Source organism: Stenotrophomonas sp. NPDC077461 (genome assembly GCF_049545475.1).
GTDB classification, from domain to species: domain Bacteria; phylum Pseudomonadota; class Gammaproteobacteria; order Xanthomonadales; family Xanthomonadaceae; genus Stenotrophomonas; species Stenotrophomonas nematodicola.
Window position 1 is genome coordinate 838746 of record NZ_JBMWDO010000001.1, and the last position, 115343, is coordinate 954088.

88 protein-coding genes and 3 pseudogenes (1 of these 91 only partly in view) are annotated in these 115343 nt (G+C 66.9%); 50 read left to right on the top strand and 41 right to left on the bottom strand.

The window, feature by feature from the left end; all coding sequences use genetic code 11:
* The 15 genes from ACPEH8_RS04045 to ACPEH8_RS04115 all read right to left on the bottom strand — a co-directional run.
* The coding region (locus ACPEH8_RS04045; RefSeq protein WP_423666094.1) for a flagellin at positions 1–1074 on the bottom strand (1074 nt) is incomplete at its 3' end.
* 87 nt (positions 1075–1161) lie between these two features.
* A complete protein-coding gene (locus ACPEH8_RS04050; protein ID WP_153164159.1) occupies positions 1162–2358 on the bottom strand; it encodes a flagellin in 1197 nt (398 codons plus the stop codon).
* Positions 2359–2430: 72 nt separating this feature from the next.
* Entirely contained in the window at positions 2431–3594 is a 1164-nt protein-coding gene (locus ACPEH8_RS04055) for a flagellin (protein ID WP_153164158.1), read from the bottom strand.
* A 467-nt stretch (positions 3595–4061) separates the two neighbouring features.
* Positions 4062–5264 (bottom strand): flagellar hook-associated protein FlgL, encoded by a 1203-nt coding sequence (gene flgL, locus ACPEH8_RS04060; protein WP_017354445.1) that lies wholly within the window; start codon positions 5262–5264, stop codon positions 4062–4064.
* A complete protein-coding gene (gene flgK / locus ACPEH8_RS04065) occupies positions 5261–7141 on the bottom strand; it encodes a flagellar hook-associated protein FlgK (RefSeq protein WP_017354444.1) in 1881 nt (626 codons plus the stop codon). Before flgK ends, flgL begins: the two co-directional genes overlap by 4 nt.
* Before the next feature lie 8 nt (positions 7142–7149).
* The gene (flgJ, locus tag ACPEH8_RS04070) at positions 7150–8376 is read right to left on the bottom strand and encodes a flagellar assembly peptidoglycan hydrolase FlgJ (protein ID WP_153164157.1); all 1227 of its coding nucleotides are present in this window, start codon (positions 8374–8376) and stop codon (positions 7150–7152) included.
* Position 8377: 1 nt separating this feature from the next.
* Entirely contained in the window at positions 8378–9529 is a 1152-nt protein-coding gene (locus ACPEH8_RS04075; RefSeq protein ID WP_136004094.1) for a flagellar basal body P-ring protein FlgI, read from the bottom strand.
* A gap of 7 nt (positions 9530–9536) precedes the next feature.
* Entirely contained in the window at positions 9537–10229 is a 693-nt protein-coding gene (gene flgH / locus ACPEH8_RS04080; protein WP_017354441.1) for a flagellar basal body L-ring protein FlgH, read from the bottom strand.
* A gap of 23 nt (positions 10230–10252) precedes the next feature.
* Positions 10253–11038 carry a flagellar basal-body rod protein FlgG gene (gene flgG / locus ACPEH8_RS04085; protein WP_017354440.1) on the bottom strand — a complete coding sequence of 262 codons (786 nt, stop codon included), beginning with the start codon at positions 11036–11038 and terminating at the stop codon, positions 10253–10255.
* Positions 11039–11166: 128 nt separating this feature from the next.
* Entirely contained in the window at positions 11167–11919 is a 753-nt protein-coding gene (locus ACPEH8_RS04090; protein ID WP_017354439.1) for a flagellar basal body rod protein FlgF, read from the bottom strand.
* A 32-nt stretch (positions 11920–11951) separates the two neighbouring features.
* Positions 11952–13175, bottom strand: coding sequence for a flagellar hook protein FlgE (gene flgE / locus ACPEH8_RS04095; protein WP_017354438.1), 1224 nt, complete (start codon positions 13173–13175; stop codon positions 11952–11954).
* A 32-nt stretch (positions 13176–13207) separates the two neighbouring features.
* Positions 13208–13891, bottom strand: coding sequence for a flagellar hook capping FlgD N-terminal domain-containing protein (locus ACPEH8_RS04100; RefSeq protein WP_166472963.1), 684 nt, complete (start codon positions 13889–13891; stop codon positions 13208–13210).
* A gap of 26 nt (positions 13892–13917) precedes the next feature.
* The gene (flgC, locus tag ACPEH8_RS04105; protein ID WP_017354436.1) at positions 13918–14325 is read right to left on the bottom strand and encodes a flagellar basal body rod protein FlgC; all 408 of its coding nucleotides are present in this window, start codon (positions 14323–14325) and stop codon (positions 13918–13920) included.
* 3 nt (positions 14326–14328) lie between these two features.
* The gene (flgB, locus tag ACPEH8_RS04110) at positions 14329–14724 is read right to left on the bottom strand and encodes a flagellar basal body rod protein FlgB (protein ID WP_017354435.1); all 396 of its coding nucleotides are present in this window, start codon (positions 14722–14724) and stop codon (positions 14329–14331) included.
* A gap of 213 nt (positions 14725–14937) precedes the next feature.
* A complete protein-coding gene (locus ACPEH8_RS04115; RefSeq protein ID WP_017354434.1) occupies positions 14938–15882 on the bottom strand; it encodes a chemotaxis protein in 945 nt (314 codons plus the stop codon).
* Between the two features lie 116 nt (positions 15883–15998).
* On the opposite strand from ACPEH8_RS04115, the gene flgA reads away from it, so the two are divergent.
* The 4 genes from flgA (at position 15999) to ACPEH8_RS04135 (ending at position 18701) form a co-directional block, all read left to right on the top strand.
* Entirely contained in the window at positions 15999–16649 is a 651-nt protein-coding gene (flgA, locus tag ACPEH8_RS04120) for a flagellar basal body P-ring formation chaperone FlgA (RefSeq protein ID WP_017354433.1), read from the top strand.
* Positions 16650–16759: 110 nt separating this feature from the next.
* A complete protein-coding gene (gene flgM, locus ACPEH8_RS04125) occupies positions 16760–17062 on the top strand; it encodes a flagellar biosynthesis anti-sigma factor FlgM (RefSeq protein WP_017354432.1) in 303 nt (100 codons plus the stop codon).
* Positions 17059–17397, top strand: coding sequence for a flagellar protein FlgN (locus tag ACPEH8_RS04130; protein ID WP_136004101.1), 339 nt, complete (start codon positions 17059–17061; stop codon positions 17395–17397). The genes flgM and ACPEH8_RS04130 overlap by 4 nt, the downstream gene beginning before the upstream one ends.
* Positions 17398–17477: 80 nt before the next feature.
* Positions 17478–18701 carry an ATP-binding protein gene (locus tag ACPEH8_RS04135; RefSeq protein ID WP_026070497.1) on the top strand — a complete coding sequence of 408 codons (1224 nt, stop codon included), beginning with the start codon at positions 17478–17480 and terminating at the stop codon, positions 18699–18701.
* 198 nt (positions 18702–18899) lie between these two features.
* Here ACPEH8_RS04135 and ACPEH8_RS04140 read toward each other — a convergent pair whose 3' ends face one another.
* Both ACPEH8_RS04140 and ACPEH8_RS04145 read right to left on the bottom strand, forming a co-directional pair.
* A complete protein-coding gene (locus tag ACPEH8_RS04140; RefSeq protein ID WP_017354429.1) occupies positions 18900–20657 on the bottom strand; it encodes an EAL domain-containing protein in 1758 nt (585 codons plus the stop codon).
* 4 nt (positions 20658–20661) lie between these two features.
* Positions 20662–22770, bottom strand: coding sequence for a PAS domain S-box protein (locus ACPEH8_RS04145; RefSeq protein WP_423666095.1), 2109 nt, complete (start codon positions 22768–22770; stop codon positions 20662–20664).
* Between the two features lie 181 nt (positions 22771–22951).
* On the opposite strand from ACPEH8_RS04145, the gene ACPEH8_RS04150 reads away from it, so the two are divergent.
* Positions 22952–25744 (top strand): bifunctional diguanylate cyclase/phosphodiesterase, encoded by a 2793-nt coding sequence (locus ACPEH8_RS04150; RefSeq protein WP_136004104.1) that lies wholly within the window; start codon positions 22952–22954, stop codon positions 25742–25744.
* A gap of 741 nt (positions 25745–26485) precedes the next feature.
* Here the strand turns inward: ACPEH8_RS04150 and ACPEH8_RS04155 are convergent.
* The 6 genes from ACPEH8_RS04155 to ACPEH8_RS04180 all read right to left on the bottom strand — a co-directional run bounded on the left by ACPEH8_RS04155 (position 26486) and on the right by ACPEH8_RS04180 (position 30843).
* Positions 26486–26779, bottom strand: coding sequence for a hypothetical protein (locus ACPEH8_RS04155; protein ID WP_423666097.1), 294 nt, complete (start codon positions 26777–26779; stop codon positions 26486–26488).
* A 104-nt stretch (positions 26780–26883) separates the two neighbouring features.
* Positions 26884–28074 carry a methyl-accepting chemotaxis protein gene (locus tag ACPEH8_RS04160; protein WP_017354425.1) on the bottom strand — a complete coding sequence of 397 codons (1191 nt, stop codon included), beginning with the start codon at positions 28072–28074 and terminating at the stop codon, positions 26884–26886.
* A gap of 94 nt (positions 28075–28168) precedes the next feature.
* Positions 28169–28783, bottom strand: a complete 615-nt coding sequence (gene hflD / locus ACPEH8_RS04165) for a high frequency lysogenization protein HflD (protein ID WP_423666099.1) — start codon at positions 28781–28783, stop codon at positions 28169–28171.
* A complete protein-coding gene (mnmA, locus tag ACPEH8_RS04170) occupies positions 28780–29919 on the bottom strand; it encodes a tRNA 2-thiouridine(34) synthase MnmA (protein WP_017354423.1) in 1140 nt (379 codons plus the stop codon). The genes hflD and mnmA overlap by 4 nt, the downstream gene beginning before the upstream one ends.
* Positions 29916–30377 (bottom strand): NUDIX hydrolase, encoded by a 462-nt coding sequence (locus ACPEH8_RS04175; RefSeq protein WP_017354422.1) that lies wholly within the window; start codon positions 30375–30377, stop codon positions 29916–29918. Before ACPEH8_RS04175 ends, mnmA begins: the two co-directional genes overlap by 4 nt.
* A 1-nt stretch (position 30378) precedes the next feature.
* A complete protein-coding gene (locus ACPEH8_RS04180; RefSeq protein WP_017354421.1) occupies positions 30379–30843 on the bottom strand; it encodes a hypothetical protein in 465 nt (154 codons plus the stop codon).
* Between the two features lie 95 nt (positions 30844–30938).
* Here ACPEH8_RS04180 and clpS point away from each other — a divergent pair, with 95 nt between their 5' ends.
* Complete coding sequence (gene clpS, locus ACPEH8_RS04185) at positions 30939–31271, top strand: ATP-dependent Clp protease adapter ClpS (protein ID WP_017354420.1); 333 nt, start codon at positions 30939–30941, stop codon at positions 31269–31271.
* A gap of 15 nt (positions 31272–31286) precedes the next feature.
* Here the strand turns inward: clpS and ACPEH8_RS04190 are convergent, their stop codons facing one another.
* Positions 31287–32102, bottom strand: coding sequence for an aminoglycoside phosphotransferase family protein (locus ACPEH8_RS04190; RefSeq protein ID WP_423666158.1), 816 nt, complete (start codon positions 32100–32102; stop codon positions 31287–31289).
* A gap of 129 nt (positions 32103–32231) precedes the next feature.
* On the opposite strand from ACPEH8_RS04190, the gene clpA reads away from it, so the two are divergent.
* On the top strand, positions 32232–34514 hold the full coding sequence (gene clpA, locus ACPEH8_RS04195) for an ATP-dependent Clp protease ATP-binding subunit ClpA (RefSeq protein ID WP_017354418.1): 2283 nt from the start codon (positions 32232–32234) through the stop codon (positions 34512–34514).
* Between the two features lie 86 nt (positions 34515–34600).
* Here the strand turns inward: clpA and ACPEH8_RS04200 are convergent, their stop codons facing one another.
* The 5 genes from ACPEH8_RS04200 to trxB form a co-directional block, all read right to left on the bottom strand.
* Positions 34601–34966, bottom strand: a complete 366-nt coding sequence (locus ACPEH8_RS04200; RefSeq protein ID WP_017354417.1) for a hypothetical protein — start codon at positions 34964–34966, stop codon at positions 34601–34603.
* 218 nt (positions 34967–35184) lie between these two features.
* Entirely contained in the window at positions 35185–35403 is a 219-nt protein-coding gene (gene infA / locus ACPEH8_RS04205) for a translation initiation factor IF-1 (RefSeq protein ID WP_005409596.1), read from the bottom strand.
* A 158-nt stretch (positions 35404–35561) separates the two neighbouring features.
* A complete protein-coding gene (aat, locus tag ACPEH8_RS04210) occupies positions 35562–36296 on the bottom strand; it encodes a leucyl/phenylalanyl-tRNA--protein transferase (RefSeq protein ID WP_423666101.1) in 735 nt (244 codons plus the stop codon).
* The gene (locus ACPEH8_RS04215; protein ID WP_312710363.1) at positions 36293–37420 is read right to left on the bottom strand and encodes a GNAT family N-acetyltransferase; all 1128 of its coding nucleotides are present in this window, start codon (positions 37418–37420) and stop codon (positions 36293–36295) included. The genes aat and ACPEH8_RS04215 overlap by 4 nt, the downstream gene beginning before the upstream one ends.
* 79 nt (positions 37421–37499) lie before the next feature.
* Complete coding sequence (gene trxB / locus ACPEH8_RS04220) at positions 37500–38471, bottom strand: thioredoxin-disulfide reductase (RefSeq protein WP_423666103.1); 972 nt, start codon at positions 38469–38471, stop codon at positions 37500–37502.
* Between the two features lie 268 nt (positions 38472–38739).
* Here trxB and ACPEH8_RS04225 point away from each other — a divergent pair, with 268 nt between their 5' ends.
* Both ACPEH8_RS04225 and ACPEH8_RS04230 read left to right on the top strand, forming a co-directional pair.
* Positions 38740–41100 (top strand): DNA translocase FtsK, encoded by a 2361-nt coding sequence (locus ACPEH8_RS04225; RefSeq protein WP_136004111.1) that lies wholly within the window; start codon positions 38740–38742, stop codon positions 41098–41100.
* Between the two features lie 43 nt (positions 41101–41143).
* Complete coding sequence (locus ACPEH8_RS04230; protein WP_243746346.1) at positions 41144–43075, top strand: DUF3857 domain-containing protein; 1932 nt, start codon at positions 41144–41146, stop codon at positions 43073–43075.
* 8 nt (positions 43076–43083) lie between these two features.
* On the opposite strand, the gene ACPEH8_RS04235 is transcribed toward ACPEH8_RS04230, so the two are convergent.
* On the bottom strand, positions 43084–43326 hold the full coding sequence (locus ACPEH8_RS04235; RefSeq protein ID WP_153164142.1) for a hypothetical protein: 243 nt from the start codon (positions 43324–43326) through the stop codon (positions 43084–43086).
* A gap of 282 nt (positions 43327–43608) precedes the next feature.
* Here ACPEH8_RS04235 and lolA point away from each other — a divergent pair, with 282 nt between their 5' ends.
* The 4 genes from lolA (at position 43609) to ACPEH8_RS04255 (ending at position 46402) form a co-directional block, all read left to right on the top strand.
* Complete coding sequence (lolA, locus tag ACPEH8_RS04240; protein WP_166472976.1) at positions 43609–44247, top strand: outer membrane lipoprotein chaperone LolA; 639 nt, start codon at positions 43609–43611, stop codon at positions 44245–44247.
* Between the two features lie 112 nt (positions 44248–44359).
* Positions 44360–45643, top strand: a complete 1284-nt coding sequence (locus ACPEH8_RS04245; protein ID WP_229296463.1) for a replication-associated recombination protein A — start codon at positions 44360–44362, stop codon at positions 45641–45643.
* Positions 45640–46038: a fluoride efflux transporter CrcB gene (crcB, locus tag ACPEH8_RS04250; protein WP_136004117.1), complete on the top strand. Its 399-nt coding sequence runs from the start codon at positions 45640–45642 to the stop codon at positions 46036–46038. Before ACPEH8_RS04245 ends, crcB begins: the two co-directional genes overlap by 4 nt.
* 91 nt (positions 46039–46129) lie before the next feature.
* Positions 46130–46402, top strand: a complete 273-nt coding sequence (locus tag ACPEH8_RS04255) for a hypothetical protein (RefSeq protein ID WP_038688374.1) — start codon at positions 46130–46132, stop codon at positions 46400–46402.
* Here ACPEH8_RS04255 and ACPEH8_RS04260 read toward each other — a convergent pair.
* The 4 genes from ACPEH8_RS04260 to ACPEH8_RS04275 form a co-directional block, all read right to left on the bottom strand.
* Positions 46347–48695: an ATP-binding protein gene (locus ACPEH8_RS04260; RefSeq protein ID WP_166472978.1), complete on the bottom strand. Its 2349-nt coding sequence runs from the start codon at positions 48693–48695 to the stop codon at positions 46347–46349. The two genes, ACPEH8_RS04255 and ACPEH8_RS04260, sit on opposite strands and share 56 nt — an antisense overlap.
* Positions 48696–48703: 8 nt before the next feature.
* Positions 48704–49330, bottom strand: coding sequence for a response regulator transcription factor (locus tag ACPEH8_RS04265; RefSeq protein ID WP_136004120.1), 627 nt, complete (start codon positions 49328–49330; stop codon positions 48704–48706).
* Between the two features lie 210 nt (positions 49331–49540).
* Positions 49541–50422: a LysR family transcriptional regulator gene (locus ACPEH8_RS04270; protein WP_153164131.1), complete on the bottom strand. Its 882-nt coding sequence runs from the start codon at positions 50420–50422 to the stop codon at positions 49541–49543.
* A 70-nt stretch (positions 50423–50492) separates the two neighbouring features.
* Positions 50493–51473 carry a helix-turn-helix transcriptional regulator gene (locus tag ACPEH8_RS04275; RefSeq protein ID WP_136004123.1) on the bottom strand — a complete coding sequence of 327 codons (981 nt, stop codon included), beginning with the start codon at positions 51471–51473 and terminating at the stop codon, positions 50493–50495.
* A 118-nt stretch (positions 51474–51591) separates the two neighbouring features.
* Here ACPEH8_RS04275 and ACPEH8_RS04280 point away from each other — a divergent pair, with 118 nt between their 5' ends.
* From ACPEH8_RS04280 to ACPEH8_RS04305, 6 genes are all read left to right on the top strand, one after another.
* Complete coding sequence (locus tag ACPEH8_RS04280; RefSeq protein WP_262071374.1) at positions 51592–52197, top strand: glutathione S-transferase family protein; 606 nt, start codon at positions 51592–51594, stop codon at positions 52195–52197.
* Between the two features lie 98 nt (positions 52198–52295).
* The gene (locus tag ACPEH8_RS04285; protein WP_423666105.1) at positions 52296–53744 is read left to right on the top strand and encodes an amidohydrolase family protein; all 1449 of its coding nucleotides are present in this window, start codon (positions 52296–52298) and stop codon (positions 53742–53744) included.
* Between the two features lie 232 nt (positions 53745–53976).
* Positions 53977–54723 (top strand): CS1 fimbrial subunit B flags: Precursor, encoded by a 747-nt coding sequence (locus tag ACPEH8_RS04290; protein WP_423666107.1) that lies wholly within the window; start codon positions 53977–53979, stop codon positions 54721–54723.
* Positions 54724–54793: 70 nt separating this feature from the next.
* A complete protein-coding gene (locus ACPEH8_RS04295; RefSeq protein WP_423666109.1) occupies positions 54794–55294 on the top strand; it encodes a CS1 type fimbrial major subunit in 501 nt (166 codons plus the stop codon).
* An 81-nt stretch (positions 55295–55375) separates the two neighbouring features.
* Positions 55376–57910, top strand: coding sequence for a TcfC E-set like domain-containing protein (locus ACPEH8_RS04300; protein ID WP_423666111.1), 2535 nt, complete (start codon positions 55376–55378; stop codon positions 57908–57910).
* Complete coding sequence (locus ACPEH8_RS04305) at positions 57907–59145, top strand: hypothetical protein (RefSeq protein WP_166472986.1); 1239 nt, start codon at positions 57907–57909, stop codon at positions 59143–59145. The genes ACPEH8_RS04300 and ACPEH8_RS04305 overlap by 4 nt, the downstream gene beginning before the upstream one ends.
* A gap of 57 nt (positions 59146–59202) precedes the next feature.
* Here ACPEH8_RS04305 and ACPEH8_RS04310 read toward each other — a convergent pair whose 3' ends face one another.
* Positions 59203–61611, bottom strand: a complete 2409-nt coding sequence (locus ACPEH8_RS04310; protein ID WP_423666113.1) for an autotransporter outer membrane beta-barrel domain-containing protein — start codon at positions 61609–61611, stop codon at positions 59203–59205.
* A 421-nt stretch (positions 61612–62032) separates the two neighbouring features.
* On the opposite strand from ACPEH8_RS04310, the gene ACPEH8_RS04315 reads away from it, so the two are divergent.
* The 5 genes from ACPEH8_RS04315 (at position 62033) to ACPEH8_RS04335 (ending at position 67450) form a co-directional block, all read left to right on the top strand.
* Entirely contained in the window at positions 62033–63052 is a 1020-nt protein-coding gene (locus ACPEH8_RS04315; RefSeq protein ID WP_243746347.1) for an alpha/beta hydrolase, read from the top strand.
* A 119-nt stretch (positions 63053–63171) separates the two neighbouring features.
* A complete protein-coding gene (locus ACPEH8_RS04320; protein ID WP_153164124.1) occupies positions 63172–64554 on the top strand; it encodes a YncE family protein in 1383 nt (460 codons plus the stop codon).
* A 45-nt stretch (positions 64555–64599) separates the two neighbouring features.
* Positions 64600–65643 carry a heme/hemin ABC transporter substrate-binding protein gene (locus ACPEH8_RS04325; protein WP_136004139.1) on the top strand — a complete coding sequence of 348 codons (1044 nt, stop codon included), beginning with the start codon at positions 64600–64602 and terminating at the stop codon, positions 65641–65643.
* Positions 65640–66683, top strand: a complete 1044-nt coding sequence (locus ACPEH8_RS04330) for a FecCD family ABC transporter permease (RefSeq protein WP_136004141.1) — start codon at positions 65640–65642, stop codon at positions 66681–66683. Before ACPEH8_RS04325 ends, ACPEH8_RS04330 begins: the two co-directional genes overlap by 4 nt.
* A complete protein-coding gene (locus tag ACPEH8_RS04335) occupies positions 66680–67450 on the top strand; it encodes a heme ABC transporter ATP-binding protein (protein WP_423666115.1) in 771 nt (256 codons plus the stop codon). The genes ACPEH8_RS04330 and ACPEH8_RS04335 overlap by 4 nt, the downstream gene beginning before the upstream one ends.
* A 908-nt stretch (positions 67451–68358) precedes the next feature.
* Here ACPEH8_RS04335 and ACPEH8_RS04340 read toward each other — a convergent pair.
* Positions 68359–70557 (bottom strand): TonB-dependent siderophore receptor, encoded by a 2199-nt coding sequence (locus ACPEH8_RS04340; protein ID WP_154081151.1) that lies wholly within the window; start codon positions 70555–70557, stop codon positions 68359–68361.
* A 580-nt stretch (positions 70558–71137) separates the two neighbouring features.
* Between ACPEH8_RS04340 and fusA the strand changes: the two are divergent.
* From fusA to ACPEH8_RS04360, 4 genes and pseudogenes are all read left to right on the top strand, one after another.
* Positions 71138–73174: pseudogene (gene fusA / locus ACPEH8_RS04345) on the top strand (elongation factor G).
* A gap of 153 nt (positions 73175–73327) precedes the next feature.
* Positions 73328–74248 (top strand): M14 family metallopeptidase, encoded by a 921-nt coding sequence (locus ACPEH8_RS04350; protein WP_166472994.1) that lies wholly within the window; start codon positions 73328–73330, stop codon positions 74246–74248.
* 14 nt (positions 74249–74262) lie between these two features.
* Positions 74263–74385, top strand: coding sequence for a hypothetical protein (locus tag ACPEH8_RS04355; RefSeq protein ID WP_279569869.1), 123 nt, complete (start codon positions 74263–74265; stop codon positions 74383–74385).
* 124 nt (positions 74386–74509) lie between these two features.
* On the top strand, positions 74510–75691 hold the full coding sequence (locus tag ACPEH8_RS04360) for a serine hydrolase domain-containing protein (protein ID WP_423666117.1): 1182 nt from the start codon (positions 74510–74512) through the stop codon (positions 75689–75691).
* Between the two features lie 22 nt (positions 75692–75713).
* Here the strand turns inward: ACPEH8_RS04360 and ACPEH8_RS04365 are convergent, their stop codons facing one another.
* Positions 75714–76820 (bottom strand): LacI family DNA-binding transcriptional regulator, encoded by a 1107-nt coding sequence (locus tag ACPEH8_RS04365; RefSeq protein ID WP_423666119.1) that lies wholly within the window; start codon positions 76818–76820, stop codon positions 75714–75716.
* Positions 76821–77144: 324 nt separating this feature from the next.
* On the opposite strand from ACPEH8_RS04365, the gene ACPEH8_RS04370 reads away from it, so the two are divergent.
* The 8 genes from ACPEH8_RS04370 to ACPEH8_RS04405 all read left to right on the top strand — a co-directional run bounded on the left by ACPEH8_RS04370 (position 77145) and on the right by ACPEH8_RS04405 (position 90602).
* A complete protein-coding gene (locus tag ACPEH8_RS04370; RefSeq protein ID WP_423666121.1) occupies positions 77145–80276 on the top strand; it encodes a TonB-dependent receptor in 3132 nt (1043 codons plus the stop codon).
* Between the two features lie 67 nt (positions 80277–80343).
* Positions 80344–81102 carry a SapC family protein gene (locus ACPEH8_RS04375; RefSeq protein WP_208020029.1) on the top strand — a complete coding sequence of 253 codons (759 nt, stop codon included), beginning with the start codon at positions 80344–80346 and terminating at the stop codon, positions 81100–81102.
* A gap of 3 nt (positions 81103–81105) precedes the next feature.
* Positions 81106–82125, top strand: coding sequence for a cupin-like domain-containing protein (locus ACPEH8_RS04380; RefSeq protein WP_423666123.1), 1020 nt, complete (start codon positions 81106–81108; stop codon positions 82123–82125).
* Positions 82126–82138: 13 nt separating this feature from the next.
* Positions 82139–83668 (top strand): tryptophan halogenase family protein, encoded by a 1530-nt coding sequence (locus ACPEH8_RS04385; protein ID WP_423666125.1) that lies wholly within the window; start codon positions 82139–82141, stop codon positions 83666–83668.
* A gap of 65 nt (positions 83669–83733) precedes the next feature.
* Positions 83734–85227 carry a xylulokinase gene (gene xylB, locus ACPEH8_RS04390; protein ID WP_026070763.1) on the top strand — a complete coding sequence of 498 codons (1494 nt, stop codon included), beginning with the start codon at positions 83734–83736 and terminating at the stop codon, positions 85225–85227.
* 45 nt (positions 85228–85272) lie between these two features.
* A complete protein-coding gene (xylA, locus tag ACPEH8_RS04395) occupies positions 85273–86607 on the top strand; it encodes a xylose isomerase (RefSeq protein ID WP_423666127.1) in 1335 nt (444 codons plus the stop codon).
* Between the two features lie 24 nt (positions 86608–86631).
* Positions 86632–88041, top strand: a complete 1410-nt coding sequence (locus ACPEH8_RS04400) for a sugar porter family MFS transporter (RefSeq protein ID WP_017355987.1) — start codon at positions 86632–86634, stop codon at positions 88039–88041.
* Positions 88038–90602: a glycoside hydrolase family 3 protein gene (locus ACPEH8_RS04405; protein ID WP_423666129.1), complete on the top strand. Its 2565-nt coding sequence runs from the start codon at positions 88038–88040 to the stop codon at positions 90600–90602. Before ACPEH8_RS04400 ends, ACPEH8_RS04405 begins: the two co-directional genes overlap by 4 nt.
* Positions 90603–90619: 17 nt before the next feature.
* On the opposite strand, the gene ACPEH8_RS04410 is transcribed toward ACPEH8_RS04405, so the two are convergent.
* Positions 90620–91675, bottom strand: coding sequence for a LacI family DNA-binding transcriptional regulator (locus tag ACPEH8_RS04410; protein WP_017355989.1), 1056 nt, complete (start codon positions 91673–91675; stop codon positions 90620–90622).
* Positions 91676–91786: 111 nt separating this feature from the next.
* Between ACPEH8_RS04410 and ACPEH8_RS04415 the strand changes: the two genes are divergently transcribed.
* The 8 genes and pseudogenes from ACPEH8_RS04415 to ACPEH8_RS04450 form a co-directional block, all read left to right on the top strand.
* Positions 91787–93946 (top strand): alpha-glucuronidase family glycosyl hydrolase, encoded by a 2160-nt coding sequence (locus ACPEH8_RS04415; RefSeq protein ID WP_287255128.1) that lies wholly within the window; start codon positions 91787–91789, stop codon positions 93944–93946.
* Positions 93943–95925, top strand: a complete 1983-nt coding sequence (locus ACPEH8_RS04420; RefSeq protein WP_423666131.1) for a sialate O-acetylesterase — start codon at positions 93943–93945, stop codon at positions 95923–95925. The genes ACPEH8_RS04415 and ACPEH8_RS04420 overlap by 4 nt, the downstream gene beginning before the upstream one ends.
* Positions 95925–97616, top strand: coding sequence for a glycoside hydrolase family 43 protein (locus ACPEH8_RS04425; RefSeq protein ID WP_423666133.1), 1692 nt, complete (start codon positions 95925–95927; stop codon positions 97614–97616). The genes ACPEH8_RS04420 and ACPEH8_RS04425 overlap by 1 nt, the downstream gene beginning before the upstream one ends.
* Positions 97616–100312 (top strand): glycoside hydrolase family 3 C-terminal domain-containing protein, encoded by a 2697-nt coding sequence (locus ACPEH8_RS04430; protein WP_423666135.1) that lies wholly within the window; start codon positions 97616–97618, stop codon positions 100310–100312. Before ACPEH8_RS04425 ends, ACPEH8_RS04430 begins: the two co-directional genes overlap by 1 nt.
* Positions 100305–101798, top strand: a pseudogene (locus ACPEH8_RS04435) (MFS transporter); the annotation flags it as partial. The gene ACPEH8_RS04430 and the pseudogene ACPEH8_RS04435, both read left to right, overlap by 8 nt.
* Before the next feature lie 21 nt (positions 101799–101819).
* Positions 101820–102785, top strand: a complete 966-nt coding sequence (locus tag ACPEH8_RS04440) for a glycoside hydrolase family 43 protein (protein WP_423666160.1) — start codon at positions 101820–101822, stop codon at positions 102783–102785.
* Positions 102775–103629: an aldose epimerase gene (locus ACPEH8_RS04445; protein ID WP_313242407.1), complete on the top strand. Its 855-nt coding sequence runs from the start codon at positions 102775–102777 to the stop codon at positions 103627–103629. Before ACPEH8_RS04440 ends, ACPEH8_RS04445 begins: the two co-directional genes overlap by 11 nt.
* 242 nt (positions 103630–103871) lie before the next feature.
* A pseudogene (locus ACPEH8_RS04450) lies at positions 103872–104027 on the top strand (DUF3653 domain-containing protein); the annotation flags it as partial.
* A 158-nt stretch (positions 104028–104185) separates the two neighbouring features.
* On the opposite strand, the gene ACPEH8_RS04455 reads toward ACPEH8_RS04450, so the two are convergent.
* The 3 genes from ACPEH8_RS04455 to ACPEH8_RS04465 are packed head-to-tail and all read right to left on the bottom strand — an operon-like array spanning position 104186 to position 108884.
* A complete protein-coding gene (locus ACPEH8_RS04455; protein WP_017355001.1) occupies positions 104186–107179 on the bottom strand; it encodes a Tn3 family transposase in 2994 nt (997 codons plus the stop codon).
* Positions 107180–107202: 23 nt separating this feature from the next.
* Positions 107203–108474, bottom strand: coding sequence for a site-specific integrase (locus ACPEH8_RS04460; RefSeq protein WP_017355000.1), 1272 nt, complete (start codon positions 108472–108474; stop codon positions 107203–107205).
* Complete coding sequence (locus ACPEH8_RS04465) at positions 108471–108884, bottom strand: MerR family transcriptional regulator (RefSeq protein WP_014159604.1); 414 nt, start codon at positions 108882–108884, stop codon at positions 108471–108473. Before ACPEH8_RS04465 ends, ACPEH8_RS04460 begins: the two co-directional genes overlap by 4 nt.
* 105 nt (positions 108885–108989) lie before the next feature.
* Here ACPEH8_RS04465 and ACPEH8_RS04470 point away from each other — a divergent pair, with 105 nt between their 5' ends.
* From ACPEH8_RS04470 to ACPEH8_RS04495, 6 genes are all read left to right on the top strand, one after another.
* Entirely contained in the window at positions 108990–109607 is a 618-nt protein-coding gene (locus ACPEH8_RS04470) for a cation transporter (protein ID WP_014159605.1), read from the top strand.
* Between the two features lie 1185 nt (positions 109608–110792).
* Positions 110793–112508 carry a phosphoethanolamine transferase gene (locus ACPEH8_RS04475; RefSeq protein WP_017354999.1) on the top strand — a complete coding sequence of 572 codons (1716 nt, stop codon included), beginning with the start codon at positions 110793–110795 and terminating at the stop codon, positions 112506–112508.
* A 73-nt stretch (positions 112509–112581) separates the two neighbouring features.
* Positions 112582–112953, top strand: a complete 372-nt coding sequence (locus ACPEH8_RS04480) for a diacylglycerol kinase (RefSeq protein ID WP_017354998.1) — start codon at positions 112582–112584, stop codon at positions 112951–112953.
* A gap of 141 nt (positions 112954–113094) precedes the next feature.
* Positions 113095–113406, top strand: a complete 312-nt coding sequence (locus tag ACPEH8_RS04485; RefSeq protein ID WP_017354997.1) for a hypothetical protein — start codon at positions 113095–113097, stop codon at positions 113404–113406.
* A 56-nt stretch (positions 113407–113462) separates the two neighbouring features.
* Entirely contained in the window at positions 113463–114716 is a 1254-nt protein-coding gene (locus ACPEH8_RS04490) for a TolC family protein (protein WP_017354996.1), read from the top strand.
* A 50-nt stretch (positions 114717–114766) separates the two neighbouring features.
* A protein-coding gene (locus ACPEH8_RS04495) for an efflux RND transporter periplasmic adaptor subunit (protein ID WP_399622552.1) crosses the window boundary here: on the top strand, positions 114767–115343 show its start. Its footprint extends 623 nt past the window's final position; only the first 577 of its 1200 coding nucleotides appear in the window; its start codon is at positions 114767–114769; its stop codon lies off the right edge, out of view.

Genomic DNA, 115343 nt, shown 5'->3' on the forward strand with positions numbered 1-115343 from the left:
GCGGGTCAGCTCTGCGGTTTCCTTGGCGAAGTCGGTATCGCGGATGCGGCTGCGCGATGCGGACAGGTTCTCCGTGGAGGTCTGCAGGTTGGCAACGACCGAGGTGAAGCGGTTCTGCACGGCGCCGAGGTCGGCACGGGTGTTGTTGATCGAGCTCAGCGCGTTGTCGACCAGCGACAGTGCCTTCTGCGCACCGGTCACGGTGGACACGTCCAGGTTGGCGACGTTGGCGGTGGTGACCACGGCATCGGCGGTCTGCGCAAAGCCGGCGGCGCCGGTCAGGGTGATGTCGGCGTCGGCCATTGCCACGCCGTCCTTGACCTGGGTGACCACGATCTTGCCGGTGTCGTCCAGCTCTGCCAGCACGCCGGTTTCGCCGAGCTTGGAGTTGATGGCGGTGACGGCGGCCTTGTTCTGGTCGGCCACGGTGGCGCCGCTCTTCAGTTCGATCTTGTCCAGGGTGACGGTGGCAGTGCCGACCTTGATGGTGCCGGTCAGGGTGGCATCAGCGGCCAGCGGCGCAGCCGCGTCGCCGACCTTGCCGGTGGCGAAGGTCGACGTACCCAGCTTGGCGGTCGTGGCGTCGACGATCTTGTCGATGGCAATCGCCTGGCCGGCGTTGGCACCGACCTGGAACAGCTGGCTGGAGAACGAGCCGTCCAGCAGCTTGGTGCCGTTGAAGTCGGACTGCTTGGCGACGCGGTCGATTTCGCTGACCAGCTGGGTCACTTCGGCCTGCAGGGCCTTGCGGTCGCTGGCCGAGTTGGTGGCGTTGGACGACTGCACCGCCAATTCACGGACGCGCTGCAGATTGTTGCCGATTTCGGTCAGCGAACCTTCGGCGACCTGGGCCAGCGAGATGCCGTCATTGGCATTGCGGATGGCCACGTCAGTGCCGCGGATCTGGGTGCCGAAACGCTCGGAGATGGCCAGGCCAGCGGCGTCGTCCTTGGCGCTGTTGATGCGCGAACCCGACGACAGGCGCTGGATGGTGGTGGCCAGCGAGCTGCCGCTGGTGCTCAGGTTGCGCTGAGCATTCAACGACATCGTGTTGGTGTTGATGACTTGTGCCATGGAAGTTCCTTCAGGCGTGGGTGGAGCGTTGGACGTCGGTATCGATGGCGGCGCCGGTCACACCGGCGCCGACAGGGCAGGCGTGGATCAGCGCAGCAGGCTGAGCACGTTCTGCGGCACCTGGTTGGCCTGGGCCAGCATGGCCGTACCGGCCTGCTGCAGGATCTGGGTGCGGGTCAGCTCTGCGGTTTCCTTGGCGAAATCGGTGTCGCGGATGCGGCTGCGCGAGGCCGAGAGGTTCTCCGTGGAGGTCTGCAGGTTGGCAACGACCGAGGTGAAGCGGTTCTGCACGGCGCCGAGGTCGGCACGGGTGCTGTTGATCGAACCCAGCGCCTTGTCGACGATTTCCAGCGCCTGCTGGGCGCCCTTGACGGTGCTGACGTCCAGGTCGCTGGCGTACTTGGCAGCCGGTGCGGCGGCGGCCAGCGTGGGGACGAACGTCGGGGTGGTGGCGCCGCCGGTCCAGGCGCCCGGGGTGGCGGTGATGGCCTTGAAGGCACCATTGGCGTCGACGCTGTCCTTGACCGAAGTCAGGGTAACCGCGTTTCCGGCGGCGTTGACTTCAGCGTAGACGCCGGTTTCGCCGATCTTGGCGTTGATCGCGCTGACCACGGCCTCGCGCGAAGCCTTGCCGGTGGCGGCCTCGTCGGCGCCCTGCTTGACTTCCACGGTGGCGATGTCGACCCCGTTGATCTTCATGCCGGTGATCTTGAAATCGGCATTGGCGGCCGGGTCGGCCAGGGCCAGCGCGTTGCTGTCGAACTTGGCGCCGCCCAGTGCGTTGGCCTTGGCGTCCACCACCTTGTCAATGGCGATGGCCTGGCCGGCGTTGGCACCGACCTGGAACAGCTGGCTGGAGAACGAGCCGTCCAGCAGCTTGGTGCCGTTGAAGTCGGACTGCTTGGCGACGCGGTCGATTTCGCTGACCAGCTGGGTCACTTCGGCCTGCAGGGCCTTGCGGTCGCTGGCCGAATTGGTGGCGTTGGAGGCCTGGACAGCCAGCTCACGGACGCGCTGGAGGTTGTTGCCGATTTCGGTCAGCGAACCTTCGGCGACCTGGGCCAGCGAGATGCCGTCATTGGCATTGCGGATGGCCACGTCGGTGCCGCGGATCTGGGTGCCGAAACGCTCGGAGATGGCCAGGCCGGCCGCATCGTCCTTGGCGCTGTTGATGCGCGAACCGGACGACAGACGCTGGATGGTGGTGGCCAGGGAGCTGCCGCTGGTGCTCAGGTTACGCTGAGCATTCAACGACATCGTGTTGGTATTGATGACTTGTGCCATGGGAAGAGGTCCTTGAGCGGTTGCACGTGATTGGGGTTAGACGCTCATGACGTGCTTCAGGAGCGGCTTATGTCAGCGCTGCAACAGGCTGAGCACGTTCTGCGGCACCTGGTTGGCCTGGGCCAGCATGGCCGTACCGGCCTGCTGCAGGATCTGGGTGCGGGTCAGCTCTGCGGTTTCCTTGGCGAAGTCGGTATCGCGGATACGGCTGCGCGAGGCAGACAGGTTTTCCGAGGACGTCTGCAGATTGGCGACAACGGAGGTGAAACGGTTCTGGATGGCACCCAGATCGGCGCGAACGCTGTTGACCGATTCCAGTGCCTTGTCAACGATTTCCAACGCTTTCTGGGCGCCGACGTAGGACGAGACGTCCAGATCCTCCACGAAGCTGGAGGTGGCGGTGGCAGCAACCGAGCTGGGCGCGGCGGCGGTGGAGTCAGCCAGGCCAAGCTGGGTGGCGCCGTCGATGACGAGGTCGCGGTCGGCCTGGACGGAGGTCAGCTTCAGGCTGTGGGTGTCGGGGGTGCCAGCGGTGGTGACCACTTCGGCATAGACACCGGCTTCGCCGATCTTGCTGTTGATCTGGGCAGCGGCGGAGGCGGCGAATTCGGCGGTGGTCTTGCCGGAGATGGTGCCGATGGTGGCGCCGTTGATGACAACGTCGCTCAGGTCGGTGATCGTGCCGATGTCGGTGCCGTTGACCGGGGCGGCAAACTTGGCGTTGCCCAGCGAGCTGGCCTTGGCGTCGACGACATTGTTGATGGCGATGGCCTGGCCGGCATTGGCGCCGACCTGGAACAGCTGGCTGGTGAAGCTGCCGTCGAGCAGCTTGGTGCCGTTGAAGTCGGACTGCTTGGCGACGCGGTCGATCTCGCTGACCAGCTGGGTCACTTCGGCCTGCAGGGCCTTGCGGTCGCTGGCCGAGTTGGTGGCGTTGGAGGCCTGAACGGCCAGTTCGCGGACGCGCTGCAGGTTGTTGCCGATTTCGCTCAGGGAGCCTTCGGCGACCTGGGCCAGCGAGATGCCGTCGTTGGCATTGCGGATGGCGACGTCGGTGCCGCGGATCTGGGTGCCGAAGCGCTCGCTGATGGCCAGACCGGCGGCGTCGTCTTTCGCGCTGTTGATGCGCAGACCGGACGAGAGGCGCTGGATGGTGGTAGCGAGCGAGCTGCCGCTGGTGCTCAGATTGCGCTGAGCGTTGAGCGACATCGTATTGGTGTTGATTACCTGTGCCATGGGTCGTCTCCCTTATTGGAATCCCGGTGGTTGATGGAACGAAGCCCCGCCGTTTTTTTTTGTTTGGCTGTGTGCTTCGCTGTTGCCAAATCAATAACGGCGCTTTGTCAACAACCTTTAGGCGGAAATCTCGCCGGGGTGCCGGTGCTGCCGTCCGGGGCCGTGGCTGAGCTCCCCGATAGAAGGGTTAACGGCACCGGAGGTGGAGATTGAAGGGCTTTTTGCCCGTCAAGCCGGGCTCTGCCTGGCGGCCCCGGGGTCAAGGTCCCGGCCACGCTCACAGCGGCAGCCACCGCGCCGGATCGCGGAGACAGGGCGCCCGCGGCGGCCCCGGCTCACGCTCTCCGGCGCGCGCCCCTGCCAGTGGGGCGCGTGCGACGGGCGTGTTTGGCGACGCATAACGAGAAAGGCCGCGATGCTGTTCGCATCGCGGCCTTCGAGGCTTTCCGTTACGGGATGACGCGCCGTCAGCGCAGCGTGTTGAACAACGACATCTGCTGCATCTGTGAGAACAGGGTCTGCGCGGCCTGCAGGGCAGTGCTTTCCAGCTGGTACTGGCTGATGGCGTCGGCGTAGTCCAGGTCGCGCATCTGCGACAGCGTGCCCTTGAGGGTGACGGTGTTGGATTCACGCATGTCCGCGGCATTGTCCAGCGCTTTGAGCTGGGCACCGCCAGCGGCGCGCGAGTCGATCATCCGTTCGGAGGCTCGGGCGATGTCGCGCAGTCCGCTCTGCAGCAGGTTCTGCTGGGCGGCGGACTGGCTGGCACTGCCGGTATCCATCTTCAGCGAGCCGATCAGGCTGTCCAGGGTACTGAAGATGTCGCGGCTGGTGGCCGGGGCCACGTTGAAGGTATCACCGGCAGCAGGCTTGCCATCCACGTGCAGGCGCACGCCGTTGAGCACCAGGTCGTCGCCGGCCTTCATGGTGCCGCTGGACACCACCGTACCGGTGTCGTCGACCAGCTCATACTGGTCGGCGGCGGTGAAGCGCACGCTGAAGGCCTTGCCGTCCCAGCTGTTGCTGCCATCGCGGGTGACATTGGTGAGCACGCCGGTACCGGTGTTGCCGCTGGCCGCGGCACCATCCACATGGCCGTCGCCGGTGCCGATGCGCAGGAAAATCTCGCTGCCGGGCAGGGCATCGAGCACGTAGGTGTCCGGGCCCACCTCCACTTGGCGCTGGTTCTGATCGCCGTTGTAGACCACCTTCCCGTCAATCTGGCTGAAGGGAGGGCTGCCGTCGGCCGTGCCGCCGAACAGGTAGCGGCCGGTGCCATCGGTGCTGTTGGCAAGCGCGAGCAGGTTGCCCCGGATGGCCTCGATCTCGGTCACCATCGACTGCTTGTCCGACGCCGCCAGCGCCGGGTTGTTGGCGTAGATGGTCAGTTCGGTGATGCGGCCCATCATGTCGCCAACCTGGGCCAGCGCGTTCTCCTGCAGGCCCAGGCGGTTCTGCACATTGCCGGCGTTGAGCTGCATGCGCTCCAGGGAAGCCAGGGTGCGGTCCAGGCCCACGGCGGCGCCGGAGGCGACCGGATCGTCCTTGGCGGTCACCAGGCGGCGGCCGGTGGCGATCTGCTGCTCCAGGTGGCTCATTTTGGCCTGCTTGGCCATCATCAACGAGACCGACTGGTTGAACATCATGCCGGTGGAAATACGGTTGTTCATCGGCCTACGGCTCCGAGGATGGTCTGGAACATGGTGTCGGCAGTGGAGATCAGCTGCGAGGCGGCCTGGTAGGCCTGCTGAAGCCGCAGCATGTCGGCGGCTTCTTCATCCAGGTTCACCCCTGACACTGCATCGCGCGCGGACTGCGCCTGGTCGGTGATCACCTGCTGGGCCTGCAGGGAGTAGTCGGCCGAGCGGGCGGCGGCGCCGACCTGGGTGGTCAGCCCGCCAAGAGCGCCGCTCAGGGTCACGGTGCCATCGTTGAAGGCCTTGGCCTGTTCCACCTTGGCCAGCAGCAATGCGTTGCTGTTGTCCGAGGAGCCGGCCGGCGTCGGACCGATGCTGAAGGTGTCGCCGGTCTTCGGCGCGCCGTCGAGCACGAAGCTCCAGCCATTGGCGCTGATGGTCTGGCCTGCGGTGTAAGTGAACGGGCCGGCGCCATCCAGGGTGTACTGGGTGCCACTGGTGAACACGATCGCCGCCGGGTTGCGCAGCGCGGCATTGCCGTGGTCGGTCACCTTGACGCCGCTGAGCTTGCCGGTGCCACTGTTGGACAGTGCTGCGGTGCCCTTGATCGGAGCGGCGGCGGCAATCCGCGAGGTATCGGTGATCGCTACGGACATCGTGCCGGCCACGCCCGCCGTGGGCTGCAGCAGCATGCGGTCGTTGAGCGCCGGCGTGCCGGTCATCACCAGCTCCACGCCATTGAGCACCAGCGGGTCAGCGGCAGTACCGGTACCGGTCATGGCCACCGCCACGCCGGTATCGGCGCGGCTGGCCTGCCACTGGGTGCCGTCGAACTTCAGCACGACGTTCTGCCCGTCCAGCTTGGACAGGTCGCCGAAGCTGGCGGCCATGCTGGCCGTGCCTGCATTGCCGGCGTGGCCGGTGATGCGCGGCGCGCCGATGTTGAAGAAGTCGCCGCCGAGGTTGCCATACAGGTCCGCACCCTGGCGGTGCACGTCATTGAAGCTGCTGGCCATGCCGATCGCCAGCTTGCCCAGTTCGGCCTGGGTGGGGGTGAGCACGGTATCGCGGAACTCGAGCAGGCCGCCGATCTGGCCGCCCAGGGTCTTCGATTCCAGGGTGATCTTCTGCCCGGCGCTTTCCAATGCCAGCTGCAGGCGCTCGGGCATGTACGGGTCGGTCACGGTAGTGACCTTGGACGCGGTGGTGCCCACCACCAGTGCCTGGCCACCGGCCGTGTAGACATTCATGATGCCGCCGTCCTGCATCACCGCGTTGCCGCCGGTGTAGCCGACCAGGTTGGCGATCAGCTGGTCGCGGCGGTCCAGCAGATCCGGCGCGGCATTGGCCGCATTGCCGCCGATGGCGCCGTTGAGCTGGGCAATCTCCTTGGCCAGCCGGTTGATCTCGCTGGCACCGGCGATCAGGCCGTTGTTGACCTCACCGTTGAGCGTGTTGAGCTGACCGTTGAGCTGCTGGAAGCGGTTGGCGAGGGTCTTGCCACCGTCCAGTACGTTCTGCCGGTCGGCGGTGCCCGAGGCATTGGAGGACAGGCCGCTGACCGTATCGAAGAAGCTCGACCACACCCCGGCCACATTGGTGGCCGTGTCGGAGAACATCGCATCGACGCGGTCGGCCATCGTCGACAGCTGCTTCAGGCGCGCCAGTTCGCCGCTGCCGTCGAGCAGCCGCGATATCGCCAGCTGGTCGGCGACGCGCCGGATGTCGGTGATGCGGGTGCCGTTGCCGACATCGCCATAGCCGAAGTTCTGCGGGTTGGCGGTGGCGAAGTCGACCTTCTGCCGGCTATAGCCGGGGGTGTTGATATTGGCGACGTTGTGGCTGGTGGTGGCCAACGCCCGCTGGAACGCGAGCAGGGCACTGGTGCCGGTGGAAAGTACGCTGGACATGGGTTACCTCAACGACGGATGACACCCAGCCCGGTCGGGCTGGCGGTACTGGCAAAGGTCTGGCCCAGGCGCCGGCTGGCGTCGCCCACGGCGGCGATGGCGCGCTCGATGGTGGGGCCGCCGGCAATTGCGGCGATCTTGGCCGCATAGCCGGGATCGGTGGCGTAGCCGGCCTTCTGCAGGCCCTGCGCAAAGCCGCGGACATCGCCGCCGGCCTGCAGCGCGTTCTGGTAACGCGGGCTGTTCTTGAGCAGTTTCACGTAGTCGGCAAAGCTGTCGCCCACCGACGTATACGCGCGGAAGCTGGCGGTTTCGTTGCGGCGAACGCCGTCAACGTATTCGTGGGTACCGCTGCTGGCACGCTCACCGCTCCACCCGGTGGCCTTGATCCCGAACAGGTTGTGCGAGCTGCCGCCGCCATTGCGCTGCACCAGCTTGCGGCCCCAGCCGGTTTCCAGGGCCGCCTGGGCGACGAGGGCCTTGGCATCGACGCCCAGCTCGCGCGCCGCCTGCTGGGCATGGCCCCAGATGCTGGCGACGAAGCCTTCCGGGGTGTGCGGACCCAGCGTGGCGGCCGCCGTACTGGCGGCCAGCGTGTCCACGGCACCGGTGGTACGCGTGGCACCGTCATTGACGCCGCTCCAGCGGTCGTTGGACAACGCGGCCCAGTTTTCCCCGGCGGACCCGCTCACGGCCGGCGGCGTGGCATACGGATCGTTCCGCCCGAGCGCTTCGTGCATCTGGCTGCTTTCGCGCCCGGCGATCAGGTCCAGCGCACGCTCCATAGGCTGCAGTACTGCTGACGGATCAGCGCCACGCAGGTGCTGAAGCACGTCCACCTCGCTGGGCACGGCAGTCGGCGCAGTGCCCGCGGGCAACGCCATCGGCGCGGCCGACGGCGCATTGAGCCGGTACGCGCGCAGGGCGGCGGCCGGGTTCAGCGCGGTATCGACCGGCGCGGCCGCCTCGCCTTCGGCGGCCCCAAGCTGGCGGGCGATCATCGCCGACAGGCCCAGGCCACGTCCCCGCGTCATCGCCTCGGCGATCTTCTGGTCGTACATTTCGCGGAACATGGTGTTCTCGGCAGGGAAGAGCGAATCGCCGAAGCTGGCATCGCGCATGCTCTTGACCAGCATCTGCGCAAACTGGCCTTCCAGCTGGCGTGCCACCTTGTCGACCTTGGCCGGGCTGTTGGCCTGGGCCGGGTTGAGTTCCAGTGCGGGTGTAATGCGCATGTCAGATCACCTCGAGTTCGGCGCTCAGCGCGCCGGCCTGCTTGAGGGCTTCCAGGATGGCGATCAGATCGCCGGGGGCGGCGCCCACCGCGTTCACCGCATGCACGATTTCATCGAGCGTGGTGCCGCCAGTGAACTTGAACATGCGGCTGCCATCGTTGGTGGCGGTAATGGTGGACTGCGGCGTGGCCACCGTCTGGCCGTTGCCGAACGCATTGGGCTGGCTGACGTTGGTGTTCTCGTTGATGGTCACAGTGAGCGAACCATGTGAAATGGCCGCTGCGCCCACCCGTACCTGCGAGCCGATCACCACCGTGCCGGTCCGCGCATTGACCACCACCTTGGCCGGCGCGCTGCCGGGGGTGAGTTCGAGGTTCTCGATGCGGGCGAGCAGGCCGATGCGCGCGCCAGGGTCGCTGGGCGACTGCACGGACACCGTCACCCCGTCAATCGCGCGTGCCGCACCATCGCCGAACGCCTGGTTGAGCGCGGCGACCATGCGCGACACCGTGGTGAAGTCATTCTTGTGCAGATTCAGGGTGATGTCGCCGCCGCCGTTGAACACGTCCGGCAGCGCCCGTTCCACCGTGGCGCCGTTGGGAATGCGGCCCACGCTGGGCACGTTCACGGACACCCGCGAGCCGTCCTTGCCCTGCGCCCCAAAGCCGCCGACCACCAGGTTGCCCTGCGCGATCGCATACACCTGGCCGTCGGCGCCGCGCAGCGGGGCCATCAGCAGCGAGCCGCCGCGCAGCGACACCGCGTTGCCGATCGAAGAGACCGTGATGTCGATCGGCTGACCCGGCTTGGCGAACGGCGGCAGTTCGGCGTGGATGGCCACGGCGGCCACGTTTTTCAGCTGCGGGTTGACGTTGGCAGGCACATTGACGCCCAGCTCGCCAAGCAGGTTTTTCAGGCTCTGCACGGTAAAGGGCGCCTGGCTGGTGCGGTCGCCGCTGCCGTCCAGACCCACGACCAGGCCGTAGCCGACCAGCGCGTTGGTGCGCACGCCGCCCACCTGCGCCAGGTCCTTGATGCGCTCGGCGTAAGCGGGGGCAGCCAGGGCGAACACCGCCAGCAGCGTCGCCGCCGCACGCAGCGCGTAGCGCGACGCGGTGCGTCGCTGCCCAGCAATGAAGAAGGAAAAGGTCATGTCAGGCTCAGAACGGCGTCAACGCCGAGTTGAAGAAGCGGCTCAGCCAGCCCATTGCATTGGACTGGGCCACCGGACCGCGACCGCCGTAGACGATGCGGGCATCGGCGACGCGGCTGGACGGAATGGTGTTGTCGGGGAAAATGTCCGCGGCACGCACGATGCCCTGCACCTGCACCAGTTCATCGCCCTGGTTCAACCGCAGGTTCTTGGCACCCTGCACCACCAGGTTGCCGTTGGGCAGGCGCTGCACCACGGTGACGGTGACACTGCCGAGCAGGCGATTGCTCTGTGCGCTGGTGCCTTTGCCGGCAAAGTCGCGCGAACCCTTGGCGCTGGCGCTCAGGATGTCCTTGCCGCCCAGCGTGACCGGTGCGCCGAAGACCGTCGGGGTGCCGATACTCAGGTCCGATTCCTTGGCCGTCGTGGTATTGGCGGTGGTCTGCGCGGTGGTGTTTTCGGTCAAGGTGATGGTCAGCAGGTCGCCGACATCACGCGCGCGTCGATCCGAATACAGCTGCAGGCCAGGGCCGGCGGCGTAGATCGCACCGGCGGTGGCCTGAGGGGTAGGCGCTGCGATCGGGACAACCGGCGCCATCGCCGGATAGGGCCGGACATCGCCAGCGATGACGCAGCCGCCGAGCAGGGCAACCAGGGAGCCGGCAAACAGCAGGCGAAGGGTAGGGCGCAGGGGCGACATGGCAGGGCTTCCGGTTCGGCCGATCAGACGTTCTGGTTGAGGTAACCGAGCATCGCGTCGGTCGTGGAGATCGCCTTGGCGTTCATTTCGTAGGCGCGCTGGGTTTCGATCATCGACACCAGCTCTTCGACCACGTTGACGTTGCTGCCTTCCAACGCGCCCTGCACCACGCTGCCCAGGCCGTTGAGACCGGGGTTGCCGTTCTGCGCGGGGCCGGAGGCGGTGGTTTCCAGGAACAGGTTTTCACCCCGTGCCTGCAGACCGGCCGGATTGACGAAGTCGGTCAGGGTCAGTGCGCCGATCTCCACCGAGGCGGCGTCGTCGGCCATCTTCACGCTGATCGTGCCGTCGGTACCGATGGTGAGCGACTGTGCACCTTCGGGAATCTGGATGCCCGGCTGCACCGGATAGCCGCTGTTGGTGACCAGTTCGCCCTGCTGGTTGCGCTGGAACGAGCCGTCGCGGGTATAGGCCGAGGAACCGTCGGGCATCTGCACTTCAAAGAAGCCACGCCCATTGACCATCACATCGAGCGCGCGACCGGTCTGCTGCTGGCTGCCCTGCTCGAAGTTCTTCGAGGTGGCCACCACGCGCACGCCGGTGCCCAGCTGCAGGCCGGTCGGCAGCTGGGTCTGCGCTGAAGACGCACCGCCAGGCTGGCGCACCTGCTGGTACAGCAGGTCTTCAAAGCTGGCGCGGTCCTGCTTGAACCCGGTGGTGTTGGTGTTGGCGAGGTTGTTGGACACCACCGACATGCGCGTCTGCTGCGCATCCAGTCCGGTCTTGGCGATCCACAATGCCTGGTTCATGGCGATGTTCCTTTGTGTTCTGCGGGTGGCCGCAGGGGGGCGGCCGTTACAAGAGGCAATGCATGGCGCGTGCCAGAACCGCGCCGGAATTCCGTCGGGGGCGCGTCACCGCGCCGTCGACAGGGCGATCAACCGCCCAGGCGCAACAGGCTGTTGGCACTGCGGGCGTTGTCGTCGCCGTGCTTGATCACCTTCACCTGCATTTCGTACTGGCGCTGCAGCTGGATCATCTGCACCAGCGCACCGGCGGCATCGACATTGCTGCCCTCCAGTTGGCCGCTTTCCAGCGACTTGCCCTGGGCCTGCACAAACGGCTGCTGCGGATCGGTGTTGCGCATCAACCCGTCCAGGCCGCGTTCCAGGCGGTCGTCGGCGGCGGCCACCACGCGGATCCGGCCGATATTGGCCATCGTCTGCGGGCCTTCGCCGAGCGGAATGATCGAGATCGTGCCGTCGTTGCCGATGTCCATCGCCTGGTGAGGCGGAATGGCGATCGGCGCACCGTTCTCGTCCAGTACCGGATGGCCGCCGGCAGTCACCAGCTGGCCATTGGGCGTGATCGAGAGTGCCGCACCGCGGGTATAGGCTTCACCGCCACCGGCCGGCGGCTGCACCGCCAGCCAGTTGCCCGACTGCAGCGACAGGTCCAGCGGGTTGCCGGTGATCTGCTGGGCACCCATGCGCCGGTTGAACCCGGCGTCCACGTGCAGGGCGTCCACGCGCGAGGCGTAGCCGGTGCCCTTGACCGGGAACGCCTCGGTGTTGGCGAGCGCTTCCTTGAAGCCAGGGGTATCGGTGTTGGCCAGGTTGTGCGAAAGCGTGCCCTGGGCCTGCAGCGACGCGCGTGCACCGGTCATCGCTACGTAGAGCGCCTTGTCCATCGTTGTCGTCCCGTGATGCGGTCAGTGGCTCATCAACGGATGTTGATGATGGTCTGGGTGATCTGGTCCATGGTCGAGACCATCTGCGAGTTGGCCTGGAAGTTGCGCTGGGCGGTGATCATATTGACCAGCTGCTCGGTCAGATCGACCGTGGAGGCTTCCAGTGAACCGGCCTGGACCTTGCCAAGGTTGGAGCTGTCCGGTGCCCCGGTGCGGGGGGTGCCCGAGCCGAAGGTCTCCACCCACAGATTGTTGCCCTTGGCTTCCAGGCCCTGGGTATTGTTGAAGGTCGTCAGTGCCACCTGGCCCAGCGCCTTGTCATCGCCATTGGAATAGCGCGCGTACACCACGCCTTCTTCAGACACGGTGATCTCGTTGAGCTTGCCGGCCGCGTAACCGTCCTGCTGGGTATTGCGCAGCGCGAACTTCTCGCCGTACTGGGTGGACCCGGAGATGTCCAGGGTCAGCGCGAGCTGGCCGGCACCGGTGCTGGGGGTGAACGGCGTGAGGGTGATCTGGCCGTTGGCGGGCGAGGTGAGTGCACCGGCATTGTTGAAGGTCAGCGTGGTGGGCGCACCCTGTGCCTGGCCGTCCACATAGTTGTAGACCTGCCACTCGTTGGCGGCGGCACCCTTGACGAAGTACGACGTCTGGGTGTGGCTCACGCCTAGCGAGTCGTACACCGTGATGCCGCCGGTGGACTGGCTGTAGCTGTTGGAGTCGGTCGGGCTGAACGGAGTGACCGTAGGCTCCTTGGCGTCGGCCGGCAGGGTGAAGCTGACGTTGACCTTGCTGGTCTGCTTGGGCGGGCTGTCGGTGGTGAGCAGCTGCAGGTCGACCAGGCGACCGGCGTCGAAGCTGGTGCCGTCCGCGTTCGGGGCGAACACCTGCAGGCGCGCACCCTGAGGGTTGATCACGTAGCCGGCCTGGTCGGTCTGGAAGTTGCCGGCCCGCGAGTACACGCGCGCACCGTTCATGGTCATGGTGAAGAAGCCCTCACCGGAGATGGCCATGTCCAGACTGCGCCCGGTCTGCTCGTTGTTGCCCTGCGAGAACTGCTGGGCCACGTTGGTCAGGCGCACGCCCTGGCCGATGGCGTTCTTGGACAGACCGTAACTGGTGGCCGAGAACAGGTCGGCGAACTCGGCGCGCGACTGCTTGAAGCCGGTGGTGTTCACGTTGGCGATGTTGTTCGCGGTGACGTTCAGATCGGCATTGGCGGCGTTGATGCCGGACAACGAGACATTGAAGCCCATGAGATTGCTCCTGGTATGCGGGGTGGGGCGGCTCAGCTGATGCGGAGCACGTAGTCGATCGGGGCCGTACCCAGGCCCTTGAGGTTGAGGTACAGCCCGTCGGAGCCGACCGTGACGCTTTCCACAGGTGCTTCGACGTAGGTATTGGCCTTGGTCTTGGCGCCGGCGCTGTCGGTGAAGGTGGCGGCGAGGGTGTAGCTGCCGGGCGGCATGCGGTTGCCGTTGGCGTCCTTGCCGTCCCACTCGAACGTGACTTCGCCGCTGGCCTTGGCCTCCACGCTCAGCGTGTTGACCTTGACGCCGTTGGCGTCGGTGATGTCCACATTGACGAAGCCGGCGCCGGGTGCCGCGACCATGCCGCTGGTGCTGCCTTCGGTTTCCAGCGACCACGTGGTCGAAGGAACCAGCACGTCGTGGCCCACCAGTGCAGCCCCGCGCAGGATCTGGTCACCGGACATCTGGTCCTGGAAACCCTTCACCGTGGCGTTGAGGTCGGTGATGCCCTGCACCTGCGACAGCTGCGCCATCTGCGCCACCATCTGGGTGTTGTCCATCGGCTTGAGCGGGTCCTGGTGCTGCAGCTGCTCGGTCATCAGGCGCAGGAAGTCGGCCTGGTCCAAGGTGCTTTTTTTCTTGCTGGTGTCACTGTTGGGTGCGTTGAGGCCGAGCGCGGTATAGATATCGCTGCCCTGGCCGACGCCGCTGGTGCTGCTCATGACGGTATGTCCTGCAAAAGTGGGGGTCAGCGACCCATGCTCAGGGTGGCCAGTGCCAGTTCCTTGGCGGTGGTCAGCATCTCCACGCCGGCCTGGTAATTGCGCGAGGTGGAAATGAGGTTGACCATCTGCGCCACCGGATCGACGTCGGGCTGGTAGATGTAGCCATCGCCATCGGCCAGCGGATGGCCGGGCTCGTAGCGTTTGATGGGTGCCGCGTCGCTCTGGTTGATTTCCTTGACCTGGACGGTGGTGATGTTCGGGTCTGTCCGGCTGGTGACGGACTGGAAGATCGGTTCAAGCGGTTTGTAGACCGCATCGGCCGACCCGGCGACGGTATCGGCGTTGGAGAGGTTGGACGCGATGGTGCTCATGCGCACCGACTGGGCCTGCAGGGCCGAGCCGGCGATGTCGAAGATCGGCAGATTGCTCATGGCTTATTGGCCCGTGATGGCGGTGAGCATGGAGCGCACCTTGGATTCGACGAAGCTCAGCGAGGCGCGGTACTCCAGCGCGGCGCGGCCGTAGGCGGCACGCTCGGCGTCCGGGTCGACGGTGTTGCCGTCGATGCTGGGCTGCACCCCGTCCTTGGCAATCTGGAAGGGGTTCAGGCCGCCGCCGATGGCGAAGTGCTGTTCGTTGGTGGTTTTCATGAGTCCGTTGGCGTCCAGGCCCTGGGCGTGGCGCAGGGCGGCGTCGAAGTCGAGGTCCTGGGCCTTGTAGCCGGGGGTGTCGGCATTGCTCAGGTTGCTGGCGATCAGCTTCATCCGCTGCTCGCGCAACGGCATGGCCTGGGCATGGACCCCCAGATAGTCGGAAATCAGATTGGGCATGGCGCGCTCCCACGGGACGATGCGGGGGAGGCTGCAAGGGCTGTGCCAATCGGTATGGCGTCGGGGCATATGGCCCGGGTCGACAGCGCGCGGGCAAGGCGGCCCGGACGCCCACAAAAAAGCCCAGCAGGTGCTGGGCGTGAGGATGAACGATGCCGCTCCGGCCTTCCCGGGGGAGCGTGGACGTCGGCGGTCGCGTGCGACCGCCGTGTCTCAGGCGGCCATTGCCACCTTGCGCAACCGGTCCAGCACGAAATCGGCCAGTTCGTGCGGGGAATACTTGGCCACGAAGGCGTTGGCGCCCACCCGCTCGACCATCGCGTTGTTGAATACGCCCGACAGTGAGGTGTGCAGCAGCACGTACAGGCCGGCCAGACCCGGGTGGCGCCGGATTTCCGTCGTCAGGGTGTAGCCGTCCATCGCCGGCATCTCGATGTCGGAGATCACCATCGCGTAGCGCTCGGCGGGATTCTCCCCGGCCGCATGGATCTGGATCAGATGGTCCAGCGCCTGCTTGCCGTCCGACAGCAGGGTCGCGCTCACGCCCAGCTGGTCCAGCACGCTGCGGATCTGCTGGCGGGCCACGCGCGAGTCGTCCACTACCAGTACCTGCATCGGCGGGGCATCGGCCGGCAGGGCCATCGACGGGTCCAGCACGGCTTCGCCGCGCACCTGGGCGATATCGGCCAGGACGCTTTCCACGTCGATCACCTGGATCAATTCACCCTGGAAACGGGTGACGGCGGTCAGGTAGCTCGATTCGGCACCCAGTTCCGGCGGCGGGTGGATGTCCTCCACCGCGATGTTGACGATCCGTTCCACGCCGCTGACCAGGAAGCCCTGGATCGAGCGGTTGAACTCGGTCACCACCAGATAGCCTGGCGCGGTATCGGCATCCGGTTCGCGTTCGGGGTGGCCGATGGCCAGGCCCAGGTCCAGCACCGGCACCGAGCGGCCGCGCACGTCGGCAACGCCGGCGAACTGGCTGGGCAGGCCGGGGACCTGGAACAGGGACGGGCGCCGAAGCACCTCCTGTACCTTGAACACGTTCACGCCAAAAAGCTGACGTCCGCCAAGCCGGAACAGCAGCAGGGCCAGACGATTGTGGCCGGCCAGTCGCGTACGCTGGTCGATGCGGTTGAGCAGGTCATGGGACATGGGTCTGGTATCGGCGCCACCCGGCGCGACTTGAGCGCGGCGCGCCCGGGAGCGACGGTGGGTTGCGGCACGCACCTTGCATCGCCCTGCGCATGTCCGTTGCCCCTGGAGTCTGCATGCGTTCTGTCCTGGTCGTTCTGTCCCTGCTGCTGGCATTCCCGGCCGGGGCTGCCGCCGGTTGGCAGCCGGTGGAGAGCATCCGCGGTGCGGCGTTGTCGACGCTGCCGGCCGGCACCGAAGGCGACACGTCGCTGGACTCGGCGCTGCGCCTGCCGGCCTGCGGTCAAGCCCTGCGCGCCCAGCCGACCGGTACCAGTACGGTGGAGGTGAGCTGCCCGGATGCCGGCGGCTGGCGGCTGTTCGTGCCAGTCAAGGTCCGCCGCAACCAGCAGGTGCTGGTCCTCAACCGCGGGATCGCCGCTGGAGAAACGTTGACGGCGGCCGATATCACCACTGCCCAGCGTGACGTGGCGCGCATTGCCGGCGCCGCACTGGCCGACCCCCAGGTGGCGGTCGGCCGGGTAGCCCGCCGGACCCTGAGCGCCGGCAGCCTGCTGTCGGCCAACGACCTGGTCGCCCAGCGCCTGGTGCGCCGGGGCGACAGCGTCGCCCTGGTCTCGCGCCGGGGCGGGGTGGAGGTGCGGGTGGCCGGGCGGGCGATGGCCGACGCGGGCGAGCACGAACGGGTGTCGGTGGAGAACCTGTCGTCACGCAAGATCGTTCAAGGTACCGTGGACGCCAGTGGCGACGTTTTAGTGACGCGTTGATCACAATGCTGACCGGCACCCGTTTGTGCTGAAAAACCCTGCCATTTCCCCCTAAAGGTGGCGGCCTCTGTGCCGTTATCCCTTGTGAACCGAACACCCAGGACATCTCCATGAGCCAGAAAATCGACGGCAACCTGCAGGCCACCGCCCATCTGCGCAGTGTCGCCCTCGGCACCAAGCCCAGCGCGGGTACCGATCCCCAGGCGCGCCCGGTGGAAGCCGTGGACAGCCTGCGGCTGACCGGTGAAGCCACCTCGCTGCAGGCCATGCAGCGCGAGCTGAGCACGGCCCCGGCGATCGACGCGGCCCGCGTGCAGGCCGTGCGCGAGTCGCTGCAGAACGGCACTTACACGATCAACCCTGACGCCATTGCCTCGCGGATGCTTGAGCTGGACCAGCAGCTGCAGGGATGACGCTGGCGATGAGCGAGCCGTTGCAGCGCCTCAGCGATGCCTTGGACGTCGAACGCCTGGCCTTGGTCGAGCATGATGTCCACGCGCTGATTCAGGCGACCGGCGCCAAGCTGGAGGCGCTGCGTGCGCTCGAAGCGGCGCTGCCGGTCGGCCAGGCCGAGCGTCTGCAGGAACTGGCCGAGCGCAATCGCGCCAACGGCGTGCTGCTGGCGCGCCGCCGCCGCGAGGTCAACTGGGCATTGCGCCAGCTGGGCCGCAGTGAGGAGGCGTCGGCATATGACGCCAAGGGCCAATCCAGCACGCTTCACACGCGCCGGCCGCTGGCCGTCGCCTGACCGGCCCGGGCAGCACGTGCCGGGCCGGGGTTTCCGGTTCGCGTATATTGGGCGCCTGTTTTCACCTGCCCGATGTGACCGTGACCGCCGATATCTCGTTTGTTACCGCGCCGTTGCCGCCCCAGCCGGTCCTGCTCGCCCTGTTCGAGCACACCCGTGAAGGGGTGCTGTTGTTTCGCGAGGACGGCAGCGTGGCAGTGGCCAACGCGGCCCTGCGCGCCATCGTCGGCCAGGCCGAGCCCGATGCCGGCCTGAGCGCGACCCAGTGGCTGCGGCAACGCCTGCCGCCGGACGCGCTGGAGCATGCACGGCAGCAGGGCCACTGGAATGGCAGCCTGCCGGTCGGCGAGCGCATGGTCATCGCCCACGTCTACCATCATGAGGCGGCAGGTGAGCGCCACTATCTGGCCCTGTTCCACCGCATCGAAGGCCAGGAAGACTATGAGCGTGAGCTGCAGCAGCGTCACGCCGAGCTGCGGCAGGCCTACCTGCGCTTGAACGGCACGCAGGAAAAGCTGCTGCAGTCGGAGAAGATGGCGTCCATCGGCCAGCTGGCGGCCGGCGTGGCGCACGAGATCAACAATCCGATCGGCTACGTGCACTCCAATCTGGGCAGCCTGCAGGAATACCTGCGCAGTCTGTTCACGGTGATCGAAGCCTACGAGCGTGCCTTGCGTGCGCCCGACCCCAAGGCGTTGATCCCGGAAATCGACGACATCCGCAACCGGTTCGACATCGACTTCATCAGCCGCGATCTGCCGCAGCTGATGGCCGAGTCGCGCGAGGGCATCGAGCGGGTGACGCGTATCGTGCGCGATCTGAAGGACTTCTCGTACTCCGGCCGCGACGAGTCGTGGAAGCTGGTGGACCTGCACGCGGGCCTGGAATCGACGATCAACATCATCTGGAACGAGCTAAAGTACAAGGTCACGCTGCACCGCGAGTTCGGCCAGCTCCCGCTGGTGGAATGCCTGCCGTCCGAGCTCAATCAGGTCTACATGAATCTGCTGCTCAATGCCGGCCACGCGATCGCCGAACGCGGCACGATCACCGTGCGCACGGGCGTGGACGGCGACACGGTCTGGGTGGAGTTCGAGGACACCGGCGGCGGCATTTCGCCGGAACTGCGCCAGCGCATCTTCGACCCGTTCTTCACCACCAAGCCGGTGGGCAGCGGCACGGGTCTGGGCCTGTCGATCTCCTACAGCATCATCAACAAGCACCACGGCCGCATCGACCTGGACAGCACCCCGGGCGAGGGCGCACGTTTCCGCGTGGTACTGCCGATCAAACAGCCGCGCTGAACCCGGCGCTGGCGAGATCGGGTGATCGGGTGATTGCGTGACGCCCGGCGATGGCCGGGTGGGCGGGGTCTGCGCGAACAGCCTGTGGCCGATGAACGTACCTTGCGGTGCTGACGGGTGCGGGTGTCCCGTAAGCCCGCCCCCGTCGGCCCAGCCAGCGGCAGGCAGATGCCGGGGGCTGTTCGCGCTGGCGTCAGGTCACTCGTCTTCCGGCGCTGCAATCGCTACCGGCGGGGCGGTATTGGCGCGGCGCTGCTCTTCGTGCGTGCGGAACGCCTGGTGGATGTGCTTGCGCAGCTCATCGTCGTTCCACGGCTTGGTCAGGAAGCGGTAGATCGCGCCGCGGTTGATCGCGTCGGTGACGGTGTTGAGGTCGGTGTAGCCTGACAGCACCAGCCGGATCGTGTCCGGGTAGAGCATCTTCACCCGGCCCAGGAACTCGGTACCGCTCATGTCGCTCATGCGCTGGTCGGACAGGATCACCTGCACGTCGTTGATCGCCAGCAGGTCGAAGGCATCGCGCACGTTGCCGGCCGCCAGAATCCGATAGCCGTCGCGGCGGAACAGGCGCACCAGCGAGCGCAGCACGTTCTCTTCGTCGTCCAGCAGCAGCAGCGTCCGGTCCGGGCGGGTTTCGGCGAAGGCCTCCGGGCGCAGGTAGCGCCGGCGCAGCGTCATCCCGGCCGCGTCGGCCGACATCGGTTCGCCGAACAGATAGCCCTGGAACACGTCGCAGTCGTTGCGGCGCAGGAAGCCGAGCTGTGCCTGCGACTCCACGCCATTGGCGATGACGGTCATGCCCAACTGGTGACCCATCGCGATGATCGCGCGGGCGATGGCCGCCTCGCGGTTGCCGGCCGGCGCGCTCTTGATGAAGCTGCGGTCGATCTTGAGCTTGTCGACCGGGTAGCGCACCAGCGCGCTCAGGCTGGAGTCGCCAGTGCCGAAGTTGTCCAGGCTCAGGCTGATGCCTTCATTGCGCAGGTTGACCAGCGTTTCGTGCACGAAATTGACGTTGTTGGTCAGCGCGCTCTCGTTGATCTCCAGCGTCAGCATGTGCGCCGGCACCCCGGCGGTCTGCATCAGCGCCATTACCTCGGCAAAGAAATTCGGGCGCAGCAGCTGCAGGGTGGACACGTTCACCGCGATGGTGAAATCGTCGAAGCCCTGGTCGCGCCACAACCGCGCCTGCTTGAGTGCGCCTTCCAGCACCCACGTGCCGATCTGCACGATGATGCCCAGGCGCTCGGCCGTGCGCATGAAGCGCTCCGGCACCAGCATGCCCAGCGTCGGCGACTGCCAGCGCAGCAGCGCTTCCATGCCCACCACGTGGCCGTCGCGTGCGCTGACCAGCGGCTGGTAGCGCAGCTTCAGTTCACCGTTGGGAATGGCATCGACGATCTGCCGGGCAATGATGCTCTCGCTGTGCGCGCTCGATGGCGTATCCACCGCATGGATGCGCACCGCATTGCCGCCTTCGCGCGCGGCCTGGTAGAGCGCGTCCTCGGCATGGTCGAGCAGCCGCGACGCACCGCTGGCGTGTTCGGGGCACAGGCTCACGCCCAGTTTGCCGGTCATGAACAGCGTATAGGGCAGCACCGACAGCGGCAGCTCCAGCTGCTGGCGGATTTCCTCGGCGAGGTCCTCGGGCAGCGGCACATCGGCGGTGCGCTGCACCGCGATCAGGAACTCATCGCTGCCATGCCGCCACAGCTTGCCGCGGCCACGCAGGTGGTGCTGCAGGCGCTGGGCGACCAGCACCAGGGCCTGGTCGCCCACCTCGGCGCTCATGTTCTCGTTGACCGATGCGAAATGGTCGATGTCCACGTGCATCAGCATCAGCGGGGTGCCGCCGGAGGCGGCCTCGGCCACCATCGCCTGCAGCTCGGGGTTGCCGGCGCCAAGGCGGTCCGGGGCATCCTCGATGCTGACCAGGGGCAGGGAAGGGTTCCACATGGGCTCAGTGTTCCAGGAGTTCAGCGGCCCTCACGCCGGTGGCGCGGTAGGGCAGGTACAGGTCGATCAGGGTGCCGGCGCCGTGCGCCGACTCGATTTTCAGGGTGCCGCCGACGCTCTGCGCACGTTCGCGCATCACAATCAGGCCCAGCCCGCGCGGGCCGTCCGGGTCAAAGCCTTCACCGTCGTCGCGGATCTGCAGGTGCAGGCCGTGGTCGTCCACGTCGCGCAGCTGCAGGCTGACCTGGCTGGCGCGCGCGTGGCGCAGCACGTTGGTCAGGCTCTCCTGGGCGATGCGGAAGCAGGCCTGTTCGATGTCGCCGGCCGGGCGGCGGGGCAGCGACTGGATGTCCGGCAACAGGTCGATGGCCGCCGATCGGAACAGTACCCCGGCCTGCCAGCGCAGGGCCGCCTCCAGCCCGAGCGCGTCCAGTTGCGGTGGGCGCAGCAGGGTGGAGAGGTCGCGCAGCTTTGCCACCGTGGTGTCGGCCAGCTGGATGATCTGCACCAGGTCTTCGTCCCGGCGCAGCGGGTCGGCCTCGTCCTGCGCCGCGTAGGCAGACAGTTTCATCGCGGTGATTGCCTGTCCGATGTCATCGTGCAGGTCGCGCGAGATGGCCCGGCGCTCGTCTTCCTGCAGCGAGAACAATCGGCCCGCCATCGCCTGCAGCTCGCGGTTGCTGGTTTCCAGCGCCGCGCGGATGCGTTCGGGTTCGCTCAGGTCGCGCACGATCAGCAGTTTGCAGTTCCGACCGCCATATCGCACATCGCCGACGGCCAGGCCGGCCTGGAAATGCTGGCCATCCAGTCGGCGCATGCCGATCACTTCGCCGGCGCCGGTCGATGGCACCGGAATGGGCGCGAACAGCTGGGCCCGTACCCGCGCCAGATCGGCGCTGGCCACCAGCACCGCCAGCGGTTCGCCGAGCAGGGTGTGGTTGGCATAGCCGAACTGTGCTGCGGCACACGCGTTGGCGTAGAGCACGTGTTCGTCGGAGAGGATCACCACGCCGTCCGGCAGCACCCGCACCAGCTCACGGAACTGTTCCTCGCGTTCGCGCAGCAGGCGACGCGACTGCTCGCGCTCGGTCACATCCTGCAGAGTGCCCAGTACCCGTGGCCGGCCGGCGTCGTCCAGGCCGCTCTGCGCGCGCAGATGCACCATCAGGGCGCGGCCATCCATCGCCAGCAGGGGCAGCAGCACGTCGATCTGCACCGGCTCGCCGGAGGTCATGTCGACCAGCAGCTGCTCGCTCAGCGCCGCAGTGGCCGGATCGGCAGGAACCAGCAGTTCCTCGAAGCGGTGCCAGCGCCGTGCCTCCGGCGGGCGGCGGCCCAGCAGCCGATAGACCTGGTTGGAGTAGCGGCCCTGGCCACTGGCCGGGTCCAGCTCCCACGCGCCGATGCGGGCCATCTCGTGCGCCTCTTCGACGCGGGCGAGGGCCTGGTCGCGGCGTTGCAGCGCCTGGTCCTCGCGGGTGCGGTCGATGGCGATCAGCAGCCGGGCCTGGTGGCCGTCGTAGTCAATCGCACTGCTGCGCATCTCCATGCGCCGGTGGCTGCCATCCTTCAGCCGCAGGTCGGCGGTGATCACGCACAACTGCTCGGGCTGGTCGCGGATCTGGGCCAGCTTGTCCGTCAGTGCGGCATCCTGGCCGGGCGGCCACAACGCATTCACCGGCAGCGCCATGAACTCGTCACGCGACCAGCCGAACAGACTGCACGCGGCCGGGTTTACATCCAGGATCGCCAGTGTGGCCAGGTCGTACACCAGGATCGGCCCCGGGTTGCCCTCGAACATCTGGCGATGGCGGGCTTCCGAGCCTTCCAGCAGCGCGTGGGTATGCAGCACGTGCTGGGCAAGCGGGCGCAGCAGCAGGTAGATCAGCGCGGCGCTGGCGATCACGAAGAAGGCACCCTTGAAGGTCTGCCAGCGGGCGGCGGTATGCATGTCCCCGGCGAGCACCTGTACTGCCGCGTCGCTGCACAGGATCCACACCAGCGCCAGCACCAGATACAGCCCCACCACCCGCCAGCGGTCGCGGCGCAGATCGCGCGCAAGCGGGCGTTCGGGCGGGGGCGACGGTGAGTGGCCGGAGGCGTCGACAGGCATGGGCACGGCGGGAGACGGTGGCGAGGGCGGCAACCATCTTAGAGGGTGCGGAGGGCTTTGAGGTGAGGGGGTGAGGACGCCTCGGGCGGGTCCCTATGCGGGGGGGCACTCAATAATCGGCCAAACCCGCCGCTAACGATTGCGTTCCCGGTTGTCGGGTGCGTTTTCGGAGTCATACCGCGTGGACCAAGGGATCATCGCCAGTCTGCTGCAGCACCCGTTGGCCTCGGCACTGGTCATCCTCGACCGTGCCGGTCGCCCACTGGCGGCCAATCCGGCCGCGCGCGAGCACGGCCTGCCGGCAACCCTGGCCGCGTACGGCGAGGTACTGGAAGACCTGCGGCTGCTCGCTGCCGACGGTGGCCTGGTGCCGTGCCAGCTTCCCGGCGGGCCACGCGGCCGGTTCGACGGCTGGATGCGCGCGGTCCACGATGCCGACGGGCAGCTGCTGGCCTTCACCCTGAGCGTGCCCGAGCCGGTGGCCGCCTATGCGGGCAGTCGCTGGGAGCTGGCCCTGGAGCATGCCGGACATGGGCTGTGGGACTGGGACCTGCCCAGCGACACGGTGACCCGCTCGCGGCGGTGGGACGGCGGGCCGATGGATGACGAGCAGGGCCGCGGCGACGCCGCCGGCGCGCTGCTCGACCACGTGCACCCGGATGACCAGGCGCATGTCCGCACCGCGCTGGACGCGCATCTGCGTGGCGAGGGCGCTGTCTACAGCGCGCAGTTCCGCGTCCGCCACCCGGATGGCGACTGGCGCTGGATGCTCGACCGTGGCCGTGTGGTCAGCCGTACGGCCGACGGCCAGCCGCTGCGGATGGTGGGCACCCACACCGACATCCAGGCCCAGAAGCAGATGGAAACCCAGCTGCGCGAACAGCAGGTGCACCTGCGCGAAGCGCAGCGCATCGCCAGCATGGGCAGCTGGTCCTGGGACCCCGAGGCGCGCCAGTTCTGGTGGTCGCCGGAGTTCCGCGCGCTGGTGGGCGAGGGCGACGATCCCATGCCGGTTGGCCGCCACTGGCTGCGCCGGCTCGAGCCACGCTCGCGCGGCCAGCTGCGCAGCGCCTGGCGGCGCATGTGGCGTGATGGACGTGCCACCACGCTGGAACTGGAACTGCCCCGGCCGCGGGAGGGCGCGCTGCACCTGCGGGTCTGGATGCAGCCCCTGGTCGGGCCGGACGGGCGCATGCAGCGCCTGCTGGGCCAGGTCCAGAACATCACCGAGCAGCATCAGACCGACGCGCTGATCCGCTGGCGCACCGAACTGCTCAACCGCGTCTCGGCCCTGGGACGCATCGGTGGCTGCGAGATCGAGGTGGCCACGCGCAGCATGCAGTGGACCGAGGAGTGCTATCGCATCCACGGCCTGCGCAAGGAGCCGATCAGCCTCGACCAGGCCCTGGCGCTGTACACCCAGGATTCGCGCGACGCCTTCGAGGCGGCGCTGGAGCGCATCGCCGGTGGCGGCCTGCCCGAGCAGCTGGACCTGTGTTTCTACCGCCAGTCCGGACTGCGCATCTGGGTACAGGTGCTGATCGAGCTTGACCACCGCGACGGCCTGCCGACGCGCTTTGTCGTGTTGTTCCGTGACATCACCCGCGAGCGCGAGGCCAACGAGCGCATCGAGCTGCTGGCCCACTACGACCTGCTGACCGGCCTGCCCAACCGCATGCTGCTGCGCGAGCAGACGGCCGATGCGATCGAAGAGGCCCGCGATCGCGACGCGCCGCTGGCGATGCTGTTCATTGACCTGGACGGTTTCAAGACCATCAACGACACCTTCGGCCATGCCACCGGGGATGCGCTGCTCAAGGCGGCCGCCGCGCGCCTGCACCAGAACCTGCGCAACAGCGATCTGTTCGGGCGCTTCAGTGGCGACGAGTTCATCGTGGTGCTGCGCGACCTTGCCGACCCGGAAGACGCCGGCCATGTCGCACGCAAGCTGATCGCTTCGCTGGCCGAACCGCTGCACCGTGGCGAGACCACCTTGAAGGTGGGCGCCAGCGTGGGCATCGCGATGCTCGACGACGGACGCTGCGATTTCGATTCGCTGCTGCGCGCAGCCGACGCGGCGATGTATGCGGCCAAGGAGGCGGGGCGCAATACGTATCAGTACTACAGCCAGGACGCGCTGCTGCGGATCCAGCGCAAGCTGGAGATCGAACATGCCCTGCTGGGGGCGATCGAGCGGGAGGAGTTCAGCCTGGCCTATCAGCCGCTGCTGCACGCCGACCACGGCGCACCGCCGGCGATCGAAGCGCTGTTGCGCTGGCATCGTCCCGGTATTGGTTACTGCAGTCCGGCCGAGTTCATCCCCATCGCCGAGAAGTGCGGGGAAATCGTACGGATCGGCGATTGGGTCCTTGCCGAAGCCTGTCGTCAGGCAGCGGCGTGGGACCAGGCCGGGCTGCAATTTGATCGCGTGGCGGTGAACGTTTCGGCGGTGCAGCTGCGTGATCGCGGGTTTGCCGAGCGCGTGATCGACATCTGCCATGCCCACGGCTGGCCACCGCAGCGGCTGGAGCTGGAACTGACCGAATCGGCGCTGATCCGCGACACCGACCTGCTGCGCCATTGCTTCGACGTGCTGGAGCGCCACGGCGTACCGTTGGCCGTGGATGACTTCGGTACCGGCTTCTCCAACCTGCACTACCTCAACCGGTTCCCGGTCGGCCGCCTGAAGATCGACCGCAGCTTTGTGCAGGGCATGCTGCACGACGCCGGCACCGCCGAGGTCACCCAGGCCATCGTGCACCTGGGCCACGCGCTGGGCATGAAGGTCGTGGCCGAAGGCGTGGAAACCGAGCAGGAAGAAGCCATGCTGCGCCGCCAAGGGTGCGACGAAATCCAGGGGTACCTGTATTCCCGTCCGCTCACACCGCGCGACCTGGCCCAATGGCTCAAGCAGGGCGGAGCGCAGATCGCCCCGCGCGAGCGCCTGCAGCCAGCGGCGCACGCAGTAACCTGATCGCCGGCAACACGGCGCGCCGCAGGCGTCTGCCGTCCGTTTCGACGCCGCAGGCGCTGCGCTCTTCGCGGCGGTGCGCGTTGCAGTCGATGCGCGCCACCCGACCCTCGCCATGCAGAACCGGCAGGCAGAAGCAGCCCAACCTGCGTCTGTTCGCCGGGGTATGCGCGCGATCCGGTAGTCGAAGCCGAACAGCGCGCTCAGACGTTCGCGATGGATGATCCGGTTGTCCAACCGCGGGAGGATCGTGACGCGCCCGGGGAGGGCCGGCGTGCGCTTTGCGGCAGCCGCGTCCACGTGGACGTCCAGATCGCCGGTCCCCTGCAGCCGCTGGACGATGCAGGCTTCAAGCCGCTCACGGACAACATCGCGCATGGCGCGCCGTGGCAGCGCGCAACGGTCGTCGCGCATGGGCGCAGCGTGGAACCGTACTCGACGATCATCCTGTCGCCGACCAGGCGGCTCGGACCGGACGGATCGTCCTCGGGCACCCGGTTCCTCAGCACGTGGGGGTGTGCCCGCTGGACCACGGACAGCGTGTCGATCTGGACTTGGCCGAGATGGGCAATGGCCTGGTGGGGGCCGTCGAGACCGGTGCCGAACCCCGCCTCCGCACCCAGTCCCCGATATGCAGCGCCCGCCGCTTCAGGCGGGTAGTTGATGGCGTGAGCGGTCCTGGTACGGCACCAGGAGCATCCTGCGCGTCGTGCACGAAAACAGCCCCGCGCCCGGCGGTACGGTTCAGCGGGTGGCGTCGAGTGCGTCGCCGGTCAGGCCGAGGTCCCAGGCCAGGCTGGCATGTGCCGGGTCGAGGGCATGTGGCAGTGCGGCCGGTCCGGGCATGGAGCGGGTGGCCAGTTGGGCCAGCTCCCGCTGCGCCAGCTGTTCCAGACAGGCGATCAGGGCGCGGCCCTGCGGCGGCGAGGGCGCTGCCGGGGCAGGGCGCGGGTCGCCGCCCGTGAGGGGCTGCGCCACCGGGCCGGGATCGGTGGTGGGGAGGGACGCGACGGCAGCTACGGAGGCGTTCAACAGCATCGGACGATCATCTGCAACGTGGGCGGGTGATGCAAGCGCAACGGCCCCGGGGATGCCGGGGCCGTTGCAGGTGCCGGTATGGGGGCCGGCACGCGACATGTCGATCAGAACAGTTCGACCGCGCCGGCGGCCATGCTCTGCTGGGCCACCGCCTTGTGCGGCGGGCGCTCCCACTCGCTGCGCATTTCGCGCAGGCGGCTGCCGGTGCGCTGCAGGGCAGTGACGACTTCCTCGTCGAACACGCCGCCGTTACGGTGCAGCAGTTCCTGCAGGGCCACCGCCTCCCGGTTGATCGCGGTCAGGCGGTCCAGGTGGGTGTGCACGCCGCCCAGCGCCTGGGTCGCGATGTCCTCGAACTGCAGGGCGCGGACGGCCTCTGCCACGCTGCTGTCGATGGCACGGCCGCACTCGGAGATCTCGCGCATGCCGTCGCCGAGCGAGGCATTGATCTGGGCCACGTTGTCCAGCATCTGCGCCGCTTCATGGCGGGCTTCGCGGGACCGGTCCATGTCGCGCGAGGCCATGTGCGAGACCGTCTCGCGCACCTTGGCGATGGCGTCCTTGGAGCTGTGCGCCAGCTTGCGGATCTGCTCGTTGAAGGTGGTGGACCGTTCAGAGAGGTTGCGCACCTCGTCGGCGACCACCGCGAAGCCGCGACCGGCTTCACCGGCACGGGCGGCTTCGATGGCGGCATTGAGTGCCAGCAGATTGGTCTGGTCGGCAATCGACTTGACGTCTTCCAGCAGGGCAAAGATGCCGTCCAGGTGCTGCGCCATCTGGTCGATGTGCTGCACGGTGTTGCTGCTCTGGCCGCTGACCTGCTCCAGCGCTTCCACCAGTTGTTCCATGCGGTGGCTGGCGTGCTGGGCGAAACGGGCCACGTCGACGCCGGCGCCACCGTCTTCACCGGCGCGGTCGACGATGCGGGCCAGTGCCTGGCTCTGCTGGCGGGACTTGCGGTTCATCGCATCGAAGCTGCCACCCAGGCCGCTGACGGCGTGGCGGATCAGATCGCGGGCGCGCTCGACTTCGCCGCGCGAGCCTTCGACCTCGTTGGCCACGAACGAGCGCAGCTCGGTCAGCAGTTGATCCTGCTCGCGCAGGATGCGGGCGTGTTCCGGCGACCGTTGGGTCTGCGCCCGCGTGGTCCACCAGGCAAAGCCAAGCCAGCTGAGCGTCATCGTGGTCAGGATCGCCCAACGCAGGGCGGCCGGCCACTCGAAGCCGATGGCGAAAGGAAGCAGAAGGGTCAGGACCAGGGGGGCGGCCAGACGAATGAAGATGCGTGAGTACATGGACGTTCTCGGGAAGTGCACGGAGAATGTATCGGCCGTACCCCCGTTTGCTTTAGCCGTCACACGCACATTCATCGATGTGACTGCGCTGTCCTCAGCGCAGCTGCCGGTCCACCGCCTCGATCATCGCCTTGCGCGAGAACAGGAAGTCCCAGTACTGGCCGCCGGTCTGGCGCCACAGGACCGCCGATCGCACGGCCGCCAGCAGCAGTGCGCGGATCTCCGCCACCACGCCGGCCTGGCCGAGGTAGTGCGGATTGCCCTGGACCATCACCCGTGGTTTCAGGTTGCTGATGGTGTCGGCATACACCCCGCCCAGCGTGGCCAGCACATCCGGGTGGGCGCTGTCGCCCAGCGACACGGCCTGGGCCTGGGCGCGTTCGATGCCGGCGCTGACCTTCTCGACCACCTCGTGCTCACGCACGAACCGGCGTTCCAGCTGCAGCACCGCCAGCGCCAGTCGGGGCAGCATCTCGTCCTGGCCCTGGCTGCGCAGGTAGTTGTGCAGCAGGCGCAGGCCGGGAGCGACGTTGGCCGCGCTCCCGTAGATATCCTGGGGACTGTCGGCATCAATGCGGAACACGCTGTCCACCGCCGTGCGGACCACAGCCGCTTCGGAGTGGCCGGTTTCGGCGATGCGGCGCACCTGCTGCAGGGCCTGGGCAATGCCGGCCAGTGCGAGAACGCGGTCGTCGATGGAAAAACTCATGCAGCAGATACCTCGAAAGGAGAAGGGGTGGTGCGCAGGCGCTGCTCCAGCGGCGCGTCGGTGGCGGCAATCACCGCGCCACCCAGGCAGACCTCATCGTCATACAACACCAGTGATTGACCGGGGGTGACGGCGCGCTGCGGGCGCACGAAACGCACCTCCACGGTGCCGTCGTCGCGCACCTGCACCGTGCACGGCTCGTCCGGCTGGCGGTAGCGGGTCTGCGCGGTGCAGTCGAACCGGCGGGCGGGCGGGGCGCCGGCAATCCAGTGCGCCACCTCCGAGTGCAGGCGGGTGGACTGCTGCCACGGGCTGTCGCGGTCCTGGTCCACATACAGCACATTGCTGGCCACATCCTTGCCGACCACATACCACGGCGCGGCCGGGCGGCCGCGCACGCCGCCGATGTTCAGGCCTTCGCGCTGGCCCAGGGTGAAATAGAAGACGCCGGGATGCTCGGCGATGACCACGCCGTCCGGGTCGCGGATCTCGCCCGTGCGGGCGGGCAGATAGCGGCCCAGGAACTCGCGGAAGTCGCGCTCGCCGATGAAGCAGATCCCGGTGGAGTCCTTCTTGGCGTGCGTGGGCAGGCGCGCGTCGCGGGCGATCCGGCGCAGGTCGTTCTTCTGCAGGTCGCCGATCGGGAACAGCGTGGCGGCCAGCTGTTCCTGTCCCAGCTGGTGCAGGAAGTAGCTCTGGTCCTTGCTGCGGTCGGCGCCGCGCAGCAGCGCCCAGCGTCCGCCCTGCCGGGCAATCCGCGCGTAGTGCCCGGTGGCGATGCGCTCGGCGCCCAGTTCGCGTGCCGCGTCCAGGAAGTGCTTGAACTTCACCTCGCGGTTGCACAGCACGTCCGGGTTGGGGGTACGTCCGGCCGCGTACTCGGCGAGGAAGTGCTCGAACACGCCCTGCCAGTACTCGCTGGAGAAGTCGCGGAAGTGGAACGGGATGCCGAGCAGGCCGCAGACGGCCACCGCATCGCGGCGGTCGTCCTCGGCGCGGCAGTCGCCGCTGCCGTCGTCGGCCCAGTTCTGCATGAACAGGCCGGCCACCGGCTCGCCCTGCTGCACCAGCCGCCACGCGGCCACGGACGAATCCACGCCGCCGGAGACCCCGACCATGATCCGCGGTGCGCTCATGCGGTCACCTTCACGAGCGACAGCGGATGGCGCTGTCCGCCGAGGTAGTCGGCCACGACCTCCCACACCAGTGGGCTGCGCAGCCGCGCCGGGTCGGCGCGCAGCGCGTCCGGGGACAGCCACAGGGCACGCTCGATGCCGGTGTCCAGCGCACGGGCCGGGTCATGGGCGAGGGGCTCGGCGGCGAAGGCGAACCGCACGAACGGCGTGCCATCCGGCGCGGTCCACTGGTAGGCCCCGACGAAGTGGGTCAGGTGTACCTGCCAGCCGGTCTCCTCCAGGGTCTCGCGGACCGCCGCCTCGGCCAGCGACTCGCCGGGCTCCAGGTGGCCGGCGGGCTGGTTGAGCACGGCCCGCCCGTCGATCCGCTCTTCCACCAGCAGCAGGTGCCCGTCGCGGACCACGATCGTGGCCACGGTGACGTGGGGCGCCCAGCGGGGGACCGGCACGGCAGTCACCTCAGTAGTCGTCCTTCTTGGTGAGCTCTTTTTCCATCGCATCGGCGGTGCGGATCGCCGCGTCGATGGCGTCGCTCAAGGCATCGGAGGAGGCGTTGGCGTCGACCTTGACCACGAACATGGCGAGCTCGCCCTGCTTGACCCAGCCGCCCAGCTTGGCGTCCTGGGAATCCTCGAGCAGGCGGTTGGCCACGGCGGCCGGGAACTGCTTGCCCGGAGAGGTGTAGCCCGGCGACCAGATCTCGCGGATCTTGTGGCTGCCGAACTCCTCGACCGCCGAGCGCACGTAGACCAGCTGGCTGCGGCCGTCCTCGACATCGAAGACCAGCTTGTAGTCGCCGTCCTCGTCAACCTCGTAGGTGTACTCCAGCGTATCCAGGGTGGCGCCGACAACCTTGTCGGGGTCGGCTGCGTGGGCACCGAAGGTGGCGGCGGTCAGCAACAGCGCGGCTGCAATCCTTTTCATGAAAGTCCTGTGAAAGCGGGTGTGGGAAGGTGCAGATTGTGAAGGGCCACGGGGGGCAACGTCCAATCCTGCAGGCAGGGCCCTATAATGGTCCGATGCCACGAGAGCCTTCCCACGACCCCCACCACGACCACGGCGTACTGCTGGAGCCTGCGCGCCCGGAAGTCGCACCGCCGCCGTTCTACCAGGTCATGCTGTTGAACGACGACTACACACCGATGGATTTCGTGGTGACGGTACTGCAGCATTTCTTCGCGATGGACCTGGACAAGGCCACCCAGGTGATGCTGCACGTCCATACCCGGGGTCGCGGGGTATGCGGGGTGTTCACCCGCGAGGTGGCCGAGTCCAAGGTCGCCCAGGTCAATGAATTCTCGCGCATGAACCAGCATCCGCTGCTGTGCACGATGGAAAAGACCGGCGCCTGAGCCACCGGCCCGTGCTCAGGCCTGCGCCAGCCGCTGCAGCGCCAGGTCCGCGACCGCCAGATCCACCGCCGCGTCGTCGCCATCGGCCAGGAACCATACCGCCGACAGGCCAGCGCTGGCAGCGATCCAGGCCAGCAGGCGGCGCCGCTCGATCCCGGCGAGGGCGCAGACCTGGCTGACCCGGGCGTCGAATATCTCCGGCCGGGTGGCCACGTGGATGTCCGGCCCGCACAGGTCCGGGTTGCAGAACAGCACGGTGTAGTCGAAGGCGCGATCGCCCAGCAGCCGTTTGGGGTCGATCGCCAGCCAGCCGCGCGCACCGCCATCCAGCACATTGTCATGGTGCAGATCGCCATGCAGGGGCCGTTGCTCGAACTGGCTGGCCAGCAGATGGATCGCGAGTGATCTGCACTGTTCCAGCAATGGCGACAGTGGCAGGGTCGGCGCCAGCAGATCGGCGAACCAGGCCTGCAGTGTCACCAGCCCGGGTGGCGGTGCGCCGCGCGGGCGATGCAGCCGGGCCAGCACGTCGCACAGGCGCGCCGTTGCCGCCGCGTCCTGCCCGTGCCGGGCCATCTCCCTCAGCGAGGTGCCGGGCACGGCGCGCTCCATCAGGAGCGCCTCGTCCTGCCATGCCAGTACCCGTACCGCACCGTCGCCGTCCCACCAGCGCAGCAGCCGGTGGCCGTTCTGTTCCTCTGGACACGTGCTCATTTTCAACATTGCCGGCATTCCGTCGGGGAGGCGGACCGGCCACACGCGGGCATGCGGGGTGGTGATGACGTCGCCATCACGTGCAAGCTGCCATTTCGTGAGCTGAAGTTCGGGCATCATGGGTCTCGCAGGCAGAGAAGGGCGATCGGTGGAGTGCTAACGCCGTCTGAACGCACCGATCCGCTAGGGTGATGGAAATCGTGAAGGTTGGCCGCATATTGTTCCCAACTGCCGCCGGAGTTGATCATGTTCAGTAAAGACCTCGAACACACCATCGGACAGTGCTACAAGCGCGCCCGTGAGGCCCGGCATGAGTTCATGACGGTGGAACACCTGCTTTTGGCACTGCTCGACAATCCTTCCGCCCAGGCCGTGCTCAAGGCCTGCGGCGCCGATGCCGAGCGCCTGCGCCAGGAGCTTGAGCAGGCCATCGAGGCCTCTGTCTCGCGCCTGGCCGAAGACGATGGGCGCGATACCCAGCCTACCCTTGGCTTCCAGCGCGTGCTGCAACGCGCGGTGTACCACGTGCAGTCCTCGGGCAAGAAGGAGGTCACCGGCGCCAACGTGCTGGTCGCCATCTTCGGCGAGAAGGACTCCCACGCGGTCTACTACCTCAACCAGCAGGACGTCACCCGGCTGGATATCGTCAACTACCTCTCCCACGGCATCGCCAAGCTGGGCGAGGAGGGCGAGGTGCCGCCGTCGGCGGATGGCGAGGGCCGGGCTGAAGGGGGCGAGGGCGAAAGCAAGGGCGATGCCCTGGCCGAGTTCGCCAGCAACCTCAACGAGCAGGCCCGCAGTGGCAAGATCGACCCGCTGGTCGGCCGTGCCGACGAGATCGAGCGCACCATCCAGGTCCTATGCCGCCGCCGCAAGAACAACCCGCTCTACGTGGGCGAGGCCGGCGTGGGCAAGACCGCGATCGCTGAAGGCCTGGCCAAGCGCATCGTGGAAGGCTCGGTGCCCGACGTGCTGGCCGATGCCGTCATCTACTCGCTCGACCTGGGCGCGCTGGTGGCCGGCACCAAGTACCGCGGCGATTTCGAGAAGCGCCTGAAGGGCGTGCTGACCGCGATGAAGAAGCTGCCCAACGCGGTGCTGTTCATCGACGAGATCCACACCATCATCGGTGCCGGTTCGGCGTCGGGCGGCACGATGGATGCCTCCAACCTGATCAAGCCGGCGCTGGCGTCGGGCGAGCTGCGCTGCATCGGCTCGACCACCTTCCAGGAGTACCGCGGCATCTTCGAGAAGGATCGCGCCCTGGCGCGCCGCTTCCAGAAGATCGATATCGTCGAGCCCACCGTCGGTGAAACCTACGAGATCCTGCAGGGCCTCAAGCCCAAGTACGAGGCGCACCACGGCGTGACCTACGCCGACGATGCACTGCAGGCGGCGGTGGACCTGTCGGTCAAGCACATCGGCGACCGGCTGCTGCCGGACAAGGCCATCGACGTGATCGACGAAGCCGGCGCCCGCCAGCGCCTGATGCCCGAGGGGCAGCGCAAGGAGCTGATCGACATCGAGGAGATCGAGACGATCATCGCCAAGATGGCGCGCATCCCGGCCAAGCAGGTCAGTGCTACCGACAAGGATGTGCTGCAGCACCTGGAGCGCAACCTGAAGATGGTGATTTTCGGGCAGGACCCGGCCATCGAGTCGCTGGCCTCGGCCATCAAGCTGGCCCGTTCGGGCCTGGGCAATCCGGAAAAGCCGATCGGCAACTTCCTGTTTGCCGGCCCGACCGGCGTCGGCAAGACCGAGGTGACCAAGCAGCTGGCGCTGCAGCTGGGCATCGAGCTGGTGCGCTTTGACATGAGCGAGTACATGGAGCCGCATTCGATCAGCCGCCTTATCGGCGCTCCTCCGGGCTATGTCGGCTTCGACCAGGGCGGCCTGCTCACCGAAAAAATCGTCAAGACTCCCCACTGCGTGCTGCTGCTGGACGAGGTGGAGAAGGCTCACCCGGACATCTTCAACATCCTGCTGCAGGTCATGGATCGCGGCGTGCTCACCGATACCAACGGACGCGAAGCCAACTTCAAGAACGTGGTGCTGGTGATGACCACCAACGCGGGCGCGGCCCAGGCCGCCCGGCGCTCGATCGGCTTCACCCGCCAGGATCACGCCACCGACGCGATGGAGGTCATCCGCAAGAGCTTCACGCCGGAGTTCCGCAACCGCCTGGATGCGGTCGTGCAGTTCCAGCCGCTGGGCTTCGAGCACATCCTGCGTGTGGTGGACAAGTTCCTGATCGAGCTGGAGATGCTGCTGCAGGAGAAGCACGTCAGCCTGTCGGCCACGCCGACCGCGCGCGACTGGCTGGCCCACCACGGCTTCGATCCGCTGATGGGTGCCCGCCCGATGGCACGCGTGATCCAGGACAAGATCAAGCGTCCGCTCGCCGACGAGCTGCTGTTTGGCAAGCTGATCAACGGCGGCAAGGTGAGCATCGACGTGCGCGACGACGAGCTGTTCATCGAAACCCAGGCCGAACCGGAGCGGCGCCTGCCGGCCACGGTGGAGTAAGAGTGGCATGACGACGGCCGTTGGCTGTCGGTGAGGACAGCGAAGCCCCCGCTCTGCGGGGGCTTCTGCTTTTTCGCCAGCCCGCGTCAGCGGCGGTTGCGGGCCTTGCGGGCGTAGCTCTCGGCCGAGATCGGCTCCAGTGAGGCGATCTCGCAGCTCTGGGTGCGGGTCTTGAGCACGCTGCCCGCGGCGCTGCACAGTTGGCCTTCCTGGCCGGGCGTCTCGAAGACAAGCGTGGGGGAGATGGCGGCACTGTCGCAGCTGTTGCGGAAGTGCACCACGAAATGCTGGTCGGCATTGCGCAGCAGGATGCTGCGGCTGGCGCCGGCGCGCACCAGTTGCTGGTCGGCCGACAGGGTGATGCAGTCCGCGGGCGCGGCGGCGGGTTCGGCGGCCTGCGCCGGGGCGATGGCGGCAAGGGCGAGCAGGCAGGTGGCGATCAGGGTCTTCATGGCAGGGGCAGGGGTGGCGGTCCGGACTGGACCGGCTGCCAGCTTCGGCCGTTTCCTGCCAGGGCGAATCTGCAGCAAGGCAGGCTGACCGATGTCAGGGTGCGTACGGTCAGGGTGCCGCATGGCAGGGGTGACGGCCTGAATTGCGCCCACGCAAAAAGGCCAGCTCCTGGCTGGCCTTCTGGCGGGGCTTCTTTAGTGAAGCCGCCCCGAACCGCTTACTTCATGCGGTACGTGATGCGACCCTTGGTCAGGTCGTAGGGCGTCATTTCGACCTTGACACGGTCGCCCGTCAGGATGCGGATGTAGTTCTTGCGCATGCGGCCGGAGATGTGGGCGATGATTTCATGCCCATTTTCCAGGCGGACGCGGAAAGTGGTGTTCGGCAGCGTCTCGCTGACGGTGCCTTCGAACTCGATGGAGTCGTCTTTCGACATGTAGTCCTGTGCAGTTCTGTAAACGGCCGAGCTGGCCTTAAGAGCGGGCATTTTACGCGCTCTTCCCCCTGGATGCAAAGTTTGTGTTAATCGCGCCGCCCCGGCAGTGCCGGCGCCTCGCCGGCTCCTGGCAAATGCCAGGCACCCTGGCGACAGCGTTACACCAGTGAAGACGCTGCCAGCGCCCCAAAGCGTTCGGTCCAGCACCCGAGGGGCTCTGGAACAGCCACCTGTCTGCGCACCACCTCCAGGAACCGCGCGCGCGGCCAATGCTCGGCGCCCATGCGCAGCAGGTGATCGTTCTCCACCTGCGCGTCGATCAGTGGCCAGCCCCACAGGGCCAGTTGCCGGGCGAGTGCGGCCAAGGCCACCTTGGAGCCGCCGCTGGCTGCACTGAACATGCTTTCGCCAAAGAACATCCGGCCGATCGCAACCCCGTAGATGCCACCGACCAGGCGGTCGCCGGCGAACACCTCGACCGAATGCGCATGGCCCAGCCGGTGCAGGGCCACGTAGGCCTCCTGCATGGATGGCGTGATCCAGGTGCCGTCCTGCCCCGGGCGTGGGCTGGCTGCGCAGGCCGCGATCACGTCGGCAAAGCAGGTGTCGGCACGCACCACCCAGCCGCTGCCGCGCGCGCTGCGGCGGAACCGGCTGGACAGGTGCACGCCATCGGTGCGGAACACCATGCGCGGGTCCGGCGACCACCACAACAGGGGCTGCCCGTCGGAGAACCACGGAAACACACCGCTGGCATAGGCATTGAGCAGGCGCACCGGGTGCAGGTCGCCGCCGATGGCCAGCAGGCCATCCGGCTCACGCAACGCGGTCTCGGCCGGCGGGAAAGGGGCATCAGGGCGCGGGTCCAGCTGCCAGGGCAGGCGTCGGCTCATGCGTCCGGCGCCTTGAATGGGCTGTGTGCGGCCAGCGTGCGTGCATAACGATCGACCTCGGCGCGCTCGTGCGCGCACCAGTCGGCCAACGCAGCGGCGAAGGCCGGCTCGGCGATCCAGTGGTGGCTGTAGACGCGCCGGGGCAGAAAGCCGCGCGCGAGCTTGTGCTCGCCCTGCGCGCCGGGCTCGAACCGGGCCACGCCTTCGCGCAGGCAGTACTCGATGCCCTGGTAGTAGCAGGTTTCAAAATGCAGGCCGGGCAGGGTGGCACCGCCCCAGTAGCGGCCATACAGCGTGTCCGCGCCGCGCAGGCACAGGGCGCCGGCAATGGGCGTCCCGTCGTGCAGGGCCAGGAAGATGACCAGGTGGCGTGGCATCGTCCGGGCCAGGTGACGCAGGAACGGCAGCGTCAGCGCCGGGGAGTTGCCGTACTCGGCGAAGGTCTGCAGATAGAAGCCATGCATGGCCTGCAGGTCGTCTTCGCTCGCCTCGTCGCCGTGCACGATCCGATACGTGACGCCACGGCGGGCCAGCCTGGCGCGTTCCTGGCGGATGTTCTTGCGGTGTTTGTGGTCCATTGCCGCGAGGAACTCCTCGAAGCAGTGCCAGTGGCCAGGGTTGTGCCACTGGAACTGGATGTCCTCACGGCGCATCCAGTCAGCGCCGAACACGGCGTTTTCCGCATCGGGATGGAAATTGAGATGCGCCGAGGACCAGCCCCTGCGCCCCACCTCGACGGTCAGCGCCGCCAGCAGGGCGGCGCGATGTGCATCGTCATGCGCCAGCAGGCGCGGCCCGGTCACCGGCGAGTACGGCACCGCACCAAGCCACTTGGGGAAGTAATCGCGGCCGTACTGCGCGTAGGCATGCGCCCAGGCATGGTCGAACACGAACTCGCCGTGCGAATTGTCCTTGAGGTAGCCGGGGATGGCCGCCACCAGGGAGTCGCCCTCCCACAAGGTGAAATGGCGCGGACGCCAGCCCCATTCCGGGCGCAGGCAGCCGTGCGCCTCCAGGCCGTGCAGGAACGCGTGGGACACGAACGGGTTTCGCCCATCGTGCAGTGCGTCCCAGGCGGCCGGGGAGACATCGGACAGGCGGTGCAGGAAGCGGGGGGCGGGCATGGTCAGAGGATAGGGTACAAAAAAGGCCGACGGAGGTTCCGTCGGCCTCGTGGGGTGGCCCGGGATGCGGCGTTGCCGATCAGGTCAGGTCGCCCTTCGCATCCAGGTAGCGCTCTGCGTCCAGCGCGGCCATGCAGCCGAACCCGGCCGAGGTGATCGCCTGGCGGTAGTGCTGGTCGGCGACGTCGCCTGCGGCGAACACGCCTTCCACCGAGGTCTGCGTGGCGTTGCCACCCAGGCCCGACCGGATGTCGAGGTAGCCGTTGTTCATGCTCAGCTGGCCCTCGAACAGGCTCGTGTTGGGATGGTGGCCGATCGCCACGAAGAAGCCGTGCGCCTCGATGTCGCGGGTGCTGCCGTCCAGCGTGGACTTCACGCGCACGCCGGTGACGCCGGCATCATTGCCCAGCACTTCGTCGACCTGGTGGTGCCACACGGTCTCGATCTTGCCGGCGGCAACCTTGGCAAACAGCTTGTCCTGCATGATCTTCTCCGCCTTGAGGGTGTCGCGGCGGTGGACCAGGTAGACCTTGCGGGCGATGTTGGACAGGTACAGCGCCTCTTCGACGGCTGTGTTGCCGCCGCCGACCACGACCACATCCTGGTCACGGTAGAAGAAGCCGTCGCAGGTGGCGCAGGCCGACACGCCGCGGCCCTTGAACGCCTCTTCGCTGGGAATGCCCAGGTACTTGGCGGTGGCGCCGGTGGCGATGATCAGCGCATCGCAGGTGTACTCGGCGCTGTCGCCGATCAGCCTGAACGGACGCTGGGACAGGTCGGCGGTATGGATGTGGTCGAAGATCACCTCGGTTTCGAAGCGCTCGGCATGTGCCTGCATACGCGCCATCAGGTCCGGACCCATCAGGCCATGCGCGTCGCCCGGCCAGTTGTCCACTTCCGTGGTGGTCATCAGCTGGCCACCCTGCTGCAGGCCGGTGATGACCACCGGCTTGAGGTTGGCGCGGGCGGCGTAGACGGCGGCCGTCCAGCCGGCGGGGCCGGAGCCGAGGATGACGAGCTTCTGGTGGCGGGAGGGCGTGGAATTGCTCATGTAGACTCGCGTTGAGGTGATGGGACGGTACGCGGGCGATGATTGCCTGGCGTCCGTGGCACGCCATAGAGTGGCGGCAGGGGCGGGGCGATTCAAGGCGGCCGATGGAACGGCGCGGGCCAGGGGAGGTGTCCTCCTTGCCCTGCGCCGGGGATTTGACGGTCTGGAGGCCGCTCTACGGTGCCGACCCTGGATATGCACCTATCGACAGGGCGGTGAGTCGTTTATTATCAAGCACTAACAGTGCATTCCCAAGGTCTGGTCTAAGGTGGCGAAACAGGTCCCGGAACGATCCAAGTCTCCCGACAACAAGGCGCCGTCGCGCAAGGCCGCGAGCGCGGACAATCCGCGCCGGCAGCGGTTGTGGCGGGATCTTGGCGTGATCGCCGTGGCGCCGGCGCTGCTGTATCTGGTGGCCAGTCTGTTCACCTATTCGGCCACCGATCCCGGCTGGTCGCATACCGGCAGCGTGGTCGCGCCGGTGCACAACATGGGCGGCCGGGTGGGCGCCTGGGTGGCCGATGTGCTGCTGCAGCTGTTCGGTTACATCGCGTTCGTGCTGCCGGTGGTGCTGGGCGCGCTGGCGTGGATCGCCATGTTCGGGCTCAAGCGCGAAGGCAAGGGCGAGCATGACCTGGACCCGGCGCTGCGCCTGATCGGTCTGGTCGGTTTCCTGATCGCCGGCACCGGTTTCATGCACCTGCGGCTGTACAACCAGGTGGATGTGGCCAGCGCCGGCGGCATTCTCGGCAAGCTGGTCGGCACCTCACTGACCGTTGGGTTCGGCGAACTGGGCGCGAACCTGTTCGTGCTGGTGCTGCTGCTGGCCTCGATCACCCTGGCCACCGGCCTGTCGTGGTTCACGGTGATGGAGAAGATCGGCCGGGCCGTGCTGGCGCTGCCGCCGCTGCTCAACCGCAAAAAAGAGCAGGCCAGCGAATGGCAGCAGACCCGTGCGCTGCGCGAGGAGCGTCAGGAAGTGCGCAAGGTCGATGCCGAGGTGCGCGCCAAGCGTGAGCCGGTCAAGATCGAGCCGCGTCCCGAGCCGGTGCTGGAGAAGAGCGACCGCGCCAAACGCGAAACCCAGATCCCGATGTTCCGCGGCGTCAACGGCGATGGGTCGGACGTGCCCCCGCTGGCGCTGCTTGACGATCCCAAGCCGCAGCCCAAGGGCTATGACGAGGAAACGCTGGAAACCCTGTCGCGCCAGATCGAGTTCAAGCTCAAGGACTTCCGCATCGAGGCCCAGGTGGTCGGCGCCTATCCGGGCCCGGTGATCACGCGCTTCGAGATCGAGCCCGCGCCGGGCATCAAGGTCAGCCAGATCAGCTCGCTGGACAAGGACATCGCGCGCGGCCTGTCGGTGAAGTCGGTGCGTGTGGTCGATGTGATTCCGGGCAAGTCGGTGGTGGGGCTGGAAATCCCCAATGTCACCCGCGAAATGATCTATCTGTCCGAGTTGCTGCGCTCCAAGGAGTACGACAAGTCGGCCAGCGTGCTGACCCTGGCGCTCGGCAAGGATATCGCCGGCCGCCCGACCGTGGCCGATCTGGCGCGCATGCCCCACCTGCTGGTCGCCGGTACCACCGGCTCGGGCAAGTCGGTGGCGGTGAACGCGATGGTACTGAGCCTGCTGTACAAGGCGTCGCCGAAAGACCTGCGGATGCTGATGATCGACCCGAAGATGCTCGAACTGAGCGTCTACCAGGGCATTCCGCACCTGCTGGCGCCGGTGGTGACCGACATGAAGGAGGCCGCCAACGGCCTGCGCTGGTGCGTGGCCGAGATGGAGCGCCGCTACAAGCTGATGAGCGCAGTGGGCGTGCGCAACCTGGCCGGCTTCAACAAGAAGGTCAAGGATGCGCAGGACGCCGGGCAGCCGCTGATGGACCCGCTGTTCAAGCCCAACCCGGAGCTGGGCGAAGCGCCGCGCCCGCTGGAGACGCTGCCGTTCATCGTGATCTTCATCGACGAATTCGCCGACATGATGATGATTGTCGGCAAGAAGGTCGAAGAGCTGATCGCGCGCCTGGCGCAGAAGGCCCGTGCGGCCGGCATCCACCTGATCCTGGCGACCCAGCGCCCGTCGGTGGACGTCATCACCGGCCTGATCAAGGCCAACATCCCGACCCGCATCGGTTTCCAGGTCAGCTCGAAGATCGATTCGCGCACCATCCTGGACCAGTCCGGCGCCGAAACCCTGCTCGGCCACGGCGACATGCTGTACCTGCCGCCGGGCACGGCATTGCCGGACCGTGTCCACGGCGCCTTCGTCTCCGACGAGGAAGTGCATCGCGTGGTGGAGCACCTCAAGGCCAGCGGTCCGGCCGACTACATCAGCGGCGTGCTCGACGAAGTGCAGATGATGGGCGATGGCGTGGTGGTGGGCCCCGGCGGCCTGCCCGAGGCCAGTGGCGGTGCCGGCGACGAGTCCGACCCGCTGTACGACGAGGCCTTGCGGATCGTGACCGAAACGCGCCGCGCCTCGATCTCCGGCGTGCAGCGGCGACTGAAGATCGGCTACAACCGGGCCGCACGCCTGATCGAGGCGATGGAAGCGGCTGGTGTGGTCAGCCCGCCCGAACACAATGGCGATCGCAGCGTGCTGGCGCCGCCCCCTCCGAAGTAACCGCAGCACGGCGGCGGCCCGGTGGCCGCGAAAGGATGTCGTCATGACGAGCATGTCGTGGGCAGCGCTGGGCCTGCTGGTGACGCTGTCGTTCCCGGCCGCGGCCGACGCGACGCCGGCCGCCGGGGCGCCCGTTGCCGGCCAGGATGCCGAGGCAACCACCAGCTTCAGCTTCGTGCGGTACCGCGCCGATTACGAGGTGCGTGCCGACGCCGGCAGCACCCAGACCGAGGCGTACGAGATCCTGCTCAAGACCAAGGCCGCGGTCGAGCAGTTCAGCCAGGTGCGCCTGAGCTACAGCGAAAAGATGGAAACGCTGGACGTGCTGGAGGCCTATACGCTCACCGCTGACGGCCAGCGCCGCGATGTGCCCGCCGACCGCATCTACACCCAGGAAAGCTATTCCAGCGCCGCCGCGGCGATGTACGCCGACCGCAAAGTGCGGGTGGTGGTGTTCCCCAACCTGGCGCCCGGCACGCGCGTGGTCTACCGCACCCGGCGTGTGCAGAATACGCCGTACTTCCCGGGTTATTTCGGCCTGTGGGAGACGTTCAGCGTGTTTGCCCAGTACGACGATGCCCGGGTCACGCTCACGGCACCGGCCGCCCTGCCGATGCAGGTGCGCCAGCGGGGCGTGCAGGGCAGCCAGGCGCCGGTCGTCCGCGATGGCGTCGCGCGCTGGGAGTGGCGTTACCAGCGTGCCGAGGCGCTGCAGGCGCAGAACTGGTCGGCGGCCGCGTGGGAGTTCAGTCCTACCATCATGGCCAGCACCTACCAGGAGTGGGCGCAGGTGGGGCGGGCCTACCAGATGAAAAGTGGTGAGGCGGCGGCGGTCACCCCGGGCATCCAAGCGCTGGCCGACCAGCTCACCGCCGGCATCGACGACCGGCGTGAGCAGGCGGCCACCCTCTACCGCTGGGTGGCGCAGAACATCCGCTACGTCGCCGTGTACCTGGGCAACGGCGGGCTGGAGCCGAACCCGGCGCAGAGCATCCTCGACAACCATTACGGCGACTGCAAGGACCACGTGGTGATCCTGGAGGCGCTGCTGGCCGCGCGCGGCATCGACAGCACGCCGGTGCTGATCGGCGCCGGCGGAGGGCCCAGCCTGCCGGAGATTCCGTTGCTCGGCCGCTTCAACCACGCCATCACTTACGTGCCCGAATTCGACCTGTACCTCGACTCGACCACGCCCTACGCGCGTTTCGGCCAGTTGCCGGAGGGGGACCTGGGGGCGCCGGTGCTGCACACCCGCCAAGCGGTACTGGCGCGCACGCCGGACAACGACGCGCGCCGCAATGGCCTGGCGATGTCGGTGGCGTTTCAGTTCGACCGCCACGGAAACCTGGTCGGGCAGACGCAGCAGGTGCCCGGCGAGGTGGCCGAAATTGCCATGCGCGGCTCGTTCGCGCGGCTCAACGCGCAGAACCGCACGCGGGTGGAGGAATCGATCATGGCGGCATCCGGCTTCGACGGCAGCGGGTCGCTGACCCTGCTGGGCGATCCGCAGGACCTGGCCCGGCCGTTCAACTACCGCTACGACTTCAAGGCCGAGGACTACGTGGACTTCAGTGTGGTCGGCGGCATGAAACTCCCCGATGCCCCGGGTGGCGAATCGTTCCGCGACCTGTATGCCAATACCTCTGCGGCGCAGAATGCAACGCCGTTCTACTGCAACGACAGCCTGCGCGAGGAGACCTACCGGCTGGTGTTCCCGGACGGCGTGCCGATCGTGGCGATCCCGCGCAGCCAGCAGTTCGGCAATGCGGCGGGGGAGTACCAGGTGGACTGGTCGCGCGAGGGCCAGGTCATCCGTGTGCACCACCGCCTGCACCAGCGCGCGGTGCGCGGTGCCGACGCGCTCTGCCGGCCGGCGGACTATCCGGCGTTCCGCGCGCTGTACCAGCAGGTGCGGCGCGGCTTCCGCGGCCAGGTGGTGTATGGCGACCTGGGGACGGTGCAGGCCTCGCCCTGAGAGCCGGCTCAGGCGTCGGTGCCGGTCGTGCGCTGCAGCGTGGCGACATTGAGCTGATCGGCGATGCGGGCCATGCACTGGTCCAGCGCATGGCGGTAGAGCGCGGGTTCGGCGGGATCGGCGCGCGCCAGCATCTCGATCGCGATCTCCTCCCACGCCGCGCGGATGATGTGAATGTCGGGGCAGCCGGCCAGCAGCAGGCGCAACGCGTGGTCCAGGCCGGCGATGTGTCCCCGGAGGGCGTGGAGCATCTGCTCCTGGGCGTCAAGTCGATCGAGGATGCTCTGCACTGCGTGGGGGGCTGGCGTCTGTGGGCGTGCGGCTGCGCGGGTAAAGCGCGGCGGGGAGAGCAGGGTGCCGCGACATCACGCGGTGGGCCATGCAATATGTTGCGTTGCAGCAACGCGCGTCAGGGCGGTGGCGCGCGGAGACGAGACGTCACTGCCGGCGCAGCGCATAATGACCGCCTGATCGCCCATTCAGGATGGAATGGGCACACTGGCCCCAACCCATTCACACGTCCGGATACCCGCATGCATACCACGCTCCGTCGCCACCTCGTCGCCGCCACCCTGGTCTGCGCCAGCGTAGGCTCGGCCACTGCATGGGCAGGTGCCCGCGACGACCTCAACCGGTTCACCCAAGGCCTGAAGGGGCTGGATGGCCAGTTCAGCCAGCAGGTGTTCGACAGCAGGGGCAAGGTCAAGGAAACCACCAGTGGCCGCGTGGCGCTGTCGGCTCCGCGCCTGTTCCGCTGGGAGTACATCAAGCCGCACGAGCAGCTGATCGTGGCCGATGGCAAGAAGGTGTGGGTCTACGAGCCGGACCTGGAACAGGCGACGGTGCGTGCGCAGGGCCAGGAAGAGCAGAACAGCCCGCTGACCGCGCTGATCAATCCGGCGCTGCTGGACCGCCAGTACGACGTCAGCGAGGAAGCGGTCGCACGCGATGGCCTTCAGTGGCTGTCGCTGACCCCCAAGCGTGAAACCGACACCGCCTTCCAGTACGCCGCGCTCGGCTTCAACACCCAGGGCCTGGCACGGATGGAAGTGGTCGACGCGGTGGGGCAGCGGACAGTGATCACCTTCAGCGGCTGGAAGCGCAACCCGGGCTTTGCCGCCGGCACCTTCAGCTTCACGCCAGCCAAGGGTACCGACGTCATCGGCGAGTGAGGGTCTCTGGCCTGCCACGGTAGAATGGGGCGTGGCCAGAAACCGAACGACATTCAATGGACCCGATCTGCTGACCGTGGATCGGGACACGCTGCGTCCGCTCGCCGAGCGGATGCGCCCCCAGACACTGGACGAAATGGTCGGGCAGAAGCGGCTGCTCGCGCCTGGCAGCGCGCTGCGCCGGGCTGTCGAGTCCGGTCACGTGCACTCGATGATTCTGTGGGGGCCGCCGGGATGCGGCAAAACCACGCTGGCGCTGCTGCTGGCGCACTATGCCGACGCCGAGTTCCGGGCGATCTCAGCGGTGCTGTCCGGGCTGCCGGAGGTACGTCAGGTGCTGGCGGAGGCCGCGCAGCGGTTCGCCGACGGCCGTCGCACCGTGCTCTTCGTCGACGAGGTGCACCGCTTCAACAAGGCCCAGCAGGACGCGTTCCTGCCGCACATCGAACGCGGCACCATCGTGTTCGTGGGCGCCACCACTGAAAACCCCTCGTTCGAACTGAACTCGGCGCTGCTCTCGCGGTGCCGCGTGCATGTGCTTGAGGCGGTGTCGCCGGGCGACATCGTCGACGCGCTCGAGCGCGCCCTGCGCGACGATCGGCGCGGCCTCGGTGGCGAGGCCGTGGACGTATCGCCCGACGCCCTGCTGGAGATTGCCACGGCCGCCGACGGCGATGTCCGCCGCGCACTCACTCTGCTGGAAATCGCGGCCGAACTGGCGGTTGGCGACGACGGGCGGATCACGCCGGAGATGCTGCTGCAGGTGCTGGCCGACCGCACGCGGCGCTTTGACAAAGGCGGTGAGCAGTTCTACGACCAGATCTCGGCACTCCACAAGTCCGTGCGCAGCTCCAACCCGGATGCGGCCCTGTACTGGCTGACGCGCATGCTGGACGGTGGCTGCGATCCGTCCTACCTGGCGCGCCGCCTGACCCGCATGGCGATCGAGGACATCGGCCTGGCCGACCCACGTGCGCAGTCGATGGCGCTGGAGGCCTGGGATATCTACGAGCGCCTGGGCAGTCCGGAAGGGGAGCTGGCCTTCGCGCAGCTGGTGCTGTACCTGGCCAGCACCGCCAAGTCGAACGCCGGCTACGCCGCCTTCAACCGTGCCCGGCAGGACGTCCGGGAATCCGGCACCCAGGAAGTACCCCTGCACCTGCGCAACGCGCCGACCAAGCTGATGAAGGAACTGGGCTACGGCAAGACCTACCAGTACGACCACGACGCCGAGGGCGGTATCGCGCTGGACCAGACCGGGTTCCCCGACGCGATGGGCGAACGGGTGTACTACGAGCCGGTACCGCGCGGGCTGGAGATCAAACTCAAGGATAAGCTCGACCGCCTGCGCGCCGCGCGTGCCGAGGCGCGCGCCGCCAGGGAGGCGGGGCAATGAGTGGCATGTCCGTGTGGTGGCAGCAGCTTGGGCTGGTGATGGCGGGCGGCGCTCTCGGCGCCGCACTGCGCTTCATGCTCGGCGATGCGATGCTGAGGCAGTTTGGTGCCGGCTTTCCGTGGGGCACGCTGACGGTCAACCTGGTGGGTGCATTCGTGGCCGGCTACGTCATGATCTGGCTGCAGAGCCGCGGCAGCGCGGCGCTGTACTGGCGCGCGTTCCTGATCGTGGGCATGGTCGGCGGGCTGACCACGTTTTCCTCGATGATGCTGGAAAGCCTGGTTTTCGTCCGCGCCGACCGCAGTCCGATGGTGCCGCTGTACCTCGGCATCAGCCTGGCCGGCGGCATGCTGCTGGTGTGGGCGGGCGCGCGCGTGGCCGAGACATGGCGTTGACGGCGGCGGGATGAAAAAAAGCGCGCGAAACGCTGGATTAAAGTGATGTCTCACGATATCGTGCGCGCCCCCGTTCGCATCCTCGTCTGTCATGCGCGATGAACAAGACCCCGGCACCCTGGAGCTGATGCTGCCGCGCAAGCGCGGCCGTCCTCCCACGTTCGGCTACGCCATGACCGATGCCCAGCGTGCGGCACGCTACCGCGCGCGCCGCGCCGGCCAGGCCGATCACGCGGATGTGCGCAGCTGCAGCGACATGGTTCTGCTCGACAAGATCCGCGCAGCGATCAGCAGCAAGGACCCGGAACTCACGGGGTTTCTGGTACATGTGCTGTGGCAGCGGTACCCGCTGCAGCTGAAGTGATCGCGCCGTCCGCGAGCGCGGCGATGCGCGGCTGCAGATAGCTGCACAGGCGCGCCGACTCGGCCCACAACGCCGGGTCGTCCGCATCCAGCTCATGCAGGTCGTTGGCGACATCGGCCAGATCGGGATGCCCCAGAATGCGCAGCACGCCCGCCAGCCGGTGGGCGCGGTAGCGAAGAAGCGGCAGCGTACCTGTTTCCACCGCCTGGGCAAGTGACGCCGCATCCTCCTCCATCGACGCGGCATAACGCGCCAGCAGCTGGGTCTGCGGGTGCAGGCATGCGGCCGCGGGATTGTCGCTGTCGGCCAACTGCAGCGCCGCCAGCAGGTCGGCGGTATGCAGTGGCTTGCACAGCACGGCGTCCATCCCGGCATCCTCGCAGCGTGTGGTGTGGCGGGAGGAGCGCGCAGCCGAGAAGGCCACGATCCGGCACGGCGCACGATCCAGGCGACGCTCGATCTCGCGCATGGTGGTGGCGACGTGGTACCCGCTGAGGTCGGCCAGGCCACAATCGAGCAGGACCGCAGCGAACGGGGTGACCGCGAACGCGGCCAACGCAGCCGTGCCTTCGCCCACCGAGGTGACGCGGGCGCCGAGCGCCGCCAGCTGCTCGGCCACGACCGCGCGGTTGATGGCGTGGTCTTCCACCAGCAGCAGTGTGCGCATCGAAAGCGGCAGCGACAGGTCCGGTCCCGGGGTGGCTTCGAGGGCGTCGCTGGCCGGCGACACCGGCAGGACGACATCGAAGCGACTGCCCTGGCCTGGCTCGCTGTGGGCGAGGATTTCGCCGCCGAGCGCGCGGGCGAGGTCGCGGCAGATCGACAGGCCCAGGCCGGAGCCGCCGCTGGTCAGTGCATCCGAATCGTGCGCCTGGGTGAATGCCTCGAATACGCGGGGCAACCGGTCCGGCGCGATGCCGATGCCGGTGTCGCTCACACTCAGCCGCAGTTGCATGCCGGTGGTGGGCGACTGCAGTGCCAGGCTCACCACGATCCGGCCCTGATGGGTGAACTTGAGGGCATTGCCGAGGAGGTTGTTCAGGAGCTGGCGAAGGCTGTCGGCGTCCAGCTTCAGCGTGGGCAGGGGATCGGGCGTCACATTCAATGTGAGGATCAACCCCTTCTTCTCGGCGAGCGGGCGCACCGACATCACGCACTGCCGGGCCAGCGCCTGCGCGTCATGATTGCCGAGGGACGGCTGGAATCGCCCGCTGCGCATGCGCGAATAGTCCAGGGCATGCCCCAGCAGGCTGCGCAGGCCGGCGCCTGCGGCGTGGGCGGCATCCACCAGTTGCCGCTGCGTCTGGTCCAGCCGCGACTGCCCCAGCAGGTCGATCGTGCTGACCAGTGCCTGGCTGGCGTTGCGCACTTCGTGGCTCATCACGCCGATGAAGCGTGCCTGGCGGCGTTGCGAGCGCAGCGCGGCACGCTGGGTGACATGCAGCCACAGGGTGGCCGCAGCGAGGAGCAGGACCGCGCAGACGATGCTGATCAGCGCCCAACGGAAATGATGCAGTACCGCCGTCGAGGTCGGCGGCATCATGTGCGTGGCCTGCGACCAGTGATGCAGCAGTCCGGTGTGCTGTTCGAGGGTGATGGCGGCCATTGCCACCTCGATGCGTCGCTTGATGTCCCTGTTGCGGTCGTGCATCAGCAGGTACAGGCTCGCCGGCACCGTATCGGGCAGAAGCTCCAGCGTCATGCTGCCGGCGTAGTCGCGGCGCACGATCGGATGGGTGGTTGCGTCCAGGCCCATGCTCGCATCCACGGCGCCGGCCTCCACCGCCGCCAGCGTTGCGCGCAGGTCGGGTAGCGGAACCCGTTGGACAGCGGGGTGGTGCCGTCGCAGCCATGCTTCGTGCCGGCCGCCTTTGACCACGCTGATCCGCTGTGTGGTCATCGCTTCCAGCGACGCAGGCACGGTGGTTCCGCGCCGGACGGCCAGCACCGCGCGTCCACGGTAGTACGGGGTGGACAACAGCAGGCCGCTGCACGGGTGCTCGTCGAGCGGGCCCACCAGGAGCATCACATCGGTCGTCCCGTCGCAGATGGACTGCACGGCGCTGTTGAAATCCGGTTGAGGTCGTTCGATGAAGCGAAGGCCGGTATGGGCTGCCACCAGTTGTGCATAGCCGTCAGCGAGGTTGGCGTGCCTGGCCGGCGCATCCGGCGCGGACAGGAGGTTGCGCTGCGCCGGGTCCACTGCCACGTTCACCTCGCGCCGGCCGGCGGTGGTGGTCTCGGTCGCATCGCGCGAGCATCCTGCCGCCAGCAGCAGGAGCCAGCAGGCCAATGCCTGTTTCACAGGTTGCCCAGCTGATGCCGCAGGGTGTAAAGGTCGCCATCGCTGCGCAGCCCCAGCTTGCGGAACGCGGCGTGCTTCTGGGTGCTGATGGTCTTGATGCTGCGGTGGCGTTTGAGTGCGATCTCCGACACTGTCATGCCGGTCATGCACAGTTGCAGCACCTCGCGCTCGGCGTTGGACAGGTGGCTCTCGTCGGGGTCGCAGCCATACTCGGGCGGCATGTAGCTCTCGCCCTGCGTGATCTGCACGATCGCGCGGGCAAGCTCGTCCAGGCGGTCGTTCTTGGTCACTACGCCATTGGCGCCGGCGTGCAGTGCGCTGGTGATGATCACCCGGTTGACGTGCGCCGAGAACACCAGGATGCCGACCCGGGGATGGCGTTGACGGATCTGCCGGACCAGCGCGAGCCCCTCGACATCGGTGGCCGACAGCGCGTAATCCACGATGGCGACATCCACGGGGCGGCTTGCCAGTGTGGTCAGCAGTGCGTTGCTGTGTCCGTGGCTGCCGACGACGTCGAAGCGCCAGTCGTTGGACAGATGGATGCGGGTGCCGTGGCGGACGACGTCGTGATCGTCCAGCAGGGCGATCTTGAGTGTGGCGTCGGCAGGGTGTCCGTTCATGCGATCAGGATGTCGTTGGACAAGGGGGTCGCGCGATCTGGGAGGTGACACATTCTCCCTTTTCCGCCCGATCCCCGAGACGCCCGATAGCGACTTTAGGACGATTCCTATGTGCTAAAGGAGGTGTCCGTCACTGTCCAAGTGCTTGCGCCTTGTGCAGGAAGCACTTCGCATCCGCACCCATCGGGACGATGCAGATGCGTGATCGCATCAGCGTGACGGGCGTTCCAGCAGGCGGGCGAGCCGGTCGGCCAGCGCCAGCACCAGCGGGTCGGCGTTGGTCCGGTGCAGCATGGCGATTTCGATGCTGTCCACCGTGCGCAGCCCCTGCCGGGCGCCAAGCGGAGTGTGCTCACGGGTGACCGCGCGGGCCGGCAGCAGGCTGATGCCCATGCCGTCGGCAACCGCGCCCTGGATGCCGCCAAGGCTGGAACTGGTGAAGGCGATGCGCCACCGGCGTCCCAGCGCTTCGATCGCATCGATCAGTTCGTCACGGTACAGGCCGCGCGGCGGAAAGGTCACCAGCGGCACAGGATCCTGCTGGAAGCAGGGGCTGCGCGCACTGTCCACCCAGCGCATCGTCTCGGGCCAGCAGGCGTTCGCGGCGCGGGCGTGCCGGCGCTGCTTGACCAGCACCAGGTCCAGTTCGCCGTGGTCGTAGCCGTTGGCCAGATCCCGGCTCAGGCCGCTGGTCACCTCCAGCTTCACCTGCGGGTGCCGGCGGTTGAAGGCCCCCAGCAGTTGTGTGACGCGGGCGCTGACGAAGTCCTCGGGCACGCCGAGGCGGACGGTGACCGCCACGGTGGCGCCGGCCAGCGCTTCGCGCAGCTGATCGTTGAGGGCCAGCATCTGGCGGGCATGTGCGAGCAGGGTCTGGCCGGCGTCGGTGGGATGAACGTCGCGATTGGCCCGGATCAACAGGGCATGCCCGGCCATGTCTTCCAGGCGACGGATCTTCTGGCTGACGGTTGACTGGGTCGAGTGCAGGCGCGCGGCGGCGGTGGTGAAGCTGCCGCAGTCGGCGACCGTGACCATCGCCCGCAGCAGATCCAGGTCGAACAGCGTTCGATTCGCTTTCGCACTGGCGGACATGGTGGCATCCAACTTCGGCATGGGCCTGCGTTCTAGCATGGGCACCGGCTGGCAGCAAATGGCGGCGCAGCTAGCGGCTGGCGTCTGTTGCGGCGTCCGCGAGACTGCGCGCCACGCGGTCACCCGCCTCGCGCAGACGCTCGCGCAGCGCCGGTGGGCCCACCACCTCGAACTCCAGCTCCAGGGCGAGCAGCCAATACACCACTTCGCCCATCGGGTAGGCCGTGCAGCGCAGCCGGCAGCGCTGCGCATCCACGGCGTCGAGCACGCCGGCCGATGCGGGAATGCGCTGGCGCATCTCCGCCAGCGGCGCATGCAGGATCACCTCGGCACCGTCGCTGCGGCCGCCGAGCGTCAGCGCACGATCGACAAATCCGCGCAGGTCGCCATCGTCGGGCGGGGGGCGGGGCCGGAAGTGTGCGCCGACCGATGGGGCCGCGGTGATGCGGTCGATGCGGAAGGTGCGCCAGTCGGTGCGGGCGGTATCCCAGGCCACCAGATACCAGCGGCGTTCGGCGTTGACCACGCCGTGCGGTTCGACGCAGCGATGGCTGGCGTGGCCCTTTTTGTCTGCGTAGTCGAAGTGCAGGTGCAGCTGGTCGCGGCAGGCGCCGGCCAGGGTGGCCAGCAGCGCGGCATCCACCACGGGGCCGCGCTGGCCCAGCGGCAGGATCGTCGATCGCAGCGCGTCGAGCCGCCGGCGCAGCCGCGGCGGCATCACCTGTTCCAGCTTGACCAGCGCGGTGATCGCGGTCTGCTCGATGCCACTGATGGTGCCGGTGACGGCGGTGCGCAGTGCCAGTGCTGCCGCCAGCGCCTCTTCGTCATCCAGCAGCACCGGCGGAAGCGCGCGACCGGCACGGAAAGCGTAGCCGCCCGCCACTCCGCTGCTGGCCTGGATCGGGTAGCCGAGTGCGCGCAGGCGGTCGATATCGCGGCGCAGGGTACGCGGGTGCACTGTCATGACCTCGGCGAGGCCGGCGCCGGTCCAATGCGGGCGGGATTGCAGCAGCGCGAGCAGGCGCAGGAGGCGGGCGGAGGTGGTGAGCATGGTGGCAGGGTGCCGCCTATCGAGGACAAAAGCTGTCCGCAATGGTCGCTAGCCTGTGCTGGCGGTGCAAGCCCATCGGCGGCGCACCTTTCCTCCGTTCCTGACCCAGGAGTTCTGCATGTCCCTCGTCTTCTATTGGCACCCCATGTCCAGCGCCACCCCGGTGGCCTGCGCGCTGGCCGAACTGGATGTGCCGCATGACCGTGTGCGCATCGACATCCGCAACGGCGAACAGCGCACCCCGGAGTATCTGGCGATCAATCCCAACGGCAAGGTGCCTTGCCTGGTGGTGGATGGCACCCCGATCTTCGAAGGCCTGGCCATCCATCTGTGGCTCGGCGCGCGATTCGGCGTGGCCAAGGGATTGTGGCCGGCCGAGGACACGCCGGAGCGTCTGCAGGCGATGTCCTGGTGTGCATGGGCCTATGTGACCTACATGGCCGCCATCCACGCGCTGCGGCTGGCGACGATGGACGGCCCCTTGCGCAGTGCCGACCACGCGTCCGTAGCGCTGCATGACGCACGGCAACTGCTCGACATCCTCGACGCGCGCCTGGCAGACAGGCCGTGGATGCTCGGGCCGGCCTATTCGCTGGCGGATCTGGTGGTTGCGCAGGTGGTCGGCTATGGCACGTATGTGGGGGCGGGCGTGGAGGGGCATGCGCATGTGCAGGCCTGGCTGGCGCAGGTTCAGGCGCGCCCGGCGATGCAGGGCGAAGCGTAAGCGCAGTGGCTGGCTGAATATGCAGCAGTGCAAAATTTAACTGGTGAATGGCCTCCCCGGCGCTTTAAGGTGCCGGGGAGTCTTCTTTCCCGGTAGCCATGAACGCCACATTCCGCCTTGCCCTGCCTGTCCTGCTCACGCTGTCCGCCTCGGCCGCCGCGGCCGAACATGCCGACCTGATGATCCAGCACGCCACGATCGTGGACGTCGAACACGGCCGCACGATCCCCGGCCAGAGCGTGGTGGTGCGCGGGGAGGACATCGTGGCGGTCGGTGAAGACCGTGCCATCGCCAGGGAGTGGACGGCGTCGCGCCGCGTCGAGGGCAGGGGACGCTACCTGATTCCCGGCTTGTGGGACATGCACGTGCACTTTGGTGGTGGTCCTGCGCTGATCGAAGAGAACAAGGCGTTGCTGCCGCTGTACATCGCGCACGGCATTACCACCGTGCGCGATGCCTCCGGCGATCTACCCGGGCAGGTGCTGGCGTGGCGCGGGCAGATCCGTCGCGGGGAGCTGGCGGGACCGCAATTGTTCACCTCCGGCGCCAAGATCGAGGGCATCAAGCCGGTCTGGAAGGGCACGATCGAGGTAGGCAGCCCGGCCGATCTCGATGCGGCATTCGTGCGGCTCAAGCGCGACCAGGTGGATTTCGTGAAGATCACCGACAGCACGCTTACCCCGGACCTGTTCCTGGCCGCCGTCCGGGGCGCGCGCGCCAACGGACTGCGTGCATCGGGCCATATCCCGATGGCGCTGACCGTGCAGCAGGCGGTGGATGCCGGGATCAGCTCGATCGAGCACCTCGACTATGCGTACAAGGCGGGCGTGAAGGATGAGGCGGCCATCGCGGCCGACGTTGCCGCCAAGCGCATCGACCGTGCGGAAGCCAACCGCCGGCTCGCGGCCGGATTTGATCGTGACACCGCAATGGCGGCCTATCGCGCTTTCGCCGCCAAGGGCGTGTATGTCACCCCGACACTCAACGGCGGGCGCATTCTCGACTTCCTGGATGAGGACGACCACGCGCACGATCCGTATCTGGCCTACATCGGCCCAAAGCTGCAGGCCACCTATGCCTGGCGCGTGGAGCGTGCGGCCAAGGCGACGCCGGCGCAGATCGAGGTGCGCCATCGGGAGTACCACCAGGTGGCCGCCGTGCTGCCGCTGCTGCAGGAGGCCGGCGTGACGCTCATGGCCGGCACCGATGCCGGCTTCCTCAACTCCTTCAATTATCCGGGCATCGGACTGCACGAGGAACTGGCGCTGTTCGTCAAGGAAGGATTGACGCCGACACAGGCACTCTCTGCCGCCACCCGCGCCGGCCCGGCGTGGTTTGGCAGGCTGGACCGCTACGGCAGCGTGGCCGCAGGCAAGGCCGCCGACCTGGTGCTGCTGGAGCGCAATCCGCTGCAGGACATTTCCGCCACGCGTGCCATCGATTCGGTGGTCCTGCGCGGCCGGATGTACGACCGCGAGGCACTGGATGCGCTGCTCGCCGCAGTGCGTGCCGACGTTGCAGCATGGAAGAAGGACGCCACGCAATAGCCGACGACTGCCACAGCCGCTGGAACGCGCCAACGCCCCGCATTGCGGGGCGTTTCTTTTTCTGGCTGCCTGACGTGAACGCCTTCGCCGGACTTGCAAGTAGTTGCAGTGCGCGTTGAAACAAATTGCATACGCACCCGCCGGGGCGGGGCGTACCGTGGCGCTCCTTGGCAAGGCTGCCGCCGTGCGCCGGCCTGCATCGATTTCTTTCTCTTTCGTGGAGTTTCCACCCATGAAGCGCCTCCTTCTGCTCGCGGCCTCGGCCGTGCTGGCTGCGCCGTCGCTTGCCGGCACGCCGTCGATCAATGTCGGTGCGATGTACGAGTACGCCGCTCCCGGACAGGGTGCGCTGCTCAAGCGCGTACGCAACACCGGCAATGCCACCGCGTTCGTGCGGGTGGAGATTGCTGAGGTGCGCTACGGACCCGATGGCAAGGCAACCGAAGTCCCGGTCGATACCGCGCGCGTGGACGGGCAGGGCAACGCTCTGATTGCCAGCCCGTCGCGTCTGATCGTCCCTGCGCAGGGGCAGCAGGCTACCCGCCTGCTGTTTCAGGGTGATCGCTCCGCCGAACGCTACTACCGGGTGCGCTTCGTTCCGGTGATGCCAAAGCGCGAGGACGAGTTCGCGCTGACCGACGCCGAGGCCGACGACTACCGCAAGGGGTTGCTGGCCGGGGTCAATGTGCTTACCGGATACGGGGTATTCGTGATTGTGCATCCCGATGGCACGACCTACGACACGCGCGTGGATGCCAGCGACGCTCAGACAGTCGTCCGCAATGCCGGCAACACCACCGTGGTGCTTGACGACGTGCGTCAGTGCGGCATTGACGGCAAAGCCGAGTCCTGCTCACCGCCGCGCAGGATCCACCTGCTGCCGCAGCGCGTGGAGACCTTCGCGCACGGTCCCGGTCAGACGCATCGCTTCGAGATCGTCGAGGGGGACGCCCGCAAGCGCGTCCTGCTCGACCCGTAGGTTCCGGGAGGAACCATCATCCGCCGTCCGGACGCACCGGCGGCACATTCCACCGTTGGAGAACACCGCAATGCGTATCAACACCATCACCCTGTCTCTCGTGGCTGCCATGATCATGGCCCCGTCCGCTGCAATGGCCGCACCGGAGCAGTTCCCGCTGCAGGTCACCGTCGAAGCCATCGTTCCTTCCGCCACCGGCCTGCAGATTTCGCCGGTCGGCGACTGGGCGGGCCAGGTCCAGGCCATGCGTTGGGATATCGCCGCGCAGCGACTGGACCCGATCCAGCAGCAGCTCGACATGAAGAGCGGCCTCGGCGCGATCAATGCCTACCTCAGCACCGACGCGATGCTGGTCAGTGCCGGTGACAGCATCGACATGACCGTGACCGTGGCCGGTCAGGCGCTGGAGGTCGGCGCGGCCAACGCAGTCGAGGTCGCCAGTGCGATCGAAGCATCGGCCAGCAAGCGCGCCGCCGTGGTCATCGCCGCCGCAGCACCCGCTGGTGCCGAGTACGCGCAGGGCAACTACCAGGGCAACGTTTTCATGATGTTCGAAAGCGGCACCCCGTAAGGCACGCCGCGTCACCCGGGCCGCTTCGGCTGCCCGTCTGGAGGGGCGCATGCGCCCCTCCCTCCATTCAGAGGAACTCCAATGCTGCTGCGTCTTCGTCCCCTTGCCACCGCTGCGATCCTGTATTGCGGCTGCGCGGCGGCACAGGCGGCGCCGGCTGCATTGGAGAGCATCAGCGTGATGGACCAGGCCGGCACGCTCCCCGACGACTTCCGCGATCACTTTTTCGACGTTCCTCTGGTGGTGCGTGTGGAGAAGGATGGCCGCCATCTCGGTGATGCGCGGGCACTGGTCTCGCGCGACAACACCCTGTCGCTGATCGACTTCGCCGCGAGCCACGACAGCCCCTTGCCGGAGCCGGAACGCGCCCGCTGGCTGGCCGTCCTGCGCGATCCACGACCGCTCGGTCCGTGCCACCGGGACTGCCGGGAAGGCCTGGAGCGGCTTCACTACAGCCTGGAAAGCTCGCTGGTGTCCATCGCGACCCGTGAGGGTGGCGCATCGGAGCGGCCGCGGCACCATGCCTTGCCGGACGGCGGGAGTCGCGGCCTTATCCTGCGGCACCAGCTCAATGTCCACGCTGGCGAGGGTGCCGATGCCGCAGGCCGCTATGCCCTGGATCTGCAGGGCAGTCTCGGCGCATGGACCACGGTGGGTGCCTACCAGGCGGACCGTGGCAGTGAAGGGCGCAACGGCATGCGCCATGCAGTGCAGAGCCTCTACGCCCAGCGCGAGCTGGGCGATGCGTTCGTGCGCGCGGGCTACTTTCTGCCGACCTACCAAGGGGTCACCCGGCAGCCGCGGGGGCCTGGCAGCAGCCGCCATACCGCCATCGGTGTCATGGCCGGCTCCTCGGACAGCCTCGTGGTGGATACCCGGGCGCCCAGCCTGTATCCGGTGTATGTCACCGCCAGTCGTGAAGGCGCGCTCGAGGTGTACCGCGACGGTGCCCTGATCCTGTCCCAGCCCTTGCAGCCAGGCCTCCAGCAGGTCGACACCCGCCGGTTGCCGGGGGGCATCTACGACGTCGAGCTGCGGATCATCGAAGACGGGCGCGAAACCTCCCGCGAAACCGCGCTGATTCACAAGCCGAGCCATTGGGGCGATCCGAGCCAGCGTTGGCGCTACAGCGCGTTCGTTGGACAGCAGCGGAGCCTGTTCGACAGTGCGGGAGACCCGGACAGGGGGCGTCTGGCGGCAGGTGCCATCGTCAACTATCTGGCCCATGCGCGGGCAGTGCTCGGGTTGTCCGCCCACCAGGTGGGCGATCACGCGGCAGTGGCCGCGTCGGTGGATTGGCACGCCAACGACTGGGCCAACCTGTACACCAATGCCTACGCCACGCGACACGAAGGGCGGGGGCTGGATATCCACGGGCTGCTGCGCTACCGGCGTGGCACCGTGACGGCATCACACAATCGCAGCTGGCAGGCGCGCCGGTCATCAGACGATCCATCCCCGGCGGCGCTGCCCGTGCAGGAGCGCGGAGCGGGTTGGCTGCAGACCAGTGCAGTGGGTGTGAGCCATCGCGTTGATGACCGCAGTCATCTCTCCGGCCGCGTATCGCGTCATCAGGGTGTGAGCAGGGGCGTGGGGATGGACCTGTCCTTCAGCCGGCGTCAGCAGCTGTTCGGCACGGACGGGACGTGGCGGACATCGATCTTCGAGCGCCCGGCCAACCTCGGCACCGGCGCGCGACGGGATCGCGGCGTTGACTTCACCCTCAGTCTGGCGCTGGGCGAGCATGGGCGCCGCTACAGCGGCAGCCTTGGCAGCCGCACCGGTACCGCCGGTGGCCGGGACCTGTACGCCGCTGCCGGTGTCCAGCAGACCTTCGAGGCGCATACGCTGCGCAGTCTCGCCGGGCAGGCCACGGTGGACCGCGAGGGCCTTGGGCTCAGCGGCAACGCGCGGTTTGAACACCCGCTCGTGCACGGCGATGCGTACGCGCAGAGGACGTCGCAGGAAGGGCATGTCGGGGGTGGGCTCAATCTGGAGAGCACCATCGCCCTCGGTGCCGGGCGGCTGGCGGTCATCGGCGCGGCACCGGGCGGAAGCGCCGACACGGGCATGATCGTGGACGTCAGCTCCGACCTTCCCGACGTAGCGCTTCGCGCGGACGACAGTCGGGGTGGCTCGCATGTTCTGCGGCCGGGACGCAATTTCGTGCCGGTCGCCGCCTACGGCAGTGGCGCGCTTCAGATCGACTTCGAGGGGCGCGCCGCGCCGGCCGCCGCTATCCAGCCCGGCCGTCTGTCCTACCATCTCAACAAGGGTGGGGTGGCCTATGGAAAGGTCGATATCGTCTCGACCGTCACTGTCATGGGACGGCTGCAGGATGCTGGCGGCCAGCCGCTCGCCGGCGCGCACATCCACAACCACGCCGGGCGCAGCGTCGCCGAAGCCGATGGCTTCTTCACACTGGAGTTGAGTGTGCGTTCTCCTGCTCTGCAGGTGCGCCACCCGCGCGTGCAGGACTGTACGTTCGTGCTGGATGGAACGGCCACGCGACCGCCTCACGATACCTGGATGGCCGGCATTCTCCAGTGTCCGGACAACCGCCTCACCGCGACCACCGTCGCATCCGATGCTTCCCGAGGAGACGCGCTGCCATGAATCGGCCCCAACCATCCCGCACGCTGATGCGCTGCCTGGCGCGCGTGCTGGTCGCCCTGCCGATCTGCTTGTTCCTGCCTGCCGCGCAGGCGGCCGATATTTACATCAGCGCCGAGTTCAAGCCGGACATCGGCAATCCCGACCAGCGTCAGTTCGTCAACACGACCCCCTGGTCGGGGGTATGCGCGGGCACGCATCTTCCCTCCTGCATCGCCAGCAACTGGTGGAGCATCGACACCAAGATCCGCGGTACCAAGCAGGGGGATGGGCGCAGTGGCTATGGTCGAGGGTCGTTCTACATCGGCATGCCCCCGCCGCGCATCGTACGCGTCACGTCGGAGGATGGTGCCCACAGCTTCGATCTTACCTTCCGGATCATCGGTGCAGCGATGCGACTTCGGGACACGGACGGCGATGGCCCGACGGAGCCGGCATCGACCGGTGGGGCACGCAACTGCACGTTCGGGCTGAGAAATACCAATTCGCACAACCGCACGATCATGCGGATGCTGCTTCGTCGCGACGGTGGCGAAGGGAGCGTGGCCTGTGGGCTGGACTGGATCACGGCGAACAACTACGACATGAACCAGTTCGACATCACCTACAGCCTGACCACGCCTGCTCCGTTGTCGATGCGTAGCGGTCTCTATACGGGACAGACGACGTTCCGGGTCGGCGGCACAGGGGAGGGCGCGGACTTCGATCTCGGCGACGGGGTGGTGCTCGATGATTCCGTCGTCAACATCCACTTTTCATTGGAGGTCCGCCACGCCTTCCAGCTCGATCTTGCGCCGGGCAGCGACCGCGCCGTTCTGATGCCGCGAGGAGGGTGGACCCAGTGGAGCGACCACGGCATCGCGCCCAAGGCACTGGAAAAAGAGCTTCCATTCCAGATCAGCAGCTCGGGCCGGTTCAGTGTTTCGCTGACATGCGAACACGTGTTCCCTGACGGGCGATGCGCGCTGCGGAACCAGACGGTCGCCGCTGACGATGTCCCGCTCGATATCCGGCTGACAATGCCAGGCTTCCATCGCCTCGGCGCAGGTGAGGAAGCTGTGCTTGTACCCCTGACGAGCATCATGACCGCACCGGTGTTTGCCGCCGATTCGTTCGTCATCCGTCGGCCCTCGCGCCTGGATTTTGCTGTCAACGGGGCGCCTGTACTGCGGATGCTGGATCATCCCGGAAGCCACTATCGGGGTGATGTCACCGTGATCTTCGACGCGGATCCATAACGGCGTCTGGATTGCGCACTGATGTTGGCCGGAGCGCGCACGCTCCGGCCGTTCACGTCACCATGCCGCCCGCAGGCCGATCTGCGCGGCGGCATCGCGATAGCCGTTGTTGCCGCGCTGAACCCGCAGGTCACCCCACGCCAGCCACCGCTGACCCAGCTGCAGCTGGGCGCCGGCCTGGGCCTCATAGCGGCTGTCAGGCAGATCCGCATCGAGACGTTCGGCATTGAAACGCAGCACTTCAGCGCGGGCGCTGTGCAGCCAGTTGATCGCCAGGAACGGTTGGACCCGGTTGCCCGCACCGATGCGATTGCCGAACAGGCGCAGGCCCACGCGGCTCTGCAGGCCACCGGCGGTGTCGTCTTCGACGAGGGTGCCGTTGGCCTCCTGCACGCGATCGCTGGTGATGTCGGTATAGACCAGCTGCACCTGCGGCTGCAGATACAGTTCGCCCTCATCCGAGGCGTGCAGCCGCCAAGCGTAGCCTGCTTCCAGCGATGCGCTGCGGCTGCGGGCGTCGTAGGTCTCCTTCGTCAGGCTGTCGCCCTGCACCTCGTTGTCAAAGCGCGCGTACTGGGCCCAGGCATCCACATACGCGCCACGACGGCTGTCGCTGTCCTGCACCCAGCCCGCGTACAGGCCGACCGCGTCGCCGCGGACCTTGCCGCGGGTGCGGTAACCGGAGAGCTGCGAGCGCGCCTCGGTCCTTGCCTGGCCGGTGGCCAGCATCAGTCCGATCTGGCCGCGTCCGCGCTGGCCCCACCGCCAGAGATCGGTACCCAGATGCACTGCGTCGGTGTGGGTGGTGGTGTCCACCTGGCCGGCGATGGTGGCCTGCAGCTGATCGCGCCTGCCCAGGATCCAGGTGCCGTTGCTTTCGCCATCCAGCCCCGGCGCGCCGCGGTCGTGGCGGCGCAGCTGGAACATCTGCACAGCGGCCGCCTGATTGGCCAGGTACGCCCCCGGTTCGGGGCGGAGCACCGGAACGGGGTCGGCAGGGTCGGGGTCAATGGGGTCGACCGGATCAACGGGGTCGACGGGATCCACCGGGATGACCGGATCCGACGGATCTACTGGATCGACGGGGTCCACGGGGTCCACGGGGTCCACCGGGTCCACCGGGTCCACCGGATCGACGGGATCCACCGGATCGACAGGTATCACCGGCACGCAACCCGGCGCATCCGGGTTGATATCGCAGGGGTTGCCGGTATAGGTCGAGCGCAGGTACCAGTTGCCATTGGCCGGCGCGGCATCGGTGCCTTTGTGCAGGAAGTACTCGTACATGCCACCGATGGCACGTCCCTGCAGCACGAATCGACCGTTGGAGGCTCCTTCGACCCGGACCAGGCGGATGCCGTTGACGGTCTGTGCGCCGGCACCGTTGATGTTGGTCACGGCGACCTGCGTGGTACCGCCCGTCGCACCGGTCACGCGCAACGTGGACGTGTCGCCCGCATCGTCGGCAAGCACGGTATTGAAATGCAGCGTGCCGCCCTGGCCGATGTAGTTGCCGACAACGGTGAGCTGTGCGAACTGGCCCGCGTCGCCCAGCAGGATGTCGCTGCCTGCGCCCAGGGTCAGGTTGCCGGTGTTGCTGTTCCCGCTGAGCAGCCAGCGGCCGCCCTGGTCGACGATGACGTCTGCGCCACCCCGCACGCGGCCCGTCAGCCGCAGACCGTCCAGAAACCGCAGCGTGGTGTCGCCGGCGGCGGCATCCATGATGAAATCGCCCGCGAGAGTGCTGGTGCGGGCCGTGAAGTCGAGCGCTGCATTGGCGGCCACCTCGACCAGGTTGCCGTTCCCGCCCAGCAGTGTTGCGTCGTTCTGCACCGTGATGCGCGCCAGTTCCGGCGTGAGGTTCGGGTTGACCCGGATGGCGCTGCCCGTCTGTCCCTGCACGGTGCTGCCATCGACGAGCACGTACCAGTCGTCGGGCGTGGAATTGATGGGCTGGTTTCTGGCCGTGACCGTCATCAGCAGGCCGTTGGTGCCGCCGATGACCCTGGAGCCCGCGCGGAACTCGGCGGAGCCTGCAATGGCACGGGCGCCGTTGGCGCCGCCGGTCAGCGTGCTGCCCGCCACGTTGACGATTCCGCCGGCGGCGAACTGCAGCCCGCCGGTGCCGCCGGTGATCTGGCTGTTGACCAGCGTGAGGACGCTTCTGGGCGCGTCGGCGCCGCCGCTTGCCAGGCCGTGGGTGATGGTGGCATAGCCGCTGGCCCCGGGGCTGGTGTCGGTGGTGGTGATGACCGAATCCCGAACGGTCACCGTGGCCTGATAGGACGCTACCCTGCCACTGGCAGTGGCTCCATCGAGGGTCACAACCGCGCCGCTGCCGTTGATGGTTTCGATCGCACCGACGCGTGCGCCACGAACGGTGAGGGTGCCGAGCACGTTGAAGTCGCGCCCTTCATTCGCGCTGCCCGGTACCAGCGTGACCGTCTGGCCGGGTTGCACCACCACTGCCTGGGCGGCTGCCTTGTGTACGAAGAGGAGGCTCAGGGCAATGGCCGAGGCAAGCGCGGTGCATCCGCGTATGGGGCGAAGGTCCCGGGTGATTGAGCGTGTGGGGGAACGCGGGTGCGCTGGTACCATGACGACGGGCTCCTGATGACAAGAACGACCGGTGCACAGTGATGTCGGCGACGCGATGCTGTGCCGCGTCGCTCGAAGATGAGCGAGGTGTGGCACGCCTCCCCCCGGCAGGCGCGAAGACTAATGCGCGCGTCGTCGTGATGAACGGGTGAACACGGCATGACGCCGCCACCGTGATTGCATCGATGCCAGTGATACCCATTCGCATTTGGGTTACACTGGCGTCATGAATTCCGCTCGCGCGTCACGGCGGGCGGTGCGATCCGCGCCCCTGAACGAGTGTCCTGTCGTGTCCAGAATCCTGATTGCCCCGTTGGCCGCATGGCACTGCTTTGCCGTGCTGGCGTGCGCCATCGGCCTGTCGGTTTCGACCCCCGCTGCGGCCCAGCAGCGCAATCCGCTGCAGAAGGTCGGCCACACCGTATTGGACGAGCCGGCGCAGAGCTATCGTTTCGAGCGTTTCGTGATCGACAACGCCGACCACACCCGTCGCTGGCGTATCCATCTGGGGGTGCCGACGGCATCGTCGACCGCACCCGCGCCGGTGCTGTACATGCTAGACGGCAACGCTGCAGCGATGGTGTTCGACCAGGGCATTCTCAGCGAGTTGGCCGCGGGCAAGGCGCCCGTACTGGTGTTCATCGGCTACGACAACGACCTGCGCATCGATTCACAGGCACGCACGCTCGATTACACGGCCTGGGTCGATACGGCCGACGACGGGAACGGCAGCGTGCAATCCGTTGGGGGAGGCGCGGCCGCGTTCTACGACGTGATCGCGCAGCGCATCAAGCCCGAGGTGCAGCGCCGCACGCCGATCGATACGCAGCAGCAGTCGCTTTGGGGCCATTCGCTGGGCGGCCTGTTCGTGCTCAGCACGCTGTACACGCACCCGACCGCATTCCAGCACTACATCAGTGCCAGCCCCTCGCTGTGGTGGAGCCAGGGTGCACCGCAGGGTGCGATGGAGCAGCAGTTCCTGGGGAGCTATCGCGGCACGCCGGCGCAGCTCACGCTGATGCTTGGCGGTGATGAGCGCCGCGGGAACCGCGGTGTGCGCGATCTCACCAACCCCCGCGTGGTGGCGCACCTGCGCCGCATCGGGGGGGCCGCGCCGGACGCGGCCTACCAGTTGAGCCGACGCCTGGAGGAGGTGCCTGGCCTTCACGTCACGTATCGCGAGTTCGCCGGTCTCGGCCACGGCCCGATGTTGCCGGCATCCCTGAAGGCCGCGCTCACCGCGCTGTACGGCATCGCCGACCGCAGCGCGATGCCTGCGGCGACGCCGGCGACGCACACCGACGATTGAGTCTTTCCTACCCAGGCAGACCCGTGGCCCCGTGCCACCGCCGCAATGGATCGCGGCCACGCCGAGGCAATCCCTGTGACAACGCGCCGGATGCGCGCCCCCAACAGAAGGTTACTGCCATGTACAAACCCAACTCCCTGCCGCGCCTGGCCACCCTGGCGCTCGCGCTGTCGATGGCCACCAGCAGCGCATTCGCGCAGCCGGTGTTCGACACGCCTGCCAATGGCTTCCGCGGCCAGGTCAGCAGCCGCGGCGAGAATGTGGTGCCTGGCACCCAGGCCGATGTGACCGGTCGCCAGTTCGTGCCGGGCCAGCGGGTGACCCTGCTGCGCGGCGACACCGTGCTCAACGCAACCCCGTACGTGGTCGATGAGCAGGGCAACTTCAAGGCCACCATCGCCATCCCGGCCGACGCAGTGCCGGGCCAGCACCCGGTGGTGGTGCGCGCCAGCCAGCCCGATGCGGCGGCCGTGCTGTCGCTGCGGGTGTCGCCGAACCTGCCGTTGAGTGGCCAGCAGGCATTCAACCAGTCGTCGGCGAAGCTCGTGCAGGGCCTGTATCAGAGCGCATACAGCCCGGCCAGCAACGCCGTGTTCGTCACGTCGGCAGTCGGCCGCCCGCCGGTCACCCAGTCGCAGCTGCTCAAGGTGGACCCGACGCGTCTGAACGTGATCAAGGCGATCACCCCGGCGCAGGTGCCCGACGCCAAGGGCGGCAGCGTGTTCGCCGTGTACGGCGTGGGCGTGGACGATGCCAATGGACATGTCTGGGTGACCAATACCCGCCAGGATACTGTGGCGGTGTACCGGCAGTCGGATCTGGGCCTGGTGCACCAGTTCCCGGTCGGCACCGTGCCGCACGCCCGCGACGTGGTCGTGGACACCAAACGCGGCAAGGTGATCGCCTCGGCTACCGGCGAAGACCATCTGTCGGTGTTCGATGCGAAAACCTTCAAGGCGCTGGAGCCGATCACGCTGGCCTCTGGCGTGGACGACGCGAAGTTCGTGCCAATGAGTCTGGTGCTCGACGAGGCCAGCGGCAAGCTGTTCACCGTGAGCATCGGCACGCCGGAAGCGGCGGTCATCGATGTGGCCAGCGGCAAGGTCGACAAGGTCATCGCGCTCGGCAATTCGATCAGCGCCTCCGGTGTCGCCTATGACGCCAGGCACGATCGCCTGTTCGTGGCCTCGCAGGGCAGCGACAACCTGCTGATCGTGGATGTTGCCAGTGGCAAGGTGCTGCATGACGTGCCGGTGGGTGCAGGCGCGCTCAATGTGGCCTTCGAGCCGGTTTCCGGCCTGGCCTATGTGACCAATCGCGGTGCCGGCACGGTGACCGTGGTCAATGGCGAGGGCAGGATCGTCGGCAACCTCGACGGTGGCACCTTCCCCAACCATGTGCGTGCCGATGGCAAGGGCAACGTGTTCGCTGTGAACAAGTCGCGTGGCGCCGAAGACCCCAAGGGTGACCGCATCACGCGCCTTGCTTTGCGCAGCCAGTAACTACCGTGCAGGGCGGCCGCCGGCCGCCCTGCCGAAGGAGCAATGATGAAAACGATGGGTTCCATGCGGCTGCTGCCGCTTGCGCTGGCAGTCGCATTGACGGCCTGTGGTGGAACGGCGACGCCGCCGGCGGCCGACACGGCTGCCGCCACGCCCCAGGCGACGACGGCCGAGGATGCCGGCGCCTTGCCGGCGGGCTGGACGCGTGTGGACGGCGGGGCGCTGCCGACCCTCGCAGGGCAGGCCGCCGTATTGCCGGCCACGGTGCAGTCCGACGACGGTGCCACGGTCACGGTCGACGACACCAGCAGGATCATTGTGGGCGGCGACGACGTGATCGCGGTGCTCGATGCGCTGGGACTGGGCAAGCAGGTGTTTGCCGCACCGAAGAACACCACCACGGAAAGCGGTCGCGCCGCGCCGCATCAGTTCCTGTTCAACCGCACCACGGGTGTGGAGGGCGTGCTGAGCCTGCAGGGCTCGCTGTTCCTGGGCAACAGTCTGCGCCGCCATACCGAACTGGCGCAGAAGCTGCGTGCGGTCGGTGAGCCGGCGGTGGTGGTGGACGATCTGCAGGCCGCGCCGGACAAGGTGCGCAAGATTGCCGCCGCCGTCGGTCTGGCCGACGCGGGTGTGCAGTTGGCCGGTCAGGTGCAGCAGCAGCTGGACGAGGCCGCCGCCATCGGCACGGCCAGCGGCCGCGCCGCGCGGGTCATCCATGTATCGGCGACCGGTGCCGGTGGCGCACCGACCGTCGCCGGTGCGGACAGCGCGTCGGCCAGACTGATTGCGCTGGCCGGTGGGGTCAACATCGGCACCGAGGCCGGGGTGGCGAATTACTCGGCATTGAGCAATGAAGGCGTGCTCGCGGCGGCACCTGAGGTGATTCTGGTGACCGGGCACGATCTGGCCCTGTTCGGCGGCGCCGAGGGCCTGTGGAAGGCGTATCCCACGCTCAGGCAGACGCCGGCCGGGCAGGCCAATCGCGTCTGGGTGATGCCGGACGTGCAGCTCAAGTACGCGAGCGTCGGGTCCGGCGTCGGGGCGCTTGCGCTGGCCAAGGCGTTGGCGGCGCTGCCGCCGGCATGAGTCCTGCCGACCGCCGTCGTCGCCGGGGCCGCGGCATGCTGCTGCTGGCTGCCGCGGCGCTGCTGCTGGCCGTGCTGGCCTCGTTCGCGGTGGGGCCGTTGCGCTTGCCGCCGCTGGAGGTGCTGCAGGCGATCGGGGTGAAGCTGGGGCTGGCGGACCCGCAATCGGTCAGCGCCCGGGATCTCGCGGTGGTCTGGCAACTGCGCATACCGCGCGCGTTGCTCGGCGCGATGGTCGGCGCGGCACTGGCGATGGCCGGCGCGAGCCTGCAGGGCCTGTTCGGCAACCCGCTGGCTGATCCGGGCATCGTGGGTGTCAGCCAGGGCGCGGCGCTGGGCGCGGTGGCCGCCATCGTGCTGGGCGCGGCCGGGGCGGCGGGGTGGATCGTGCCGGTAGCCGCCTTTGTCGGTGGCGCGCTGGCCATCGGTCTGACCTACGCGCTGGCGCGGCCGGGCAAGGGCAGTGGCAATGCCACGCTGTTGCTGGTGGGCATCGCGATGGCGGCGTTCTGCTCGGCACTGATCGGATTCCTTACGTACATCGCCAGCGAAAGCGAGCTGCAGTCGCTGGTGTTCTGGCAGATGGGTTCACTGGCGCGCGCAAGCTGGCCTGATGTGGTGGCGGTGGTGCCGTTCTTCGCGATCGGTGCGCTGGCCCTGCAACGTCTGGCGACGCCGCTGGACATGCTGGCTCTCGGTGAGCGCCAGGCGCAGCACCTGGGGCTGGACGTGGCACGCACGCGGCGGCGCCTGGTGGCCTTCAGCGCACTGCTGGTTGGCGCGGCGGTCGCCTTCGCGGGCTCGGTGAGCTTCGTTGGACTGGTGGTGCCCCACGTGGCGCGGATGCTGGTGGGGCCGGGGCATCGCTGGCTGTTGCCGGTATCGGGCATCCTCGGCGCGGTGCTGATCGTGATTGCCGATACCGCCGCGCGCACGCTGGATCCGCCGGCGGAGATTCCGCTTGGACTGTTCTCGGCCGCGCTGGGCGCGCCGTTCTTCCTGTGGCTGGTGCTGCAGCAGCGCCGCAAGGACACCCCATGAGCGCGCTGCTGCGGATGCGCGGAGTGATCGTGCGCCGCCAGCAGCGGGAGATTCTGCACGGCATCGCGCTGGATTTCGTGCCAGGCACGGTGACCGCCCTGGTGGGTCCGAACGGCGCCGGCAAATCGACATTGCTGGCGGTGGCGGCAGGCGACCTGCGGCCCGACGCGGGGGAGGTGCTGCTGCAGGGTTGGCCGTTGGCCGGCTATACGGCGGGCGCATTGGCCCGCGAGCGCGCAGTGATGCCGCAGGAGCACGGCGTGCGGTTCGCCTTCAGCGTCGAGGAGGTGGTGGCGATGGGGCGCTTGCCGCATCCGCCGGATCCCGTGGTGGATGATGCGCAGGTGGAGCAGGCCATCGACGCCGCCGAACTGCAGGCCCTCCGCCTGCGCGAGGTGCAGCAGTTGTCGGGCGGCGAATCGGCACGCACCACCTTCGCGCGCGTCCTGGCCCAGCAGACGCCGTTGCTGCTTTTGGACGAACCTACCGCGGCACTGGATCTGCGCCACCAGGAGCGCACGCTGCGCAGCGTGCGCGCCCTGGCCGACGCCGGTGCGTGCGTGATCGTGGTGTTGCACGACCTGAATCTTGCGGCGGGCCATGCCGACCGCATCGTGCTGCTGGAGCAGGGCAGGGTGGCGGCCGATGGCGCCCCGGCCGACGTACTGACCGAGGCGACGCTGGGTCGCGTCTACCAGCAACCGGTGATCGTGCTGCAGCATCCGCAGCGCGGCGTACCCCTGGTAGTAGTAGCAGACCCCACGTAGCGCCGGGCTCTGCCCGGCTGGGGACTTCAACGCGCAATCACCGTCCAAAGCAGCCGACCAGAGGGCGGCTCTACACCAGCACGACGCACCGCCACCCCGTAGAGCCGGGCTCTGCCCGGCTGCGGCCACCGACACACGATCACCGTCCACAGCAGCCGACCAGAGGGCGGCTCTACACCAGCGCGACGCGCCGCCAACCCCGTAGAGCCGGGCTCTGCCCGGCTGGGGCCTTCAACGCACAATCACCGTCCAAAGCAGCCGACCAGAGGGCGGCTCTACACCAGAGCGACGCGCCGCCACCCACGTAGCGCCGGGCTCTGCCCGGCTGCGGCCACCGCCGCACGATCACCGTCCAAAGCAGCCGACCAGAGGGCGGCTCTACACCAGCGCGGCGCGCTGTCACCCAGGTAGAGCCGGGCTCTGCCCGGCTGTGGCCACCGACACACGATCACCGTCCACAGCAGCTGACCAGAGGGCGGCGCTACACCAGCACGACGCACCGCCACCCCCGTAGCGCCGGGCTCTGCCCGGCTGCGGCCTTCAACGCACAATCACCGTCCACAGCAGCCGACCAGAGGGCGGCTCTACACCAGCGCAACGCGCCGCCACCCCGTAGAGCCGGGCTCTGCCCGGCTGGGGCCTTCAACGCACAATCACCGTCCACAGCAGCCGACCAGAGGGCGGCTCTACACCAGCGCGACGCGCCGTCACCCCGTAGAGCCGGGCTCTGCCCGGCTGCGGCCACCGACGCACAATCACCGTCCACAGCCGCCGACCAGAGGCCGGCTCTACACCAGCGCGACGCACCGTCACCCCGTAGAGCCGGGCTCTGCCCGGCTGCGGCTACCGACACACGATCACCGTCCAGAGCAGCCGACCAGAGGGCGGCGCTACCGGAAGCGCGGCGGTTACCAGCCGAACGTGGCTGTGGCCATCACGCTGCGTCCGCTGCCGTAGTAGCACGAGGACACTCCGGTGCACGTGGACACGAAGCGCTTGTCGGCCAGATTGCTCGCATTGAGCGCGAGCAGCACGCGGGTGCTGCCAACCTGACCCAGGTCGTAGCGGATCGCCGCATCGAACAGGGTGTACGACGGAATCCGGTACAGGTTGGCGCTGTCGCCGTAGCTGGCTCCGTTGTAGCGCGCGCCCGCCGCCAGACTCAGCCCGGCGAGCGCGCCGCCCTGGACGGTGTAGTCGGCCCAGAACGAGGCGGTGTAGTCCGGCACCATCGCCAGCTGCCTGCCCTTGTAGGGCGCCGAACGGATCATCTCCGAATCCATGCGCGATGCCGCGCCGATCAGACTGAAGCCCTCGATCGGCGTGATGCGGCCCTCCAGCTCGATGCCGCGCACACGTCCTTCATCGCCCTGGATGGAGCAGGTCGCGGTGCCGGTTGCACCGCAGTTGCGATGGCTGGCAATCGGATCGTCAACGATCATGTTCTGCTGGCGCAGGTCATACACCGACAGAGTCACCAGGCCATCCACGGCTGCCGGCTGGTACTTCACGCCCGCTTCCCACTGTGAACCGGTCACCGGCTCGAAGGCGGTGTGTGTGAAGCTGTCCAGCGGCGACTTGGTCGAGGGCTGGAAGGACTCGGCATAGCTGATGTACGGCGTCAGGCCGTTCTCAAACACATACAGCACGCCGGCACGGCCGGTGAACGCCTCGCTTTTGATCACGTTGCGCCCGCCGGGCTGGGAGATGCCGGTGGCGATGTTGCGATTGGCGCTGGTGGCGTCGTCCTTGGTCCAGTCGTAGCGGCCGCCCAGCGTGAGGCGCCAGTGGCCCAGTGACATCTGGTCCTGCAGGTATACACCGCTCTGGCGGTTGACGCCGGCCGTCGGCGTTTCCGTGGTGGCAGTGGGCCGGTAGGGGGAATGGACCGGGTTGAAGATGTCGATCGGGCGCGGGCTGGACATGGCCGTACGCACGCCCTCCCAGTCCGCACGCTGCCAGTCCCAGCCGAACAGCAGGGTGTGGTCCACGCCGCCCGTGGCGAAGCGGGCCTGCAGGCGGGTGTCGAACGTATCGCCGTCGGAATCGCCGGTGCCCTGCACACCACGGCGGTTCTGCGTGCGGCCATCGGCATTGAGCGCGCCGAAGGTGACCACGCCGCGGTACAGCGAATCGACATGGGTCCGGCGCGCGCTCTGGCTCAGCGTGATGTGGTCGTTGAACCGGTGCTCGACCATCCATCCAGCCGTCCACAGCGTGCGGTTGAAGGTGTTCCAGTCGGGCTCGCCGATGAAGGTGCTGTTCTTCATGTGGCCGTAGCGCGTGGCGTCGAGGGTGCCCGCCATCGGCAGGAACTGGTACGTCGAGCCGCCGTTGTCCTTCTGATACAGCCCGAGCAGGGTCAGGCGGGTGTGCTCGGCGATCTGCCAGGTGTAGCTCGGTGCCAGGAACCAGTGCTCCTGTGCGGTGTGCTTGATCTGCGTATCGCCGTCGCGGTACAGGCCCACCAGGCGTACCAGGTGATCGTTGCCGGTGCTGCCGGTGCCGACGTCGAACGCGGCGCTGTACTGGCCGTGGGCATCCAGCCCGAGACGCAGCTGCTGCACCTGGTCGGGGGTGGGCGTCTTGCTCACCTGGTTGACCATGCCGCCTGGGGCCACCTGGCCGTACATCACGGCCGAAGGACCCTTGAGCACTTCAACACGCTCGAGGTTCCAGCTGTCGAACATGCTGCGGTTCCACTGGCTGCCCTGTGGCGCGCGCATCCCGTCGAGGGTGACGTTGTTGGCCCAGCTGCCGGCGTCGAAACCGCGGATGCGGAAATCGTCGACACGATTGTCGATGCCGCTGCTTTCCAGGCTGACACCGGCCACATAGCGCATTGCATCGTTGAGCGACTGCACGCCGCGCGCATCCAGCTCGGCGCGCTCGATCACCGACACCGACTGGGGTGTCTCGGCAAGGGAGGTGCTGGTCTTGGTGGCGCCGCTGGTGCTGTTGGCGGCACGGTAGGCATTGACGCGGACGGCATCGAGCTCAGTGGCGCTCTGCGCCAACGCGGAGGCGACGGGCAGGCAGGCAAAGACGCAGGCCAGGGCGAGCAGATCGGGACGCAGTCTGCGGGGCGAGACGGGGGTGGGGGACATGGACGGAACTCGGGACACGGAAGGAGAGGGCGCAGACGCTGGCCATACGCACACGGCCAGCGGCCGCCACCAGCATCGATGCCGTCGTCGGATGACGCGGTCACCCTGCCATTCTAAGTTGTTGGGAAAGATATGCAATTGCGACCCATTCGCATATGCGGACCGGAACGGGTCGCATTTGTTCCACCTGGATCAATGTATGAGTTGAGCTGCACTCATTGTTCCAGTGGTGCGCGCAAAACTCACTTGCGTGTCGCGGGCAGAGGCCTACAATGCGCGCACACACCCCACCCGCCGCTGCCATGACCTCGATGCCGCTCCTGACGTTTTTTATCCAGACCCGCGAACACGCGGGACGGGCGCGTCTGCCCTGCGGCTCATCAGGCGGCTGACCGGTTTCCGGTCACCTGAAGACCCCCAGAGAGAGCGCCCATCGGGCGCTCTTTTCGTTTCCGCGTTACACAACCGATGCAAAGGAGAACGTGTCATGCACCAGACCGCCGAGCCCCAAACCTGGCCGCACGCCCGTTAGCCAACGGCGGCGTGCGGCTCCTTGATGTTGGCGACGAGAGCACACCCCATGAACACCCATTCTCTTTCCCACTGGCGCAACCTGGGCATCATCGCCCACATCGACGCCGGCAAAACCACACTTACCGAACGCCTGCTGTGGAAAACCGGCGAGATCCGCCGCGTCGGCGAAGTCCATGACGGCGCTGCCACCACCGACTTCTCGGCGATCGAACGCGAGCGTGGCATCACCATCGGTGCGGCCGCCGTGCAGGCGCACTGGTCTCCCCGCGGCGAGGGCGACCATCGCCTGACCCTGATCGACACGCCCGGCCATATCGATTTCGCCATCGAAGTGGAGCGTTCGCTGCGCGTCCTCGACGGCGCCGTGGCCGTGTTTTCTGCCGTGGACGGCGTGCAGCCGCAGTCCGAGACTGTCTGGCACCAGGCGCGCCGTCATGGCGTGCCGCTGATTGCGTTCGTCAACAAGATGGATCGCATCGGTGCGTCCTTCGAGCGCGTGCTGGCGCAGCTGCAGGACAAGCTGCAGGCGCGTCCGTGGGCGATCGGCTGGCCGCTGGGCGTGGAAAGCCGGTTCCACGGCTGGGTGGACCTGATTGCCCGCGAGATCGTCGAATGGGACGACACCGGCACGCCGGTGCGGACTGCCTGGACGGCCGAGCAGGCCGTGCAGTGGCAGCCCCGCCGGCTGGACCTGATCGAAGCGGTCGCCGACCACGATGACGCGCTCGGTGAAGCCTGGCTGGAAGGTCGCGAGATCGACGATGCGCAGCTGCGCGCGGCCCTGCGCCGGGCCACGCTGGCCGGTGCCGGCGTGCCGGTGCTGGCCGGTGCGGCATTCAAGAGCTAAGGCATCGACACGCTGCTGGATGCGGTCGTCGATTTCCTGCCGTCGCCCTTGGATCGCCCGCCGGTCGTGGCCATGCGTGACGGCAGCGAGGTGCTGTTGCCGCCGGATCCGAAGGGTCCGCTGGCCGCGCTGCTGTTCAAGATCACGCACCAGAGCCACGGGGCGTTGAGCTTCATCCGGCTGTACTCGGGCACGGTAAAGGTGGGTGACAGCGTGGCCAGTTCGCAGCATGCGCAGGGGCGTCGGATCGGCCGGCTGGTGCGTGTGCAGGCCGACCAGACCCATGACATCAAGGAAGCCGTGGCCGGCGACATCGTGGCGGTGATCGGGTGGAAGGATGCGGTGAGCGGCGAAACGCTCAGCGCCCCGTCCGCGCCGTTGCTGCTTGATGCCATCCAGGCCCAGCACGCAGTACTGGCCTGGCGGTTGAATGCGGACAAGGCGTCGGACCTGATCCGGATGAGCCAGGGCTTGTCGAGCCTGGCGCAGGAAGACCCCTCGTTCCACGTCTCCACCGACGCGGTGACCGGGGAAACCCTGATCTGGGGCATGGGCGAGCTGCACCTGGAGGTGATGGTCGAACGACTGCGCAGCGAGTGGAATGTGCCGGTACGCACCGGGGCGCCACGGGTGGCCTACCAGGAAACCCCTGCACAGGCAGTGCAGGGCGTGGAAGGCAAGGTCGCCAAGCAGACCGGCGGCCAGGGCCAGTTCGCGCGGGTGCTGATCGACGTGGTGCCCATCGACGGCGGCGAGATCCGTTTCATCGACCGGACGGTCGGTGGCGTGATCCCGAAGACGTTCGTGGCAGCGGTGGAGAAGGGTGTGCGTGCGGCGCTTGAAGAGGGCCCGCGTGGACATCCGGTGGTGGGGCTCGAGGTGACCCTGACCGACGGCCAGACCCATGCCAAAGATTCCTCGGACATGGCGTTCCATCGCGCCGGCAGCGAGGCGATCAAGGCCGCGCTGGCGAGGGCGGGCACACGTCTGCTGGAGCCGGTGATGGAAGTGGCCATCCATGCCCCGTCGGCCAACGTCGGCGACGTGGTGGGCGATCTCAATCGCCGTAATGGCCGGGTCGCGTCCATCGAAGACCGCGGCGCCCAGGTCGAGGTGCTCGGGTATGCACCGCTGGCCAAGCTGTCCGGCTACACCACGGCCCTGCGCTCGTTGACCCAGGGGCGCGCTTCCAGCGACATGCGCTTCAATGGCTATGAGGAAGTGCAGGTCGCGTAGGGTGCCATTGCGCGGTAAACAACAGGAGGCCGGACCACCGGCCTCCTTTTTTTTGTGGCGGCCCGCCTTTGCCGCGTCGGGCTCGTTGGTCACGGCCACGCCCTGGATCGTGGTGCGCGGATACAATGCGCGTCCAACGTACGGGAGTCTTCGATGAGCAGCGCGCATTTCTATCCGATCGGGACTCCCGGCCAGCCGTGGGGTGACGTCGAGCGCGCCGCCTGGCGTGCACGCCAGCAGCGCCAGCGCAGCTATCACGACGATGTCGTGGCGGCACTGGAGCGGCTTGGCGATCGTATTGAGATCGTCCAGTACGGGCAGCTCGACTACCCGCCGGACCATTACCCGCTGTTTGCCGCCATCAGCAGTGACTGGGACCCCGCGTTGCCGTCGGCGCTGATCACCGGTGGCGTGCACGGCTATGAAACCAGTGGCGTGCATGGCGCCCTGTTGTTCCTGGAGCAGAAGGCGGCCGACTATGCCGGGCGCATCAACCTGCTTGTGGCGCCCTGCGTCAGCCCGTGGGGCTACGAACGCATCCAGCGCTGGAATCCCGATGCACTGGATACCAACCGGGCCTTCCGCCCCGGCGACACCGCCGAGGAGGCCGGTGCGCTGATGCGCTGGATCGCCGCGCGTGGCGACACGCTGCTGGTCCACGTGGATCTGCACGAAACCACCGACAGCGACGCCAACGAATTCGACCCGGCGCTGGCGGCGCGCGACGGCAGGCTGCTGGTGCCGGAGACCATTCCCGATGGCTTCTATGTGATCGGCAACAGCGAAAATCCCGAGCCGGCGTTCCAGCGGGCGCTGATCGCAGCGGTGGAGAAGATCACCCATATCGCCCAGGCCGATGCCGATGGCAATCTCGTCGGCATGCCGCTGCAGTCCCCGGGCGTGGTGTGGGGGGCGTCGCGGTCGATCGGTGCCTGCGCCGGCTTCACCGATGCGCGCTTTGCCACCACCACCGAGGTCTACCCGGACAGCCCGCTCACCACCCCGGCGCAGTGCAATGACGCGCAGGTTGCCGCAGTGTGCGCGGCATTGGATTTCGCACTGGCCCACCGCTGAGGGGGCCAGCAGAGTTGCCGGCCCCAACCGACGGTTGGGGCCGGCCCCTCTGGCGGGCGATTCTGTCGCTGGGCCTGCTGGGCATCATCCGCACCTTCCCGAGCTGGTCGGTGGTGCTGGAGGTCGAAGGATTCTAGCCGTGGAGCGGGTCGAAGGCGCCGCGGGAACCGTGGCGGTTGCACGCACGTGCCGGCGCAAGCGGCGCCACCGACGATCGGCTATCGTAAGCGCCCCTGCCACCTCTTCCTTCGAGCGCCACGCATGAAATCCACTTCGAAGCGTGTTCGGCGGCGGTACTGCATCGTGCTGTCCGCCGCGCTGCTGGTCGCGGGATGCACGGGCACGACGACCCCGGCGAAGGACCTCGGCGCGGACATCGACGAGGTCGCCGCGACGCTGATCGAGCAGCCGCTGCTCCACTCGACCTCGATCGCCGTGGTGTACAGGGGCAAGGCATTCATTCGACATCGCGGCGACATGGAGGCGGGGACGCCGGGTCCGCCAACCGATGCGACGCTCTACGAGATCGGCTCGTTGAGCAAGACACTGGCAGGCACCCTGATGGCCAATGCCGTTCTGGAGGGCAAGGTGCGTCTGGACGATGATATCCGGATGTATCTCGACGACGCCTATCCGAACCTGGCGTACAAGGGCGACCCCATCCGCATCCGTCACCTGCTGTCGCATACGAGCGGCTTGCCGAACATGCTGCCGGCGGAGGCGAACACAGTGCTCGCGGACTTCACGGACCAGCGCACGCCCGGCGAGCTCAATGCCATCTACGCGCACTACGGCAAGGCCGACTTTTTCAGGGACCTGCATGGCGCCCGGATTCCCCGCATGCCCGGGAAGGAGTACGCATACTCCAGTACCGGCACGGAACTGGCCGCGCATGTTCTGGAGACGGTCTACAAGAGGGATTATGAGTCCTTGTTGCGCGGCTACCTGGCCGAGTCCGCAGGGATGACGGACGTCAGGATCCGGCTGAGCGACGAGGAGGCCCGCCGGCTTGCGATCGGCTATCACAGTGACAACCCGGTGCCCACCACGCCGATGCCGCAACTGCCTTGGGGCGCATCCGGGAACGCGAAGGTGACCGTGCCGGAAATGGTGAAGTACCTTCGGTTCCAGCTGTCTGGCGGGTCTGTCGTGACGGAGTCGCGTCGCGCGCTCGTCGAATTCGATCCCGGGTTCAGCATCGGTTATTTCTGGAACATCGTCAGCGGCGACCGGTTGAAGGGCACCTACTTCGCGCATCATGGCGGCGTGCCCCGATCGCAGTGCTACGTGTACATCCTGCCAAAGTACGACCTTGGCATATTCGTCATCACCAACCAGAGCGGCGACCAGACGGCGCGCGCGATGGAGGCGGCCATCACTACGCTGGTCGAACGGATTGCCGCGCGGGAGAGGGTGGCCGGGTTGTCCCGCCAAGGCGCGTAGCGCGCTGAGGGGGCAGGGGCCATCAGGGCTGTTTGCGTGACGCGTCACGGTCGCGCGAGGGCGCGATGGCCGGGACTGGACGCGGTCGCGCTACGGACGCGCGCGTGATCAACCGGTGCGCGAGCACATGGTTCACCGTGCGGTGCCCCGAAGACGCGGGGCGCCGGATCTCACGCAACAGGATGTCGATGGCGGTGTCGGCCATGTCCGCCACCGGTTGATGCACCGTGGTGAGTTCCGGCCATACCATCGTCGACGCGGAGGTGTCGTCGAACCCCACCACCGAAAGGTCACCCGGCACCACCAGGCCGCGGCGATGCGCCACCGACACCACGGCCGATGCCATGTCATCGTTGCTGGCGAAGATCGCAGTGGGCGGCGCGTCCACGCTCAACAACCGTTCTGCGGCGTCCAGCCCGGAGCGGTACGTGAAATAGCCGGCATGGACGAGTGCGTCGTCGTAGCCGATGCCGGCGTCGGCCAGCGCATCCCGATACCCCTGCCATCGGTGGGCGCTGGCGGTCTGATTTGGATCGCCCTTGATATAGCCGATGCGGGTATGTCCGTGGGCGATCAGATGCGACACCACGTCGTGGCTTGCCTGCCGGTCATCGATGCGCACGCAGGACATCCTGTCGCTGAAATGGCTGGACGCGATGGACACGACGGCCACGCCTGCGGCAAGGAACTCGTCGACGATGGCCTGCGACTCGCACAGGGGCGGCGGCAGTATCACGCCTGCCACGCTGCCTGAAAGTTGCCGTGCCGCGTGGCGACGTGCCTGGGCGCCCAGGTCATCCCAGGTGGCGATCACCAGCTGCGCCGCTGCACGGGTGGATCCGCGCAACGCACCGACCAGGAGCTCGCGCAGGTAGCTGGAGCTTGGATTGGTATAGATCAACGCGATGCAGGTGTGCTGCGCCGCAGCCAAGGCGCTCGCCGCCAGGTTGGGCCGGTAGTCAAGTTCACGCACGCTGCGCATGACGCGCTCGCGGTTGTCGTCGCGTACGCCGGCATGGCCGTTGATGACGCGTGACACCGTCATGGCGGAAAGCCCGGCGTGCGCCGCGACGTCATCGATGGTGACTGCGCCTGCCTTTCGACGGACCGCTCTGTGGCTGTTTTTCACGGCATGGATTCCTTTGCTGCGCTGCATGATGACAAGCGCAACCCTGGATGATTAGGCTGCGCCCGTGACGTGATGGTAGCGCTACCACTCGGCCGGAGTAAGGCCGCCAGGTACCCCCCCCTTTACCACGCGGCTGTTCTGGCAAGTCTGAAAGCGAGTTGGCGTCGCAGTGAGCGCAACGCGCACTGCGATGTTCGGTGTGGAAGACGGGCATCGCCCGTACGTGCCCCCAGGAGGGGCGGTACATCCATTCGATCGTATGTCAGAGGGGAGAGTCATGAGCGCTGCTGCTTTCCGTCGTACCCCAGGCCGGAGGGCTCGTTCATGAGCCGGACGCTGGCGAAGTTCACATCCAGGGCCATGTTTACGTTTGTAGGCGGCGTTCTGGTCATCAATCCCGCATTCGCGCAGGACGCACCGACGCCGGCGTCCAGCGCCCAGTCGCAGGCTCAGCCAAGTCCGACGCAGATGGATACCGTCCAGGTCACCGGCATCCGCAACAGCCTCAGCCAGGCGATGGACATCAAGCGCGACTCGGCCGGTGTGGTGGATGCAATCAGTGCCGAGGACATCGGCAAGTTCCCCGACACCAACCTGGCCGAGTCGCTTCAGCGCATCACCGGCATCTCCATCGAGCGCCGCGACGGCGAGGGTGCCCAGGTGACGGCGCGCGGCTTTGGCCCGCAGTTCAACATGGTGACGCTCAACGGTCGCCAGATGCCCGGTGCCGATGCCTTCGGTGCAGCGGGGCAGGTCGCCATCGGCGGTGTCGACGGCGGTACCCGCGCGTTCAACTTCGCCCAGCTTGCCGCAGAAGCGATCAACGGCATCGAGGTCTACAAGACCAGCCAGGCGAACGTGCCCAGCGGTGGTATCGGCGCCACCATCAACATCCTGACGTCGCGTCCGTTCGACCACGAGGGCGTGGTTGCCAGTGCCGGGGCCAAAGTCGTCTCCGACAGGAGCCAGCCGTTCGACAACGACCTGACCCCGGAACTGTCGGGTATCTTCAGCTACACCAACCCCGACAGGACCCTCGGCGTCGGCGTGAGTGCGAGCTACCAGAAGCGCAAGGGCGGCTCGGTCCAGGCCACCGACAACTACTGGAACATCCAGCCGTGGACCGGCACGATGCCCGGCAACCCGACGGTGGTCAACGCCCCGGCGATCGGCGCGCTGTACGCACGGCCGAACGACCTGCGCTACGCGTTCTCCGAGTTCGAACGTGAGCGCATCAACGGCCAGGCCGTGCTGCAGTTCGCGCCGACAGACGCGATCACGCTGACCCTTGACTACACGTACTCGACCAACGAAATCACCGAGAATCGTGGCGAACAGGGCATGTGGCTGCAGAACAGCAACTACACCGACGTCACGTTCGATACCAGCGGAGCGGTTGCCACGCCGATCTACATCCGTGAGATCGCGGGCACCAAGGACTTCGGCCTCGAGCAGCAGCGCAGCATGCAGAAGTACAAGCTGGGCTCGCTGGGTCTGAACGCGGTGTGGAATGTCACCGACCGGTTCAAGCTCAGCTTCGATGCGCACGACTCGAAGAACGAGAGCCGCCCGAACGATCCGCTGACCGGCGGCGGCTCCATCTTCAGCAGTATCGCCGGCACCAACAACTGCACCACCGGACCGCATTGCGGCGGGTCCTGGGTACAGGAGATGGTCTTCAACAACGGCCTGCCGGTAGGCACGCAGGTCTGGTACCCCAGCACGGCCGACGCCATCGCCAAGACCAACGGCGTGGTCAACCCGGGCTTCGTGCCAGGCGAAATCGGCTCGCAGGTGCTGCGCATCAATTCGCAGACCCAGGTCAGCGAGATCAAGCAGGGGCGCGTCGACGGCGAGTGGAGCTTCGACAAGGGCCGCTTCCAGTTTGGTGTGGACTCGAGCAAGCAGACCACCCACCGCATCCAGGCCGCAGAGAACTACAACACCCTGGGCGACTGGGGCGTGGCCAACGTTGACGGGGACGTCGCGAACGGGTTGATGGACCTGCTGCAGCCGGTCAACATCGTCGGGCTGTTCAAGGACTACAGTGCCAACAGCTTCACTGCCTGGCGCGGCGATGCCGGCCGGATCGCGCAGTGGGCGGCCGACAACTACGGCGCCAGCCTGGGGGTGAGCCCGCAGCTCGCCGCCGACAACCGGGTGGAGGAGAAGACCCGGTCGGCGTACTTCCAGGTCGAGCTGGACGGCGACCTGGGCGGCCTGCGCACCAGCACGCGGCTGGGCGTCCGCTATGAGACCACCGATGTGGTGTCGACCTCGATCATTGCCATTCCGGAAGCCATCGAGTGGCAGTCGAACAACGACTTCCGCGTGCTGTTGTCCGATGAGCAGCAACCCTTCACCGAGAAGACCACGTACAGCTACGTCCTGCCCAACCTGGACTTCAGCATCGACCTGATGGACGACCTCAAGGGGCGCGTGTCGTTCGGCAAGAGCATCGCCCGCGCGCCGATCGGCAATCTCTACGCCGGTCCAACGGCACAGCAGCCGTTCGGTTCGGTACTGATCGACCCGTCGTCGAGGGCCAGCGGCACCGCGCAGAACCCGGCGCTGAAGCCCCTGGAATCGGACAACCTGGACCTGGCGCTGGAATGGTACTTCGCTGACGCCAGCTACGTGTCGGTGACCTTCTGGAACAAGCAGGTCGACAACTTCGTGGGCAACACCGTGGTGCAGGAGAACCTGTACGGCCTGCGCGACCCGAGTTCCGGACCGGATGCGCAGGCGGCACTGGCGTTCCTGACCAGCGGAGCCTGCATCACCCAGGTTGGGGCGGCCAATGCGGCAGCCTGCTCGGCCAACGACACCTCGCTGTTCACCGCGCTGGCCCTGCTGCGCAACAACCCGGCCGGGCTGGGCGCCTACAACGGCACGGATGCTCAGGTGCTGGCCACCGAGGCCGCGTACGATCTGTACGGCACCGCGGCCGATCCGCTGTACCTGTTCAACGTCAACCGCCCCATCAACCAGAACAAATCCAAGCTGCATGGCTGGGAGCTGGGTGGGCAGTATTTCTTCGGCGACACGGGGTTTGGCATCCTCGCCAACTACACCATTGTCAATGGCGACGTGGGGTTCAACAACGGCGGCGATCCGGGCATCGACCAGTTCTCGCTGACTGGACTCAGCGACACGGCCAATGCGATGCTGATGTACGAGAAGTACGGCTGGTCTGTCCGCTTGGCCTGGAACTGGCGTGACCAGTACCTGATCCTGGCCAACCAGGGAGCAAGCCGTAATCCGTACTACGTGGAAGCGTACGAGCAGTGGGATCTCAGCGTGAATTACACCCTGGATGATCACTGGTCGTTCGGCTTGGAGGCGATCAATCTGACCGGTGAGGACGTTCGCTGGCGTTCGCGCACCTCGCAGATGATCGTGAAGCTGGCCGATCAGAGTCCGCGTTACATGCTTGGCGTGCGTTACAGGTTCTGAACCGTGAGGGTGCCGCTGCTTGGCCAGCGGCACCCGTTCCAGGCTCCTGATGGGATTGGACACCACCATGCCGCGTTACGAAATGCTCAACAACATCGCCCACCGCGACCTGCGCGTGGCCACCGGTTTCGGGCCCGAGTTCGGCGACGCGGTGGGCATGGTGCCGGCCTACCCGAGCGAGTTCGCCGAGCTGCAGCGCGAGTACCCCATTTTTCTGCGCAGGGACCCGGCGACGGGGGACTGGCAGTCCGTTGCGCTGCTCGGATTCGAGCAGCACGAGAATCTGTTTCTGCACGATGGGCGCTGGAATGCCACCTATCTGCCGGGGGCCGCGGCCAAGGGGCCGTTCCTCATCGGCTTCCAGGAGAACCGGATCGATGGCGCACCTGTCCAGGAAGCGGTGCTGCACGTCGACCTCGACCACCCGCGCGTGAACGCGATGCAGGGTGAGCCGGTGTTCCTGCCGCAGGGGGGGAACAGCCCCTATCTTGACCATATCGCAGGCGTGCTGCGCGGCATCCACGATGGCCATGCCTTTGGCGCACACATGTTTTCCATGCTCGATACGAACGGACTCATCCAGCCGGTCTCGCTTGATGTGACGATCGACACCGGTCATCGGGTGGGCATCAACGGCCTGCATGCGATCGACCGTGACCGCCTGGCCCAGTTGGACGGTTCCGCGCTCGCCGACCTCAACCGCGCCGGGTATCTGGAAGGCGCGTACCTGATGCTGGCGTCTCTGCACAACATGCGGCGCCTGATCGCCGAGAAGCAGCGCCGCCTGCGCACGCAGGATGCCGCCGTGGCGGCGGGCAGGAACTGACCCATGTATGACGGCGTTGCCATGCGCGTTCTCGACGGTCTTGCGCCGGAAGCGCTGCCGCTGTCGGCACTGGCTGCCGTCGGCGAGCCGGTCGTGCTGCGCGGCATCGCGCGCGACTGGGGGCTGGTGCAGGCCGGGCGGCGTTCCACACAAGAGGCGCTGGCCTATCTGCGCGGTTTCGATGCGGGCGTGCCTGTGCCGTATTCGTACGGCGGGCCGGAGATTGAAGGGCGTCCGTTCTACAACGAGGACTTCACGCGGTTGAACGTCGAGGTCCGGCGCGGCCTGCTGACGCAGGTGCTGGGCGAAATTGCCGAGACCTTCGAGGACCCCAGGCCGCCTACCTACTATGTTGCCGCGCTGCTGATCGAGCGGGCGCTCCCCGGGTTCGCGCAGGCCAACGATGCCGGCCTGGCGGGGCAGGGCATCGAGGCATCGGCCAGCATCTGGATTGGCAACCGCGTAACGGCGTCGTGCCATTTCGACACCCCGGACAACCTGGCGTGCTGCGCAGTGGGCCGGCGCCGCTTCACGCTCTTTCCGCCGGATCAGATCGACAACCTGTATCCCGGGCCGCTGGAACCCACGCCGGGAGGCCAGGTGGTCAGCGTGGTGGATTTCGAGCGCCCGGATTTCGCGCGCCATCCCCGCTTCCGTGATGCCCTGGCAAGCGCGCGGACTGCCGAGCTGGAGCCGGGTGATGCCATCTTCATTCCGAGCATGTGGTGGCACCACGTGCGCAGCCTGGCGCCATTCAACGTGCTGGTGAATTACTGGTGGCGCAGCACACCCGGCTTTCTTTCCTCCCCGCTGCCGGCGCTCCAGCATGCGATGTGGGCGCTGCGCGATCTGCCTGCACGTGAAAAGCAGGCCTGGTCGACGATCTTCGACTACTACGTCTTCGGTCCGGGCGAGCGCGCAGGGCAGCACCTGCCTGAAGCAGCCAGGGGCGAGCTGGCACCGTTCGACGAGACGCAGGCACGGCGCACGCGCGCACAGCTGCTGGCTCGACTCAACCGCTGATGGGAGCATCGCATTGAACGTTGCGAACACACCACACGCACGGGTCCGCAAGGTCGTCATCGCCGGTGGCGGCACGGCCGGCTGGCTGGCCGGCTGTGCGCTGTCTCACCAGTTCCGCGACCAGCTGGACATCACCCTGGTGGAGTCCGAGCAGATCGGTACGGTGGGCGTTGGCGAGTCGACCGTGCCGCCCATCCGTGCGTTCCACCGCTTTCTGCAGATCGACGAGCAGGAATTCCTGCGCGCGGTCGCCGGCACGTTCAAGCTCTCGATCTCGTTTGAGAACTGGCGTCGACCTGGGGACCGTTTCATCCATCCCTTCGGCACGATCGGGCAGGGAACGTGGGCTGCGCCGTTCCACCATTTCTGGCTGGACAGCCTGCGCCGCGGCATGCCGTCGGAGCTGGGCGATTTCTGCCTGGAGAGCGTCGCCTCGCGCGGCGACCGGTTCTCGCTGGACACCCGGCCGCAACTCAACTATGCGTATCACTTCGACGCCAGCCTCTATGCGAAGTTCCTTCGACGCAGGGCCGAAGCGCAGGGCCTGCGGCGGGTCGAGGGCAAGATCCGCAACGTGCAGCAACATGCCGATGACGGCTCCGTTGCGGCACTGGTGCTGGAGGACGGGCAGATCATCGAGGGCGATCTGTTCATCGACTGCACCGGCTTCCGCGGCCTGTTGACCGAGCAGACCCTGCATACCGGCTACGAGGACTGGCACGACTGGCTGCCCAGTGACCGCGCGGTGGCGGTGCAGACCGGCTCGGTCTCGCCGCCGGTTCCGTACACCCGCGCCATCGCACACGAGGCCGGCTGGCGGTGGCATATCGCGCTTCAGCATCGGGTCGGCTGCGGCCTGGTGTTTTCCAGCCGCCACATGTCCGACGACGAAGCGCACGCCAAGCTGCTGCGTGACGTCGAGGGCCCGCCCCTGCGCGATCCCTGGCTGGTGCCATTCCGTAGCGGGCGGCGGCTGAAGGCGTGGAACAGGAACGTGGTGGCGCTTGGGCTTGCGAGTGGCTTCATCGAGCCGCTGGAATCGACCAGCATCCACCTGACCATCAGTGCCGTAGTGCGTCTGATCCAGTTGTTCCCGTTTGACGGCATCAGCCCGGCGCTGATGACGCTGTACAACGATGTCAGCCGCCAGGAGATGGAGCATGTGCGCGACTTCATCATCCTGCACTACCACGCAAACCAGCGCGACGAGCCGATGTGGAAGGCGTGCCGCGAGATGCCATTGCCCGAGTCGCTCGCCATCCGGCTGCGTGCCTGGCGCGAGCGGGCCCATGCGTGGCAGGACCCCGGCGAGCTGTTCCGGGTCGATTCCTGGACCAGTGTGCTGATGGGGCAGGGGATCCAGCCGGGTCCGCCGCACCCGCTGGCACGTGCCATCGATGACGCGGACCTGCGGACGTTGCTGGCGCGGATCCGCCAGCCAGTGCAGCAGGCGGTTGCGACGATGCCGTCGCAGACCGCCTTCATCGAGCGCTACTGCAGGGCGGGAGAGGACGTATGGCCGCGGGCGCCAGCCCTGACGTAACGCGGCAGCATGCTGTTGTCTGGAAATGGTAGCGCTAACTTCAATAACGGGCGGGAGTGCAGTACATGGAACTGGTGGCCGGAATCGACGCAGGGACGCAGAGCCTGAAGATCGTGGTGTACGACCCTGCCGGGCGTCGACTCGTTGCCAGCACCAGCTCGCCGCTGGACCTCACGTCCGGCGCCGATGGCAGCCGTGAGCAGCACCCGGCCGATTGGGTCGCCGCACTTCATGCCTGCTTCCATGCGATCGAACCCAAGGTTCGCTCGCGCATCACCGCGTTGGCGGTGTCGGGCCAGCAGCACGGGTTCGTAGCGGTCGACGCGGCAGGCGAGGTGCTGGCACCGGCCAAGCTGTGGTGCGACACCAGCACGTCGGCCGAGTGCGTGCAGATCATGGACGCAGTGGGCGGTGCAGCGCGCAGCATCGCGCTGGCGGGCAACCCTGTCCTCACCGGGTACACCGCCTCCAAGCTGCCCTGGACCAGGACCCATCGGCCCGAGGCCTACGCGCGGCTTGCCACGATCCTGCTGCCGCATGACTACCTCAATTTCGTGTTGACCGGCGAGCGCTTCTGCGAGTACGGCGATGCGTCGGGCACGGGCTGGCTGGACGTGCGTACCCGCACCTGGTCGAGCCCTCTGCTGCGCGCGACCGATCCCGAGCGCGACCTTGCCGCGTGCCTGCCACGCATCGCCGCGCCCGAGGAGATGCTGGACATCGACCCGGCCATCGCGGCGGCACTGGGGCTGCGTGCGACCGTGAAAGTGGCCGTGGGCGGTGGCGACAACATGATGGCGGCGATCGGCACCGGCTGCGTCGTGCCCGGTCGCCTGGCGATGAGCCTGGGCACCTCGGGCACCCTGTTCGCCTACTCGGACACGCCCGTGGTCGACCCGGACGGGAAATGGGCCGCGTTCTGCTCGTCCACCGGCGGCTGGCTGCCGCTGATCTGCACGATGAACTGCACGGTCGTCACCGAGCAGGTCGCCGATGCGTTCGGGTTCAGCACCCGGTATGCCGACGGGCACCTGCGGGCGACGTCGCCCGGTGCAGACGGCCTGGTGATGCTGCCGTTCCTCAATGGCGAGCGCACGCCGGACCTGCCGCTGGGCAAAGGGGTACTGGCGGGCCTGGACACGGCCAACATGACCCCGGCGCACTTCTACCGTGCGGCCGTCGAAGGGGCGACGTACAGCCTGAAGTACGGCTACGACGCCTTTGTCCGCGCGGGCATGCGGTTCGAACGCATCGTGCTGACCGGCGGCGGCAGCAACAGCGCGCAGTGGCGGCAACTGGTGGCCGATGTGTTCGGCCTTCCGGTGGACGTGCCGACCCAGTCCGAAGGCGCGGCATTCGGTGCGGCATTGCAGGCCCTGTGGGCGCTGGGTCACGCGCGTGGAGAGGGCGCGTCCATCGCCGAGATCGCAGACCGGCACGTAGCGCTCGACCCGCTGCAGTCCGCACAGCCCGATCCGGCGCGCACGGACGCCTACGCCACGGCGTATGCCCGATTCCTGCGCCATCTCGACGCCATCATGCCGCTGTATCGCGGCTGATCTCCCTCTTTCGCGACACCTCCCACACCAACAGGAAGACCCACCATGAGCAATCAGCCTTTCATCGGCGCCACGGAATACTTCCCCGGCATCGGCCGCATCCCCTTTGAGGGCCGGGGCTCGGACAACCCCCTCGCATTCAGGGTCTATGACGCGGACCGGGTCATCGGTGGCAAGACCATGCAGGAGCACCTGCGCTTCGCGGCCTGCTACTGGCACACGTTCTGCAACGCGGGGCATGATCCGTTTGGTCCAGGCACCCGCCGGTTCCCGTGGGAGGCCGGCTCGCCGATGGCCACCGCCGAAGCGAAGGTGGACGCCGCGTTCGAATTCTTCACCAAGCTTGGCGTGCCGTACTGGTGCTTCCATGACATCGACCTGGCACCGGACGCCGACGATGTCACCCAGTACGAGAAGAACCTCAAGCACATGGTCGGCCTGGCCAAGGCGCGTCAGGAGGCTACGGGCATCAAGCTGCTGTGGGGAACAGCCAATCTCTTCTCGCATCCGCGCTATATGAACGGTGCATCCACCAATCCGGATTTCGGCGTGGTGGCGCGTGCCGCCGTACAGGTGAAGGCGGCGCTGGAAGCGACGGTTGAACTGGGCGGCGAACACTACGTGTTCTGGGGTGGCCGGGAAGGCTACGCCTCGCTGGTGAACACGCAGATGAAGCGCGAGCTCGACCATCTCGCGCGCTTCCTCACGATGGCGCGGGACTACGGCCGCAGCATCGGGTTGAAAGGGAACTTCCTGATCGAGCCCAAGCCGATGGAGCCGATGAACCACCAGTACGACTTCGACAGTGCGACCGTGGCGGGCTTCCTGAAAGCGCATGGCCTGGACAAGGACTTCAAGCTCAACATCGAGGCCAATCACGCCACACTCTCCGGACACACCTTCGAACACGATCTGCAGGTCGCGTCCGACCACGGCTTGCTGGGCAGCATCGACGCCAACCGTGGCAACGGGCAGAACGGCTGGGACACGGACCAGTTCCCGACCGACCTGTACGACACCGTCGGCGCGATGCTGGTCGTGCTGCGGCAGGGCGGACTGGAGGGGGGGCTGAACTTCGATGCCAAGCTGCGCAGGGAGTCGACCGACCTGGAAGATCTGTTCATCGCCCACATCGGTGGCATGGACGCGTTCGCGCGCGGGCTGGAAGTGGCGCACGCCCTGCTGCACGACTCGCCGTGGGAGCAGTGGCGCGCCGAGCGGTATGCCAGCTTCGACAGCGGCGCGGGCAGGGACTTCGAAAACGGCACGCTTGGCCTGACCGACCTGGCGGCGATGGCCATCAAGCTGGGTGAGCCCGCGCAGGTCAGCGGCAAGCAGGAGCGCTACGAGAACCTCCTCAACCAGTATCTGCTGCGCTGACATCACACCGGGAGGGGAAGGGCAATGAACCAGGCAATGCGGAGTGGCGAGAACACGCGCCTGATCGTAGTGATCAGCGTGGTGGCGACAATTGGCGGATTCCTGTTCGGGTTCGACAGTGGCGTGATCAATGGCACGCAGGACGGCCTGCACCAGACGTTCAGGTCCGGCGAGTGGATGCAGGGGTTTGAGATCGCCTCGATGTTGCTGGGCTGCGCCATTGGTGCCTTCAGCGCCGGCCGTCTGGCCGACCGCCTGGGACGCCGCAACGTGCTGATCATCGCGGCGGTGCTGTTCCTGCTGTCGGCAATCGGTGCGGGGGCCGCGTCCTCGTCGATCATGTTCATCATCGCGCGGGTGATGGGCGGTTTCGCGGTGGGCGCGGCCAGTGTGATCTCGCCGGCGTATATCGCCGAGGTTGCACCGGCGCGCTATCGGGGCCGCCTCGCCACGGTCCAGCAGATCGCCATCATCAGCGGGCTCACCGTTGCCTTCCTGTCCAACTACTTGCTGGCGGCCTCGGCGGGTGCCTCGACCGAGGCGCTGTGGGGCGGCCACGCGGCGTGGCGCTGGATGTTCTGGATGCAGGCCGTGCCGTCGCTGCTGTTCCTGGCGCTGCTGTTGACCATCCCGGAAAGCCCGCGCTACCTGGTGGTGAAGCGCCGCAAGGACGAGGCGCTGCAGGTGCTCACGCGGCTGTTTGGCGGTGCCCAGGCGCAGGCCAAGCTTGCCGAGATCGACGCCTCGCTGTCCACCGACCATCACCGCCCGCGGCTGTCGGACCTGCGCAGCCGGGCCACCGGCAGGGTCCGGCCGATCGTGCTGGTGGGCATTGGCCTGGCCATCTTCCAGCAGCTGGTCGGCATCAACGTGGTGTTCTACTACGGCGCCGTGCTCTGGCAGGCGGTGGGCTTCTCCGAAAACGACGCGTTGCTGATCAATGTGCTGTCCGGTTCGCTCAGCATCGGCGCCTGCATCGTCACCGTGCTGCTGATCGACCGCATCGGCCGCAAGCCGCTGCTGTGGATTGGCTCGGCCGGCATGGCGGTGTCTTTGGCGCTGCTGGTGGCGGCGTTCGCCAGCGGCTCGCTGGTTGATGCCCACCTGCAGCTGCCCGGGCGCATGGGCACGCTGGCGCTGGTAGCAGCCAATGCCTACGTGGTGTTTTTCAACGTCTCGTGGGGTCCGGTGATGTGGGTGATGCTGGGCGAGATGTTCCCCAACCAGATACGCGGGTCGGCGCTGGCGGTGGCCGGAGCGGCGCAATGGACCGCGAACTTCGCCGTCACGGTGACGTTCCCCATTCTGCTGGCCGCCATCGGGCTGGCCGCGACGTACAGCCTCTACCTGGCGTCCGCGATCATCTCGGTCTTCTTCGTGCTGCGGTACGTGCACGAAACCAAGGGCAAGGAACTGGAGCAGATGGAAGGATGAACGCGATGACGACGCAACGGTTTGCGCGGGCCTGCAATGGGCTGCTGCCAGGTGTGCTGATCCTGGCGCTGGCGGCCTGCGGGAGCGGTGAAAAGGCGGTTGGAGCTGCAGCGGTCGACCCCGGGCCGTGGCCACAGGTCGCGTGGCCATTACCCGAGGATCCCGCGCTGGAATCGCGCATCTCCGACCTGATGGCCACCATGACGGTGGAGGAAAAGGTAGGACAGCTGGTGCAGGGCGACATCGCCAGCATCACCCCGGCTGACCTCCGCAACTACCGGCTCGGCTCGATCCTCGCGGGCGGCAATTCCGACCCCGGCGGCCATTATGACGCCTCGCCCGCCGAATGGCTGGCGCTGGCCGATGCGTTCTACGACGCCTCGATGGATACGTCACAGGGCGGCAAGGCCATTCCGGTGCTGTTCGGCATCGATGCGGTGCATGGGCAGAGCAACATCATCGGCGCGACCCTGTTTCCGCACAACATCGGCTTGGGCGCAACGCGCAACCCGGCGCTGCTGCGGCGGATCGGCGAGATCACCGCGCTGGAAACCCGTGCGACCGGCATGGAGTGGGCATTCGCGCCCACCGTGGCCGTGCCGCAGGACGACCGTTGGGGGCGTACCTACGAGGGCTACTCTGAATCGCCCGACGTGGTGGCCAGCTACGCCGGGGCGATGGTGGAGGGACTGCAGGGCACGGTCGGCTCGCCCACGTTCCTTGATGGCCGCCACGTGATCGCGTCGGTAAAGCACTTCCTCGGCGACGGCGGAACGGTCGATGGCAGGGACCAGGGCGATACCCGGATCAGCGAGGCCGACCTGGTGCGCATCCACGCGGCCGGGTATCCGCCGGCGATCGCCGCGGGCGCGCAGACGGTCATGGCGTCCTTCAACAGCGTCAACGGCGAGAAGATGCACGGTCACCGGCCGTATCTGACGGATGCGCTGAAGGGGCGGATGAACTTTGTTGGCTTTGTGGTGGGCGACTGGAACGGCCACGGCCAGGTCAAGGGCTGCACAACGACCGATTGCCCGGCCACCATCAATGCCGGGCTGGACATGGCGATGGCGTCGGACAGCTGGAAGGGCTTCTACAACACCACACTGGCCGCCGTGAAGGACGGCACCATCCCCCAACAGCGCCTTGACGACGCGGTGCGACGGATACTGCGGGTCAAGATGCGACTGGGTCTGTTCGAGGCAGGCAGGCCGTCGTCGCGCGCGGTTGGTGGACAGTTCGCGCTCGTCGGCGCTCCCGATCATCGTGAGGTGGCACGCCAGGCGGTGCGCGAATCGCTGGTGCTGCTGAAGAACCAGGGCGGCGTGCTGCCGCTGTCACCGAAGCAGCGCATCCTTGTCGCCGGTGACGGTGCCAATGACGTGGGCAAGCAGGCCGGCGGCTGGACGCTGAACTGGCAGGGTACCGGTACGCGCCGCAAGGACTTCCCGAATGCGGACACGATCTTCGAAGGCATCGCGCAGCAGGCCAAGGCCGGCGGCGGTGAAGCGGTGCTGGCGGTGGATGGCAGGTACGCGGTCAGGCCAGACGTTGCCGTGGTGGTGTTCGGCGAGAATCCCTACGCCGAATTCCAGGGCGACCTGGCGACCCTGGCGTACAAGGCGGGGGACGATTCGGATCTCGAGCTGATCAAGCGGCTGAAGGCTGACGGTATTCCGGTGGTCGCGGTGTTCCTGAGCGGGCGGCCGCTGTGGGTGAACCGCGAAATCAATGCCGCCGATGCATTCGTGGCCGCATGGCTTCCCGGTTCGGAGGGTGGTGGCATTGCCGACGTGCTGCTGCGCAGTCCCGACGGCAGCGTCCAGCACGACTTCAAGGGGAAGCTGAGTTTCAGCTGGCCGCGCACCGCGGTCCAGTACGCCAACAATGTGGGGCAGAAGGACTACGACCCGCAGTTCGCATTCGGCTTCGGGCTTACGTATGCCGACAACGGCGATCTCGCCGCGCTGCCGGAAGTATCGGGCGTGACCGGCAATGAAGGTGCGGCCGGTGTGTTCTTCGCGCGAGGTGACGCCGGGTCCGGCATCGCCCTGCGGCTGGAGAATGCCACGGGGCAGGGCGTGACCGTCACCAAGGTGCCGGAATCCCTCGACGGCGGCCTGCTGAAGGTCACCGGGGTGGATCATCTGGCGCAGGAAGACGGTCGCCGCTTTGCCTGGACGGGCAAGGGCGAGGCGATCGCCGCGCTGCAGTCGCATACGCCGCTGGACCTGCAGCGCGAGAGCAACGGCGACCTGATGCTGTTGACCACGCTGCGGGTCGAGGCCGCGCCCCGGGGCGACGCATGGCTGTCGGTGGGATGCGGCACGGGCTGCTCGGCACGCATTGCGCTCGGGCCAACGCTGGCAACGCTGCCGGTGGGGCAATGGACGCGCGTGGGCCTTCCCTTGAAGTGCCTGGCCGCGGCCGGCGCGGATGTGGGCAAGCTGGAGCGCCCCTGGTCCATCGGGACGGCCGATGCGATGACGCTCTCGGTGTCGCGCGTCGCCCTGGGGGCCTTGAACGAGGCGGAGACCACCATCGCATGTCCGGGCCGATGACCCCGCGACGTGCGCGGTCAGCGCGTGGGCGGGGGCGCGACCGAGTCGCGCACCACCAACCGGTGCGGCATGACGTGGTCGGTCAACACGCGCGCCTCGTCGTGCCTGCGGCGGATGGTGCGCAGCAGGATGTCGATGGCCGCATCGGCCATCGATGCGATCGGCTGATGAATGGTGGTGAGCTCCGGCCAGACCGTCGTCGCGGCCGAGGTGTCATCGAAGCCCACGACCGACAGATCGCGGGGGACCTCCAGGCCGCGTCTGTGTGCGACGGAAATCGCTGCCGCGCCCATGTCGTCGTTGCTGGCGAAGATCGCGGTCGGGGGCCGGCGGTGGGAGAGCAGCTTCTCGGCGGCGGCAAGCCCAGAACGGTAGGTGTAGTCTCCCTGCTGGACGAGGGCGGGTTCGACCTGCAGCCCGGCCTCGCGCAGGGCGGTGACGAACCCGTCGTAGCGCCGCGCGCTCGCGCTGAGATCGTTGCGGCCGCGGATGAAGCCGATGCGGCTGTGACCCTGCCGGATCAGGTGTTCGGCCAGGTCCCTGCCAGCCTGGAGGTCGTCGATGCGCACGCAGGAAATGTGGTTGCCGAGGTGGCCCGGTGCGATCGCGACCACGGGGATGCCCGCCTTGACGAGTTCGGTGACGGCAGGCTGCGATTCGCACAGCGGTGGCGGCAGGATGACGCCATCCACCCGGCCGGCCAGGGCCCGCGCGGCCTTGCGCTCGGCGGCGGGGTCAAGATCGTCCCAATAGTCGACAACCAGCTGGATGGCAGCGTTGGATGCGACACGCAGCAAACCGACCAGCAGCTCGCGCAGATAGGCACCGCTGGGATTGGTGTAGATCAGCGCGATGCGCGTGTGCTGTGCGGCCGCCAGCGAACTGGCCGCCAGGTTGGGCGTATAACCCAGTTCGCGCACCGCGCGCATCACGCGTTCGCGGGTGGCATCGCGCACCTTGCCCTGGTTGATCGCCCGCGACACGGTCATCGGCGAAACCCCGGCCAGGGCCGCCACCTCGTCGATCGTCACGCCACTGGTTTTGCGGCGGACCGACTTCTTCGGCTTCTCCAATTCGCGCTCCCGTTCTTCTCTGTGACGCTGACGCCTCCAACGCACGTCCCGAGCTTACAAGGTTTGCTGTCCGCGCTGCGGGCGTGCTCGGGTGTCAAGCGGTGTCATCGGATGCTGGGTGCCGCGATGGTGTTATTCGCCTGTGCGGGCAACGCGCACGCGGAGGATGGATACGCCCTGTGGATGCGCTATGTGCCGCTTGAACCTGCGCTCGCGGCGGACTACCGCAGGCACCTGGCACAGGTGGTCGCCCCTGATCAGACGCCGGCCCAGCGTGCCGCGCGCGATGAGCTGGCGCGCGGCCTGACGGGCCTGCTTGGCAGCGCGCCACCCATGCAGGGCGCGGCGGCCGGCGGCGCGACCCTGGTGCTGGGTACGCCGGACTCCTCTGCCTTGATCGCGCCGCTCCGCCACGAGATCGACACACTGGGTGACGAAGGCTATCTGCTTCGGCATGCACGGATGGACGGACGCGACGTGCTGGTGGTGGCGGCCCGCCACGATACCGGGGTGCTGTACGGCGTGTTCCACCTGCTGCGACTGCTGCAGACAGGCGCGTCGCTGGACGTGCTTGAGGTGCGCGAGTCGCCCCGGCTGCGGCTCCGCGTGCTCAATCACTGGGACAATCTGGATGGCCATGTCGAACGCGGCTATGCAGGCCGCTCGCTGTGGGACTGGCAGACGCTGCCGGAATGGCACGACCCACGCTACACAGACTACGCGCGCGCCAATGCCTCGCTCGGCATCAACGGCACGGTGCTGAACAACGTCAACGCGAGCGCGCAGAGCCTGGCGCCGGATTATCTGGCCAAGGCAGCCGCGCTCGCCGACACGTTCCGGCCGTACGGCATCCGCGTGTACCTGAGCGCGCGCTTCAGTGCCCCCGTCGAACTGGGTGGACTGCCCACCGCCGATCCGCTCGATCCCGGCGTACAACGCTGGTGGCGCGACAAAGTCGGCGAGATCTACGCGCGCATCCCGGATTTCGGTGGCTTCCTGGTCAAGGCCAATTCGGAAGGTCAGCCCGGCCCGCAGGATTACGGCCGAACGCATGCCGACGGAGCCAACCTGCTGGCCGGCGCGCTGGCGGCGCACGGCGGCGTGGTCATGTGGCGCGCCTTCGTCTATGCCCATGACGTGCCTGCGGACCGGGCCGCCCAGGCGTATACCGAATTTGCGGACCTGGACGGGGCGTTCCTGCCGAATGTGATTCTTCAGATCAAGAACGGGCCCATCGACTTCCAGCCGCGCGAGCCGTTCCACCCGCTGTTCGGGGCCATGCCGCGCACGCCGCTGATGATGGAAGTCCAGATCACCAAGGAGTACCTCGGCTTCGCCACCCATCTGGTGTATCTCGGCCCGCTGTACCAGGAAGCACTGCGGTCCGACCCTCGCATGCGCGGCCAGGGTGACACCGTGGCGCAGTCGCTGACCGGCATGGCGGGCGTGGCCAACATCGGCAACGACCGTACCTGGAGTGGCTCGCATTTCGACCCCGCCAACTGGTACGCGTTCGGCCGCCTGGCATGGAACCCGCATCAATCGGTCCGCGACATCGCGGCGGACTGGGCGACCATGACCTTCGCGCAGAATCCCGGCGTGGTGCAGCCCATCGTCGAGATGATGATGGGTTCGCGCGAGGCCGCAGTGAACTACATGACCCCCCTGGGCCTGCACCACCTGATGGCGCGCGGGCACCACTACGGGCCCGGCCCCTGGGTCGATGGCGGGCCGCGCGCGGACTGGACCTCGGTGTACTACCACCGGGCCGACCGCAATGGCATCGGCTTCGACCGGACCGCGCGTGGCAGCAATGCCGTAAGCCAATACGCACCGGAGGTGGCCGCCCACTATGGCGACCTGGCGCAGGTTCCGGAGCCGCTGCTGCTGTGGTTCCACCACGTCCCGTGGGACCACCGCATGGCCTCCGGGCGGCCGTTGTGGGATGAACTGGTTGGGCGCTATTCGCAGGGCGTGCGCCAGGTGCAGGCCATGCAGGCGCTCTGGGCAACCCTGGGCCCCGGTGCGCCCGACACCAACGCGCGGGGCGCCGCTCCGCCGCCGCACGGCGTGGACCCGCAACGGCACGAACAGATCGCGGCCTTCCTGCGCATCCAGTTGCGCGAGGCCCAGTGGTGGCGCGACGCCAGCGTGGCGTACTTCCAGTCGGTGAGTGGCAGGCCGTTGCCAGCCGGCGAAACCGCGCCGCCACACCCGCTGGCCTGGTACCAGGCCCTGCAGTTTCCCTCCGCACCCGGAGATGGGCGATGAACCCAGGAACGTGGTGGAACGGCATCGTGGCGGCCACGCTGGCGTGCTGCGCCACGCCGTCAATGGCACAGGATGCGGCCACCGCGTTGCTGCATCCGCTCTTCCAGGACCACGCCGTGCTGCAGCGGGACCAGCCGATCGCCGTCTGGGGCCGCGCCGCGCCCGGCACCGTCGTGTCCGTGGCGCTCGCCGGGCGCACCGTCACCACGCGCGCCGATCCCGGCGGCCGTTGGCACGCAACGCTGCCGCCCACTGCCGCTGGCGGGCCTTACGAGATGTCCGTGCGGGCAGGGCAGGTGACCCGGGTCGTGCGTGACGTGCAGATGGGCGACGTCTGGTTGTGTTCCGGGCAGTCGAACATGGAGCTTCCGGTGTGGCGCACGCTCGATGCGGCCAGCGAGATCGCCGCCGCCACGCATCCGTCGATCCGTCTGTTCACCGTATCGAAGGCGGCAGCTGTCACCCCACAGCACGACGTCCAGGCACCCGCAGCATGGCAGCCTGCGTCGCCGGACACGGTGCGCGAATTTTCCGCAGCGTGCTTCTACTTCGCGCGGGAACTGCAGCAGACCGTCAACGTGCCGATGGGCCTGATCCAGGCAGCGTGGGGCGGCTCGCGCATCGAGGCATGGACCAGCAGCACTGCGCTCCGCACGCAGGGCGGCATGGACCCGGCGCTGGATGCGCTTGCGCTGTACGCGCGCGATCCCGCTGCGGCGACCCGGCGATGGGGCCGGCACTGGCAGCAGTGGTGGACGACGCGCGAAGGTGCCATCGCCGGCGATGCGCCCTGGCAGCCTGACGCGGGCGGCACCGGTTGGCAGGACGCACCGTCCACGCTGGGCGCGTGGGAGCGGTGGGGCATGCCGGCGCTGTCGGACTACAACGGCATGGTCTGGTACCGCACGCAGGTGACCCTGACCGCCGCGCAGGCGGCGCAGGGCGCGCGACTCGAGCTGGGGCCGGTTGACGAGACCGACATGACCTGGGTCAACGGCGTGGCGGTGGGCAGCCAGTACGGCCCAGGGCAGGCGCGCTCCTATCCCCTGCCAGCGGGCCTGTTGCACGTCGGCGTGAACAGGGTCCTGATCAACGTGCTGGACACCTATGGCGACGGGGGGCTGGCAGGCCCTGCGGATGCCCACGCAGTGCACCTGGACGATGGCACGCGCATCGTCCTGGACGCGCCCTGGCAGTACCGCGCAGCACCCGGTGCAGCAGCGCCGCCCCCTGCACCGTGGCAGGCCGCCGCAGGCCTGTCGACGCTCTACAACGGCATGATCGCGCCGCTGGGCAACTACGGAATGCGCGGCATGCTGTGGTATCAGGGCGAATCCAACACAGCGGATGGCCCGGCCTACGCGGCTAAGCTGCGCAGCCTGCGCGAGGACTGGCGCAGCCGGTTTGGCGCGCGGATGCCGTTGCTGGTGGTGCAGTTGGCCGGTTACGGCGCGCCGCCCGTGGCGCCGGCGGAGAGTGGCTGGGCACAGGTCCGCGAGGCACAGCGACGGGTCGCCGCGGAAGATCCGCACAGTGGGCTGGCGCTGGCCATCGATATTGGCGACGCCTACGACATCCATCCGCCCAACAAACAGGTGCTGGGCCGTCGCCTGGCGAGGCTGGCGCGGCATGTGGTCTACGGCGACCGGACCGTCGACCCGTCCGGGCCCACCGCACGCAGGGCCTCGCGCCTGCAGGGCGCGGTGCGGATCGTGTTTGACGACGTCACCGGCACCCTGGTCACGACCGGCGCGAACGGTCCCATCGGCTTCGAGCTCTGCGATGCCGAGGCGCGGCACTGCACCTATGCCGACGCCGTCCTGGACGGGCGCGAGGTGGTCCTGCGCAGTCCGCAGGCAGCGCCAAGCGCGCGCGTCCGGTACTGCTGGGCCGACGGCCCGGTCTGCACGCTGCGCGACAGCCGTGGCGCCCCGGCAGGGCCCTTCGATCTTTCCCTCACCAACGCGGAGGACCGCTGATGCGTCTGCTGATGGCCACACTGTTCCTGCTGATGTCCACGACGGCGGCGCCACTGCGGGCCGCGCCTGCGCCACCGGTGTACTTCGAGTGGTTCGAATACGTTGGCCGCGATGCGGCCTTTGAAGCACCGCTGCCGGCCGGGTACTACCGCAACCCGATCCTGGCCGGATTCCACGCCGACCCGAGCATCGTTGGCGCGAAGGGCCGGTTCTACCTGGTCAATTCCAGCTTCACCTATTTCCCGGGCATCCCGGTGTTCGAGAGCGTTGACCTCGTGCACTGGACGCAGATCGGCAACGTGATCGACCGTCCGACCCAGGTGGACTTCGATGGCCTGAGTGTGTCGCGCGGCATTTTTGCCCCGGCCATCGCGTACCACGACGGTGTGTTCTATGTGGTCACCACGGCGGTCGACAGCGGCGGCAACTTCATCGCCACCGCGCGCGATCCCGCCGGCCCCTGGTCCAACCCGCACTGGCTGCCGGGCATCGGCGGCATCGACCCATCGCTGTTCTTCGACGAAGACGGCCGCGTTTACCTGCTCAACAATGACCTGCCGCCCGGCCCGCCGCGCTACGAGGGCCATCGTGCGATCTGGATGCAGCAGCTGGATATGCCGTCGTTCGAGCCGGTGGGGCCGCGCCGGGTACTGATCGACGGCGGGGTGGACCCGGCCAGCAACCCGATCTGGATCGAGGGACCACACCTTTACAAACGCGAGGGCTGGTACTACCTCTCCGACGCCGAAGGAGGTACCGGGCCGCAGCATTCCCAGGTGGTCCTGCGCAGCCGCGACGTCTGGGGGCCGTACACCCCGTATGCGGGCAATCCGATTCTCACCCAGCGCGATCTGCCCGACGACCGGCCACGGCCGATCACCAATGCCGGGCATGCCGATCTGGTGGAAGGTCCGGACGGCGCCTGGTGGGCGGTGTTCCTTGCCAGTCGCAACTACCAGACACGCCACTACAACACGGGACGGGAGACCTTCCTGCTGCCGGTGCAATGGCGTGACGGCTGGCCCGTGATCCTGCCGGCTGGCCAGACCATCCCGTATGCGGTCAAAGCGCCGTCATGGATGCAGGGCGAGGCCAGGCAGGCACCCTCCACCGGCAACTTCATCGACCGCGACGACTTCGATGCCCCCACGCTTGGCCGCGGCTGGTTGCGCGTGCGCGTCCCCAGGCAGCCGTGGGCGGACCTGCGCGCGCGCCCGGGTGCCTTGGCCGTGCATCCCCTGGCGGAGAATCTGGATACGCTGCGCAATCCCGCCTTCCTCGGCCGCCGTCAGCAGCATCTGCGCTTCGAGGCCAGTACCGAGATGACGCGCCCGGCGGCAGGCGTGGCGGCAGGCCTTGCCGCCTTCCAAAGCGAGGCCTACTGGTACTTCCTCGGGGTGCGCACCCTTGGCGAAGACCGCGTGGCGGTCTTCCTTGAAGTGCGCGACGGAAACGGCGTACCGCGGACGCTGGCCAGCCGGACGCTGGACGCGACCGCATCGCTGCGCCTGAAGGTTGCCGGCAACGAGGGGCACTATGCGTTCGCGTTCGACACGGGCGATGGCCGGGGGTGGCAGACCCTCGCCGCTGACGTGGACGGAACGGTATTGAGTACGGATCGTGCAGGCGGCTTCGTTGGCGCGCTGCTGGGACCATTCGCACGCGACGAGCGTGCCTTGAGGAGCAGATGATGACGCGCAGGCTTTCCCTTTGCAGTGGCCTTCGCGGCCCCGTCTTCCGCACCGTGGTGCTGTGTGCCGCGCTCGGGCTGGTCACCGTCGGGCACGCCGCGTCGCCCCCGCCGTGGCTTGATCCCTCGGCCAGCTTTGAGGCCCGCGCCGCCGCGCTGGTGGCGCAGATGACCCTGGAGGAGAAGGCCGGGCAGATGCAGAACGCCGCACCCGCCATCGAACGTCTCGGCGTGCCCGCCTACGACTGGTGGAACGAAGGCCTTCACGGCGTCGCACGGGCAGGGCAGGCCACCGTGTTTCCGCAGGCCATCGGCCTGGCCGCCACGTTCGACGTGCCCTTGATGGGGCAGGTGGCGACCACCATCAGCGACGAAGCGCGCGCCAAGCACCACCAGTTTCTCCGGGAGGGCGCGCATGGGCGGTATCAGGGGCTGACCTTCTGGTCGCCGAACATCAACATCTTCCGCGACCCGCGATGGGGGCGGGGCCAGGAAACCTACGGCGAGGACCCATACCTCACCGCGCGCATGGGCGTGGCCTTCGTGCAGGGTCTGCAGGGCGACGACCCGGTGTACCGCAAGCTGGACGCCACGGCCAAGCACCTCGCCGTACACAGCGGCCCCGAGGCCGACCGTCACCACTTCGATGCGCGCCCCACCCGGCGCGACCTGTACGACACCTACCTGCCGGCATTCGAGGCGCTGGTGAAGGAAGGGCAGGTGGATGCCGTCATGGGTGCCTACAACCGCGTGTACGGCGAGTCCGCCAGCGCCAGCCGCTTCCTGCTGCGCGACGTACTGCGCCGCGACTGGGGCTTCAAGGGCTACGTCGTGTCGGACTGCTGGGCCATCGTCGATATCTGGAAGCATCACCACATCGTTCCCACCCGCGAGGCCGCCGCCGCACTGGCAGTGAAGAACGGTACCGAGCTGGAGTGTGGCCAGGAATACGCCACACTGCCGGCCGCGGTGCGCCAGGGCCTGATCAGCCAGGCAGAGATCGACGAAGCGGTGACGCGTCTGTTCACCGCCCGGATGCGGCTGGGCATGTTCGACCCGCCGGAGCGCGTGAGGTGGGCACGCATCCCCGCGTCGGTGAACCAGGCCCCCGCGCACGATGCGCTGGCCCTGAAGGCCGCACAGGAGTCGCTGGTGCTGCTGAAGAACGATGGCGTGCTGCCGCTGCCACGGACCCTGAAACGGATTGCCGTGGTCGGCCCGACCGCCGATGACACGATGGCGCTGCTCGGCAACTACTTTGGTACCCCCGCCGCACCGGTGACCATCCTGCAGGGGATACGTGACGCGGCGAAAGGCGTCGAGGTGCGCTATGCGCGTGGCGTGGACCTGGTCGAAGGGCGCGACGATCCCGCTGCGACCCCGCTGATCGAGGCCGCGTACCTGCGGCCCTCGGCCAGTTCACCGGAACGCGGCCTGCGCGGTGAGTACTTCCGCACCGCCGACCTGTCCGGAACACCGGCGCTGGTCCGCACCGATGCCCAGATCGGATTCCGCTGGGATCGGGGGTCACCCACCGACAACCTGCTGGCCCGCGGTGAAGCAGCGCCGGGGCAGGGCATTCCGAACGATGGCTTCAGTATCCGCTGGAGTGGACAGCTGCTGCCACCGGTGTCGGGTCGCTACCACATTGAGGCCGCCGCCGACGACGGCTTCCGCCTCTACGTGGACGGCAGGCGCGTGCTGGACCACTGGAAGCAACGTGATCGCCTGCATGGCGATGGCGTGGAGCTGGACCTGCAGGCCGGCAAGGCCTACGACGTGACCCTTGAGTACTTCGACGCCGAGCGCGACGCAGCCGTGCGGCTGGGCTGGCGCATGCCCGGCGCGAAGCCGCCGTTCGAGGAGGCACTGGAGGCCGCCCGGAGCGCGGATGTGGTGGTGTTCGTCGGCGGACTGACCGGCGATGTCGAGGGCGAAGAGATGACGGTCAACTACCCGGGCTTCGCCGGCGGCGACCGCACCGACCTGCGCCTGCCCGCCACCCAGCGTGCGCTGCTGGAAGCGTTGCACGCCACCGGCAAGCCGGTGGTGGTGGTGCTGACCGGCGGATCGGCGCTGGCCGTCGAGTGGGCCCAGGAAAACCTGTCCGCGATTCTGATGGCTTGGTATCCAGGGCAACGCGGTGGCACGGCCGTGGGTGACGCGTTGTTCGGCGACGTCAATCCCGCTGGCCGGCTGCCGGTGACGTTCTACACGGCGGACCAGACGATGCCCGCGTTTGACGACTACACAATGGAAGGCCGCACATACCGCTATTTCCGCGGCACACCGCTGTATCCGTTCGGTCACGGGCTGTCCTACACCCGGTTCGGCTACGGCACCGCCCGCCTCGACACGTCACGGATCGCCGCAGACGGGACGCTCAATGTGCAGGTGGAGGTGGCCAACATCGGCAAGCGCGCAGGCGATGAGGTGGTGCAACTGTACGTGCGGCGGCTGCAGGCCGCTCCGGGAGAGGCGCAGCAGGCACTGCGCGGCTTCCAGCGGATCCATCTGGCCCCCGGCGAACGGCGGACCGTGGCGTTCGTCCTGGATGCGCCCCAGGCGCTGCGCCACTACAACGACGCGCGCGGCGCATACGTCGTGACGCCCGGGGCGTACGAGGTGCGGATTGGCGGTTCAAGCGCCGATACCCGGGTGCAGGCCGGGTTCACCGTGGAGGCGGCGCGTGACTGAACCTCGCCGCGCGGAGCCCTCCAGCCACACGCTGTCGATCCTGGAAAAGCTGGGCTACAGCCTTGGCGACCTCGCTGCCAACCTGATCTTCCAGACCCTGATCACCTACCTGGCGTTCTTCTATACCGATGTATACCGGCTGCCGCCCGCCACCGCGGCCACGATCATTTTCGTGATCGGCCTGATGGGCGCCTTCGTGTTCACACCGCTGATCGGTATTGCCGCCGACCGCACGGTCAGTCGCTGGGGAAAGTTCCGGCCGTGGATCCTGTGGACAGCGATCCCGTTCGGCGCGCTGTCGCTGCTTGCCTTCAGTACGCCCGAACTGGGTGAGCGCGCCAAGGTCATCTACGCCGTGGTGACCTACGGGCTGCTGATGCTCGTGTACGCCGCCAACAACCTGCCGTACTCCGCGCTCAGCGGGGTTCTGACCGGCAGCATGGCCCAGCGCAACAGCCTGTCGGCCTACCGCTTCGTGGCGGTGATGATCGCGCAGTTCATCATCCAGGTCCTGCTGCTGCCGCTGGTGCTGATCCTTGGCGAGGGCGACCGCGTGCTCGGCTTCGAACGGGTGATGACCGTGTTCGCCGTGGTGGGGACGCTTTTCTTCCTGATCACCTTTGCCACCACGCGCGAGCGGATCGTGCCGGCCAAGGAGCAGACCGGTGGCGTGCTGCAGGATCTGGCCGACCTGGTGCGGAACCGGCCGTGGAAAGTGATGCTGGCCCTCACGGTGCTGGTCTTCATCAACCTGGCCCTGAAGGGCGGCACCTACGTCTATTACTTCCAGTACTACATGAGCGAGAGCGCCCTGGCGGGCTTCCTCGACAGCTCCGGCTTCAACCGCTTCATTGCAGGACTGAATGCGGTACTCAACGGATGGGGTCTGTCCGGTTTCACCTGGCCCACGGACCCGGCGACGTCGGCGTTCAGTCTGTTCAACGCCTGCGGCATCCTCTGCATGATCCTCGGGATCGGCATCTCCCGCCGCCTGGCCGACCGCTTCGGCAAACGCGATGTCTTTGGCGGTGCATTGCTGGTATCCACCGTGTTCCTGCTGGCGTTTTACTTCTTCCCGCCTACCGCCGTGGCCGTGGCCTTCGGCGCCTTCATGCTGCACGGCTTCTGCTACGGCATCACCATCCCGTTGCTGTGGGCGATGATCGCCGACGTCGCGGACTACTCCGAATGGAAGAACCATCGCCGCGCCACCGCGATCATCTTCTCCGCAATGCTGTGCGGACTGAAGATAGGGCTGAGCATCGGCGGCGCGCTGGTCGCCGGCATCCTCGCGCACCACGGTTACAGGGCCGGCCTCGAACAGCAGCCCCAGGCCGTGGTGGATGGCATCCGCCTGACTGTGAGCGTGTACTGTTCCCTGCCGTTCCTGGTGGCGGTTGCGCTGCTGTTTCTTTACAGGATCGACAAACGCATGGAGACCCGCATCGAGCAGGAGCTGCTGCAGCGCCGCCAAGGAACGACCCTTGACCATCTGGCGGCACATGCGATCTCCAAGCCACTGGTGACTCACATTTACACGGCCGACCCGTCGGCGCATGTGTTCGGCGGGCGCCTGTACATCTACCCGTCACACGACATCGACGGCAGCGCCCCGTTCGACGATGAGGGCGGTCACTTCGGTATGGAGGACTATCACGTATTCCGCATGGACACGCCCGAGGGCGAGGCAACCGACTGCGGCATGGCACTGCATCTGCGTGACGTGCCCTGGGCCGCAAAACAGATGTGGGCACCGGACGCGGCCACACGCGACGGCCGCTACTACCTGTACTTCCCGGCCAAGGACGGGCAGGGGACGTTCCGCATCGGCGTCGCGGTAGCTGATCGTCCGGAGGGGCCTTTCAAAGCCGAACCCGAGCCGATGGCGGGCACCTACTCGATCGACCCGGCGGTGTTTGAGGACGACGACGGTGCGCACTATCTCTACTTCGGCGGCATCTGGGGCGGGCAACTGCAGAAGTACCGCGACAACTGCCATGACGCGTCGCACGAGGAGCCCACCGGCGGTGCGGCAGCGCTGGGCCCGCGGGTTGGCCGGCTGGACGTGGGCATGACCCGGCTCGCGGAGCCCACGCGGGAAGTGATCGTTCTGGACGAACACGGGCAGCCCCTGCGCGCCGATGACCACGCGCGTCGGTTCTTCGAGGGCGCGTGGATGCACAAGTACCAGGGCCGGTACTACCTCTCGTACTCCACAGGCGATACGCACCTGCTGTGCTACGCCGTCGGCGACAGCCCGTATGGACCGTTCACCTATCGCGGCGTGATCCTCACCCCCGTGGTCGGCTGGACCACACACCACTCCATCTGCGCCTTCGAGGGGCAGTGGTATCTCTTCTACCACGACGCGCTCTTGTCCGGCGGCGTGACCCACCTGCGCTCAATCAAGGCCGCGCCGCTGCACATCGAGGCAGACGGCAGCATCCGGACCCTCGATCCCTATGGCGCCTGATACGCCCTCGCCGAAGGACGACGCGCGGGCCCCGCTGCCGGCTGGCCGGCTGCACGGGTTGCGGTCAGGCCTGCTGGAGGTCGTGCTTGCCCCGGACGCCGGCGGACGCATTGCCCAGCTACGCTACGACGGTGTGGCATGGCTGGTGGGCGAGCACGCGGGTGGGGCGGGGACGCCAGCCATCGCCTGGGGGTGCTATCCGATGGTTCCGTGGGCGGGGCGCATCCGGCATGGGAGCTTCACCTTTGACGGCAGGCGCCGTTCGCTGCCCGCGAACTTCGATGCCCACGCGATTCATGGCGTCGGTTTTACCCGGCCGTGGCACATCGACAGCCTCGACGCGGACACCGCCAGGCTGTCGTTGGCACTGCCCGAGGATGACTATTGGCCATTCGGAGGCAGGGCAACCCAGACACTTCACCTGCAGCCGGATCGCCTGCATCTCCACCTTTCCGTTGAGGCCGGCCATCAGGCAATGCCCGCCGTGATCGGCTGGCATCCCTGGTTTCGCAAGCCGGATCGCCTGCAGTTTGCCCCCGGCACGATGTATCCACGGGATCACGAGGGCATTGCCACCTTGCCGTGCGTGAGCCCGGCGCCCGGGCCGTGGGATGACTGTTTCATCAACCAGGCGGACGTGCTGCTCGCATCTGCCGGCCAGCAGCTACGGATTCGGGCCGATGCCGATCATTGGGTGATCTATGACGGCGCACCGCACGCGACCTGTGTCGAGCCGCAGACGGGCCCGCCTGATGGTTTTACGTTGGCGCCGAACCGACTGGAGCCGGGACAACGTCTGGAGATGGAGGTCGAACTCAAATGGGAGAATCGATGCGTGAGGTAGCATCGACGGTGCGTTTGGAGCTCTGGGGCTGGTCGGGGGAGTTCCGGTGAAGTCAGATGGGTTGGCGTCCAGGCGTTGGTGGAGAGCTGCTTGGCTCCATCTGTGAGTTTACATAATATACATTATGCGAAATGATGGGTGGCGCGTCTTGTGGCGTTTGCCGGCTCGGGCTGGAGCTGGCTCAAGCTCTGAATCGGCTCTTGCTTCCCCTCTCGTTCCCCAGACAAGGACGAGATTGCAGCATGACAGAGATAGATCCGCACGAGCGTATCGACCTGGCCGGCCCGTGGGCCGGTTTCTGCTTTCAGGGTAACCACATGTTCACACCTGAGGGCTACAGCCTTGAGCCTGTCGATATGACCAGGTGGTCGCTTACCTGCAACATCGCCCGGGAATGGATTCCAGCGTCGTATGCCTGCGCGAGTACGTCAGAACTCGCAGGGAACGGCGGCTGGACATGAGGGTCGGCAGGGAATCGTTACGTACAGGGCCAAAAGCTGCCTAAGCAATTGAAACGAAATGATAATTGCCTTATCCCGATAGCGGATCTCCCCGTCTATGGGGCCTGTTCAAGGACTTTCGCTGTATAGCTCAGCGGCGCCACTTCCCTATCAAGGTCGAGATGGTAGTCGCCGAAGCGATTGATGTGGCTGGTCCGATACGGCGACAGGCCGGCCAGGATCTCGGGGGTCAGTTCAATCCCCTCCTTCCGCATCTCAGCCAAGGTCCGGCTCATGCCTTCTACGTTGTGGAGGATGATCATGTTGGCGACCAGCTGGCTGTACTTGATGATCTTGCGCTGCTCGTGTTGGACGTTCTCAGCAATGATCCCCTGGCTGCCAAAGAACACCCATTTTACGAAGCCGTTGTACTCCTCGCTCTTGTTGGTCGCAGCATGGATCGTTTTCCGAATCTCGTTGTCGTCGATGTAGCGCAGCAAGAACAGCGTTCGGACGGCCTTGCCAACTTCCCGGAAGGCGAAGTACAGCTTGTTCTTCCGGCTGTAGGTGCCCAGCCGGCGCAGGATCGAGGACGCGGTGATCTTCCCCAATCGGATTGAGATCACCACCCGCAGCATGTCGTGGAGATGGGTCGCGATCAGTTGCCAGTCGATGCTGTCTCCGAACAGTGCCTGGATGTTCTTATAGGTCCTACCAGGTTCGGGCCGGAAGAATGTCAGATCCTTGATGTTTCGTATCCTGGGCATCAGCTGGATGCCCAGCATGTGGGCCAAACCGAAGACCGGATAGCTTTGGGCCTGCGTGTCGCCATGGACGATCTCGGGCTGGATGTCGGACGTGTTGGCCAGCAGGCCATCGAGGATGTAGATGCCCTCGTGCACGCCACAGGGAATGAAGTGGCTGAACAGCGCCACGTATTTGTCGGACACATGGTAGTAGCCGATGCCGCCGTAGCCGCCGTAGCGGATGTGGTACTCCGACAGCAGGTTGTCCTCGTACACGCTCCACTTGGTGCCATCTGCTGACGCGCTCTTGCCGCTGCCCCAATAGCCCGGCAGGTCAAATTTGTTGTAGGTATTGATGACCTCCACGATGGCCTTCTCAAGGACATCTTCGGTCACGTATTTGAGGTTGAGCCAAGCGACCTGGCGACGGCTGAAGCCCTTGATCGACCGCGCCGTCTGCGTCGGACCCAAGTTGCAGCCATAGCAAAACAGCGTGGTGATCACCCGTCGAGGGAGATCTTCAACCTGGCTCTCGGTGCCGGCGATCGGACGGAAGAATCGGTGCAGATCCAGCCATTGGCTGGCGTCGATCAGGACATCGACGATGCTGGACTCCGGGAGCCGTTCGGCGATGAGGCGGTCCACGGTGGCAATGGCGCTTGAGACCTCGGCGCGTTGCCCCTTCCGCAGTACCAGGCGTCCTTCCAGAATGTCCGCATGAACATTCTCGGGGAAACGCTCGTCAACTTCGTCGGCCAAGTCGGTCAGTTGTGCGCGCAACCCGGCCACGAAAGTCGCAGCGTCGGTGGGCAAGCCTGACACCTGGCCATAGGCTTCCAGTTCCTGGGCCAAGGTGGCTTCATCGACCAGCTGCTCGCGGTAGTCGTCAAATCGTTCGCTGCTCGGGATGAAGAGATCTCCCGACTTCAGTTCGTCCTTGACCTGCACCAGCACGGCCAGCTCGAAGTACTTACGGTGCATCCAGCCGGCGCCTGCCGCGCTGGCCCGCTTGCCAAACACGTGCTGACGCCAGAGCTTGGACATCCAATCGAAGTCCTTTTCCGGGTCCAGGCCGAGGGATGCGACCTCGATCAGCTCACGGCGTTGGTTGCGCAGCGACAGCACCGCTGCAATCAACGGCTCCATGCCGGCATCGTGGCTGGTTGCCCGCAAGTTCATCAGCTCCAGCCCATTGAACAGCAGCGGCCTGACCGCGCCGTAGGGTTGCAGCATGAAAGGCAGATAGTTCTTTCCTGCGTATGCCATATGTTCTTCGCATTCGGCCAACAAGGTCGACACTTCCGCTTCCAGACTGTTATCGATGGCATCCACGCGCTGACTATCGCTGCCGTCGAGCTGATAGGCCTGCAGGATTTCCTTGAGCTGGCCGATCAGGAAGTCGGCCCGCTTGGCATGTTCGAGCTGGTAGGCCAGCAGCTTTTGCTGGGCCGTGTTCTCCAGCCCGCGCACCTGCTTGATGAACAGCTCGGCTGCGTCATCCAGCGTCTTGGCATGCTGGGCGCGAATGAAGATGGTGGCCAACGCATAGCGCTTGTCCGGAGCCAGTTCGGCTAACTCGCTGGCGTCATAGGCGCGAGCCATTGCACGGAATTGCTTGAGCTTGGGCACCGGCACATCGATGGGAGGCAGCTGCTCGGCCAACTGCTGCAGCATGCGGATGTGCTGCAGATAGAACCGGACCTCCTTGTTGGTCGGTCGGCCAGGCTCGCGCTTGAGCGATTGCCAGCCAGTAAATCTGGAGCCTTCCGGTGCGCGCAGCAATTCGTCAATGAGCGTGCGCGTGGCAGGCGTCAGCGCGTGACTGATGCTGCGGTAGTAGCCCAGATTGACCCGCTCACGTGCGCCGATGGCGGCCAGCTCCAGGGTGCGGAAGCCTGGCAGTTCGTAGCGGTGGTGCACCAGCTCTTCGAGCAGGACGTTCACGATGTCCGGGATGGTGTGCTTGGTCTGGGCTGCTCCGGTGGCCACCGTGTCCAGCCAGGCCAAGCCTGATTTGTCCAGGGGATGTACCCCGATGAACTGCCGAAGCTGCGGCATATGGCGGCGCTGGCTACCGGAAGCGTCGTAACGTTCGAGCTGGTCGGTGTCCAATACGCGCCCGAGTCGGGCGGCCTTGGCGATGTGCTTCCGGATCCGCTCGGGCACTTCGGCTAACACCGTGAAGTAACCCAGGCGCTGGAAGAGCTTGAGATGAATCAGTACCGCCAGCTGCGGTCCCGGCTGGGTGGTCAGCTGCTTGGCGAATGCAATCTCAGCGGCGGTGGGGGTATAGATCTCCTCCAGTTCCTTGGCGGTGGGATCAGGCTTCAGTCGCGGGTAGGCGGTCTCGTGAAGGGTAGCCATTGGATCCGGAGGTTATGAGGGGATCAATCCCAGTGCCGGCCGTCGTCTGTATTGAGAGACGCTTCCAGGAAACACTGGTGCGTATCGGCCATGCGGTGCATGTCATCGAGCAACGTGGCCAGGATTTCATCCAGATCCCGGTCGGGATCGGTGGGAACAGTCAACTGGTACTCGCTGCTGGCAGTGTTCAGGCGCACAGCCTGGAACGGGGCCAAGCAGATCTCTTCGATCCGGCCTCGGGCCTTGGCCGCGCCGCGGCCCGTGCGGGCAAACGGGGTCAGCACCATGCGCAGGCGCAGCTGCAAGGCCGGTTTGCCCTCGGGCGCCGGCAGTGCCATCGCCGGTACCGGCGCGGTTGGACTGGGCAGGCTTGCTTCAATGCGGTCACGGGCAAAGGGGTCACGCCCGTCGAGATAGCGCATGGCCGACTGCACATCGCGCCAGCCCACGTACTCCATCAGCGCCTTCATGTCCCAGCCTTGGTCGTTGGCCCAGCTGGCAAAGCCGCGGCGCAACGAATGGCTGCTGTGGAGCCCCGCATCGGCAAAGCCGGCACTGGTCAGCAACTCGCGTAGCAGGCGCACCAAGCTGTTGGGATGCAGGCCCTCGGCGCTCACCTGGCCCCATTGGTTAACCGCCCGAAACACCGGCCCTTCGTGCAGGTCGGCCGCCTGCAGCCACACCTGGGTCGCCTCCACCGGGCACAACCGCGACAACGCCGGCACCTTGTAGGTGACGCCGGCGGCCTGGCGGTCGCCCTTGCTGCGCGGCAGGAAACAGGTCATCCCCTGTCCCGGCACCAGCGTGAGATGGGCCACGTCCAGACGCAGCAGTTCATCGCCACGGAAGCCCCGCCAGAATCCGAGCAGCACCAACGCTCGGTCGCGTTGATGGCGCAGCGCCGCCGCTCCGTCGCCCCGGGCATGCGCCGCCGCGATCGCGGCAGCCAACCAGTCATCGAGCTCGACCAGCCGCCGAATCTGCAGCGGCGCGGCTTGCTTGACCTGGCCCGGGTGCAGGGTCTGGATGCCTTTGAGCACCTTGCGCACCAGCGGCGACCGGGTCGGGTCGACAAAGCCGTGGTCGCGGTGCCAAGAGGCAATGGCGGCCAGCCGGTGGCGAAGCGTGCTGGCGGCTAGGGTCTGCGCATACGCGGCCAGGTACCGCGCCACGCTGTCCGGTGTCGCTGGGAGGTGGCCTTGCCATTCAACCTCGAAGTGCCGCAGCGCCGACGCATAGCTGCGCACCGTGTTCTGGCGCGTGGCTGCATCGAGGTAGCGGTCCAGTTCGGTCACTGGCGCGTGGCCTCCACAGCGACCGGCTGCCGCAGGGTCGACAGGATGGTGCATTCAGCCCGCTGCCCACCGTGGCAACTGGCAATCACCCGTTCCAACTCGGTGGCCATGCGCTCCAGGTCGGCCATGCGCGCCCGCACGTCGGTCAGATGGCTGCGTGCCAGCCGGTCCACGTCCCCGCACGAAAGCTCCTCATCGCCGGCCAGCTGCAGCAGGCTGCGGACCTCCTCCAGGCTGAAGCCTAGGTCCCGGCCGCGCGCAATGAAGCGCAGCCGCTCGATGTCGGCCGGGCCATAGACCCGGTAGCCATTGCCCGAGCGCCCCGGGCGCGGCAACAGGCCGATCCGCTCGTAATAGCGGATCGTCTCCAGGTGGCATCCACTGGCGTCGGCAGCCTCACTGATTTTCATTCGTAGTACGCTTGACTCCGTAGTAGCTACGGACTTTACACTCACCTGCTGTGTCATGCCAGCGACCCGCCCGGGCCCGGCTTCCCTGCGACTGGAGATGTTCCGATGAGTGATTGCGGCTGCCACCACGAGGCCAAGAATGCGCAGGAGCGGCGCGTCCTCTGGATCGCCCTAGCGTTGAACGCGGCGATGGCCGTGATCGGCGGCATCGCCGGCTGGATTGCCCATTCCACTGGCCTGCTGGCCGACGCTCTGGACATGCTGTCCGATGCCACCGCCTATGCCATTGGCCTGGTCGCTATCGGGCGCACGGCGCGCTTCAAGGCCAATGCCGCTTGGGTCAGCGGCAGCGTGCTGCTTGTGCTGGGTGTGGGCGTGTTGGTTGAGGTGGGCCGCCGGGTGATGTACGGCGCCGAGCCGGTCAGCGGCTGGATGATTGGCACCGCCCTGCTGTCGCTGGCGGTCAATATGGCGGTGCTGCGCATGCTGGCACCGCTAAAGTCCGGCGAAGTGCATCTGCGAGCGACGTGGCTGTTCACGCGGGCCGATGTGGTCGCCAATGTTGGGGTGATCCTGGCCGGTCTGTTGGTGTGGTGGCTGGCCAGCCCGTACCCGGATTTCGTGATCGGCGCCCTGATCGGCCTGTATGTGATCAAGGAAGCCTTCGAGATTTTAGGTGATGCCCGCCGGGCAGGTGCCGACGCGCGCAAGACGGCTGCATGACCAGGCTTGGCCGACTGAGCTCGGACTCTGGCGGCTGCGCTTGAACCCGGCACTGTCACGTGGCGCAGCTGGCCCCCGACCTAATCCGTCGCAGCTCAATCTGCGTGACCGTGCGGAAGCTCAGGCAAAACGTTAACTTTCTGTTCTTCGGATGCCGGATTCCGTCAATTTCCCGCGCCAGCTTTTGCCTGGCCACCTGACTCGCAGAGGCCACTCGAGCCCGCGAGATTGATGAATAAGCGTCAGCTTGCTGATGAGCGGTACCCAAGGTATCTTTCCGGCCTCAAATGTATCAGTCCTAGCCACACGTGCCTTCCATTGTCATCCATGCCAAGCGCTACGCTCTGGCACTGCTGCTCGCAGTGATGATCATCGTGCCTGTCGTTGATGCTTCGGTCTGCTTCTCTGAGGAGCAGTCACACCAGGAAGTGGCAGGGCCAGGCGATGGCCACCCCGATAAGGCGCATGCCGCTTGTGGTCACGGTCACTGCCACCACAGCAGCACTTTTGTGGCGTCCAACGGTTTCACCAGTGCCGAAGCCGCAAGAAATGAAGGCGGGCACACGTTCTACGAACAGCCCATGACGTCCCACATCCCGGACACGCTGATTAGACCTCCCAGGCTTTGATCGCATAAAAGGCGCAACGCGCCTGTCAGTCCTTCTGCGATCACCTTTGTGTAGGTCTTTCCATGAACACATCTTGTTGCTGGGCGCTCCGTGCGCTCGGCCGACGCGTGGCTGCACGTGCAGTCGCCGGCCAGTACTGCGCCGCCTTGAAGAAGGCGACCTGAATGCCCTTCTCAACATCTACCAATCTCCGAACTGCACGCGATCGAGCGGCACTACTGATGGCAACCTCCGTGCTTGCCATCGGCGCATCTCTTGGTGTGCGCGATTTTGGGCCTGTCGACGAACCGAGATTTGCCTTGGTTGCCACCCAAATGGTGGCAACCGGAAGCTCGCTGTTCCCGCGTCGGGGAGCGGAGCTGCACCCAGACAAGCGTCTCTTCATGTGGATCTCGGCTGCACTGCTGTCACTGACCCAAAACCTGCGGACCGCGGTCCTGGCCCCTTCGCTGGTGTCAGGCGTTGCATATGTGTGGATGGCTTTCCATCTAGGAACGCGCAATGGCGGCCGTGTGCGCTAGGGGCGCGCGCGGTGGTCAATAAAAAGGAATCACCAATGCATTACGTGAAAACAGAATTCAACCGAGGCAGTTCGCGCGGGGGCCTAGGCTCAGATCCACTGGGCCGTCTTGGCAAGCCCATCTGCGGCCCGCAGCTGGGCGTCAACACGTTGATTATCATCGTGGCGATGTACTTCACGTTCTTTCTCAACAGCGCGTTCTTCGCAGAAGTAATTGCGAAGAGTGGTGCGGACGGAGCAGCTCGTGCGCTACTTGTTATCTCTACGGGAGCGATCCTCACTGCCTTGAATGTGCTCATTCTCGGATTGCTATGCGTTCGATGGACGGTGAAGCCGGTTCTTGCATTGCTTCTCGTCGTGTCCGCTACTGCTGCCTACTATTCAGACAATTACAGCGTCTACTTCGACGCCAGCATGGTACGAAATGTGCTGAAGACCGACGGCGCTGAAGCCGGAGAGTTGCTGACCTGGGGCTTCTTTCTTGCGGTACTAATTAAAGGCGTCGTGCCAGCTATCGCGGTATGCATGGTAAGGCTCCAACGTTCTTCCAATGTGACGCGGGCGATACTTGCAAGAGTGCTTCTACTTGGCATGGCGGTTGTTGTAATCGTTGGCGCGGCAATTGCGTCATTCGACGACCTCTCATCACTCATACGCAATCACAAGCAAGTCAGATACCTTGCAAACCCTGGAAACTACATCGCTTCCATTGCGAAGGTTGTGCGAGAAGACACCCGTGCGGAGCGCGGTCCGATCCAAGTGGTTGGCCCCGATGCCATGATGACGCCTCATCCGCCAGGCGCGAAGCCCCACTTCTTGGTCATCGTTGTAGGTGAGACGGTTCGTGCGCAGAACTGGGGTTTGAATGGATACGGCAGACAGACAACGCCACAGTTGGCAGCGTTGGACGTCGTCAACTTCTCGGACGTGACTGCCTGCGGGTCAAATACTGAAGTTTCCGTGCCTTGTATGTTCTCGGTGTATGGAAGGCGAGACTACGATCGAGACAAGATCAGGGGCTCAGAGTCGCTGCTCCATGTGCTTGAGCGAGCTGGCATCAAGACGTTATGGCGGGACAACCAGACAGGTTGCAAGGGGGTTTGCGCGGACCTGGCGTTTGAGTCCTTCCGCGTGCCTACCAAGGATGGGTTGTGCGATGACCAAGCGTGTCGCGATGAGATCATGTTGCGGGGATTGCATGACGCTATCGATGACAATCCGGGTGATGTTGTGGTCGTTCTGCATCAGCTGGGGAACCACGGGCCGAGCTACTACAAGCGATATCCCGAGGATCTGAGGAAGTTCACGCCTGACTGCCGCAATGCAGATCTGGGCAAGTGCACGCGCCAGCAGATCGTCAATGCGTATGACAACGCAGTCCTTGCGACAGATGACTTCCTTGGAAAGACCATCCGGATGCTTGAGCAGGATCAGAGCCATGACACTGGATTGATCTACGTTTCCGACCACGGTGAGTCACTGGGAGAGGCGAACGTCTATCTCCACGGTCTCCCCTATGCCATTGCTCCCGACACTCAGATCAAAGTGCCCATGGTCATGTGGATGTCCGAGGGCATGAAGAGCAGCAACAACCTGGACCTTCAATGTGTCCGGGACCGATCAAACCGCCCGGCCAGCCACGACAACCTCTTCCATTCTGTACTCGGCCTCATGAACGTCCGGACGAAGTCGTTGGACGAAAGCCTGAATCTTTTCTCCGGTTGTTCCATCAACGCCGGGTCCACTTCATAACGGGCGACAACGAGCACGCTGCTGGAAGCGCCCAGCAGCGGCTCTTGGGGTCCTAAATTAAGGAAGCAACACAGTGGCAGATATGTACGGTCATCGTCCGCGGAGCATTGCCCGCGTTTTCAAGGCGCTCCGCTGGTCCCTCCAAGGACTACGATCAGCTTGGCTGCATGAATCCTCGTTTCGACTCGAGGTTGTCGCGGCCGTGGTGGCACTACCGGCAGCGATTCTGCTGGGCCACTCAGCGGTTGAGCGAGCACTTCTAATGGGGAGCGTGCTGGCTGTTCTGGCCTTGGAGCTGCTGAACTCCGCCATCGAAGCGGTTATCGAACGGTATGGCCCAGAGATCCATGAGCTGGCGGGTCGCGCTAAAGATATGGGTTCGGCCGCTGTGTTCGTGGCTCTTTGCAATGTCGCCCTCACATGGGCCGTTATCCTTGTGGGTTGATTCCCTGGGTCCCGACCTGAACGGGGCTAGGGTGCGTTCAAGCACAGCCACCGTAGTGTTTTTATGTAATTGTATCCGTCCAAAAGAGGTTGCTAACCTTTCCCAATGCGTCGCTCTCTGCCTGCTATTCGTATATACCTGATGCTGCTGCTTTTGGCGGCGTTCGTGGTCGTGCCTGTGGCCGAGGCATTGGCGTGCGCGCAAGAAGCGACGGTCAGCGTGGGCGATGTGCACGCCTTGCAAAGTGATTCAGACTCCGAGTCGAGCAAGAGCAAGGATTCGTCCAGTGCCGATGCCTGTGGCCATGGGCATTGCCACCATTCAACGGCAAGCCTCCCAGCTGCCGGTCACGACGATCTGTTCGCCGATGGCCGGATCTCGCTGCACAGTACCGAGCACGTGGACGTCTACGCGCTACGACTCGACGGTCCCATGCGCCCCCCCCGTATCTGATCTGGCTCTGCCTCGCACTTGCGGGTCGTTCGCTCAGATAATTTACGGGAGTTTTTATGTCGATTTTGCCAGGCCGGTCGCTTTCAGCGACCGGGTTGACTGTCGCTATTCTGTTGGCGTTGGTGCCAATCGGACATGTAGCTGCTCAAACTGCACCATCTTACGAATCGTTGCTTTCTCGCTTGAACCAGATGCCTGCGACGGTCCAAGGCGTCGCGCTGGCTGAGGCAGCCGAGGCGCGGGTACAACAGGCTCGGGCACTGCCCAATCCGACGGTCTCCATCGAAGCGGAGAACGCCTACGGCACTGGTCCCTACAAAGGTTTCTCAAACGCTGACAGCATTGTCACCCTCTCCCAGCCGCTGGAGATTTGGGGTCAACGAGGGGCCCGAGTGCGCGCCGCGCGTGCGGAGGCTGGGGCTGCAGGCTTGCGGGGTGATCTGATGCGCAGTGACGCAGCGGGTCGCCTGGCGGCGACATACGCCGAAGCAGAGGCTGCGCTGCGCCGATATGAGTTGGCCAGCGAGGCATTGGCCTTGATTGAACAGGACGCCAAGGCGGTAGCTGCGATGGTCAGCGAGGGACGTGAGCCCAACCTGCGCGGTGTGCAGGCACGGAGCGAGGTCGCCAATGCAAAGGCAAGCCTGGATGAGGCCGAGGCCTACCGGGATGCGGCGCTTGCTCGCCTGGCCGGCGTGTCCTTGGTGGACAGCCCCCTGACCGACATCGGTGAAAGCCTGCTTGACCGCGTGCCCTCTCACCCAGTCGCTATTGAGGTCGCCCCGCTTGCCGTTCGCATTGCCCAAGCTGAAGCGGAAGCCTCCGGCCGCCTTATCGATGTCGAGCGCAAGCGTGCGTTGCCACAACTGAGTGCATCCGTGGCTCAGACGCGCTTCCGCCAAGCGGGCGACCAAGCTTACAACGTGGGCATCAGCCTTTCGATCCCCCTATTCGATCGTAACCGCGGTGCGATCCAGGCGGCCTATGCGGAACAACGTGCTGCCGAAGCGGTTCTGGAGGCTCAGAGGCGTGACAGTGAGGCGGCCCGTTTGGGAGCGGTAGCGAGTCTCAAGGCATCCAACAGCCGCGTACGAGCAGCGGATGAAAGCGTACAGGCCGCAGATGAAGCCTATCGGCTGGCCCGCATCGGATTCGAGGCAGGTCGTATATCGCAATTGGAGCTGCGCAGCACGCGATCAACCCTGATCGCTGCGCGTGGCAGTGCTGTGGATGCCCGTCTTAGCCGGGTGGCAGCAGAAATCGACCTCGCCCGCCTTGAAGGGCGCGCACCGTTTGTGGAGGCAAAATGAACAAGTACGGAAACAAGACGCTCATCGGAGCGACGCTGCTGGCTACCTTGATGATGACCGGCGCGCTGACCTCATGCAGTGGCGGGGCGCAGGAGGATGCCAAATCCACCGGTACGGAGGCAGAAAAGCCGGCTGGAAAGGATGATGGTCACGACGATCACGCAGCTGACGCAAAGCCGGGCTCCGCCGAGGCGCACAGTGAAGGTGATGGTGATGGCGAACATGGCGAAGAGGAGTCCGAGGAAGGTGTAGTCAAGCTGACGCCTGACCAGATCAAGGCATCTGGCATCGGCGTGGTGGCTGTCGGCCGCGGCGGTGGCGCATCGACCCGCCTTGCAGGTCGCGTCGAGCCGGCCATCGGGGGGCGTGCTGCCATCGCCTCAACGGTCACCGGCCGCGTTGAGCGCGTGCTTGTTGCGCCGGGTACAGCCGTCAAGAGCAACCAGCCCCTGGTGATCATTGTCAGTGGAGAAGCTGCGACCTTCAAAGCCGCCGCCACTGCCGCTGCGGCGGAGGCCGAAGCCATCCGCCTGGCCTACGGCCGCGACAAGTCTCTTGTCGAGCAGGGCGTAGTGGCTCGCCAGGAGCTGGAGGCCTCGCGCGCGCGCTCTTTGGCCGCTGATGCCG

Bases quoted from the DNA above. Each gene is read 5' to 3' on its own strand.
- ACPEH8_RS04050 (WP_153164159.1), bottom strand. From the start codon at position 2,358: ATGGCACAAGTCATCAATACCAACACGATGTCGTTGAATGCTCAGCGT.
- ACPEH8_RS04055 (WP_153164158.1), bottom strand. From the start codon at position 3,594: ATGGCACAGGTAATCAACACCAATACGATGTCGCTCAACGCTCAGCGC.
- flgL (WP_017354445.1), bottom strand. From the start codon at position 5,264: ATGAACAACCGTATTTCCACCGGCATGATGTTCAACCAGTCGGTCTCG.
- flgK (WP_017354444.1), bottom strand. From the start codon at position 7,141: ATGTCCAGCGTACTTTCCACCGGCACCAGTGCCCTGCTCGCGTTCCAG.
- flgJ (WP_153164157.1), bottom strand. From the start codon at position 8,376: ATGCGCATTACACCCGCACTGGAACTCAACCCGGCCCAGGCCAACAGC.
- ACPEH8_RS04075 (WP_136004094.1), bottom strand. From the start codon at position 9,529: ATGACCTTTTCCTTCTTCATTGCTGGGCAGCGACGCACCGCGTCGCGC.
- flgH (WP_017354441.1), bottom strand. From the start codon at position 10,229: ATGTCGCCCCTGCGCCCTACCCTTCGCCTGCTGTTTGCCGGCTCCCTG.
- flgG (WP_017354440.1), bottom strand. From the start codon at position 11,038: ATGAACCAGGCATTGTGGATCGCCAAGACCGGACTGGATGCGCAGCAG.
- ACPEH8_RS04090 (WP_017354439.1), bottom strand. From the start codon at position 11,919: ATGGACAAGGCGCTCTACGTAGCGATGACCGGTGCACGCGCGTCGCTG.
- flgE (WP_017354438.1), bottom strand. From the start codon at position 13,175: ATGGGCTTCAATGTCTCGTTGTCCGGCATCAACGCCGCCAATGCCGAT.
- ACPEH8_RS04100 (WP_166472963.1), bottom strand. From the start codon at position 13,891: ATGAGCAGCACCAGCGGCGTCGGCCAGGGCAGCGATATCTATACCGCG.
- flgC (WP_017354436.1), bottom strand. From the start codon at position 14,325: ATGAGCAATCTGCCGATCTTCGACATCGCCGGCTCGGCCCTGCAGGCC.
- flgB (WP_017354435.1), bottom strand. From the start codon at position 14,724: ATGCCCAATCTGATTTCCGACTATCTGGGGGTCCATGCCCAGGCCATG.
- ACPEH8_RS04115 (WP_017354434.1), bottom strand. From the start codon at position 15,882: ATGTCCCATGACCTGCTCAACCGCATCGACCAGCGTACGCGACTGGCC.
- flgA (WP_017354433.1), top strand. From the start codon at position 15,999: ATGCGTTCTGTCCTGGTCGTTCTGTCCCTGCTGCTGGCATTCCCGGCC.
- flgM (WP_017354432.1), top strand. From the start codon at position 16,760: ATGAGCCAGAAAATCGACGGCAACCTGCAGGCCACCGCCCATCTGCGC.
- ACPEH8_RS04130 (WP_136004101.1), top strand. From the start codon at position 17,059: ATGACGCTGGCGATGAGCGAGCCGTTGCAGCGCCTCAGCGATGCCTTG.
- ACPEH8_RS04140 (WP_017354429.1), bottom strand. From the start codon at position 20,657: ATGTGGAACCCTTCCCTGCCCCTGGTCAGCATCGAGGATGCCCCGGAC.
- ACPEH8_RS04145 (WP_423666095.1), bottom strand. From the start codon at position 22,770: ATGCCTGTCGACGCCTCCGGCCACTCACCGTCGCCCCCGCCCGAACGC.
- ACPEH8_RS04155 (WP_423666097.1), bottom strand. From the start codon at position 26,779: ATGCTGTTGAACGCCTCCGTAGCTGCCGTCGCGTCCCTCCCCACCACC.
- ACPEH8_RS04160 (WP_017354425.1), bottom strand. From the start codon at position 28,074: ATGTACTCACGCATCTTCATTCGTCTGGCCGCCCCCCTGGTCCTGACC.
- hflD (WP_423666099.1), bottom strand. From the start codon at position 28,783: ATGAGTTTTTCCATCGACGACCGCGTTCTCGCACTGGCCGGCATTGCC.
- mnmA (WP_017354423.1), bottom strand. From the start codon at position 29,919: ATGAGCGCACCGCGGATCATGGTCGGGGTCTCCGGCGGCGTGGATTCG.
- ACPEH8_RS04180 (WP_017354421.1), bottom strand. From the start codon at position 30,843: ATGAAAAGGATTGCAGCCGCGCTGTTGCTGACCGCCGCCACCTTCGGT.
- clpS (WP_017354420.1), top strand. From the start codon at position 30,939: ATGCCACGAGAGCCTTCCCACGACCCCCACCACGACCACGGCGTACTG.
- ACPEH8_RS04190 (WP_423666158.1), bottom strand. From the start codon at position 32,102: ATGCCCGAACTTCAGCTCACGAAATGGCAGCTTGCACGTGATGGCGAC.
- clpA (WP_017354418.1), top strand. From the start codon at position 32,232: ATGTTCAGTAAAGACCTCGAACACACCATCGGACAGTGCTACAAGCGC.
- ACPEH8_RS04200 (WP_017354417.1), bottom strand. From the start codon at position 34,966: ATGAAGACCCTGATCGCCACCTGCCTGCTCGCCCTTGCCGCCATCGCC.
- infA (WP_005409596.1), bottom strand. From the start codon at position 35,403: ATGTCGAAAGACGACTCCATCGAGTTCGAAGGCACCGTCAGCGAGACG.
- aat (WP_423666101.1), bottom strand. From the start codon at position 36,296: ATGAGCCGACGCCTGCCCTGGCAGCTGGACCCGCGCCCTGATGCCCCT.
- ACPEH8_RS04215 (WP_312710363.1), bottom strand. From the start codon at position 37,420: ATGCCCGCCCCCCGCTTCCTGCACCGCCTGTCCGATGTCTCCCCGGCC.
- trxB (WP_423666103.1), bottom strand. From the start codon at position 38,471: ATGAGCAATTCCACGCCCTCCCGCCACCAGAAGCTCGTCATCCTCGGC.
- ACPEH8_RS04230 (WP_243746346.1), top strand. From the start codon at position 41,144: ATGACGAGCATGTCGTGGGCAGCGCTGGGCCTGCTGGTGACGCTGTCG.
- ACPEH8_RS04235 (WP_153164142.1), bottom strand. From the start codon at position 43,326: ATGCTCCACGCCCTCCGGGGACACATCGCCGGCCTGGACCACGCGTTG.
- lolA (WP_166472976.1), top strand. From the start codon at position 43,609: ATGCATACCACGCTCCGTCGCCACCTCGTCGCCGCCACCCTGGTCTGC.
- ACPEH8_RS04245 (WP_229296463.1), top strand. From the start codon at position 44,360: ATGCGCCCCCAGACACTGGACGAAATGGTCGGGCAGAAGCGGCTGCTC.
- crcB (WP_136004117.1), top strand. From the start codon at position 45,640: ATGAGTGGCATGTCCGTGTGGTGGCAGCAGCTTGGGCTGGTGATGGCG.
- ACPEH8_RS04255 (WP_038688374.1), top strand. From the start codon at position 46,130: ATGCGCGATGAACAAGACCCCGGCACCCTGGAGCTGATGCTGCCGCGC.
- ACPEH8_RS04265 (WP_136004120.1), bottom strand. From the start codon at position 49,330: ATGAACGGACACCCTGCCGACGCCACACTCAAGATCGCCCTGCTGGAC.
- ACPEH8_RS04270 (WP_153164131.1), bottom strand. From the start codon at position 50,422: ATGTCCGCCAGTGCGAAAGCGAATCGAACGCTGTTCGACCTGGATCTG.
- ACPEH8_RS04275 (WP_136004123.1), bottom strand. From the start codon at position 51,473: ATGCTCACCACCTCCGCCCGCCTCCTGCGCCTGCTCGCGCTGCTGCAA.
- ACPEH8_RS04280 (WP_262071374.1), top strand. From the start codon at position 51,592: ATGTCCCTCGTCTTCTATTGGCACCCCATGTCCAGCGCCACCCCGGTG.
- ACPEH8_RS04285 (WP_423666105.1), top strand. From the start codon at position 52,296: ATGAACGCCACATTCCGCCTTGCCCTGCCTGTCCTGCTCACGCTGTCC.
- ACPEH8_RS04290 (WP_423666107.1), top strand. From the start codon at position 53,977: ATGAAGCGCCTCCTTCTGCTCGCGGCCTCGGCCGTGCTGGCTGCGCCG.
- ACPEH8_RS04295 (WP_423666109.1), top strand. From the start codon at position 54,794: ATGCGTATCAACACCATCACCCTGTCTCTCGTGGCTGCCATGATCATG.
- ACPEH8_RS04300 (WP_423666111.1), top strand. From the start codon at position 55,376: ATGCTGCTGCGTCTTCGTCCCCTTGCCACCGCTGCGATCCTGTATTGC.
- ACPEH8_RS04305 (WP_166472986.1), top strand. From the start codon at position 57,907: ATGAATCGGCCCCAACCATCCCGCACGCTGATGCGCTGCCTGGCGCGC.
- ACPEH8_RS04320 (WP_153164124.1), top strand. From the start codon at position 63,172: ATGTACAAACCCAACTCCCTGCCGCGCCTGGCCACCCTGGCGCTCGCG.
- ACPEH8_RS04325 (WP_136004139.1), top strand. From the start codon at position 64,600: ATGAAAACGATGGGTTCCATGCGGCTGCTGCCGCTTGCGCTGGCAGTC.
- ACPEH8_RS04330 (WP_136004141.1), top strand. From the start codon at position 65,640: ATGAGTCCTGCCGACCGCCGTCGTCGCCGGGGCCGCGGCATGCTGCTG.
- ACPEH8_RS04335 (WP_423666115.1), top strand. From the start codon at position 66,680: ATGAGCGCGCTGCTGCGGATGCGCGGAGTGATCGTGCGCCGCCAGCAG.
- ACPEH8_RS04340 (WP_154081151.1), bottom strand. From the start codon at position 70,557: ATGTCCCCCACCCCCGTCTCGCCCCGCAGACTGCGTCCCGATCTGCTC.
- ACPEH8_RS04350 (WP_166472994.1), top strand. From the start codon at position 73,328: ATGAGCAGCGCGCATTTCTATCCGATCGGGACTCCCGGCCAGCCGTGG.
- ACPEH8_RS04360 (WP_423666117.1), top strand. From the start codon at position 74,510: ATGAAATCCACTTCGAAGCGTGTTCGGCGGCGGTACTGCATCGTGCTG.
- ACPEH8_RS04370 (WP_423666121.1), top strand. From the start codon at position 77,145: ATGAGCCGGACGCTGGCGAAGTTCACATCCAGGGCCATGTTTACGTTT.
- ACPEH8_RS04375 (WP_208020029.1), top strand. From the start codon at position 80,344: ATGCCGCGTTACGAAATGCTCAACAACATCGCCCACCGCGACCTGCGC.
- ACPEH8_RS04380 (WP_423666123.1), top strand. From the start codon at position 81,106: ATGTATGACGGCGTTGCCATGCGCGTTCTCGACGGTCTTGCGCCGGAA.
- xylB (WP_026070763.1), top strand. From the start codon at position 83,734: ATGGAACTGGTGGCCGGAATCGACGCAGGGACGCAGAGCCTGAAGATC.
- xylA (WP_423666127.1), top strand. From the start codon at position 85,273: ATGAGCAATCAGCCTTTCATCGGCGCCACGGAATACTTCCCCGGCATC.
- ACPEH8_RS04400 (WP_017355987.1), top strand. From the start codon at position 86,632: ATGAACCAGGCAATGCGGAGTGGCGAGAACACGCGCCTGATCGTAGTG.
- ACPEH8_RS04405 (WP_423666129.1), top strand. From the start codon at position 88,038: ATGAACGCGATGACGACGCAACGGTTTGCGCGGGCCTGCAATGGGCTG.
- ACPEH8_RS04415 (WP_287255128.1), top strand. From the start codon at position 91,787: ATGCTGGGTGCCGCGATGGTGTTATTCGCCTGTGCGGGCAACGCGCAC.
- ACPEH8_RS04420 (WP_423666131.1), top strand. From the start codon at position 93,943: ATGAACCCAGGAACGTGGTGGAACGGCATCGTGGCGGCCACGCTGGCG.
- ACPEH8_RS04425 (WP_423666133.1), top strand. From the start codon at position 95,925: ATGCGTCTGCTGATGGCCACACTGTTCCTGCTGATGTCCACGACGGCG.
- ACPEH8_RS04430 (WP_423666135.1), top strand. From the start codon at position 97,616: ATGACGCGCAGGCTTTCCCTTTGCAGTGGCCTTCGCGGCCCCGTCTTC.
- ACPEH8_RS04445 (WP_313242407.1), top strand. From the start codon at position 102,775: ATGGCGCCTGATACGCCCTCGCCGAAGGACGACGCGCGGGCCCCGCTG.
- ACPEH8_RS04455 (WP_017355001.1), bottom strand. From the start codon at position 107,179: ATGGCTACCCTTCACGAGACCGCCTACCCGCGACTGAAGCCTGATCCC.
- ACPEH8_RS04465 (WP_014159604.1), bottom strand. From the start codon at position 108,884: ATGAAAATCAGTGAGGCTGCCGACGCCAGTGGATGCCACCTGGAGACG.
- ACPEH8_RS04470 (WP_014159605.1), top strand. From the start codon at position 108,990: ATGAGTGATTGCGGCTGCCACCACGAGGCCAAGAATGCGCAGGAGCGG.
- ACPEH8_RS04475 (WP_017354999.1), top strand. From the start codon at position 110,793: ATGCATTACGTGAAAACAGAATTCAACCGAGGCAGTTCGCGCGGGGGC.
- ACPEH8_RS04485 (WP_017354997.1), top strand. From the start codon at position 113,095: ATGCTGCTGCTTTTGGCGGCGTTCGTGGTCGTGCCTGTGGCCGAGGCA.
- ACPEH8_RS04490 (WP_017354996.1), top strand. From the start codon at position 113,463: ATGTCGATTTTGCCAGGCCGGTCGCTTTCAGCGACCGGGTTGACTGTC.